The organism is Actinomadura madurae, from assembly GCF_047130825.1.
GTDB classification, from domain to species: Bacteria; Actinomycetota; Actinomycetes; order Streptosporangiales; family Streptosporangiaceae; genus Spirillospora; species Spirillospora madurae.
In genome coordinates this window covers 1,919,909-2,033,764 of the sequence record NZ_CP083237.1, presented here as the reverse complement: position 1 = coordinate 2,033,764, position 113,856 = coordinate 1,919,909, and the positions used below count along the sequence as shown (strand labels likewise).

101 protein-coding genes, 4 tRNA genes and 4 pseudogenes (2 of these 109 only partly in view) are annotated in these 113,856 nt (G+C 69.8%); 63 read left to right on the top strand and 46 right to left on the bottom strand.

The window, feature by feature from the left end; translation table 11 throughout:
• A protein-coding gene (locus K8Z49_RS09530; RefSeq protein WP_412518225.1) for a polysaccharide deacetylase family protein crosses the window boundary here: on the top strand, positions 1-198 show its final stretch. Its footprint begins 492 nt before the window's first position; 198 of the gene's 690 nt are visible here — the last part of the coding sequence; the start codon falls outside the window, past its left edge; its stop codon occupies positions 196-198.
• Positions 199-270: 72 nt separating this feature from the next.
• On the opposite strand, the gene K8Z49_RS09525 is transcribed toward K8Z49_RS09530, so the two are convergent.
• A complete protein-coding gene (locus K8Z49_RS09525) occupies positions 271-747 on the bottom strand; it encodes a DUF4279 domain-containing protein (RefSeq protein WP_075021967.1) in 477 nt (158 codons plus the stop codon).
• Between the two features lie 92 nt (positions 748-839).
• Here K8Z49_RS09525 and K8Z49_RS09520 point away from each other — a divergent pair, with 92 nt between their 5' ends.
• Complete coding sequence (locus K8Z49_RS09520; RefSeq protein WP_024934846.1) at positions 840-1,469, top strand: ClpP family protease; 630 nt, start codon at positions 840-842, stop codon at positions 1,467-1,469.
• Positions 1,466-2,068: a ClpP family protease gene (locus tag K8Z49_RS09515; protein WP_075021966.1), complete on the top strand. Its 603-nt coding sequence runs from the start codon at positions 1,466-1,468 to the stop codon at positions 2,066-2,068. Before K8Z49_RS09520 ends, K8Z49_RS09515 begins: the two co-directional genes overlap by 4 nt.
• Before the next feature lie 8 nt (positions 2,069-2,076).
• On the opposite strand, the gene K8Z49_RS09510 is transcribed toward K8Z49_RS09515, so the two are convergent.
• A complete protein-coding gene (locus tag K8Z49_RS09510) occupies positions 2,077-2,454 on the bottom strand; it encodes a helix-turn-helix domain-containing protein (protein ID WP_412518222.1) in 378 nt (125 codons plus the stop codon).
• A gap of 105 nt (positions 2,455-2,559) precedes the next feature.
• Here K8Z49_RS09510 and K8Z49_RS09505 point away from each other — a divergent pair, with 105 nt between their 5' ends.
• Positions 2,560-3,699 carry an NAD(P)/FAD-dependent oxidoreductase gene (locus K8Z49_RS09505; RefSeq protein ID WP_412518220.1) on the top strand — a complete coding sequence of 380 codons (1,140 nt, stop codon included), beginning with the start codon at positions 2,560-2,562 and terminating at the stop codon, positions 3,697-3,699.
• A gap of 24 nt (positions 3,700-3,723) precedes the next feature.
• Here the strand turns inward: K8Z49_RS09505 and K8Z49_RS09500 are convergent, their stop codons facing one another.
• On the bottom strand, positions 3,724-4,989 hold the full coding sequence (locus K8Z49_RS09500; RefSeq protein WP_412518218.1) for a hypothetical protein: 1,266 nt from the start codon (positions 4,987-4,989) through the stop codon (positions 3,724-3,726).
• A gap of 124 nt (positions 4,990-5,113) precedes the next feature.
• Between K8Z49_RS09500 and K8Z49_RS09495 the strand changes: the two genes are divergently transcribed.
• Both K8Z49_RS09495 and K8Z49_RS09490 read left to right on the top strand, forming a co-directional pair.
• Positions 5,114-6,199 carry a hypothetical protein gene (locus tag K8Z49_RS09495; protein ID WP_021592867.1) on the top strand — a complete coding sequence of 362 codons (1,086 nt, stop codon included), beginning with the start codon at positions 5,114-5,116 and terminating at the stop codon, positions 6,197-6,199.
• Positions 6,200-6,226: 27 nt separating this feature from the next.
• A complete protein-coding gene (locus K8Z49_RS09490) occupies positions 6,227-6,961 on the top strand; it encodes a glucose 1-dehydrogenase (RefSeq protein ID WP_412518216.1) in 735 nt (244 codons plus the stop codon).
• Positions 6,962-6,982: 21 nt separating this feature from the next.
• On the opposite strand, the gene K8Z49_RS09485 is transcribed toward K8Z49_RS09490, so the two are convergent.
• Entirely contained in the window at positions 6,983-7,867 is an 885-nt protein-coding gene (locus K8Z49_RS09485) for a lytic polysaccharide monooxygenase auxiliary activity family 9 protein (protein ID WP_244938603.1), read from the bottom strand.
• A 369-nt stretch (positions 7,868-8,236) separates the two neighbouring features.
• On the opposite strand from K8Z49_RS09485, the gene K8Z49_RS09480 reads away from it, so the two are divergent.
• The 9 genes from K8Z49_RS09480 (at position 8,237) to K8Z49_RS09440 (ending at position 18,774) form a co-directional block, all read left to right on the top strand.
• Entirely contained in the window at positions 8,237-9,457 is a 1,221-nt protein-coding gene (locus K8Z49_RS09480) for a cytochrome P450 family protein (RefSeq protein WP_412518214.1), read from the top strand.
• Positions 9,458-9,677: 220 nt separating this feature from the next.
• Positions 9,678-11,303, top strand: coding sequence for an ATP-binding protein (locus tag K8Z49_RS09475; protein WP_024934848.1), 1,626 nt, complete (start codon positions 9,678-9,680; stop codon positions 11,301-11,303).
• Positions 11,304-11,437: 134 nt separating this feature from the next.
• Positions 11,438-11,842: a roadblock/LC7 domain-containing protein gene (locus tag K8Z49_RS09470; protein WP_024934849.1), complete on the top strand. Its 405-nt coding sequence runs from the start codon at positions 11,438-11,440 to the stop codon at positions 11,840-11,842.
• On the top strand, positions 11,839-12,201 hold the full coding sequence (locus tag K8Z49_RS09465) for a DUF742 domain-containing protein (protein ID WP_021592860.1): 363 nt from the start codon (positions 11,839-11,841) through the stop codon (positions 12,199-12,201). The genes K8Z49_RS09470 and K8Z49_RS09465 overlap by 4 nt, the downstream gene beginning before the upstream one ends.
• Positions 12,182-12,823: a GTP-binding protein gene (locus K8Z49_RS09460; protein ID WP_024934850.1), complete on the top strand. Its 642-nt coding sequence runs from the start codon at positions 12,182-12,184 to the stop codon at positions 12,821-12,823. Before K8Z49_RS09465 ends, K8Z49_RS09460 begins: the two co-directional genes overlap by 20 nt.
• On the top strand, positions 12,820-14,055 hold the full coding sequence (locus K8Z49_RS09455; protein WP_021592858.1) for a cytochrome P450: 1,236 nt from the start codon (positions 12,820-12,822) through the stop codon (positions 14,053-14,055). The genes K8Z49_RS09460 and K8Z49_RS09455 overlap by 4 nt, the downstream gene beginning before the upstream one ends.
• A gap of 23 nt (positions 14,056-14,078) precedes the next feature.
• Positions 14,079-14,246 carry a hypothetical protein gene (locus K8Z49_RS09450; RefSeq protein WP_161791002.1) on the top strand — a complete coding sequence of 56 codons (168 nt, stop codon included), beginning with the start codon at positions 14,079-14,081 and terminating at the stop codon, positions 14,244-14,246.
• A gap of 91 nt (positions 14,247-14,337) precedes the next feature.
• Complete coding sequence (locus K8Z49_RS09445) at positions 14,338-16,698, top strand: ATP-binding protein (RefSeq protein WP_412518210.1); 2,361 nt, start codon at positions 14,338-14,340, stop codon at positions 16,696-16,698.
• A 9-nt stretch (positions 16,699-16,707) separates the two neighbouring features.
• Entirely contained in the window at positions 16,708-18,774 is a 2,067-nt protein-coding gene (locus K8Z49_RS09440) for an ATP-binding protein (RefSeq protein WP_143118539.1), read from the top strand.
• Here K8Z49_RS09440 and K8Z49_RS09435 read toward each other — a convergent pair.
• From K8Z49_RS09435 to mmsA, 6 genes are all read right to left on the bottom strand, one after another.
• Positions 18,764-19,681, bottom strand: coding sequence for a hypothetical protein (locus K8Z49_RS09435; RefSeq protein ID WP_412518208.1), 918 nt, complete (start codon positions 19,679-19,681; stop codon positions 18,764-18,766). The two genes, K8Z49_RS09440 and K8Z49_RS09435, sit on opposite strands and share 11 nt — an antisense overlap.
• A 402-nt stretch (positions 19,682-20,083) precedes the next feature.
• Positions 20,084-20,464 carry a VOC family protein gene (locus K8Z49_RS09430; protein ID WP_021592853.1) on the bottom strand — a complete coding sequence of 127 codons (381 nt, stop codon included), beginning with the start codon at positions 20,462-20,464 and terminating at the stop codon, positions 20,084-20,086.
• Between the two features lie 53 nt (positions 20,465-20,517).
• Positions 20,518-21,255: an AfsR/SARP family transcriptional regulator gene (locus K8Z49_RS09425; protein WP_075021961.1), complete on the bottom strand. Its 738-nt coding sequence runs from the start codon at positions 21,253-21,255 to the stop codon at positions 20,518-20,520.
• 163 nt (positions 21,256-21,418) lie between these two features.
• Positions 21,419-22,522: a sugar-binding protein gene (locus tag K8Z49_RS09420; protein ID WP_021592851.1), complete on the bottom strand. Its 1,104-nt coding sequence runs from the start codon at positions 22,520-22,522 to the stop codon at positions 21,419-21,421.
• Positions 22,523-22,605: 83 nt separating this feature from the next.
• Complete coding sequence (gene mmsB, locus K8Z49_RS09415; protein WP_412518205.1) at positions 22,606-23,928, bottom strand: multiple monosaccharide ABC transporter permease; 1,323 nt, start codon at positions 23,926-23,928, stop codon at positions 22,606-22,608.
• Positions 23,925-25,508: a multiple monosaccharide ABC transporter ATP-binding protein gene (gene mmsA, locus K8Z49_RS09410; RefSeq protein WP_021592849.1), complete on the bottom strand. Its 1,584-nt coding sequence runs from the start codon at positions 25,506-25,508 to the stop codon at positions 23,925-23,927. Before mmsA ends, mmsB begins: the two co-directional genes overlap by 4 nt.
• A gap of 271 nt (positions 25,509-25,779) precedes the next feature.
• Between mmsA and K8Z49_RS09405 the strand changes: the two genes are divergently transcribed.
• Both K8Z49_RS09405 and K8Z49_RS09400 read left to right on the top strand, forming a co-directional pair.
• Complete coding sequence (locus tag K8Z49_RS09405) at positions 25,780-27,021, top strand: ROK family transcriptional regulator (RefSeq protein WP_024934853.1); 1,242 nt, start codon at positions 25,780-25,782, stop codon at positions 27,019-27,021.
• Between the two features lie 36 nt (positions 27,022-27,057).
• Positions 27,058-27,972: an ROK family protein gene (locus K8Z49_RS09400; RefSeq protein WP_075021959.1), complete on the top strand. Its 915-nt coding sequence runs from the start codon at positions 27,058-27,060 to the stop codon at positions 27,970-27,972.
• Positions 27,973-28,055: 83 nt separating this feature from the next.
• Here the strand turns inward: K8Z49_RS09400 and K8Z49_RS09395 are convergent, their stop codons facing one another.
• Entirely contained in the window at positions 28,056-31,310 is a 3,255-nt protein-coding gene (locus K8Z49_RS09395; RefSeq protein WP_412518201.1) for a GH92 family glycosyl hydrolase, read from the bottom strand.
• 129 nt (positions 31,311-31,439) lie between these two features.
• Between K8Z49_RS09395 and K8Z49_RS09390 the strand changes: the two genes are divergently transcribed.
• On the top strand, positions 31,440-32,456 hold the full coding sequence (locus K8Z49_RS09390; RefSeq protein ID WP_033331045.1) for a LacI family DNA-binding transcriptional regulator: 1,017 nt from the start codon (positions 31,440-31,442) through the stop codon (positions 32,454-32,456).
• Positions 32,457-32,467: 11 nt separating this feature from the next.
• Here the strand turns inward: K8Z49_RS09390 and K8Z49_RS09385 are convergent, their stop codons facing one another.
• The 5 genes from K8Z49_RS09385 to K8Z49_RS09365 are packed head-to-tail and all read right to left on the bottom strand — an operon-like array spanning position 32,468 to position 38,043.
• Positions 32,468-33,460 (bottom strand): LacI family DNA-binding transcriptional regulator, encoded by a 993-nt coding sequence (locus tag K8Z49_RS09385; protein WP_021592844.1) that lies wholly within the window; start codon positions 33,458-33,460, stop codon positions 32,468-32,470.
• Complete coding sequence (locus K8Z49_RS09380; protein ID WP_075021957.1) at positions 33,457-34,857, bottom strand: GH1 family beta-glucosidase; 1,401 nt, start codon at positions 34,855-34,857, stop codon at positions 33,457-33,459. The genes K8Z49_RS09385 and K8Z49_RS09380 overlap by 4 nt, the downstream gene beginning before the upstream one ends.
• Positions 34,858-34,895: 38 nt before the next feature.
• Positions 34,896-35,777: a carbohydrate ABC transporter permease gene (locus K8Z49_RS09375; protein WP_021592842.1), complete on the bottom strand. Its 882-nt coding sequence runs from the start codon at positions 35,775-35,777 to the stop codon at positions 34,896-34,898.
• Positions 35,774-36,745, bottom strand: coding sequence for a carbohydrate ABC transporter permease (locus tag K8Z49_RS09370; RefSeq protein WP_021592841.1), 972 nt, complete (start codon positions 36,743-36,745; stop codon positions 35,774-35,776). The genes K8Z49_RS09375 and K8Z49_RS09370 overlap by 4 nt, the downstream gene beginning before the upstream one ends.
• Positions 36,742-38,043, bottom strand: coding sequence for an ABC transporter substrate-binding protein (locus K8Z49_RS09365; protein ID WP_075021956.1), 1,302 nt, complete (start codon positions 38,041-38,043; stop codon positions 36,742-36,744). Before K8Z49_RS09365 ends, K8Z49_RS09370 begins: the two co-directional genes overlap by 4 nt.
• A gap of 286 nt (positions 38,044-38,329) precedes the next feature.
• Here K8Z49_RS09365 and K8Z49_RS09360 point away from each other — a divergent pair, with 286 nt between their 5' ends.
• Positions 38,330-39,721 (top strand): glycoside hydrolase family 16 protein, encoded by a 1,392-nt coding sequence (locus K8Z49_RS09360; RefSeq protein ID WP_412518197.1) that lies wholly within the window; start codon positions 38,330-38,332, stop codon positions 39,719-39,721.
• 70 nt (positions 39,722-39,791) lie between these two features.
• Here the strand turns inward: K8Z49_RS09360 and K8Z49_RS09355 are convergent, their stop codons facing one another.
• Positions 39,792-42,953, bottom strand: a complete 3,162-nt coding sequence (locus K8Z49_RS09355; protein ID WP_412518195.1) for a family 78 glycoside hydrolase catalytic domain — start codon at positions 42,951-42,953, stop codon at positions 39,792-39,794.
• Positions 42,954-43,536: 583 nt separating this feature from the next.
• Between K8Z49_RS09355 and K8Z49_RS09350 the strand changes: the two genes are divergently transcribed.
• On the top strand, positions 43,537-44,994 hold the full coding sequence (locus K8Z49_RS09350; RefSeq protein ID WP_412518193.1) for a DUF2637 domain-containing protein: 1,458 nt from the start codon (positions 43,537-43,539) through the stop codon (positions 44,992-44,994).
• Here the strand turns inward: K8Z49_RS09350 and K8Z49_RS09345 are convergent.
• Positions 44,906-45,322 (bottom strand): annotated as a pseudogene (locus tag K8Z49_RS09345) (DUF1254 domain-containing protein); the annotation flags it as partial. The gene K8Z49_RS09350 and the pseudogene K8Z49_RS09345 overlap by 89 nt on opposite strands.
• A 420-nt stretch (positions 45,323-45,742) precedes the next feature.
• On the opposite strand from K8Z49_RS09345, the gene K8Z49_RS09340 reads away from it, so the two are divergent.
• The 3 genes from K8Z49_RS09340 to K8Z49_RS09330 all read left to right on the top strand — a co-directional run bounded on the left by K8Z49_RS09340 (position 45,743) and on the right by K8Z49_RS09330 (position 49,427).
• The gene (locus K8Z49_RS09340; protein ID WP_412518192.1) at positions 45,743-47,200 is read left to right on the top strand and encodes an aldehyde dehydrogenase family protein; all 1,458 of its coding nucleotides are present in this window, start codon (positions 45,743-45,745) and stop codon (positions 47,198-47,200) included.
• Positions 47,201-47,313: 113 nt separating this feature from the next.
• A complete protein-coding gene (locus tag K8Z49_RS09335; protein ID WP_075021950.1) occupies positions 47,314-48,945 on the top strand; it encodes a GMC family oxidoreductase in 1,632 nt (543 codons plus the stop codon).
• Complete coding sequence (locus K8Z49_RS09330; RefSeq protein ID WP_412518190.1) at positions 48,942-49,427, top strand: hypothetical protein; 486 nt, start codon at positions 48,942-48,944, stop codon at positions 49,425-49,427. The genes K8Z49_RS09335 and K8Z49_RS09330 overlap by 4 nt, the downstream gene beginning before the upstream one ends.
• A gap of 112 nt (positions 49,428-49,539) precedes the next feature.
• Here the strand turns inward: K8Z49_RS09330 and K8Z49_RS09325 are convergent, their stop codons facing one another.
• Complete coding sequence (locus K8Z49_RS09325) at positions 49,540-49,800, bottom strand: hypothetical protein (protein ID WP_412518188.1); 261 nt, start codon at positions 49,798-49,800, stop codon at positions 49,540-49,542.
• Positions 49,801-49,859: 59 nt separating this feature from the next.
• Between K8Z49_RS09325 and K8Z49_RS09320 the strand changes: the two are divergent.
• The 12 genes and pseudogenes from K8Z49_RS09320 to K8Z49_RS09265 all read left to right on the top strand — a co-directional run.
• Positions 49,860-50,228, top strand: a pseudogene (locus tag K8Z49_RS09320) (pyridoxal-phosphate dependent enzyme); the annotation flags it as partial.
• Positions 50,229-50,349: 121 nt separating this feature from the next.
• Positions 50,350-50,727, top strand: coding sequence for a Rid family detoxifying hydrolase (locus K8Z49_RS09315; protein WP_412518186.1), 378 nt, complete (start codon positions 50,350-50,352; stop codon positions 50,725-50,727).
• Positions 50,728-50,789: 62 nt separating this feature from the next.
• Positions 50,790-51,674 (top strand): dihydrodipicolinate synthase family protein, encoded by an 885-nt coding sequence (locus tag K8Z49_RS09310; RefSeq protein ID WP_412518184.1) that lies wholly within the window; start codon positions 50,790-50,792, stop codon positions 51,672-51,674.
• A gap of 246 nt (positions 51,675-51,920) precedes the next feature.
• Positions 51,921-55,406, top strand: a complete 3,486-nt coding sequence (locus tag K8Z49_RS09305; protein ID WP_412518182.1) for an indolepyruvate ferredoxin oxidoreductase family protein — start codon at positions 51,921-51,923, stop codon at positions 55,404-55,406.
• A gap of 5 nt (positions 55,407-55,411) precedes the next feature.
• Positions 55,412-56,605 carry an NAD(P)/FAD-dependent oxidoreductase gene (locus tag K8Z49_RS09300; RefSeq protein WP_075021944.1) on the top strand — a complete coding sequence of 398 codons (1,194 nt, stop codon included), beginning with the start codon at positions 55,412-55,414 and terminating at the stop codon, positions 56,603-56,605.
• A gap of 6 nt (positions 56,606-56,611) precedes the next feature.
• Positions 56,612-57,715 (top strand): proline racemase family protein, encoded by a 1,104-nt coding sequence (locus tag K8Z49_RS09295; protein WP_075021943.1) that lies wholly within the window; start codon positions 56,612-56,614, stop codon positions 57,713-57,715.
• 5 nt (positions 57,716-57,720) lie between these two features.
• Entirely contained in the window at positions 57,721-58,755 is a 1,035-nt protein-coding gene (locus K8Z49_RS09290) for a proline racemase family protein (protein WP_412518179.1), read from the top strand.
• Between the two features lie 134 nt (positions 58,756-58,889).
• Positions 58,890-60,377 carry an aldehyde dehydrogenase family protein gene (locus K8Z49_RS09285; RefSeq protein WP_075021941.1) on the top strand — a complete coding sequence of 496 codons (1,488 nt, stop codon included), beginning with the start codon at positions 58,890-58,892 and terminating at the stop codon, positions 60,375-60,377.
• Between the two features lie 23 nt (positions 60,378-60,400).
• Positions 60,401-61,162, top strand: coding sequence for an SDR family oxidoreductase (locus tag K8Z49_RS09280; RefSeq protein WP_412518177.1), 762 nt, complete (start codon positions 60,401-60,403; stop codon positions 61,160-61,162).
• The gene (locus K8Z49_RS09275) at positions 61,159-62,064 is read left to right on the top strand and encodes an SDR family oxidoreductase (RefSeq protein WP_412518175.1); all 906 of its coding nucleotides are present in this window, start codon (positions 61,159-61,161) and stop codon (positions 62,062-62,064) included. Before K8Z49_RS09280 ends, K8Z49_RS09275 begins: the two co-directional genes overlap by 4 nt.
• Positions 62,061-63,086 (top strand): phosphotransferase family protein, encoded by a 1,026-nt coding sequence (locus K8Z49_RS09270; RefSeq protein ID WP_412518173.1) that lies wholly within the window; start codon positions 62,061-62,063, stop codon positions 63,084-63,086. The genes K8Z49_RS09275 and K8Z49_RS09270 overlap by 4 nt, the downstream gene beginning before the upstream one ends.
• Entirely contained in the window at positions 63,086-64,312 is a 1,227-nt protein-coding gene (locus K8Z49_RS09265; RefSeq protein ID WP_412518171.1) for an acyl-CoA dehydrogenase family protein, read from the top strand. The genes K8Z49_RS09270 and K8Z49_RS09265 overlap by 1 nt, the downstream gene beginning before the upstream one ends.
• 75 nt (positions 64,313-64,387) lie before the next feature.
• Here K8Z49_RS09265 and K8Z49_RS09260 read toward each other — a convergent pair whose 3' ends face one another.
• From K8Z49_RS09260 to K8Z49_RS09245, 4 genes are all read right to left on the bottom strand, one after another.
• Positions 64,388-65,374: an NAD-dependent epimerase/dehydratase family protein gene (locus tag K8Z49_RS09260; RefSeq protein ID WP_412518169.1), complete on the bottom strand. Its 987-nt coding sequence runs from the start codon at positions 65,372-65,374 to the stop codon at positions 64,388-64,390.
• A gap of 11 nt (positions 65,375-65,385) precedes the next feature.
• Positions 65,386-66,264: an SDR family NAD(P)-dependent oxidoreductase gene (locus K8Z49_RS09255; RefSeq protein WP_412518167.1), complete on the bottom strand. Its 879-nt coding sequence runs from the start codon at positions 66,262-66,264 to the stop codon at positions 65,386-65,388.
• A gap of 41 nt (positions 66,265-66,305) precedes the next feature.
• Positions 66,306-67,238 (bottom strand): phosphotriesterase, encoded by a 933-nt coding sequence (locus tag K8Z49_RS09250; protein WP_412518165.1) that lies wholly within the window; start codon positions 67,236-67,238, stop codon positions 66,306-66,308.
• Positions 67,239-67,325: 87 nt separating this feature from the next.
• On the bottom strand, positions 67,326-68,522 hold the full coding sequence (locus K8Z49_RS09245) for a mandelate racemase/muconate lactonizing enzyme family protein (protein ID WP_412518163.1): 1,197 nt from the start codon (positions 68,520-68,522) through the stop codon (positions 67,326-67,328).
• A 74-nt stretch (positions 68,523-68,596) separates the two neighbouring features.
• Between K8Z49_RS09245 and K8Z49_RS09240 the strand changes: the two genes are divergently transcribed.
• From K8Z49_RS09240 to K8Z49_RS09220, 5 genes are all read left to right on the top strand, one after another.
• A complete protein-coding gene (locus K8Z49_RS09240; protein ID WP_412518161.1) occupies positions 68,597-70,261 on the top strand; it encodes an ABC transporter substrate-binding protein in 1,665 nt (554 codons plus the stop codon).
• 48 nt (positions 70,262-70,309) lie between these two features.
• Entirely contained in the window at positions 70,310-71,362 is a 1,053-nt protein-coding gene (locus tag K8Z49_RS09235; protein WP_412518159.1) for an ABC transporter permease, read from the top strand.
• Positions 71,359-72,243, top strand: coding sequence for an ABC transporter permease (locus K8Z49_RS09230; RefSeq protein ID WP_412518157.1), 885 nt, complete (start codon positions 71,359-71,361; stop codon positions 72,241-72,243). Before K8Z49_RS09235 ends, K8Z49_RS09230 begins: the two co-directional genes overlap by 4 nt.
• The gene (locus K8Z49_RS09225) at positions 72,240-74,024 is read left to right on the top strand and encodes an ABC transporter ATP-binding protein (protein WP_412518155.1); all 1,785 of its coding nucleotides are present in this window, start codon (positions 72,240-72,242) and stop codon (positions 74,022-74,024) included. Before K8Z49_RS09230 ends, K8Z49_RS09225 begins: the two co-directional genes overlap by 4 nt.
• Positions 74,025-74,097: 73 nt before the next feature.
• On the top strand, positions 74,098-74,814 hold the full coding sequence (locus K8Z49_RS09220) for a GntR family transcriptional regulator (protein WP_412518153.1): 717 nt from the start codon (positions 74,098-74,100) through the stop codon (positions 74,812-74,814).
• Positions 74,815-75,104: 290 nt separating this feature from the next.
• Here K8Z49_RS09220 and K8Z49_RS09215 read toward each other — a convergent pair.
• Positions 75,105-75,308 (bottom strand): annotated as a pseudogene (locus K8Z49_RS09215) (NUDIX domain-containing protein); the annotation flags it as partial.
• A 221-nt stretch (positions 75,309-75,529) separates the two neighbouring features.
• On the opposite strand from K8Z49_RS09215, the gene K8Z49_RS09210 reads away from it, so the two are divergent.
• A complete protein-coding gene (locus K8Z49_RS09210) occupies positions 75,530-75,796 on the top strand; it encodes a histone-like nucleoid-structuring protein Lsr2 (RefSeq protein WP_412518151.1) in 267 nt (88 codons plus the stop codon).
• Positions 75,797-76,029: 233 nt separating this feature from the next.
• Here K8Z49_RS09210 and K8Z49_RS09205 read toward each other — a convergent pair whose 3' ends face one another.
• Positions 76,030-76,392 (bottom strand): hypothetical protein, encoded by a 363-nt coding sequence (locus tag K8Z49_RS09205; RefSeq protein ID WP_412518149.1) that lies wholly within the window; start codon positions 76,390-76,392, stop codon positions 76,030-76,032.
• 111 nt (positions 76,393-76,503) lie between these two features.
• Between K8Z49_RS09205 and K8Z49_RS09200 the strand changes: the two genes are divergently transcribed.
• The 3 genes from K8Z49_RS09200 (at position 76,504) to K8Z49_RS09190 (ending at position 77,721) form a co-directional block, all read left to right on the top strand.
• Positions 76,504-76,713: a hypothetical protein gene (locus tag K8Z49_RS09200; RefSeq protein ID WP_143118536.1), complete on the top strand. Its 210-nt coding sequence runs from the start codon at positions 76,504-76,506 to the stop codon at positions 76,711-76,713.
• Between the two features lie 72 nt (positions 76,714-76,785).
• Complete coding sequence (locus K8Z49_RS09195) at positions 76,786-77,301, top strand: hypothetical protein (RefSeq protein ID WP_412518147.1); 516 nt, start codon at positions 76,786-76,788, stop codon at positions 77,299-77,301.
• A gap of 192 nt (positions 77,302-77,493) precedes the next feature.
• The gene (locus K8Z49_RS09190; protein ID WP_412518145.1) at positions 77,494-77,721 is read left to right on the top strand and encodes a hypothetical protein; all 228 of its coding nucleotides are present in this window, start codon (positions 77,494-77,496) and stop codon (positions 77,719-77,721) included.
• A gap of 50 nt (positions 77,722-77,771) precedes the next feature.
• On the opposite strand, the gene K8Z49_RS09185 is transcribed toward K8Z49_RS09190, so the two are convergent.
• The 3 genes from K8Z49_RS09185 to K8Z49_RS09175 all read right to left on the bottom strand — a co-directional run bounded on the left by K8Z49_RS09185 (position 77,772) and on the right by K8Z49_RS09175 (position 78,060).
• A tRNA-Val gene (locus K8Z49_RS09185) sits at positions 77,772-77,846 on the bottom strand.
• Between the two features lie 31 nt (positions 77,847-77,877).
• Positions 77,878-77,948, bottom strand: a tRNA-Cys gene (locus tag K8Z49_RS09180).
• Positions 77,949-77,988: 40 nt separating this feature from the next.
• Positions 77,989-78,060, bottom strand: a tRNA-Gly gene (locus K8Z49_RS09175).
• 126 nt (positions 78,061-78,186) lie between these two features.
• On the opposite strand from K8Z49_RS09175, the gene K8Z49_RS09170 reads away from it, so the two are divergent.
• The 9 genes from K8Z49_RS09170 to K8Z49_RS09130 all read left to right on the top strand — a co-directional run bounded on the left by K8Z49_RS09170 (position 78,187) and on the right by K8Z49_RS09130 (position 88,972).
• Positions 78,187-78,891 (top strand): ArsR/SmtB family transcription factor, encoded by a 705-nt coding sequence (locus K8Z49_RS09170; RefSeq protein WP_075021926.1) that lies wholly within the window; start codon positions 78,187-78,189, stop codon positions 78,889-78,891.
• A complete protein-coding gene (locus tag K8Z49_RS09165) occupies positions 78,888-79,904 on the top strand; it encodes a chorismate-binding protein (protein ID WP_412518143.1) in 1,017 nt (338 codons plus the stop codon). Before K8Z49_RS09170 ends, K8Z49_RS09165 begins: the two co-directional genes overlap by 4 nt.
• The gene (locus K8Z49_RS09160) at positions 79,855-80,691 is read left to right on the top strand and encodes an aminotransferase class IV (protein ID WP_412518141.1); all 837 of its coding nucleotides are present in this window, start codon (positions 79,855-79,857) and stop codon (positions 80,689-80,691) included. The genes K8Z49_RS09165 and K8Z49_RS09160 overlap by 50 nt, the downstream gene beginning before the upstream one ends.
• Before the next feature lie 82 nt (positions 80,692-80,773).
• Positions 80,774-82,201: an extracellular solute-binding protein gene (locus tag K8Z49_RS09155; protein ID WP_244938606.1), complete on the top strand. Its 1,428-nt coding sequence runs from the start codon at positions 80,774-80,776 to the stop codon at positions 82,199-82,201.
• Positions 82,173-83,117 carry a carbohydrate ABC transporter permease gene (locus K8Z49_RS09150; RefSeq protein WP_021592833.1) on the top strand — a complete coding sequence of 315 codons (945 nt, stop codon included), beginning with the start codon at positions 82,173-82,175 and terminating at the stop codon, positions 83,115-83,117. Before K8Z49_RS09155 ends, K8Z49_RS09150 begins: the two co-directional genes overlap by 29 nt.
• Positions 83,114-83,941 (top strand): carbohydrate ABC transporter permease, encoded by an 828-nt coding sequence (locus K8Z49_RS09145; RefSeq protein WP_021592832.1) that lies wholly within the window; start codon positions 83,114-83,116, stop codon positions 83,939-83,941. Before K8Z49_RS09150 ends, K8Z49_RS09145 begins: the two co-directional genes overlap by 4 nt.
• Positions 83,941-85,065, top strand: coding sequence for an ABC transporter ATP-binding protein (locus K8Z49_RS09140; protein ID WP_412518138.1), 1,125 nt, complete (start codon positions 83,941-83,943; stop codon positions 85,063-85,065). Before K8Z49_RS09145 ends, K8Z49_RS09140 begins: the two co-directional genes overlap by 1 nt.
• Positions 85,062-86,258 (top strand): CehA/McbA family metallohydrolase, encoded by a 1,197-nt coding sequence (locus tag K8Z49_RS09135; protein ID WP_412518136.1) that lies wholly within the window; start codon positions 85,062-85,064, stop codon positions 86,256-86,258. The genes K8Z49_RS09140 and K8Z49_RS09135 overlap by 4 nt, the downstream gene beginning before the upstream one ends.
• Positions 86,249-88,972 (top strand): alpha-mannosidase, encoded by a 2,724-nt coding sequence (locus tag K8Z49_RS09130; protein ID WP_412518134.1) that lies wholly within the window; start codon positions 86,249-86,251, stop codon positions 88,970-88,972. The genes K8Z49_RS09135 and K8Z49_RS09130 overlap by 10 nt, the downstream gene beginning before the upstream one ends.
• On the opposite strand, the gene ppgK is transcribed toward K8Z49_RS09130, so the two are convergent.
• Positions 88,969-89,799 (bottom strand): polyphosphate--glucose phosphotransferase, encoded by an 831-nt coding sequence (gene ppgK, locus K8Z49_RS09125; RefSeq protein WP_083597793.1) that lies wholly within the window; start codon positions 89,797-89,799, stop codon positions 88,969-88,971. The two genes, K8Z49_RS09130 and ppgK, sit on opposite strands and share 4 nt — an antisense overlap.
• Before the next feature lie 28 nt (positions 89,800-89,827).
• Positions 89,828-90,148 carry a DMT family transporter gene (locus K8Z49_RS09120; protein WP_021598702.1) on the bottom strand — a complete coding sequence of 107 codons (321 nt, stop codon included), beginning with the start codon at positions 90,146-90,148 and terminating at the stop codon, positions 89,828-89,830.
• Between the two features lie 109 nt (positions 90,149-90,257).
• On the opposite strand from K8Z49_RS09120, the gene K8Z49_RS09115 reads away from it, so the two are divergent.
• Positions 90,258-90,863 (top strand): TetR/AcrR family transcriptional regulator, encoded by a 606-nt coding sequence (locus tag K8Z49_RS09115; protein WP_412518131.1) that lies wholly within the window; start codon positions 90,258-90,260, stop codon positions 90,861-90,863.
• Between the two features lie 53 nt (positions 90,864-90,916).
• Positions 90,917-92,320 carry a Si-specific NAD(P)(+) transhydrogenase gene (gene sthA, locus K8Z49_RS09110; protein ID WP_412518129.1) on the top strand — a complete coding sequence of 468 codons (1,404 nt, stop codon included), beginning with the start codon at positions 90,917-90,919 and terminating at the stop codon, positions 92,318-92,320.
• Here sthA and K8Z49_RS09105 read toward each other — a convergent pair.
• Positions 92,317-92,730: an SsgA family sporulation/cell division regulator gene (locus tag K8Z49_RS09105; protein ID WP_024934859.1), complete on the bottom strand. Its 414-nt coding sequence runs from the start codon at positions 92,728-92,730 to the stop codon at positions 92,317-92,319. The two genes, sthA and K8Z49_RS09105, sit on opposite strands and share 4 nt — an antisense overlap.
• A gap of 276 nt (positions 92,731-93,006) precedes the next feature.
• Between K8Z49_RS09105 and K8Z49_RS09100 the strand changes: the two genes are divergently transcribed.
• The 3 genes from K8Z49_RS09100 (at position 93,007) to K8Z49_RS09090 (ending at position 94,409) form a co-directional block, all read left to right on the top strand.
• Positions 93,007-93,432, top strand: coding sequence for a TIGR02611 family protein (locus tag K8Z49_RS09100; protein ID WP_412518127.1), 426 nt, complete (start codon positions 93,007-93,009; stop codon positions 93,430-93,432).
• A 75-nt stretch (positions 93,433-93,507) separates the two neighbouring features.
• Positions 93,508-93,579 (top strand) — tRNA-Val (locus K8Z49_RS09095).
• 254 nt (positions 93,580-93,833) lie between these two features.
• A complete protein-coding gene (locus tag K8Z49_RS09090; RefSeq protein ID WP_412518125.1) occupies positions 93,834-94,409 on the top strand; it encodes a TIGR02391 family protein in 576 nt (191 codons plus the stop codon).
• Here K8Z49_RS09090 and K8Z49_RS09085 read toward each other — a convergent pair.
• The 9 genes from K8Z49_RS09085 to K8Z49_RS09045 all read right to left on the bottom strand — a co-directional run bounded on the left by K8Z49_RS09085 (position 94,393) and on the right by K8Z49_RS09045 (position 100,667).
• Positions 94,393-95,592: a tyrosine-type recombinase/integrase gene (locus tag K8Z49_RS09085; protein ID WP_412518123.1), complete on the bottom strand. Its 1,200-nt coding sequence runs from the start codon at positions 95,590-95,592 to the stop codon at positions 94,393-94,395. The genes K8Z49_RS09090 and K8Z49_RS09085 overlap by 17 nt on opposite strands.
• Positions 95,589-95,816 carry an excisionase gene (locus K8Z49_RS09080; RefSeq protein ID WP_412518121.1) on the bottom strand — a complete coding sequence of 76 codons (228 nt, stop codon included), beginning with the start codon at positions 95,814-95,816 and terminating at the stop codon, positions 95,589-95,591. The genes K8Z49_RS09085 and K8Z49_RS09080 overlap by 4 nt, the downstream gene beginning before the upstream one ends.
• The gene (locus K8Z49_RS09075; protein WP_412518119.1) at positions 95,758-96,750 is read right to left on the bottom strand and encodes a bifunctional DNA primase/polymerase; all 993 of its coding nucleotides are present in this window, start codon (positions 96,748-96,750) and stop codon (positions 95,758-95,760) included. The genes K8Z49_RS09080 and K8Z49_RS09075 overlap by 59 nt, the downstream gene beginning before the upstream one ends.
• On the bottom strand, positions 96,747-96,956 hold the full coding sequence (locus tag K8Z49_RS09070; protein ID WP_412518117.1) for a helix-turn-helix domain-containing protein: 210 nt from the start codon (positions 96,954-96,956) through the stop codon (positions 96,747-96,749). The genes K8Z49_RS09075 and K8Z49_RS09070 overlap by 4 nt, the downstream gene beginning before the upstream one ends.
• Before the next feature lie 343 nt (positions 96,957-97,299).
• Positions 97,300-97,641 (bottom strand): hypothetical protein, encoded by a 342-nt coding sequence (locus K8Z49_RS09065; protein ID WP_412518115.1) that lies wholly within the window; start codon positions 97,639-97,641, stop codon positions 97,300-97,302.
• A gap of 271 nt (positions 97,642-97,912) precedes the next feature.
• On the bottom strand, positions 97,913-99,031 hold the full coding sequence (locus K8Z49_RS09060) for an AAA family ATPase (protein ID WP_412518113.1): 1,119 nt from the start codon (positions 99,029-99,031) through the stop codon (positions 97,913-97,915).
• 63 nt (positions 99,032-99,094) lie between these two features.
• The gene (locus K8Z49_RS09055) at positions 99,095-99,313 is read right to left on the bottom strand and encodes a hypothetical protein (RefSeq protein WP_412518111.1); all 219 of its coding nucleotides are present in this window, start codon (positions 99,311-99,313) and stop codon (positions 99,095-99,097) included.
• Positions 99,310-100,440, bottom strand: a complete 1,131-nt coding sequence (locus K8Z49_RS09050; RefSeq protein WP_412518109.1) for a sigma-70 family RNA polymerase sigma factor — start codon at positions 100,438-100,440, stop codon at positions 99,310-99,312. The genes K8Z49_RS09055 and K8Z49_RS09050 overlap by 4 nt, the downstream gene beginning before the upstream one ends.
• Before the next feature lie 80 nt (positions 100,441-100,520).
• Positions 100,521-100,667, bottom strand: a complete 147-nt coding sequence (locus tag K8Z49_RS09045) for a hypothetical protein (RefSeq protein ID WP_412518107.1) — start codon at positions 100,665-100,667, stop codon at positions 100,521-100,523.
• A gap of 415 nt (positions 100,668-101,082) precedes the next feature.
• Between K8Z49_RS09045 and K8Z49_RS09040 the strand changes: the two genes are divergently transcribed.
• A complete protein-coding gene (locus tag K8Z49_RS09040) occupies positions 101,083-102,096 on the top strand; it encodes an XRE family transcriptional regulator (protein ID WP_412518105.1) in 1,014 nt (337 codons plus the stop codon).
• Here the strand turns inward: K8Z49_RS09040 and K8Z49_RS09035 are convergent.
• The 6 genes and pseudogenes from K8Z49_RS09035 to K8Z49_RS09010 all read right to left on the bottom strand — a co-directional run bounded on the left by K8Z49_RS09035 (position 102,093) and on the right by K8Z49_RS09010 (position 109,049).
• Positions 102,093-102,872, bottom strand: a complete 780-nt coding sequence (locus K8Z49_RS09035; RefSeq protein ID WP_412518103.1) for a GntR family transcriptional regulator — start codon at positions 102,870-102,872, stop codon at positions 102,093-102,095. The genes K8Z49_RS09040 and K8Z49_RS09035 overlap by 4 nt on opposite strands.
• 1,308 nt (positions 102,873-104,180) lie before the next feature.
• On the bottom strand, positions 104,181-104,390 hold the full coding sequence (locus K8Z49_RS09030) for a hypothetical protein (RefSeq protein ID WP_412521025.1): 210 nt from the start codon (positions 104,388-104,390) through the stop codon (positions 104,181-104,183).
• Complete coding sequence (locus K8Z49_RS09025; protein ID WP_412521023.1) at positions 104,390-104,662, bottom strand: AMP-binding enzyme; 273 nt, start codon at positions 104,660-104,662, stop codon at positions 104,390-104,392. The genes K8Z49_RS09030 and K8Z49_RS09025 overlap by 1 nt, the downstream gene beginning before the upstream one ends.
• Positions 104,663-105,064 carry an AMP-binding protein gene (locus K8Z49_RS09020; RefSeq protein ID WP_412518101.1) on the bottom strand — a complete coding sequence of 134 codons (402 nt, stop codon included), beginning with the start codon at positions 105,062-105,064 and terminating at the stop codon, positions 104,663-104,665.
• A 40-nt stretch (positions 105,065-105,104) separates the two neighbouring features.
• A pseudogene (locus K8Z49_RS09015) lies at positions 105,105-105,416 on the bottom strand (AMP-binding protein); the annotation flags it as partial.
• 168 nt (positions 105,417-105,584) lie between these two features.
• Positions 105,585-109,049, bottom strand: coding sequence for an indolepyruvate ferredoxin oxidoreductase family protein (locus K8Z49_RS09010; RefSeq protein WP_412518099.1), 3,465 nt, complete (start codon positions 109,047-109,049; stop codon positions 105,585-105,587).
• Positions 109,050-109,171: 122 nt separating this feature from the next.
• Between K8Z49_RS09010 and K8Z49_RS09005 the strand changes: the two genes are divergently transcribed.
• From K8Z49_RS09005 to K8Z49_RS08990, 4 genes are all read left to right on the top strand, one after another.
• A complete protein-coding gene (locus K8Z49_RS09005; protein WP_412518097.1) occupies positions 109,172-110,341 on the top strand; it encodes a helix-turn-helix domain-containing protein in 1,170 nt (389 codons plus the stop codon).
• A 230-nt stretch (positions 110,342-110,571) separates the two neighbouring features.
• A complete protein-coding gene (locus tag K8Z49_RS09000; protein ID WP_083597791.1) occupies positions 110,572-111,228 on the top strand; it encodes a TetR/AcrR family transcriptional regulator in 657 nt (218 codons plus the stop codon).
• 62 nt (positions 111,229-111,290) lie between these two features.
• Entirely contained in the window at positions 111,291-111,692 is a 402-nt protein-coding gene (locus tag K8Z49_RS08995; RefSeq protein ID WP_412518095.1) for a hypothetical protein, read from the top strand.
• Between the two features lie 1,462 nt (positions 111,693-113,154).
• Positions 113,155-113,856 carry the beginning of an ABC transporter substrate-binding protein gene (locus K8Z49_RS08990; RefSeq protein ID WP_412518093.1) on the top strand. It continues 804 nt past the right edge of the window, so the window shows 702 of its 1,506 coding nt (coding positions 1-702); it begins with the start codon at positions 113,155-113,157; its stop codon lies beyond the right edge, outside the window.

Sequence of the window (113,856 nt, the reverse complement as noted above, 5' to 3'; positions counted from 1 at the left end):
CAGGACTGGAACGGGGCGAGCACCGACGCGATCGTGCAGGCCGCCGGCCGCCTCACCGCCGGTCAGATCATCCTCATGCACGAATGGCCCGCCAACACGCGCGCGGCCATTCCGCGGATCGCCCAGGTCCTGGCCGCTCGCGGCCTCTGCGCGGGAATGATCTCACCGCGGACCGGCCGTGCCGTCGCCCCCGCCTGATCGAAGAACCGCGAGAGCCGGGCGCGGCGGCCCACAAGGCCGCCGCGCCCATCGCCGTCCGGAGCGGCCTGCTCAGCCGTAGGCGTACTCGTCGATGTCCAGCTCGGCGCGTGTGAGGCGGAGGAACTCCAGCACCCGCCCGTCCAGGTGCCAGCCCAGCAGCTGGTGCTGACCGGGGAGTTTCTCCAGGCCGCCGGCCGGGGCGGGCCGGGCCTCCTCCTCGCCGTCCGGATGCTCGAACACCCGCACCACCTGGAGGGTGGCCGCGCGCCACCCCTCACCGGCGCCGTCGAGTTCGAGGGCCAGGGCGCCGATGCGTTCCGCGTGCTCGAACAGCCTGTCCACGACCCGGGCGATCTGCTCGTCCACGGTGAGCCCGGGCCGGCGGCAGACGATCCGCCACGTGTGCGCGACGGGACGCGGCGGCCGCGCCAGACGGCTTCCGCGCACCTTGCTCTCGTCCGCCTCGATCCCGAGCCGCGCGCTGATCTCGGTGGCCGGCACCCGCGTCGATTTCAGAGCGAAGTAGACGTACTGGGACACGCGCATCCGGTGACCCTATCGACGCCGCTGCTGAGAGCGGATCCGCCGTGGGCGGATCGGACTATGACCACCGCATGGCCCCGCGCAGAGTGAAAGGCATGAGCGAGGAACCAGGAATCCCCATGTTCAACGAGCGCGTGCGGCGCGAGCTCTACCAGCAGCGTGTTCTCGTGCTCGACGGCCCACTCGACGACGACAACGGCACCCTGCTGGCGACGCAGCTGATCACCCTGGCGAAGGAGGACGCGTCGTCCGACATCGCGCTGTGGATCCATTCGCCCGGCGGGTCGGTGCCGTCGATGCTCGCCATCCGCGATGTCATGCGGCTCGTCCCGTGCGACGTGTCCACGGTGGTGCTCGGCATCGCCTACAGCGCCGGGCAGTTCCTGCTGTCGTCCGGCACCCGCGGCAAGCGCCGCGCCCTGCCGCACGCACGCGTGCTGATGCACCAGGGCTCCGCCGGGATCGCCGGCGCCGCCGTCGACATCGAACTGCAGGCCAACGACCTGCGGCACACCCGCGACACCGTCCTCGGCCTCATCGCCGAGGACACCGGCCAGCCCCTCGACCGGGTCTTCGAGGATTCGCTGCACGATCGCTGGTACACCGCGCAGGAGGCCCTCGAATACGGATTCATCGACTCCGTCGTCGGCACGCTGGACGACGTCGTCCCCGTGGTCCACCGCACCGTCGGGCTCGGCGTCCCGGCCGAAGGAGGCGTCCGATGAGCACCTACACGATCCCGAACGTCATCGCCCAGCACCCGCGCGGCGAGCGGATCATGGACGTCTACTCGCACCTGCTGACCGAGCGGATCATCTATCTCGGCACCGCCATCGACGCGGGCGTCGCGAACGCCCTCGTCGCGCAGCTGCTGTACCTGGAGGCCGACAACCCCGACGGCGACATCCAGCTCTACATCAACTGCGAGGGCGGTGACCCGAGCGCGATGCTCGCCGTCTACGACACGCTGCGCTACATCCGTCCCCAGGTGGCGACGACCTGCGTGGGGCAGGCGGTCGCCGTCGGCGCCGTGCTCCTCGCCGCGGGCACTCCCGGGAAGCGCGCCGCGCTGCCGCACACCCGCGTCGTCCTGCACCAGCCGGTGGGGCAGGGGCGCGGGGCGATCCCGGACCTCATCCTCCAGGCGGACGAGGTCGTCCGCGTCCGCGCGGACATCGAGGACATCCTCTCCCGGCACACCGGGCAGGACACCGCGACGCTGCGCACCGACACGGACCGGGACCGGGTGTTCACCGCGACGACGGCGCGGGACTACGGCCTCATCGACCACGTGATCGAGGAACGCCGGCCGCTCCCCATGTGAGGGACCGCCTAGGCGGCCAGCGCGTAGGCGACCTGGCAGGTGGGGCCCGCCGGAGCGGTTCCGGCGGGCATCGCCAGAAGGCTCGTCGCGATCGCGAGCGTCAGGTCGCCGAGCGTGACGTCCAGGGCGCCGGCCACCGCGGCGATCATCTCGCTGGAGGGCTCCTTGACCCCGCGCTCCATCTCGGAGAGGTACTGCGGGGAGACGCCGGCGCGGCGGGCGGTCTCGACCAGGATCTCGCCGCGTTCCAGGCGCAGCCGCCGCAGGCACTGGCCGAGCGCGTCCCGCCACAGCGGTTCCGTCGGCTGGGGTGGCGCGGCCGGCTCGTGCGGCGGCTCGTGCGGCGGCTCGTCGGCGGGCATCAGCGGGCGGGCGGTCTCGGCCATGCCGTCATGGTAGATCGGCGGTACCGTCCACCCCCAGGCATTCCGCCCACCGCAGAACCGGGCCGCTCTCCCGCCGGAACGCCGGGGTCGGACATCCTTGAGGGCATGCGGATACTGGTCGTGGGCGCGGGGATCGTCGGGGCGGCGCTGGCGGACCGGCTCACCCGCCCGGGAGCCGGCGGCCGAGCGCGCCCGCGGGACGAGGTCACGGTGGTCGAGGCGCGGGAGCCCGGCGCCGGGACGTCCGGCACCGGCTACGCCTGGCTCAACGCCAACGACCCCGGCGACCCGGCCTACCACCGGTTCCGGACGGCGGCGCTGGCCGCGTGGCGGGACCTGGCCGCCGGGTTCGGCGCCCCGGCCTGGTACCGCCCGGCGGGCTGCACGACGTGGGCGGCGGACGGGGACGCCCGCAGCCGGCTGGGGGACCGGGTCGCCCGCCTGGCCGGCCTCGGATACGCCGCCGAGCTCATCGACGCCGGCCGGTTGCGCGCGCTCGAACCGCACGTCCGAGCCCCACGGGACGCGATCATCGCGCACTACCGCGACGAGGGCTACGTGCACGGCGGCCCGGCCGCGCGGGCGCTGGCCCGGCGCGCGCGTGCGTCGGGCGCCGGGTTCGTCACCGGTCACCGCGCGGTCGCGCTCACCACCGAGGGCGAGCGCGTCACCGGCGTGCGGCTGGACGACGGCCGCGGCCTGGACGCCGACCTCACGGTCTGCGCCGCGGGCCGGCACGCGCCCGCGCTGCTGGCAACGGCCGGCGTCGCGCTCGCGCTGGTCGACCCGTCCGAGCCCGGCTCGGCCGCCCCCTGCCTCGTCGCCACCACCTCCGCGGCGCCGGGCGCCCTCAACGGGCTCGTGCACGCTCCCGGCCTGTCCGCCCGGCCGTCGGAGGACGGAGGTCTCGTGCTGGAGGCCGGCGATCTCGACGCCGGGGTCGACGAGTCGGCCACCCCGGAGCTGGTCCGGGAGGTGGGCGCCGAACTCCTCGCCCGTGCGCGCGCCGTCGTCCCCGGCCTGACCGCGGAGGTCGCCGCGGTGCGGCGGTGCGTCCGTCCCCTGCCCGCCGACGGGTATCCGCTCATCGGTTTCCAGCGGCGCGGTCTGTACACCGCCGTCACCCACAGCGGGATGACGCTCGCTCCCCACCTCGCTTCGCTGATCGACCAGGAGATCCACGGCCGCCCGTCGCCGGCGCTCGACGCCTACCGGCCGGATCGGGCGGGCCTGGACCGCTCGTGACCGGCGAGGCACCCCGCGCAGGCGTCAGACGGGAGTGATCGGCAGGGAGCGCCGCGGCTCGAAGGCGAACCCGGTGCCGGTGCTGAACCGGACGACGGCGACCTCGTCGGCCTCGGGGGTCGGCAGGTCGCGGCGGACGACGTCCAGCCGCCATGCCCCGCCGGACCCGAGCGCGGCGGCCTCGACGTCGAGGCAGGGGTCGACGGCGCGGACGGCGGCTCGGAGCGGAGCCGTCCACTCGGGGCCGCACAGGGAGATCCAGGCACCGTCCTCGTGGGCGGGCGACGGGCGGACCTCGACGCGCCCGTCCCCGATGACGGCATCGACGTAGGCGGAGGGGTTGAGGAGCGGGTGCACCGCCAGCAGGCGGGCCGCTCCCCGCGCGTCCCCCGGCAGGTCCAGGGCGCGGGCGAGACGCTCCGCGGCGACGCCGGCGATCCCCACCAGCTGCTTGCGGCGGATCCGGAGCAGCTCGCCGTCGTCGGCGGCCCGCTCGGCCACGGCGAGGCCGAAGGCCCGGTCGAGCAGGTGCATCTGCAGGCAGACCTCGTCGGCGATCCGGGCCAGCGCGGATCGCGAGAAGGCGGCGAAGTCGAGGTCGGACAGCAGCGGTCCCGAGTAGTCGGCGAGGCCGTCGTCGGACGGGTCGATCGGCGCCAGGCCGAGGTTCGCGGCCCGGGAGCGCTCGTTGACGGCCAGCAGCGGGATGCCCCGCGCGTCCGGGTACGACTCATCGATGATCACGGTCCACGCGCAGTGGGGGTGCCGGTCGGCCGGCGTCCGCGGGGGCCGGTGGATCGGCCGCACCTGAGCCTTCGGGTTGGTCGCGACCGCGGTCGCGTCGAAGGTCGGGTCCTCGATGTCGTGGCACATGGAGCGGACGTAGGCCTCGCCCATCGGCTCCACGTCCATCAGGGCGCCGCAGTGGTCGAGGTGGAACTCGCCGTGCCACCGGTCGTGGACGGTGTAGCGGAAGTCCATGAACTGCGGCGGAGCGCCGATGTCGAGCTGGAGGCCCTTGAAGATGGTCGGGACGTCGCCCTTCCCGGGGACCTCGGGGGCGTAGCCGAGCGCCCGCTGCATCCGCCTGGTGTAGATCGGGCTCGACGCCGCCCACTCCTCGATCGCGATCCGCGCCATCTCCTCCCTTCCGAACGCCGAGATGCACCACGCCATCCCGGACCGGTCGATGAGCTGGCCGATCAGGAGCAGCTCGGGCACGACGACCGCGAGCTCCGCCCGGGACAGGTCGGCGTACCGGCTCGGGGGTGTCGCCGGCGGGTGGGCCATCTGCGGGACTCCTCGTACGCGTCGGATCGGTCGGGTTCACACTAGAACGCGTTCTACTATTTCTGGAATACTTTCCTGGACACCTGTCCGGCCGACGGGCGGCGCCCGCCCATCGAGGAGAGCCATGGCCATCCGCGTCCTGCACGTGGCGACCGGCAACGTCGGCCGCATCGCCCTGTCACAGCTGATCGAGGATCCCCGCTTCGAGCTGGCCGGCCTGGTGGTGTCGAGCCCGGAGAAGGTCGGGCGGGACGCCGGCGAGCTCGCCGGCCTCGGCGTCGTGACGGGCGTGGCGGCCACCGCCGACCTGGACGCGGCCCTGGCCGCGCGGCCGGAGTGCACGTCCTACTGCGCGATCGGCGAGGTCCGCCTGTTCGACGCGCTCGGCGACATCCAGAAGATCCTCGCCTCGGGCAGCAACGTCGTCGCCTCCTCGCCGGTGCCGCTCATCTACCCGTGGGGAGTGCTGCCGGACCGCATGATCGAGCCCGTCGAGGACGCCTGCCGGGCCGGCAGGACGAGCCTGTTCGCCACCGGAGTGGACCCCGGATGGGTCAACGACCTGCTGCCCTTCGCGATCGCCAGCACGTGCCAGCGGGTGGAGCAGGTGCGCTGCTCGGAGATCGCCGACTACGCGACCTACGACGGCGGACCGGTCATGTTCGACTTCATGGGCTTCGGCCGTCCTCCCGGGGACCTGCCGAAGATGTTCAAGCCGGGGATGCTGGCGGCGTCCTGGGGCGTCAGCCTCCGCATGTTGGCCCGGGGATTCGGCTTCGAGCTGGACGACATCACCGAGTGGTACGAGCTGGAGCCGGCGCCGGAGGCGTTCGACGTGGCCGCCGGGCACGTCCCCGCGGGCGGGATCGCCGGCATGCGGTTCCAGATCCGCGGCGTCGCCGGCGGCCGGGAGGTCCTCGTCATCGACCACACGACCCGGCTCCGCGGCGACCTGCGCCCCGACTGGCCGCAGCCGGCGCAGGACGGCGGTTCCTACCGGGTCGAGATCGTCGGCGAGCCGTCCTACCGCGTCGACGTCTGCCCGACCAGCGCCAGGGGGGACCACAACTACGCCGCGATCGCCGCGGGCGCCGGCCGCATCGTCAACGCGATCCCCGACGTCGTCGCGGCGCCGCCGGGCCTGCGGACCCCGCTCGACCTGCCCTTCAACACCGCCCGCGGCGTGTTCGCCGCGGCGCTGTCCGACTGAGACCGGCACGGCAGAAAGGACCCGGCGATGGGACGAGTGGACGGGAAGACCGCCCTGATCAGCGGGGGTGCGCGCGGTATCGGGGAGGCCTCCGCGCGGGCCCTGGTGGCCGAGGGCGCCGCGGTCGTGATCGGCGACATCCTCGACGACGAGGGCAAGGCCGTCGCGGACGACCTGGGCGACGCGGCCCGCTACGTGCACCTCGACGTGACGAGCCCGGAGGACTGGGCGTCGGCCGTCGAGACCACCGTCGGCGAGTTCGGCGGCCTCACCGTGCTCTTCAACAACGCCGGGATCGCCAACGGCGCGGCGATCAACCGGTTCAAGCTGGAGAAGTGGCGGCAGATCATCGACGTCAACCTCACCGGCCCGTTCCTCGGCATCCGCGCGGCCACCGACGCGATGATCGCGTCCGGCGGCGGCTCGATCATCAACACCTCGTCCATCGAGGGCCTGCGCGGGACATCCTGGGCGCACGGCTACGTCGCCTCCAAGTGGGGGCTGCGGGGCCTGACCAAGTCGGTCGCCGTGGAGCTCGCCCCGCACGGCATCCGCGTCAACTCCCTCCACCCCGGCCTGATCCGGACCCCGATCACCGAGGGCATCCCCGACGACATGATCCCGGTGCCGCTCGGACGCCCCGGCCGCCCCGAGGAGGTCGCCTCCTTCGTGGTCTTCCTCGCCAGCGACGAGTCGTCCTACGCCACCGGCGCCGAGTTCGTCATGGACGGGGGCACCGTCAACCAGATCCCCCACAAGTGACCCGTCCGCCCGGCACGGGGCTCAGAGCTCCCGGCGGATCCGCATCCGGCGGACCGCCATGACGGCACCGCCGATCGTGAAGATCAGCACCGCCCCGGCGATGCCGCCCGCCGCGAGGAGCAGCTCCCAGCTCCGGTCGGAGGCCGGGGACGTGCCGGCCACCGGGCTGGGCGTGACGTCCACCGGTCCGGGGGAGCCGCCCGGTGCCTGCCCGCCCGGCGCAGGGGAGGCCTCGGAGCGCTCGGGGGAGGGGGCCTGCTTCGCGGGCCGCTTCCGCGCGGCGCCGAACGTGACGTCGGAGCAGGAGTAGTAGGTGTCGGGCGTGTCCGAGGTCTGCCAGACCGTGTAGATGAGGTGCCGTCCCGTCTTGCCGCGGGGGAGCCGTCCCGTGAAGACGTACGCCCCGTTCCGCCGCGGCGGGTCCTTCACCTTCAGGAACGGCTCGGCCTCCAGCGCCGACCAGGTCAGCGGGCGGGTGGGCCGGTAGCCGTCGCGGGTGATGTACAGCCGGAGACCGCCCCGGTGGGGGATCGACACCCGGTAGCGGAACGTGTGGCGGGCGGCGGCGGTCAGCCGGGTCGCGGGCCAGTCCGCCCGCGGCAGGTCCAGCCCGCGGAACCGCTCGATGCCCGCGCTGCACAGCTCGCCGTCCGGGATCATCCGCCGGTCGCGGCCGTTGACGTTCGGCACGCGCAGCTCGTCCCACTCGGCGAGCGCCGCGCCGCTCACCTTCGCCGCGGCCCGGCAGGCGGCGCTCGACCGTTCGGCGCCGCGCCCCGGCTCGCAGCCGGTCGCGCGGCTCGCCGGGTTCTCCAGCGCCCCGTGCGCCCCGGCCGGAGCGGCCGGGAGCGCCGTGCCGAGCAGGATCCCGAGCACGGTCGCGAAGGCCGGCACGCGAACGCCCACGTCAAAGCCCCCCTCAGATCGGAAACTCCCAGCAGTACGCATCCGGCCCGGGAGGGGGTTCACCCGCCGGAAAACCGGCTCTCCCTCGCCCTGTACGGACCGGAACTGCGCGACCGCAGCGATTGTCGGCAGATGAATTAAGAGAAAAGGAGCCTTTCCCACGGGAGTGGAAGCCGATTGTGAACAGCATCGAGCTCGGGGCGCCATTTAGACGGTTCACCTATGTCCTCGACCGTCGATACGGCGGGAAGTTGGATGCGGCGAAAACGCCACATCATCGATCGTTCGGGATAGGTTGTCCGGGGTCGATCAAGACGATATTCATGAATCATCTCGCGATCACCCCTACTTGCCTCTCCCTGGGATCGAATGACCACGCGCCTGCCCTCCTTCCCCGCCGCGGACGAGAGTCCGCTGGCCACCTGCGTACGGCTGCGGGAGATCGCTCCCGTGGTCGAAGTCGAGTTCCCCGGGGGCGTCCCCGCCTATCTGGCACTGACCCACACCGCCGCACGGGAGATCCTCGCCGGAGACAACAAGACCTTCCTGCGGGACCCGGAGCACTGGCCCGCGCTGCACGACGGGTCGATCCCCGACGACTGGCCCCTGCGCGCCATCGTCCAGGGCGGCCACCTGTCCACGAAGGACGGCGACGACCACCGGCGGCTGCGCGGCCTGGTCGGCAAGGCGTTCACGCCCGCGCGGGTGAAGGCGCTGGAGCCGCGTATCCAGCAGATCGTGGACGGTCTGCTGGACGACGTCGTGGCCGCCGGCGACGGCGTCGACATGGTTCCCGCTTTCACCGAGGCGCTCCCGATGTGGGTGATCTGCGAACTGTTCGGAGTGCCGGCCGAGGAGCGGCCGCGGATGCGCGACTGGACCGCCAGGCTGCTCGCGCACACCACCCCGCCGGAGGAGGCGTTCGCGACCCAGAACGCCCTCCAGGCATATCTGCATGAATTGGTGGAGCGCAGGCAGCGGATACCGGGCGACGACCTCACTTCCAGCCTCGTCCAGGCCCGCGACGAGAATGACAGGCTGACCACCGACGAACTGGTCGGCGTGCTGTGGCTGATGCTCGTCGCCGGTCACGAGACCACCGTCCACCTGCTCGGCAATGCCATCGTGGCGCTGGACCAGAATCCGGACCAGCTGGAAAGGGTCAAGGCCGAGCACCGGTGGGACGACGTGGTCGAGGAGACCCTGCGCTACCGCCACTCGGTGATGATGACCAGCTTCCGTTTCACCGCGGAGGACGTGACGATCGCCGGGGTGCGGATCCCCAAGGGGCAGGCGGTGGGCGTCGTCTACCAGGCGAGCGGCCTCGACCCGGCGGAGTACGGCGACACCGCGGACACCTTCGACTTCACCCGGGAGCAGAACCAGCGTCTCGTGTTCGGTCACGGCCCCAGGTACTGCATCGGCGCGGCGCTGGCGCGGCTGGAGGGCCGGCTGGCGCTCTCCGCGCTCTACCGGCGGCTGCCTGAACTCGCCCTCACCATCGAGCCCGCCGACATCCCCTACTCGCCGTCGTTCTTCACGGTCGGCCCGCTCTCCCTGCCGGTCGCCCTCGGCACCGTCAGGCCCTGAGCGGGCGCTCCCCGCCGCCGGATCGGCCGCCGACCGGCCCGGGGATCGCGGTCCGGAACGCACGGGCCGCCGCATCGAAGATCGCCCGGGTTTTCCGGGAAAGCATGTGCGCGTGCGCTCCATGGTGCATTCTGATCACGCCTTTAAGTCCGTAATGGCCGCCGAGCGACGGGTCGACGAAGCCCCGCGCCCGCCGCCACCGCTCACAGGGACACGATGGATGGCAACACCAGCAGGTCGAGCACGCCTCGAACGCGCCGCGCTGGAACGCGCGTTCTGGATCTGGACGTTCGCGGCGATCGTCGTCGTCGGCGCCTGGCTGGGCGCGCTGCTCGCGGTGGACGGCCGGTCGCGCGCGCTGGTCGCGGTGGGGGGCGGCGTGGCGGCGCTGGCCATCAGCCTGGCGATCGGCGCGGCGGCCTACTTCGCCGAGTGCGCGCGGGGCTTCCGTGACCGGCTGGCCCGGATGGAAGGCGAGGGCGACCGGCTGGAGCGCAGGCTCCAGGAACTGCTCGACGGGCCGCTGCCCGCGCTGATCGGACGTCTCCACGACGGGGCGGCTCCGGACGAGACGCTCGCCGGGCCGCAACGGGACCACGTGCTGGGCCGCCTGGTGCACATGGTGGCCGACGGCGTCGCGACCAGCGAGCGCGGCGCCGCCCAGGCCAGGGCCGAGCTGGCCTCCCTGGAGGAGCAGGTCGCGCGGCTGGCCGACTCGACGCTGCCCCTCCTGATCGAGCGGATCCGCGGCGACCGCGCCTCGGCCGCGTCCGTGCTGGCCGAGATCCCGGCGCCCTCCCACGCGGCGCTGGACCGGCTCCTGCGCGAGCTCGCCGACGGCCTCGGCACGGGCGAGCGCACCAGGGCGGCCGCCATGGCGGCCTGCGCGAGCGCGGCGGCGCGGATCCAGGCGCAGACCACGCGCATGCTCGCCCAGCTGCGCGAGCTGGAGGACCAGTACAGCGAGGACGAGGTCTTCGGCGATCTGCTCGACCTCGACCACCACGTCTCCCAGATGGGACGCCTCGCCGACAGCATCGCGCTGCTCAGCGGCGGGCGCTCGGGGCGGCGCTGGACCAAGCCCATCGTGATGGAGAGCGTCATCCGCGGCGCCATGGGCCGGATCGCCTCCTACCAGCGCGTCCAGTACCACTCGACCACGACCGTCGCCGTCGCCGGGTTCGCCGCCGAGGGCGTCATGCACGCGCTGGGCGAGCTGATGGACAACGCCGCCAACTTCTCCCCGCACGGCACCGCCGTCCACGTGTACGCCGAGGAGGAGGACGCGGGCGTCGTCGTCACCATCGAGGACAGCGGGCTCGGGATGCGTCAGCGCGAGCGGGAGCGCGCCGAGCGGCTGGTCTCCGAGGCCGCCGACCTCTCGTCGCTGCCGGGGACCCGGCTCGGGCTGGCGGTGGTCGGGCGGCTCGCGGGCAAGCACGGCCTGAAGGTCAGCTTCCGGCCCTCGTCGCGCGGCGGCGTCGGCGTGGTCGTGCTGATCCCGCGCCAGCTCATCACCCAGCCCCTGGACACCGCCCCGGCGGGAACCCTCGCCGAGTCCCTCCGGAGCGCGCCGAGGGAGGACTCCTCCCACGCCCGCGAACCCGCCATGGCCACGGCGGGGGCGCCGAGCCAGGGCGGCTCCGACGGCAAGCTGCACCTGCCCAAACGCCGCCGCGGCGCCACACTCTCCGGGACGGTCCAGGAGCAGGCGGCCCCCGCCCCCCGGCCCCGAGACCCGGGTGCGCGGTTCGCCGCGTTCCGCGAGTCCGCCTCGGGACGCCACCGGACGACCGGCGGTTCCGGGGAGCACGACACCACGTCCACCCAAGAACACGATCAGTAGGGCTCATGGCCCCGGCCCGTTCGGCGGACGGATCGCGGGGCCGACCCGGTCCCGGCATCCTCGCCCGGACCGGCAGGAACGACAGATAGGAGGCAGGGGCGCGCGTCTGCGGCCGGTGCCGCCCCGTGATCTCGATGAGCAGCGACGAGCGCCAACTCGATTGGCTCCTGGCGTCCCTCGTGGACCGAGCCCCCGGTATCGTGCACGTCCTGGTGCTGTCCAGGGACGGCCTGAAGATCTGCCACACCGACGGACTGGACAACGACAAGGCCGATCAGCTCGCGGCCATCGCCTCGGGCATCCAGAGCCTGTCCCTGACCGCCTCCCACGAGTTCGGCGCCGGTGTCGGCGCCGGCCAGTCGATGGTGGAGTTCGCCGGCGGGCTGCTGCTGATCATCCCCGCCGGCGAGGGGGCGCACCTGGCCGTCGTGGCCCGCGACGACGCCGACGTCGGCCTCGTCGGGCACAGCATGAACGAGCTCGTGGAACAGATCGGCGGCTATCTGACCGCGGCGCCGCGCACCGCCGCATCGAGATGAACCAGCGGCCCCTGGACCTCGACGATCCCGACCGGCTCTACACCGTGACCGGCGGGCGGAGCCGGGTGGACGGCGACGTCCTCGACCTCGTCACGCTGGTCATCGCCGAGAACGACCCGGCGCGCGGCATGCAGTCCGAGCATGTCGCGATCCTGCGGCTGTGCCGCCACCAGCCGATGGCCGTGGTCGAGCTGTCCTCCCATCTGAGACTGCCGGTGAGCGTGGTGAAGATCCTGCTGCTCGACCTGCGCGACACCGGCCACATCACCGTCCGCCATCCGACCTCGGCCACCGCGACGACCCACCTGGCCGACCCGGAAACGTTGAAGCAGGTGCTCGTTGGACTCCAAGAACTCTGACCACCCGGCGGGGGCCGGTCCGGCCGGCGGGGTGCCGCTGCGCAGCACCGCGCGGGACGCCCTGAAGATCGTGATCGTGGGCGGCTTCGGCGTCGGGAAGACCACCATGGTCGGCTCGATCTCCGAGATCCGCCCGCTGAGCACCGAGGAGGTCATGACCAAGGCCGGGGTCGGCATCGACGACCCGAGCCGCGTCGCCGACAAGCGGACCACCACGGTCGCCTTCGACTTCGGCCGGATCTCCCTGGACGACCACCGCGTGCTCTACCTGTTCGGCGCCCCCGGCCAGAAGCGGTTCTGGTTCATCTGGGACCAGCTGTTCTCCGGCAGCCTCGGCGCGGTGGTGCTGGTGGACACGCGCCGCCTGGAGGACTCCTTCTACCCGCTCGACCGGCTGGAGCACCACCGGATGCCGTTCGTCGTCGCGGTCAACCGCTTCGACGACTCCGGTCCGCAACCGTCGCTCGACCAGGTGCGCGACGCGCTGTCGCTGGCCGAGGACGTCCCGCTGATCGACTGCGACGCCCGGGTCCGGGACTCCTGCAAGGGCGTGCTGATCGCGCTCGTCCGGCATCTCACCACGCTCCACGATCCCGCCGCACTCCAGGAGGCAGCGCAGTGACCGACGAGACCGGCCGGCCGCCCGCCGAGGAGAACGCCGTCCGCCTGTACGGGGAGGAGTTCGACCAGCGGCCGAAGGACTTCTTCGAGCGGATGCGCCGCGAGCACGGCCCGGTCGTGCCCGTCCTGCTCGAAGGCGACATCCCCGCCTGGTACGTGATCGGGTACCGGGAGGTCAACCACGTCACGTCCAACCCCGGCCTGTTCGCCCGCGACACCCGCCGCTGGAACGCCTGGGACATGGTGCCCGAGAACTGGTCCCTGCTGCCGTTCGTGGGCTGGAACCCGTCGGTGATGCTGGCCGAGGGCGCGGACCACAAGCGCCGCAGCGCGGCGATCAGCGACGCGCTCGACGCCGTCGACCGCACCGAGCTGAGCAACAGCTGCGAGCGCATCGCCGACCAGTTGATCGACGAGTTCGCCGGGGACGGCGAGGCCGACCTCGGCAGCCAGTTCGCCGACCGGCTCCCGCCGCTGGTGATGGTCGGGCTCTTCGGCGTCCCCGACTCCGATGCGCCGGACATGATGCGGGACATCCAGAACGTGGCGGGCTCCGACGAGAACGCCGTCTCGGCGTACCAGCGGCTCCAGAAGACCATGGGCAGGCTGGCCGAGTCCCGCAGGGCGCATCCCGGGCCGGACGTCACGTCCCGCCTGCTCCAGCACTCCGCGAACTACACCGTCGACGAGCTGGTCAGCGACCTGATCCCCATGATCAGCGCCGGGCACCTGCCCACCGGCCACTGGATCGGCAACACGCTGCGGCTGATGCTGGTCGACGACCAGTTCGCCGTGACTCTCCAGGGCGGCCGCGGCAGCGTCACGCAGGCGCTCAACCAGGTGCTGTGGGAGGACACGCCGTCCCAGAACAACATCGGCCGCTTCGCCGTGCACGCCTGCGAGCTGGGCGGGCGCAGGATCCGCCCGGGGGACATGCTGATCCTGGGGTGGGCCGCGGCGAACGCCGACCCCCAGGTCCAGCCGCCCGCGCAGGGCATGGGCGCGGGCAACCGCGCCCACCTGTCGTTCGGGCACGGCGACCACGGATGCCCCTTCCCGGCCCCGGAGCTCGCCGAGGTCATCGCCAGGACGGCGATCGAGGTGCTGCTCGACCGGCTGCCCGACATCGAGCTCGCGGTCGAACCCGACGAGCTGCTGTGGCTCCCGTCCTTCTGGGTCCGCCGCCTGGCCTCCCTGCCGGTCAGGTTCAGCCCGGCCATGACCGCTCACTGAGGCGCCACCGGAGCCGTTCGCCGGTGGACGCGCTCGAACGCCGCCTCGAAGTCCGGCTCGTCCTGCGCGGGTCCCGGCGGCTGGTGCTCGCGGCGGCCCATCCCGGGCTGCACGTCCGGATGCAGACCTCCGCGCCTCGGGCGTGGACCCGCCGTGATCGTCTGTCGTTGCATTCGATGGAACCGTTTTGACCGGTGCATGGCCGTGTATGGGCGAGCCGGGTCACTAGGGTGGTGGCTGATCGGGTGTGACGAGGTGCGAGTCGGGCCGTGCGAGGCGGTGATGGCTCCAGCGGCATCGAGCGCGGCGAACGGGCATCGGCCGGCGCGGCTGCCCGCGGACACGACGAGCTTCGTGGGGCGGCGCCGGGAGCTGGCCGAGGTCAGACGGATGCTGTCGGAATCGCGGATGGTGACCCTGTCGGGGGTCGGCGGGGTCGGCAAGACGCGGCTCGCCACGCAGACGGCGGCGGCCGTGCGGCGGGCCTTCCCGGACGGCGTGCGGATGGTCGAGCTTGCCCAGGTGGAGAAGCCGGAGCTGCTGGTCACGACGGTCATGGAGGCACTGGAGATCAGGGACCACTCCCACCGCCCGCCGATGGACGTGCTGGTGGAGCGCCTGCGGGACAAGCACGCGCTGGTGGTCCTGGACAACTGCGAGCACCTCCACGACGAGTGCGCGGTGCTGGCCGAGACGTTGCTGCGCTCGGCCTCGCAGCTGCGCATCCTGGCCACGAGCCGGCACGTTCTGGGGATCTCCGGCGAGCAGACGCTCTCGGTGCCGCCCCTGTCGCTGAGCGGTCTCGACCCGCCCCCCAGGGCGGGCTGGGCGCCGCCGATGCCGGAGGCGGTGCAGCTGTTCGCCGACCGCGCCCGTTCGGTGGTCCCCGACTTCGCCGTCACCGACGCCAACCGGGCGGCGGTGGAGGGGGTCTGCCGGCGTCTGGACGGCCTCCCGCTGGCCATCGAGCTGGCGGCGGTGCGGCTCCGGGTGCTGTCGGTGGAGCAGCTGCTGGAGCGGCTCGACGATCGTTTCCGGCTGCTCACCGGGGGATCGCGGGCGGTACTGCCCCGGCACCAGACGCTGCGCGCGCTGATCGACTGGAGCCACCTGCTCTGCACCGAGCAGGAGCGTGTGCTGTGGGCGAGGATGTCGGTCTTCACCGGCGGCTGCGACCTGGAGGCGGCCGAGGAGGTGTGCGCAGGCGGCCGGATCTCCCGGGCGGAGGTCGTCGACCTGGTCTCCGCCCTGGTGGAGAAGTCCATCCTGAGCCGTGAGGACCATGGGGGCGTCGTCCGGTACCGGCTGCTGGAGAGCATCCGGCAGTACGGCCGGGAGCGGCTCGCCGAATCCGGGGAGTCGGCGCGGTTCCGGCGCGGCCACCGCGACTTCTACCGGTGGATGGCGGCCGAGGGGCGCCGCAGGCTGTTCGGCCCCGACCAGACGGCCTGGCTCGAAAGGCTCCGGGTCGAGCACGCCAATCTGCGCGCCGCGCTGGAGTACTGCCTCGCCGACCCGGCCGAGGTCGAGGTCGCCCTGGGGATGGGCGCCGACCTGCTCTACCACTGGATCACCAGTTTCTACCTGACCGAGGGACGCGACTGGATGGACCGGGCGCTGGCCATGGACCTCGCGGCGACCGAGGTCCGGGCCAGGGCGCTGTGGTCCACCAGCTGGCTGGCGATCATTCAGGGCGACCTGGACGGCGCCGCCGCGATGCTGCGGGAGAGCCGGGCGATCGGGGAGCGGCTGGGCCGGGAGGAGATCCTGGGCTACGTGGCGCTGTACTGCGGGATGATCGCCATGTTCCGGCAGGACGCCGGCACCGCGATCGACCTCTACAAGGAGGCGGTGGAACGTCACACCGCCACGGGGGACCCGGTCGGCCATGCGCTGGCGCTCATCAGGCTCTCGCTCGCGCACTCCTTTCTGGGCGACTCGGCGCTCGCCGTCTCGATCGGCGAGCAGGGCATCGCGGTGTGCGAGGCGCACGGCGAGGGCTGGCACAGGGCGTACGCCATGATGGCCCTGGGGGTGGAGCTGTGGCGGCAGGGCGACGCCGCCCGCGCCACCTCGATGGAGCGGGAGAGCCTGCGCTTCAACCGCGCGCTCGGCGATCCTCTGGGCCTCGGGGTCAATCTGGAGGTGCTGGCCTGGGTCGCCGCCGGCGAGCGGCGGTTCACCCGGGCGGCCCGGCTGCTCGGGATCGCCCAGGCGGTGTGGGAGGCGGTCGGCGCGGTCCTGTCCGGATACGGGCACCTGATGCGGTACCACGACGCCTGCGTGGACGACACCCGCCGGGTGCTCGGCCCGTCGGCGTTCCGCACGGAGTTCGACCGCGGCGCGGCGCTGCCCGGCGAGGACGGGCTCGCCTACGCGCTGCAGGAGACCGCGGCCCCGGACGCGCCGGACCGCGACGCCGGCCGCTCCTCCCCGCTGACACCCCGGGAAACGCAGATCGCCCGGCTCGTCGCGGAGGGGGAGAGCAACAAGAGGATCGCCGCCGCACTGGTGATCTCCCAGCGCACCGTGGAGGGGCACATCGAGCACATCATGAACAAGCTCGGGTTCAACTCGCGGGTGCAGATCGCCGGCTGGATCAACGATCACGACAGGGCCGCCGGGGCGGGGCCTGACGGGTGACGGGGCGCCATGTCTGAACACGGCACCATGCCGGACCGGGCGGCGGACGGTTCCGCCTTCGTCGGACGCGTCCGGGAGCTCGCGAAGGCGCGGTACCTGCTGCCCGGCACGCGGCTGCTGACGTTGACCGGCGTCGGCGGCGTCGGCAAGACCCGCCTGGCGCTTCAGGTGGCCTCGACGCTGCGGACGCGGTTCCCGGCCGGGGTCCAGATCGTGGATCTGGCCATGGTGCGTGACGGTCGCCTGCTGGAGACGACGGTGGCGGCCGCGCTGGGACTGCGCGACACGGGCCGGCGGTCTCTGCCGGCCCTGGTGGATCACCTTGCCGACAAACGCCTCCTCCTCGTCCTGGACAACTGCGAGCACCTGCTGCAGGAGTGCGCCGAGCTGGCCGCCAGGCTGCTGAGCGGTGCGCCGCGGCTGCGGATCCTCACCACCAGCAGGCAGGCACTCGGAGTGGCGGGCGAGCAGGTGCTGGTGGTGCCGCCGCTCACCGTCCCGCCGGCCGGCACGGCCGTCCAGGAGATCCTGCGCAGCGATGCGGTCGCCCTGTTCGCCGAACGGGCGGCCCGGGCGCGGCCGGGCTTCACGGTGGACGCGGCGACGGCGCCGGAGGTCGCCGGGCTGTGCCGGCGCCTGGACGGGCTCCCGCTGGCCATCGAACTCGCCGCCGCGCGGCTGCGGACGATGCCGCTGAGGGAGCTGGCGGGCGAGCTCGATCGGCGCTTCGACCTGCTCGCCAGCCCCGACACCGCGCTGCTGCCGCGGCACCGCACCCTGTACGCGACCATCGACTGGAGCTTCGGGCTGTGCACGCCCGGTGAGCAACGGCTGTGGGCGCGGCTGGCGGTGTTCCCCGGCGGGGCGGATCTGGAGGACACCGAAGCGGTCTGCTCGGGCAACGGGCTCGAACCCGAGGACATCCTCGACCTGATCTCCGGGCTGGTCGACAAGTCCGTCCTGATCAGCGTCCGCGGCGACGGCCGCAGCCGCTACCGCATGCTGGAGAGCATCCGTGCCTACGGCCGCGAGCGGCTGGCGCCGGGGGACGCGCCGGCCCTGCACCGGCGGTACCGCGACCACTACCGGCGGCTGGCCGAGCAGAACCGGATCGATCTGCTGGTCCCCGACGAGTTCGATCGGTACCGGGCGACACTGGCGGAGATTCCGAACCTGCGCCTGGCGCTGGATCTGTGCCTTCGGCACGACGCCCCGTCCGCATTGCGGATCGCGATCTGCCTGTGGGCGGCGTGGCTGCTCTCGGGTGCCATCAACGAGGGCCGCGATTGGCTGGAACGCTCGATCGAACTGGCGCGCCCGGCCGCCGGCGACCGCGCCATGGGCCTGTGGGTCAACGTCCTGCTCGCCGCCTACCAGAACGATCTCGACGCGGCGAGGCGGCGTGCGGACGAGTGCGGCGCCGCCGCCGAAGGCTGCGGCGACGAGGCGGCGTTCGCGTTCTGCCTCCAGGCCCGCGGGGTGGTGGCGCTGGCCGAAGGGGACACCGGCCGGGGCTTCGCGCTTCTGGAGGACGCGCGTACCCGTCACCGCGCCCGTGACGACCTGGACGCCGTCGCCGTGAACCTGCACTATGCCGCCTCGTTCGGCGTGGCCGCCCACAGCCCGGGGCAGGCCGCGGCCCTGGGGGAGGAGCTCCTCGCCCTGGCCGAGGCCCACCGGGCGCACATCTTCGAGGCGTACGCGCTGATCACCCTGGGTTACGCGGCCTGGTGGCAGGGGGACCTGGCCCTGACCGGGGCCAGGATGCGCCAGGCGGCCACCCTGCTCACCGAGATCAGCGACCGGTGGGGGCTGATCCAGTGTCTGGAGGCCCTCGCGTGGACCGCCTGCGCGCAGGGGCACCACGACAGGGCCGCCCGGCTGCTGGGCGCGGCGGGCCGGCTCTGGCGGGCGTTCGACATCCCGCCTCTCGGGCTGCAGGTCTTCACGCGCTCGCACCGGGACTGCGATGCCCGGGCCCGCCGGGAACTCGGGGGGCCGGTGTTCGACGCGGCCTACGACTCGGGTGCGAGGCTGAGCCTGGACGCCGCCGTCTCCTACGCGATCAGCAACTGAGGGCCGGCCGGCGCTTCGATGCCACCGGCGGCCGGGACGGGCAGGCGGGCCAGTTCCCGACGGTGGTCACCTCGCCGTCGGCGTCCACCATCCGCGCCCGCAGGTCGCGGGAACCCAGCCACGTGGCGGCGGCGTTCCCGGCCGCGAGTGCGGCGATGCTGGCGGCCTTCGCGGCGACGCAGCACAGGCCGATGACCGAGACCGCGTGCCACGGCCGCCGCTCGTGGGCCGCGGGCCATGCGCGGCCGGTGCGCGGAGCGCTGCGCGGCAGCCTTGTCGGGGTGGCCCGCAGGCGGCGTGCCGGCCGGCCCGGCGCGGGCAGGAACGAGGTGGCCAGGCCGGGAGCCCGCAACACGATCTTCTGCCCGCGGCAGGGCTCGTCGCGATGCGGCCGGCCGTGTCCGCCGGCCATTTGGACCGGCCAGCCCGCCTCCGGGAGCCGGCCCGCGGTGGCGACGCTGCCGGGGAAGCAGACGCAGACGCCGCAGCCGGCCTCCCCGGCGGCGGCCTCGGCGGCCCGGTCGGCGGCGAACGCCACCGCCAGGCCCCACAGGTCGAGGGTCGTCCCCGCCGGGATCGTCACCGTTCCCGGCGGGTCGTCGATCACGACCGTCCCGCTCGCGGCACCGTCGGCGCGGACGAGGGGATCGACCAGCCCGCCGGTCAGCTCGCAGGCGTGCAGGGCCGTCCACAGCACCGCGAGGAAGGTGGCGCCGATCCGTACCGGACGGCCGGCGGCGGCGTTGACCCGGGCCAGGTCCGCGTCGCGGCGGGCGCCGCACGCGGCGTCGATGTCGCGGATCACCCGATCGACGGCCCGCCGGGCGGCGCCGAGACGGCCGGGCTCCTCCACCATGACGGAGGCCACATCGCCCCAGAGAGGGAAGTTCTCCGTGCTGTGGGTCATCAAGCCGCTCCAAGGACGGGTCGGGAACACGGCGCCGGGCACCGCCGCCGCGGCGGGCACACCAGGCCGGCGCGCGGTAGGCGGTGTCCCCTCCGGGACGGCGGCTCCGGCAGCCGCCGGAGATCACGACCCCGGTGCCGGCCGGGCCCGCACCCGCCCAGGGTCTCGGACGGCGAGCGCGCTTGCGTGATCGGGTGCGTGCGCACACGGCGGGACGGCTGACACCGGCACCCGGTTCGCTCTCCCCGGCGCTGGAGTCGCGGTCGGTTCCTGCGTTGCCACCAGCATGCTCGGGACCGGCGGGCACGGGGAGGGTAGAAATACCCATACGGCTACCCGAACCCGGATGGCGAGGTTTCCGCTCGCCCGGCACCCGGGACGATGGCCTCGGCGGGAGCGGCCTTACGGCCAGGTGCGAGCCGAGCCGGCGAACGTCTCGGGATCGCTGTGCACGGGTACCACGCAGAGCAGGTGGCCGCCTGGCGCGCGCAGTGTGTGGGCGTCCTGCCAGCGGGACTCCGGTTCCGCGCCCAGCGCCGTCAGGCGGGCGACCTCCGCCGCCAGGTCGTCGGTCTCGATGTCGATGTGGTAGCGCGGCACGTCGTCGACCGACTGGACGACGGTGAACAGACCGGGGACGGCACGGTCGAGGACGGTGAACTGCTCTTCGCCCGGCGCGGGCCGGGCGGGAACGCCCAGCGCCGCGGACCAGAAGTCCACCGCCGCGCCGACCTCGGTGGCGGGGGTGTCGATGAGGATCCCGACCACGCGGCTGCGATGCATGGCGGAGAGGCTATCCGCGGCCGCACACCTTGCCAAGCTCCCGAGGCCGCCGGCTACCGCGCCAGCAACTCGATGTACGTCCGCTGCAGGTCCGGATCCGGGTCCACGCCCAGTTCGCCGGAGAGCCGCGTGCGGATCGTCTCGTACCGCGTCAGCGCGTCGGCGCGGCGTCCGGACCGGCCGAGGGCGATGAGCAGGCGCGACCACAGGGGTTCCCGCAGCGGATATCGCGCGGCCAGTTCGCTCAGCTCCAAGATCAGCTCCCTGTGCCGGCCGGCGGCGAGATCCAGGTCGATCCGCCGTTCCAGAGCGGTGAGGTAGCGTTCGAGCAGCCAGGGCGCCTCCGATTCCCGGAGCCGGGCGGACGGCACCCCCTCCAGGGGCTCTCCGCGCCACAGGTCGAGCGCCTCGGCGAGCAACGCGCGCTCGGCCTCGGCGGTGGCCGCCGTACCGGCTCTGCTCAGGATGTTGAGGAACCGGAGGGAGTCGACGTTCCCGGGCTCGGTACACAGGACATAGCCGCCGGCGGTCGAACCGATCGCCGCGGCGCCGAACCGGCTTCTCAGCCGGGCGATGTACGTCTGCACGCTGCGCCGCACGTTGTGCGGGCGGTCTTCCTCTCCCCACGCCGCCGCCGCGAGGCGGTCGACCGTCACCGCCTGGCCCGGCGACAGGGCCATGACGGCCAGCAGGACGCGCAGCCTTCCGGCCGTCGGCGCCGTCGGGCGGCCGTTCACCGCCACGAAGAACGGGCCCAGCAGACCGACGGAGATGACCTGTGCGGCGCGCATACCTTCGCTGGATCTCGCGAACTCGACCATAGCGGCATCGAACGCGCGTTCCACCCTCCCGACAACCGGCCGGACGAATTCGGACGAGATCGGACGGCCGGTGCCCGGATTCGCCGGGCGGACGGTCCGGCGGGGCCGATGCCCCGCCGGACCGTCCGGCCGCCTACTTGGTGAGCGGGGCGAGCTTGGGGTCGTCGGCGTACGCCTGGCCGGCGTTCTCCTTGGTCACGATGACCGGCGGGAGCAGGAACGCGGGGACCACCTTGACGCCGTTGTTGTAGGACTTGGTGTCGTTGATCTGGGGCTTTCCGCCGCCCTGCAGGGACTTGACCATGTTCACGGTCTCCGCGACGAGCTTGCGGGTGTCCTTGTTGATGGTGGAGTACTGCTCACCGGCCATGATCGACTTGACGGACTCGACCTCGGAGTCCTGCCCGGTGACGACGGGGAGCGGCTTGCCGGCGCCCTTGACCGAGGTGAGGATGGCGCGGGCCAGGGTGTCGTTCGGCGACAGCACGCCGTCGACGTTCTTCTTGCTGTAGGTGGAGGTCAACAGCGAGTCCATCCGCTGCTGCGCGTTCTCGGCCTTCCAGCCCTGGATGGCGGTCTGCTTGATGTCCGTCTGGCCGGAGCCGACCTTGACCTCGCCCTTGTCGATGAGCGGCTTGAGGACGCTCATCGCGCCGTCGAAGAAGACCGCGGAGTTGTTGTCGTCGGGCGAGCCGGAGAACAGCTCGATGGTCCAGGGGCCCTTCGCCTTCTTGGCCTTCATGCCGTCCAGCAGGGCCTGCCCCTGCAACTGGCCGACCTTGAAGTTGTCGAACGCGATGTAGTAGTCGACGTCCTTGGTGTTGGTGATGAGCCGGTCGTAGGCGATGACGATCGCGCCGGACTGCTTGGCCTGCGCCACCTGGGTGGACAGCTGCGCGGCGTCGGTCGCGCCGATGACGATGACCTTCGCGCCCTTGGTGACCATCGAGGAGATCTGCGCCTGCTGGTCGGCCACCGTGGTCGAGGCGCCCGCGTACTGGACGTCCGCCTTGAACCCGGCCTGCTTGAGGCCGCTGTTGAACAGGTCGCCGGCCAGGACCCAGTTCTCGGACGTCTTGGCGGGCAGCGCGACACCGATGAGGGAGTCCTTGGCGAAGCCCTTGTCGCCGTCCCCGCCGCTGCCGGAGCCTTCCCGTTCGTTGGAGCAGGACGCGGCGGTGAGCGCGAGCGTGGCCGCCGCGCCGACCGCCAGGGCCTTGGTGATGAGTGAGCGCATTGTCGGATGACCTTTCTCGGTGTCGTGCCGGGGGGTGGATCCGCGGCGGCGGCGGTGGAGCCCGCCGGTCGGCCGCGGGAGGGTCAGCCGGCGGCCGCGGCCTTGTCCGCCCTGTCGGCCGTGCCGGCCTCGTGAGACGGCGGCGGCGTCGCGTCCGGTGGCGACGACGGTCCGCCGTCCCGCCGGAACGGACGCATGATCGATCCGATGACCGAGAAGCGGCCCTGCCGGTTGTTGTAGACGTCCAGCGCGGCGGCGAGCAGGAGCACCAGGCCCTTGATGATCTGCACCCGGTCCGAGCCGACGCCCTCCAGCTGCAGGCCGTTGTTGAGCAGGGCCATGACCAGGCCGCCGACGATCGAGCCGCTGATGGTGCCGAGGCCGCCGCTGACGGCGGCGCCGCCGATGAACACCGCCGCGATCGCGTCCAGCTCCCAGTTCAGGCCGTCCTGCGGTCCGGAGGCGGCGGACCGGGCCACGAAGATCATGCCGGCCAGCGCGGCGAGGATCCCCATGTTCGTCATCACGAAGAAGTTGACCCGGCGGAGCTTCACCCCCGACAGCTCGGCGGCGCGGGCGTTGCCGCCGACCGCGTAGATGTGCCGGCCGCCGGCGGCGTTGCGCGTGTAGAACGAGTAGGCGATCACCAGGGCGGCCAGGATGATGCCGGAGATCGGCAGGCTGGTGCCGACCCGGCCGCCGGCGAAGCGCAGCGTGGTGAAGACGATGACGCCGAGCATCACCGCGAGCCGGATCCCCGAGACCCACAGCGGGGTGAGGTCCGCGTCCATCTGCTGCCGCACCTGCCGGGCGCGCCACTCCCGCCAGACGACCGCGGCGCAGGCGGCCAGGCCGAGCAGCAGGGTCGGGTTGTTGTAGCCGGTGTCGGGCCCGATCTCGGGCAGGTAGCCCGCGCCGATCTTGCGGAAGCCCTCCGGGACCGGCACCGTGTCGGCGTTGCCGACGTACTGGTTCGCGCCGCGGAACAGCAGCATCCCCGCCAGCGTGACGATGAACGCCGGCACCCCGGCGTAGGCGACCCAGAAGCCCTGCCAGGCGCCGATGAGGGCGCCGACGAGCAGGCCGAACACGATCGCCGCGGGCCATGGCAGGCCGTACTCCTGCATCGCCTTGGCGACCACGATGCCGGTGAACGCGGCGACCGAGCCGACCGACAGGTCGATGTGCCCGGCGACGATCACCATCAGCATGCCGACGGCGAGGATCAGGATGTAGGAGTACTGGCTGACGACCGCGATGAGGTTGCCCGAGGTCAGGGTGAGGCCGTCGGTGAGGACCTGGAACAGCAGCACGATCGCCACCAGCGTGAAGATCATGCCGAACTGGCGGGCGTTGGAGGTGGTACCCCCGAAGAGGTTCTTCTTCAGCTCTTGGTATCGGCTCATGGCGTCGCCGTCTTCTTGGTCGAGGTCATCTGCTTCATGAGGAGTTCGGGGTCGGCCTCGTCGCGCGGCACCACGCCGGTGATGGTCCCCTCGAACACCGTGTAGATCCGGTCGCACAGGCCGATCAGCTCGGGCAGCTCGGAGGAGATGACGATGACCCCCTTGCCCTGCTCGGCGAGCCGCTGGATGATCCCGTAGATCTCGTACTTGGCGCCCACGTCGATGCCGCGCGTCGGCTCGTCCAGGATCAGCAGGTCGGGGTCGGTGAACATCCACTTCGCCAGGACGACCTTCTGCTGATTGCCGCCGGAGAGCTTGGTGACGCCCTCGTCGACCGTCGGCGTCTTGATCCGCAGGCTCCGGCGGTACTCGTCGGCGACCTTGTGCTCCCGGACCCGGTCGATCACGCCGCGCCGGGCGATCTTCGACAGCTTGGCGGCGACGACCGAGGTCTTGATGTCGTCGAGGAGGTTGAGCCCGATCGCCTTGCGGTCCTCGCTCACGTAGGCCAGGCCGTTCTTGATGGCGTCGGCGACCGTCTTGAGCTGGATCTCCCTGCCGTCCTTGTAGACGTGCCCGCCTTCCCAGACCCCGTAGGACCGGCCGAACAGGCTCATCGCGAGCTCGGTGCGCCCGGCGCCCATGAGCCCGGCGAAGCCGACGATCTCGCCGCGGCGGACGGTGAAGCCGGAGTCGCGGCACACCAGCCGCTCGGCGGAGACGGGGTGGCGCACGGTCCAGTCGCGGACCTCGAAGAACACCTCGCCGATGGCGGGGGTGTGCTCGGGGAACCGGCCGCTCAGCTCGCGGCCCACCATGCCGCGCACGATGCGGTCCTCATCGACCCCGTCGGCCTGGACGTCGAGCGTCTCGATGGTCCGCCCGTCGCGCAGGATGGTGATCGAGTCGGCGACGGCCGCGATCTCGTTGAGCTTGTGCGAGATCATGATCGAGGTGATGCCCCGCCGCTTGAACTCGCGCAGCAGGTCCAGCAGGTGCCGCGAGTCGGTCTCGTTCAGGGCCGCGGTCGGCTCGTCCAGGATCAGCAGCTTCACGTCCTTGGCGAACGCCTTGGCGATCTCGACCAGCTGCTGCTTGCCGACGCCGATGTCGCTGACGAACGCGTCGGGGTCCTCCTTGAGGCCCACCTGCTCCATCAGCTCGAGGACGCGGTGGCGCGCGCCCTTCCAGTCGATCACGCCGCCCCGCCGCGGCTCGTTGCCGAGGAAGACGTTCTCGGTGATCGACATCCCCGGCACCAGCGCGAGCTCCTGGTGGATGATCACGATGCCGGCGTGCTCGCTCGCCCGGATGTCGCCGAACCTGACCTCCTCGCCGCGGTAGACGATCTCCCCGCTGTAGGTGCCGTGCGGGTGCACGCCGCTCAGCACCTTCATGAGGGTGGACTTCCCGGCGCCGTTCTCGCCGCAGATGGCGTGGATCTCGCCGGTGCGGACCGCCAGGTTGACGTCCGCCAGGGCGGTCACGCCCGGGAACGTCTTGGTGATCGAACGCATCTCCAGCAGGAACGGGGCGGGACCGGCGTCCTCGCCGGGGCGCGTGTCCTTCGCGGGGTTCATGTCCGATGCCCCCCGCTCCGCAGCCCGCCACGGCTGCGCGTGTCCGGTCCCGGGGGGACGCGGCGTGCCTCTGACATCAGCTTCTCCGATGGTCTCGCGTCGCCGGCGGCCGTGGGTCGGGAGGGTCCGGCGTGACCCGGCGGCCGCCGGCGTGTGACGCGCGTTACGTCCAGAGCACCTTAAATCCAATTGTTTTACAAAGTCAAAGCCACGGGCCAGAATGGAGTCGGCGCCGGTCAGGGGGACCGGCGCCGGGCAGAAAGGACCTTCGTTGCGGCGAGCAGGCACGAACCTTCCCAAGGTGGGGCGCTACAACCGGGCGGTGGTGCTCGACCAGATCCAGCTCGCCGACGGCATCAGCCGGGCCGAGATCGCCGAGCGCACCGGGCTCACGCCGCAGACCGTCTCCGGGATCACGCGCAAGCTGCTCGACGAGGGGATCGTGCGCGAGGACGGGTCCAGCCGCGTCGAGGGGCTCGGGAAGCCCCGCACGACCCTGCGGATCAACAGCGACGCCGGCAGCGCCGTGGGGCTCCACTTCGACCCGGTGGAGCTCGCCTGCGTGGTCGTCGACCTGGTCGGGCACCCGCTGGTGCTGAAGCGCCGCCCGACGCCCGCCGGCGCCCGGCCGGACGAGGTCGTCGCGGCCATGGCGGACCTGGCCGGCGACGTCCTCGCCGAGGCCGACGTGCCGCGCGAGCGCGTGCTCGGCCTCGGCCTCGCCAGCCCCGGCCCGATCGACCAGGACAGCGGCATGGTCGTCGCGCCGCCCAAGCTCGCCCACTGGACGCGGGTGCCGATGAAGCAGCTGCTGAGCGAGGCCACCGGCCTGCCGGTCACGCTGGACAACGACGCCACCGCCGCCGCGATCGGCGAACGCTGGTCGGGCGCCGGCCGGGGGGTCGCCGACTTCGCCTACTTCTTCTTCGGCACCGGCATCGGCGGCGGGCTGATCCTGGGCCACCAGGTCCACCGGGGCGGCTCGCTCAACGCCGCGGAGTTCGGGCACACCTCCGTCCGGCTGGACGGCCCGCGCTGCTACTGCGGAAACCGGGGGTGCCTGGAGAGCCTGGTCAGCCCCGCCGCCATCGCCGCCGAGACGCGGCGCAGGCTGGGCGAGGAGCCCGCCGGAAGCGTGCTCGCGGAGCCGTTCCGGCGCGACCCGGCCGCCGTCGACCACGAGGCGGTCCTCACCGCCGCCGCACAGGGCGACCCGCTCGCGGCCGCGGTCATCGGCGATGCCGCCGACCTCGTCGCCGCCGTCGCCGTCAACGTCGTCAACATCGCCGACGTGGACCTGATCGTGCTGGGCGGGCACGGCATCAGGCGCGTCGAGAAGCTCTACCTCGACGCCGTCACCGAGGCCCTCGCGTCCAGGCCGCTGTCCCGCCACGTCCGGGTCGCCGAAGCGGCGGTCTCGCCCCTCGGCCCCGACGCCGCCGTGGTCGGCGCGGCGTCGCTCGTCCTGCACGCCACCTACTCGCCACAGCTCTCGGCGCTCCTCGAGGTCTGACCAGAGCGATCCCGGGCTCCCACCAAGGAAGTGTTCATGGACCATGACGTCGTGCTCGCGGTGGACATCGGCGGCACCAAGATCAGCGCCGGTCTGGTCGGCGCGGACGGGCGGGTGCACCGGCAGGCCGAAGTCGCCACCCCCGCCACCGAAGCGCTCCTGGACGAGGCCATGCGCGGATTGCTCTCCTCGGTGTCCGAGGGCGCGGCTCCGCGCGCGGTCGGGCTCGCCTCCGCGGGGCCGGTCGACCCGCGGCGCGGCCGGGTGAGCCCGGTGAACATCCCGGCGTGGCGCGACTTCCCGCTGCTCGACCTGGTCGGCGCCATCGTGCCCGGCGTGCCCTCCGTCCTGGTCGGGGACGGGATCGCGGCGGCGCTGGGCGAGCACTGGCTCGGCGCGGGCCGCGGCGTGGAGTCGATGCTCGGGATCGTCGTCTCCACGGGCGTCGGCGGCGGTCTCGTCCTCGCCGGCGCGTCCTACCCGGGCCCGAGCGGCAACGCCGGGCACATCGGCCACGTCGTCGCCGACCCCGCGGGCCCGCCCTGCACCTGCGGGGCGACCGGATGCGTCGAGGCCTACGCCAGCGGCCCGTCCATGGTCCGGTGGGCCCGCGGCCGGGGATGGAAGGGCGCCGACGCCCGCGCCCTGTCCGCCGACGCCTCCCAGGGCGACGGCGTCGCGCTCGCCGCGTTCGACCAGGGCACCCGGGCGCTGGCCCGCGGCATCGCCGCCACGAGCGCGCTGTGCGACCTGGACCGCGTCGTGATCGGGGGCGGTGTCGCGGCGGCCGGCGAGGTGCTGTTCGCGCCGCTGCGCGCGCACCTGGCCGGTTTCCTCACGCTGGACTACGTCCGGCGGCTGACCGTCGTCCCGTCCGAGCTCGGCCGTACCGCCGGCCTGCTCGGCGCCGCCCGCAGCGCGCTCCCGGCCTCCCACCCCGCGGCCGCCTAGGTTCTGCCGCTCAGACTCGCGCCGACGGCGACGGGCCGCGCCACCCCCGGTGGCACGGCCCGTCGCTCTCAGGGGTCACCAGGTCATGCGAACGCCCACGCGAACACGTGGAGGGACCCTCCACTCTCGGGAGCGTTCAGCGTCATGCTCTTCACCTGCTTGGCCGGGTCGAGGTCGATCGGGGTCGCACCGAAGACGTAGACGTTGATCTCGTCCCTCGTCCCGTCGTCGTTGTTGCGGTAGGGGGTCGTGGCCACGATCTCGTTGCCGAAGCGCGGGGGATACGCGTCGGCGCCGAGCGCCCAGTCGCTGAACGCCAGCTCGCTGCGCTGGGTCGACCCGTCGGCGTACGTGATCGTCACCGTGGACGGGGCGTCTCCGTTGCCCGCGGAGCCGAGGAACGCGAGCTTGTCCGCCTTGGGCCCGTCCGGCAGCTCGACGGTCTGCCCCTGCGCGTGCACGTTGTCCATCTGGCCGGGCCTGCGCGCCGGCCAGTCGAACGTGAATCCGTTCCAGGACACCTGCTCACCCGGGGACAGCCCGGCCGCGGCGAGCGCCTGGGCCGAGTACGACCAGCCGCCGCCGTCGAAGTTGGCCATGCCGGAGGCGCCGTCCTCGGAGATGCCGGCGTTGTTCTGGTACCACTCGATCGTCCCCTTGCGGGCCACGTTGAGGGTGAGGCCCGCGTCGCCGGCGCCGGGTATCGAGATCGGCACGGTGTGGAAGTCGATCTTCGCGTCGGCGGCCACCGAGACCGTGATCTCCTGGTCGGCGTGGCCGGACGCCGGGACCCGGAGCGTGCCGGACGACGGCGTCAGCGTGACGCCCGGAGGCGGCGCGGCCTTCCACTCGACCTCGCCTCCCGACGCCAGGGCCTGGACGCGCAGCGTCGTGGTGGTGCTGCCGCCGGGCTCCACCGGGACGAGGCCCGGGTCGACCGCCGTGAGGTAGCTCTTACCGCCCTCGGTGAACGACGGCGGCGCGTCCGACTCGGCCGACCCGAACCCGGTGTTCGGCGACGTGCCGAGGGTGAAGTCGAGCGTCCCGCCCGACCGCGCGAACGACTCGGGCAGCCAGGCCTTCGTGGTGGCCTTCCCGTTCACCTTGAGCGCCTGGATGTAGCGGGACGTCTCCGCGCCCGGCGCCTTGATCGTCACCTTCTGGCCGGAGGAGCGCCGCACCTCGATCTTGGAGAAGGCGGGCCCGTTCACCATCAGCTCGGCACGGCCCGGGATCGCCGGGTACACGCCCATCGACGCCCACACGTACCAGGCGGACATCGTCCCGAGGTCGTCGTTGCCGACCAGGCCGTCGGGGGTCGGCTTGAACAGCTCGGCGCGGGCCCGGTGCACGACGTCCTGCGTGCGGTACGGGCGGCCCGCCCACGCGTACAGCCACGGCGACTGGAGCGAGGGCTCGTTGCCGAGGTAGGCGAGCGGCTTGTGCGGGCCCGCGTTGAGCTCGGCGAAGAACGCGTCGAGCCGCTTGGCGGCGGCGTCGCGCCCGCCCATCGCGTTGAACAGGCTCTTCACGTCCGCGTAGGTCATCCAGTGGTACTGGGCGCCGTTGCCCTCCACGTACCAGTTGGAGTCCGCGGGGTCGAACGGGCTGAGGAACGAGCCGTCGGCGAACCGCGGCTGGATCCAGCCGTTGAGCGGGTTGTAGAGGTTCTGCCAGCCGTGCGAGCGCGCCATGAACTTCTCCGCCGTGGCCTTGTCGCCGAGCCGCTCGGCCACCTGGGCGATGCCGAAGTCGGCCAGGTTGTACTCCATGGTCGTGGCGGGGTCGCCCGGCACGTAGCCGATCTTGAGATAGGAGGCGTTCCCGGGCCGCTCGGTGTACCCGGACTTGGCCCCGATGCGCTCCGCCCCGGCCACCATCGAGGCGAGGGCGCCCTTGGCGTCGAAGTCGCGCGCCCCGAACGCGTAGGCGCTCGCGATCATCGAGTGGTACGGGTCGCCGTTCATCACGCCGGTGATGGTGTTCTGGTGGGACCAGCGGTCCCAGACGTCGCCGATGGCGCGGGCGTTCTCATGCAGCGACCGCGCGATGTCGCTCGCCACGTCCGGCGCCAGGAAGGCGAGGAGCTGGATCTCGCTGCGGTAGATGTCCCAGCCGGAGAACGTCGCGTAGTGGTGGCGGCCCCTGGGGGCCTTGTGGGTGCGGTAGTCGAACCCTGTGTAGGTGCCGTCCACGTCGTCGAACACGTACGGCTGGAGGAACGAGTGGTAGAGCGCGGTGTAGAACGTCCGGAGGGTGTCGGGCGTGCCGCCCTCGACCCTGATCTGCCCGAGGCGGCGCTGCCAGGCGTCACGCGTGGCGGTGCGCACCGCGTCGAACGGCTTGCGGCCGATCTCGGCCCGGAGGTTCTTCTTCGCGCCGTCGATGCTCACGTACGACAGGCCCGTGCGCATCTGGACGGGCGTGCCGCCGTCGAACTGGAGGTACACGCCGGAGCCGGGGCCCTTGACGGTCACGTCGCCAGCGAAGGTGCGCTGGGACGGGGCGACGGGACGCCCGTCCCGGCCGTTGTTGACCCGGCCGCTCGTCTTGCGCGGCGACTGCGGGACGTCGGCGGGCGACTTGCCCCGGACGCGCTCGTTGCCGGGCTTGACCGAGTCGTCCTTCCAGGTCCCGGACGCGGTGATCGGGCGGTCGAAGGTGGCGTGGAAGTAGACGTAGTACTTGGTGGACGTCCCGCAGAACCCGCCCGTCCTGGCCCAGCCCGAGACCGTGTTGCCGCTGATCGTCGCCTCGGCGTCGTCGACGCCGTTGATGGAGCCGGTGACGTTCAGCAGCAGGGTGCCCGGCTTGCCGGCCGGGAAGGTGAAGCGGCCGACGCCCGCGCGCGTCGAGGCCGTCAGTTCGGTCTTGACGCCAGAGTCGGCGGTGACGGCGTAGTAGCCGGGGTTCGCCTGCTCGTTCTCGTGCTTGAAGGTCTGGACGTAGTCCGAGCCGTGGGTGGCGGGGGAGGCGCCGATCGTCCCGGAGATCGGGATGACGGGGAAGTCCTGCGCGCCGGTGCAGCCGGGGCCCGAGATGTGGCTCATCGAGAACCCGCGCAGCCGGTCGTCCTCGTACTTGTAGCCGCCTCCGGACGTGCGGACGGTGTCGGGACTCCATTGCATCATCCCGAACGGGGCCGCGGCGCCGGGGAAGTTCATCCCGGCCCCGCCGCCGTGGCCGAAGTCGGGACCGCCGTCCTTCGTGCCGACGAACGGGTTGACGTACGAGGTGAGGTCCGGGGCCGCATGCGCCGCCGTGGCGGCGGGGACCGCGGCGGAGGCCAAGGGGAGCAGGAGGACGGCGAGGCCGCCCGCAAGCCGGCGTCTGAGCATGAGTGTCTCCTCAGTGGGACGCACGGACGTATGACAACGTTGTCAGGATGGTGATCTCCCGACACCGGCGCGTCAACGACCGAATCCGGCCATGGCGAAACTTCCCCCGGTCATGGTGACATCGTTGTCATGATGAACAGGGGGGCGCCGCGGCCGACCATGCGCGATGTGGCCGCGGCGGCGGGGGTCAGCCTCAAGACGGTGTCGCGCGTGGTGAACAACGAGTCCGGCGTCCGGCCCGAGACCGAGGCGGCGGTCCGCGACGCCATCGCGCTCCTCGGCTTCCACCGCAACGACCTGGCGCGCACCCTGCGCGGCGGCCCGACCGGCACCATCGGCCTGGTCATCCAGGACGTGGCCAACCCCTTCTACTCGCTGGTGGCGCGCGGGGTGGAGGACGTCGCCCGCGAGGCCGGACGGCTGATGATCCTCGGCAGCTCCGGCGACGGGCACCTGCGCGAGCACGTGTACCGGCGGGAGCGCGAGCTCACCGCGTCCCTCTGCGAGCGCCGGGTCGACGGCCTGCTGATCGTCTCGTCGGGCGCCGCCGACCGCCGGCTCGCCGAGTACGGCACGCCGGTGGTCTACATCGACCAGCCCGGTCCGCTCGACGTCGACACCGTCCTCACCGACAACGCCGGCGGGGCGCGCGCCGCCGTCCGGCACCTGCTGGCGCGCGGCCACCGCCGGATCGCTTGCCTGCTCGACCGGACGGAGGTCTTCACCGCCCGCGAGCGCCACCGCGGCTACCTCGCCGCCCTGGCCGAGCGGGGGATCGCGGAGGACCCGGCCATCGCCCGCATGATGATCCAGGACGCGGTGGGCGCCGAGCGGACGATGGCCGAGCTGCTCGGCCTGCCCGATCCGCCGACCGCCGTCCTCACCGGCAACAACCTGCTGACGGCCGGCGCGCTGCGGGCGATCCGGGCCGCGGCCGGGCCGGTCGCGCTGGTGGGGTTCGACGACTTCGAGCTGGCCGACCTGCTCTCGGTCACGGTCGTCGCGCACGACCCCGCCGCGATGGGGCGCCGCGCCGCCGAGCTGCTGGAGCGCCGCATCGGCGGGCACGCGGGCCCTCCCGAGCACGTCCTGAACCCCACCCGCCTGGTGGAGCGGGGCTCGGGAGAGATCCCCCCGCCGGGCTAGAGCCGTGCCGGTCAGGTGGAGTCGCGGACGATGAGCTCGACGGGGAAGATCACCGGGTCGGCCTTGGGGTCCACCCCGTCCAGCAGCATCTGGACGATGGTCCGGGCGACCTCGGCGATCGGCTGGCGGACGGTGGTCAGCGGCGGATCGGTGAAGCGGGCGGCGTCGATGTCGTCGAAGCCGACGACGGCGACGTCGTCGGGGACGCGGCGGCCCGCCCTCCGCAGCGCGTGCAGGGCGCCGGTCGCCATCAGGTCGCTCGCGGCGAACACCGCGTCGAGATCGGGATCGTCCTCCAGGAGCTGGGTCATCGCGGCCGCCCCCGACTCGCGGGTGAAGTCGCCGATGGCGGCCAGCGACCGGCGGCCGGTGCCGGACAGGAGTTCGCGGTAGCCGGCCATCCGGTCCAGCCCCGCGGACATGTCGGGCGGGCCGCTGATGGTGGCGATGCGCCGCCGCCCCCGGGACAGCAGGTGCTGCACGGCGGCCCGCGCGCCCCCGACGTTGTCGGCGTCGCAGTAGGGGGGCCTCGCCGTGGACACCGGGCGGCCGTGCGACACCACCGGCACGCCGGTCCGCAGGAGCGCCGCGGGCAGGGGGTCCGCGCCGTGCAGGGACAGCAGGATGACGCCGTCCACGTGGCCGCCCGCGACGTACCGCTCGACCCTGGCCTGCCCGCCCGGCGAGGACGGCATCATGAGCACGACCTGCCGGTCCGCGGCCTCCAGCTCCTGGCTCACCGTCCGGATGACCTGGGAGAAGAAGGGGTCGTCGGAGAAGACGCGGGCGGGCGGCTCGGAGACCACCAGCCCGATCGACCCCGTGCGCTGGGTGACCAGGCTGCGGGCCGCCGAGTTCGGGACGTAGCCGAGTTCCTCCACCGCCCGCAGTACGGCCGTGCGGATGTCGGGGTTCACGGTGTCCGCCCCGTTGACCACGCGCGACACCGTGGCGCGGGAGACCCCGGCCCTGGCCGCCACGGCCTCCAGCGTGGGACGTTTCATGCAGGCTTTCCCCCGAGTCCGTTGCGGGCGATGACGTCGCGGAACCACCGCGCGCTGTCCTTGGCCAGGCGGCGCTGGTCGGCGTAGTCGACGTAGACGATCCCGAATCGCTTCCCGTAGCCTTCGGCCCATTCGAAATTGTCCAGAAGCGACCATACGAGATACCCCCGCAGGTCCGCACCGGCGGTGAGCGCGGCGTGCGCGGCGCGCAGATGCCCGTCGAGGTAGCGGATGCGGGCGTCGTCGCGCACCCGCCCCTCCTCGTCGGGGACGTCCTCGAACGCGGCGCCGTTCTCGGTGACGACGAGGGGCACGCCCGGGTAGTCCCGGCTGAGGCGGATCAGCAGGTCGCCCAGGCCGTCCGGCACGATGGGCCAGCCCATCGCCGTGTGCGGCGGCCCGGCCTGCGGGAACGCGATGCCCTCGGACCCGGGGTAGACGGGGTTCGGCGGGGTGCCGGGGGAGGCCGCCACATAGGTCGGGTTGTAGTAGTTGATGCCGAGCGAGTCGATCGGCTCGGCGATCACGGCCAGGTCGTCGCCGCGGACGTGGTCGAGCCCGCCGTCGCGGGAGGCCACCGCCAGCACCGGCTCGGAGTACGCGCCGCGCAGCACCGGGTCGAGGAACTGCCGGTTGAGCAGCGCGTCGACCAGGTCGGCGGCGGCCGCGTCCGGTTCGGAGCCGCCGGCGGCGACGATCGGGGCGAGGTTCAGGGTCAGCGAGATCCGCTCGGCCCCGCCGGCGCGCAGCCGCCGGGCGGCCAGTCCGTGCGCCACGAGCAGGTGGTGCGCGGCGCGGAAGGCGTCGGCGGCGCTGGTCCGGCCGGGGGCGTGCACGCCCGCGGCGTAGCCGAGGTACGCGGCCACCCACGGCTCGTTGATCGTCGTCCAGGTGTCGACGCGGTCGGCGAGGCGGTCGTGGACGAGGCCGGCGTAGTCCGCGAACCGCAGGGCGGTGTCGCGGGCCGTCCACCCGCCGCGGTCCTCCAGCGTCTGCGGCAGGTCCCAGTGGTAGAGGGTGGCGTACGGCGTGATCCCGGCCTGGAGCAGCTCGTCGACCAGCCGGTCGTAGAAGCCGATGCCGCGGGGGTTGACCGGGCCGGAGCCGTCGGGCTGCACCCGCGGCCAGGCCACCGAGAAGCGGTAGACGCTCAGCCCGAGGCCGGCCATCAGGCCGACGTCGTCGCGGAACCGGTGGTAGTGGTCGCACGCGACGTCGCCGGTGTGCCCGCCCGCGACCTTGCCGGGGACTTGGCTGAAGGTGTCCCAGATCGAGGGGCCGCGGCCGTCGTCCCGCGCCGCGCCCTCGATCTGGTACGCCGCGGTGGCGGCCCCCCAGACGAAGCCGGGCGGGAAGGTGAGGGGCCGGTGGTCGGTCTGGAGCGTGGTGGCCGTCATCGTCCTGGCTGTTCTCTCCGCTGGTGAGGGGTGGATCGTCATGCCTTGAGGGCGCCGTCCATGATCCCGCTGATGATCTGCCGCCCGAACAGCACGAAGACGGCGAGCAGCGGCAGCGTCGCCACCGCGGTGCCGGTGAACATCAGCGAGTAGTCGGTGTAGTAGGCGCCGTTCAGCAGGTTGAGCGAGTACTGGACGGTGGGGTTGTCGGGGTTGAGCACCGCCAGCGGCCAGATGAACTCGTTCCACGTCTGCATGAAGGTGAACAGGCCGAGGACGGCCATGGCGGGGCGCAGGACCGGCAGCACGACGCTCCAGTAGATGCGGAAGGTCGAGCAGCCGTCGATGCGGGCGCTCTCGATGAGCTCGTCCGGGACGGCCTGCATCGTGTACTGCCGCATCATGAACACGCCGAACCCGGTGACCAGGAACGGCACGATGACGGCCTGGAGCTTCCCCGTCCAGCCGATCTCGGCCATCAGCATGTACAGCGGGATGATGCCCATCTGCACCGGCACCATCATGGTCGCCAGCATGACCAGCAGCAGCGCGCCGCGGCCGCGGAAGCGCAGCTTGGCGAAGGCGAAGCCGGCGAGCGAGGCGAACAGGAGCGTGGAGACGGTCACCGCCGTGGCCGCGATGGCGGAGTTGACCAGCCCGAGGGTGAAGTGCGCCTGCTCGTTGCCGAACAGCCGGGACAGGTTGCGGCCCAGCTCGCCGCCCGGGAGGAGCGGCGGCGGCGTCGACCCGACGACGTCGTTGGTGCGGGTCGCGACGACGAGCATCCAGTAGATGGGGAACACCGACAGCACGATCGTCGCCAGCAGCGTGATCCGGGTGAGCGGGCCGGCGTCCCAGAGCGCCGCGACGGCGCCGCCGCGCCTCGCCCGGGGCCTGCCGGGCGTCCTCTGGATCATCATTTCGTTCCTCCGACACGGCGCAGCCACACGAAGTTGAGGAGGGATCCCAGGAGGATGAGCATGAAGAGCATCCAGGAGACGGCGGACGCGTAGCCGTAGTCGAACCGCCGGAACGCGTTCTCGAACATGTACATGGTGACCGTCTGGAACTGCCGCAGCGATCCCCCGGCCATGTCGCCGTTGCCGAACAGCAGCGGCTCGGTGAACAGCTGGAACCCGCCGATCGTGGAGACGATCGCGGTGAAGATGATGGTCGGCCGCAGCATCGGCAGCGTGATCGACCAGAACTGGCGGGCGCGGGACGCCCCGTCGATCGCCGCGGCCTCGTACAGGTCGCGCGGGATCGACTGCATCGCGGCCAGGTAGATCAGCGCGTTGTAGCCCGTCCACCGCCAGTCGACCATCACCGAGACCGCGATCCAGGCCGTCGAGCGCCGCGCGGCCCAGTCGAGATGGTCGGCCCCGAACCAGCCGAGCACCCAGTTGACCATGCCGAAGTCCCGGCTGAACAGCTGGCCGAAGACGATGGCCACCGCGGCGATCGAGGTGACCATCGGGACGAGCACGCCCATCCGCACCAGCGTCCGCGCCCGCATCCGCTGGTTGAGCGCGTTCGCCAGCACCAGCGCGAGCAGCAGCTGCGGGACGGTGGCGATGACGAACATGCCGAGGGTGTTGCGGACCGCGTTCCAGAACTGCGGGTCGGTCAGGACGAGCCGGAAGTTCTCCAGGCCCACGAACTCGTGGGTGCCGAGCAGTTCCCAGTCGTGCAGGGCCACCCAGACCGTGTAGCCCATCGGGAAGAGCCCGAAGAGGAAGAAGAGCAGGAAGTACGGGGAGATGAACAGGTAGGGCGAGAACTTCACGTCCCACCTGGCGAGCACGGTGCGCACCCCGCGGCGCCGGGGCGGGGCCCCGGGCGGCGGCGCCGCCCGGGACTCCGCGCGGGAACCGATGGAGACCGTCATCGAGCCTCGCGTTCGGCGTCGTCGAGGGCCTTCTTCCACGCCGCGTCGGGGGAGAGCCGGCCCTGCTCCAGCGCGAGCAGCGCGTCCTCGAAGCGCTGCTGCACCGGGTTGGAGTCGGCGCCCAGGTAGAGCGGCTTGATCGACTTCGCGCCGCGGGCGTAGATCCGCCCGACCGGGGCGTCGTTGAAGTACTCGTTCTTGAAGGACGTCACCGCGGGGTCGTCCAGCGCCTGCGGGGACGAGGGCAGGTTGTTGCGCGCCTTGAACGCGGCGATCTGGCTCTTCACGCTGGTGAGGTACTTGGCCAGCTCGGCCGCCTCCTTGACGTGCTTGCTCTGCTTGGGCACGGCGAGGAAGGAGCCGCCGCGGCTGCCCGAGCCGCCCGGGATCGCCGCGACGTCCCACTTGCCGGACGCCTCCGCGCCGGCGTTCTCCTTGATGACGCCGAGCATCCAGGACGGGCACGCGATGGTCGCGAACTTGGCCTGCTTGAAGCCGGAGCCCCAGCTCGGCTCGAACGACTTCAGCCCGGCCGACAGCCCGGCCTGCTGGATCTTCAGGGTCGTGTCCCACGCGCTCCGGACCGCGGGGTTGCTCCCGGCCACGAGCTTGCCGGAGGGGTCGAAGAACGTGTGGCCGACGCTCTGGCTCGCGGTCTGGGCGAGGATCGTGTTGTAGAGGTTCACCGAGCCGTCGACGAACTTGGAGTCCTTCGCCTTGGCGGCGTACTTCTGGCCGGTGGCGATGTAGGCGTCCCAGGTCGGCCAGAGCTTGCCGACCTCCTCGCGGCCGGTCGGCAGGCCCGCCTTCTTGAACAGGTCGGTGCGGTAGCACATGGCCAGGCCGCCGATGTCGGTGCCGAGGCCGACCAGGTACTTGCCGTCGGAGCTGAGCGCCTGCTTCCACTTCCAGTCGAGGAAGCCGCCCTTGAGCGAGCCCGCCCCGTGGTCGAGCAGGTTCACGAACTTGTCGGGGTTCGCCATGAACTTGGTGAGGATCCCCTCCTCGATGGCGACGACGTCGCCGGCGCCGCTGCCCGCGGCGATCCACTGCTCCAGGCGGGGCAGGTACTCGTCGAGCTGCACCACGTTGCGGTGCTTGATCGTGACGCCGGGGTGGGCGGCCTCGTACTGCTTGAACAGCTCCTCGTAGCCGAAGGTGCTGAAGGTGTCGACGGTCAGCGTGACCGAGCCGTCCGAGCCGGTTCCGGAGTCCGCGTCTCCGCAGGCGGAGAGGCCGAGCGCCAGGACGGCGACGGAGACGAGGCCGGACGCGAGGCGGCGGTGGGATCTGCGCATGGCTGTCCTCGGGGGTGGTTTGGGGGTCAACCGGGGTCGGGTCGAGAGAGCGCTCTCGCAGAGAATGGCTTCACCAGGTACGACTGTCAAGAGAGCGGCCATCTCGCATGGACCAGGGGAAATTCGCAATGGACATAGCACCTGCTCAGACATGGTGCTCGCCTCAGAATCTTGAAGAGAGCGCTCTCTCGCTCTTGACGGGTTCGCGCGGACGGACGACATTGGCCCCACCAGAGGGCAGGCACCCCCGCGCTTGCTCCACCCCATCTCTGGAGGTCCCCCCGCTATGACCCCACTGAGACGTCCCCGCCTCTGGCGCAGATGCGCACTCGCCGTGGCCGCCGTCGCGCTTCCCGCGGCGGTCGCGACGGCCGCGCTGTCACCGTCGGCCGGCGCGTCCGTCCCACCTCCGCCGGACGGCTGGAGCCTGGTCTGGAGCGACGACTTCGACGGTCCGGCCGGCGCGCCCCCCTCGTCCGCGAACTGGATCATCGATACCGGCCACGGCTACCCGGGCGGCCCCGGCAACTGGGGCACCGGCGAGATCCAGCGGTACACCGCCGACCCCGCCAACCTCGGCCTGGACGGCGGCGGCAACCTGCGGATCACCCCGGTCAAGTCCTCCTCGGGGGAGTGGACGTCGGCCCGGATCGAGACCCAGCGCACCAACTTCAAGCCCGCCGACGGCCGCGTCCTGCGCATCGAGGGACGCATCCAGATGCCCAACGTCACCGGCAACCAGGCCCTCGGCTACTGGCCGGCGTTCTGGGCCCTGGGATCCCCGTACCGGGGGAACTACCAGAACTGGCCGGCGATCGGCGAGTTCGACATCATGGAGAACGTCAACGGGCTCAACTCGGTCTGGGGCGTCCTGCACTGCGGCACCAACCCGGGCGGGGCGTGCAACGAGACCAACGGGATCGGCGCCAACCGCGCCTGCCCGGGGTCGTCCTGCCAGTCGGCGATGCACACCTACCGCTTCGAATGGGACCGCAGCGTCAGCCCCAACCAGCTGCGCTGGTACGTGGACGGCCAGCAGTTCCACAGCATCAGCCAGAGCCAGCTCGACGCCACGACGTGGGCGAACATGACCGGGCACGCCGGCTACTTCCTGCTGCTCAACGTGGCCATGGGCGGCGGGTTCCCGGACGGCGTCGCCGGGCACGCCACCCCGACGGGCGACACCGTCTCGGGACGCCCCATGCTCGTCGACTACGTCGCGGTCTGGCAGAGCGGCGGCGGCAGCACGCCCCCGCCGGGCGACCACGTCGACGCCCGGTCGACCATCCAGGCGGAGAGCCGCCAGGCCGAGTCGGGCACGCAGAATGAGACCACTACCGACTCCGGAGGCGGCCAGAACGTCGGCTTCCTCAGCAACGGCGACTGGCTCCGCTACGACAACGTCGACTTCGGCGGCACGCCGGCGACGCAGTTCAAGGCGCGGGTCGCCTCGGGCGCGCCGGCCGGGGTCAGCGGCCTGGTGCAGGTCCGGCTCGGCAGCCCGACGGGCCAGGTGCTCGGCAGCTTCGCCGTGGCCAACACCGGGGGCTGGCAGAGCTGGCGGACGGTTCCCGTCAACATCTCGGGCGTGACCGGCAGGCACACCGTCTACATCACCTTCAGCAGCGGCCAGCCGGCCGACTTCGTCAACCTCAACTGGTTCACGTTCTCCAGCTGAGGGTCACCACCGGCCGCCGCCGACCCCACCGGGGGCCGGCGGCGGCCACGTGGTTTCAACCGTGCTCGGGTCACTTGGCGGAGTGGAACGAGTAGTCGCCGGAGCCGACCTGGAAGACGGCGTACCCGTCGCGCATGCCGCGGAACGCCGCGTCGGGAGCCGCCTTGACCGCGTCGCGGTCGCGCGCGGGGACGAGGATCTCGGCCGTCGCGCCCACGGGCACGCCGACGCGAAGCGTGAAGCGACCGCGATCGAGGGTCCAGGCCGAACTCACCCGGCCGAGCGGGGACTGGACGTGGCCCGAGGCGTTCTTCAGACCGCCGACCGGATAGGGCTGGATCTTGATCTTCGTGTAGCCGGGCGCCGCCGGCTCGATCCCCGCGACGCGCTGGTAGAGCCAGTCGTCGACCGTGCCCATGAAGGCGTGGTCGTGCGAGCGCGAGGTGTTCTGCCACTCCTCCCACATCGTCGTGGCGCCGAGGGCCTGGAACCAGTAGCCCCAGCCGGGGTACGTGGGGTTGGTGGCGACCTTGTAGGCGAGGTCTCCGTTGCCGGAGTCGGTCAGCACCGGAAGGATGATCTTCGTACCCAGCGCGCCGGTGTTGAGGTGGTCTCCGCGGGTCCTGATGTCGTTGACGAGGTTGGCGAGCACGGCCGGCCGGTCGGCCTTGGAGACCAAGCCGAAGCTCAGCGGCAGGAGGTTCGAGGTCTGGCGATAGCCGGCTGATCTGTCGTCGTGGTAGGCCTTGGCCGACGTGTCGAAGAACGTCGCGTTGAAGGCGCTCGCCGTCTTGGCCGCCAGGGCGTCGAAGTGCGCGGCGTCGCCGCCGTGGCCGAGGGCGCGCGCGATCTGGGCCATGGTCGTCGCCGTCTTGTAGATGTAGGCGGTTCCGACGAGCCGGGTGCCCTCCGGCGGGAACGCGGCGCCGGGCGCGAGCCAGTCGCCGTAGCTGAAGCCCGTGTAGATGTGGCCCGTCTTCGCGATCGTCTGCTCGTAGTGGTCGAGCCACTTCTTCATCGCGCCGTAGTTGTCGGCGAGAGGACGGATGTCACCGTAGTACCAGTACAGATCCCAGTTGATCAGCACGAAGCTCGCCGACCAGACCGGATCCGTCACACCCTTGGCCCCCACGGTGGCGGGCACGGTGTGGCCGATCGTCCCGTCCGGATTCTGGTCGTCGCGGTGGGTGCGCATCCAGTTCTCGTAGAAGTTCACCATGTCGAAGCTGGCGATCGCGGAGTCGGCGGTGAGGTGCGCGTCCGCGGCGTAGGGCCGCTTCTCGTACATCGGGGTGTCGGTCGGGATCGAGTGCAGATTGTTCAGAGTCGTGTTCGCCTGGGCGTCGTGATAGCGGTTGAGCAACCGACTGGAGCTGGTGAAGCCGCCGGTGGCGGTCACCGCCGTGTGTACGCGCTCGCCCTGGACCGACGCCACGGTGACCCCGGCCGGCGCATCGACCTGGACGTAGCGGAAGCCGTTGTAGCTGTAGCTGGGCCGGTAGCTTTCCAGGCCGCCGCCCTTGAGCGTGTACGAGTACGACTGCAACCCGGCGTTGTCGACCGTGCCGTCCGAGCGCAGTTTCTCCCCGTAGGTGATCGACACCACGGCGCCGGCCGGCCCCCGCATCGCGACGCGCGCCCACCCGGCCGTGGGGGTGCCGAAGTCGTGGACCCGTACGCCGTCGCGGGGTGCGGTGACGCGCTTCACCGGCAGCCTGCCGGTCACCTTGATCGGCGGGAACGCCGCCGCGCGGAGGGTCCCCTTGGGCGCGGTGACGGCGAGCGCGGGCTTCCAGGCGGCGTCGTCGAACCCGGGCCGGTTCCAGCCGGGCTGCTCCAGCCGCGCGTCGTACGTCTCGCCGTACAGGACGGACTCGGTGCGCGTCGGGCCGTCGGCCGCCTTCCAGCCGCCGTCGCTGGTCACCTGCTGGGTGCTGCCGTCTTCGTAGGTGATGTCGAGTTCGAGCTTCAGCTTCGGGTCGCTGTGCCAGGGCGAGTCATTCCACTCGCCGGGTTTGGTCATGGCGTAGTACCCGCGTCCCAGGCTCACCCCGAGCGCGTTGCCGCCGGCTCGCAGCGCTTTGGTCACGTCGTACGTCGAGTACAGGACGGTCTTGTCGTAGACCGTGAACGCCGGGTCGAGTTCGTGATCACCGACCCGCTTCCCGTTGAGGTAGAGCTTGTAGTAGCCGAGCCCCGCGATGTACGCGCGGGCGGACGCGATCCGCTTGCGGGCGGTGAACTCCCTGCGCAGCAGCGGCTCAGGCGGGCTCGGCGCGCTGACCGAGCTGTACCAGGGGGCGTCGCCGTAGTGTGCGGCCTCCATGGCCGCGGGCCAGGCCGAGTCGTCGAAGTCCGGTTGCTGCCAGCCGGTCGCCGCCGTGTCGGCCGATTTCCAGGCGTCGTCGGTGACGAGGTCGAGCGGGTCACCGGTCGAGCCCTGAACGTGCAGCCTGCCGATCAGCCCGGCCGGGCCGGCGGCGGCGTTGGCCGCCTCGATCGCGATCACGTTGCGGCCGGAGCGCAGGTCGTCCGAGATGTCGACGACGGTCGCCGTGTTCCAGGAGTCGGCCACGTCCGGCGAGCGGGCTGTCTCCTTGCCGTTCACGTACAGGGTGAACCTGTCGTCGGCGCTCAGCTTGAACTGGGCCGAAGTGACCCGGTCGCCGGCGGGAAGGTCGAACGCACGCCGGAAGTAGCGGGTCGCGACCGGCGCCGAGTCGGCCGGCTCGCCCTCGGGATACCAGATCCAGTCGGCACCCGTGAGCGGTATGTCGGCCGGTTTCGACGGCGAACCGATCCATGTCCCCCGGAACTCGCCCGGAGTGAGGAACGCCGTCTCGAACCGCGCCGGCCGGCTCCACCGCGAAGCCCGGTGAGCGGCGTCCCAGACCCGCACCCGCCAGAAGTAGCGCGTGCGCGAACGCAGGGCGGGTCCCGCGTACTCGATGTCAAAGGAGCGTGACGAGCGCACCTTGCCGCTGTCCCACACGTCCGCCGGTCCGTCGCGCGTGGTCGACACCTCCACCTCGTACGCCGACTGCCCTGCGCCGCGCGCGTGTGCGCTCAGAGTCCAGCCGAGCCGCGGCTTCGCGTCGTCGACCCCGAGCGGGTCGACCTGATGCTCGACCGTCAGACCGCCGACCTGAACGTCGCCGGCCGCCCGGGTGGCGCCGGCGGCCTGGGCGGGTGCCGCCCCCAGGGCCGACAAGGCCAGCACCACTGTCGTCACGCGATGGATCATTGCGCTCCCTCTGCATCGGCCCCGACGGCGTGATTCTTAAAACGTTTTAATCTCTGGCATAACATCGTTACACTGCTGCAACAGAGCTCACAAGAAGCTGTCCAGATGCGGCCATGCGTCCGCGAGCGGGGCTCCCAGTCGGCAAGTGCACCTGAAGAATGCGCATCCTCGCTGCTCACGGGCTATGTGAATCAACGGTCAGGCATGCCCTCGGCGGGATCACGCTTGCACAGCCAGGATGATCACCGGGCGACGTATCGCTCTACGGCCCGGTGACGCGGTCGGCGCCGATGAAGCCCACCGGCCAATAATTAAAACGTTGTAAGTCGATGCCTGTACCAGACTCCGTGCCGGACGAAGTGGGTACGCCCGAGGTCATCGAACACGAGCGGATGGGGCAGGAACGCGAGAGCCCAGGTCGGCGCCTGTGGGCTGACCTGGGCTTGGGTGGTGGGCGATACTGGGATTGAACCAGTGGCCTCTACCGTGTCAAGGTAGTCCGCGCTCATGCGTGACCTGCAGCGCTGCGCGAATGCGCAGGTCAGGGGCCTCGATAGGGCGCAGTTGAGCGATGTCCGGCGACGTTGAGGAAAGGTGCCGTCGCCCAGATATCGCCCAGCCCGGTCGGGAGCGGATCATGGTTTCTGTGGATCTCGGGGCTTCTGCCATCGGGGGACGGGGTGGTGATCGGCTGATCCGGTGCTGCACCACCGTCAGTGTGGTGGTGCTGGCGGGTATCGCGGCGGTGCTGTCGTACACGCATATGTTCGAGTTGGTCGTGCGGTACGGGGAGGCGTCGTGGACGGCGGCGCTGTTGCCGGTGTCGGTGGACGGGATGATCGTGGCGTCTTCCATGACGTTGCTGGCCGATTCGCGCGCTGGCTGGCGAGGCGGTCTGCTGCCGTGGACGTTGCTGTTGGTGGGGAGTGCGGCGAGTCTGGCGGCCAATGTGGCGGTGGCCGAGCCGTCGATGGTGGGCCGGTTGATCGCGGCGTGGCCGAGCTGCGCGCTGATCCGGTCATCTGAGCTGCTGATGCGCCAGGTCAGAAACGGTGCGCGACGGAATACTCCGGCCGCGCCTCACGAGTCAGCACCCCGAACGGCAGTCAAGACGGATGGCTCAGACGAGGTGCTTACGGCTCCTCATAAGGGCCTGGCCAGGGATGACCCTGGGTCATATGCAGCCCCTATGACCGGGGACGCCTTGTCAGACGGCTCATACGGCGCCCAGATGCACGGCACTGAGGTCTTCATAGGAGACGCAGGGGACGAGGCCGCCGCCGTGCGAGGAGCGGGGCAGGCTGATCCGGGACGCGGCAGATCGGTGGGCATACTGCAACGTCAGGCCTGGCAGTGGGCGGTGAGCAACCGTACGTTGGCGGGGGATCTTCCTTCGGGCAAGGTGATCGCCGAGCGCTTCGAGCGGTTCGAGCGCTGCGAACGTTGGGGGCGACTGGTCAAACAGGCCGGCCCGGACGGCAGATTCGACCAAAAGCTCCTGCGCAGGTGTGAACCCCGGGCGGGGCACACACAGCATCTACGGCACTGCGGCCAGGACAATCACGCGGGGGGCTGGTCGTGGAGGTGCAGCCGCCACCGACCCGAACGTGACCGCCATAACCCCGAGCCCCTGGGCACGTCGTCGGCCATCACTCCGCCCCGCGTGACATCGGCCGGGCCGCCGCCCGCTCAGCCGGACCCGCCGCCACCCCTGCCGCCGACCTCTCCGCTGGATCCGCCGCGTGTGGAACAGCCGATCGAGTCAGCCGCCACGCTATCCCCCAGCCGCCTGGGACGGAGGCTGCGCTCTCGGCGAGTGCGTATCGTCGCCCTGGCCGTGATGACCCGCCTCCCGCAAGCGAGAAGTTGCTTCTGGACGGCTTCGCCGAGGTGGGCATCAGCGAAGGCCGGCGCCCCGTCCGCCGAGGTGACCGACCCCGTCATCCGGTCGGCCATGGCTGCCGCCCCCGCAACTCGGAGACGACCTCCTGGCGGTCCAACGGGACCGCTGCCGCGGCTGGCGCTATAGCCTTGACCTGGGTGATTACGGCACGAACCGTTTCGAGCGCCCGGCACAACTCGTCGAAGAAGCCGATCCCGGCGGCACCTATCGTGTGCGGTGACTCGACCGGCCCCTCGATGACGGCCGACCGTGCGCGTTCGTCGGCGGACGGTGTCGATCGGTACCGCGAGACCGGTTCGGAGACCGCGGCGAGATCGTCCGGGCCGTCGACGAGGGTGCGCCCGATCAGCCACACGGTATCGGTCGGGGAATCGAGTGTGGACTCATCGCCGTCCAGGCGTCTGGACGGGCCGGTGATCGTGAACCGGCCGGGTTCGTGCCCGGTGGTCCGGCTGCTGACGTAGGCCCAAGCGCCAGCGGATAGCCCTACAGGTAAGCCTTTATCGCTGCTGAAACCGTGGAACCTGCCCTGGTCACGATGTCGTCGATCGAGCTCCCGGAGATGCCGCCGAGGTCCGTGGTGATGGTCATGAGGTACTCCGTCCTCTGCCCAGCGGGTTGTCGTCGCGGAGGTTGCCCGATGCGCCGGTCAGGTGTGGGCGACGGTGTCGGCCGCAGGACGAACTCTAGTGCATTGTAAACAATCGACGATTGGTTACCGTGGGGACCTGTCTCGAAGCACGCAGCGTGGGTGGCTTAGACAGGCAGGTGGAGTGGCGATTCGGCCGGCCAACCCTGATCGCTCGGCACCCGGTCTTGTCATTGAAGAAAGCGTGTCGTAAGGTGCTGATTGTTAACAATCTGGAGGTTGTGGATGAATGGGCAGCCCGCACCGAGCACCGGCGGAGAGATCCGCAACTACGTCGGCGGCTCCACGGTCGAGGCGTCGGGGCAGGGCACGGTCGAGGTGCTCAACCCCGCCGACGGGGCGACGCTCGCCTGGTTCCGCGAGTCGACGGCTGTCGACGTCGACAAGGCCGTTCGCGCGGCATCCGCGGCCTTCCCCTCCTGGGCGGCCCGCACCCCGCGTGATCGTGCGAACCTGCTCCGCCGGATCGCGGACGCGATGGAGGCGCACCTCGACGAGCTGGCCAAGCTGGAGGTCGTCGACGCCGGTAAACCTTGGTCGGCCAGCCGTGGAATCGAGCTGCCGGGTCTGCTGGACGCGCTGCGGCTTTTCGCCGGCCTACCGGGAATCGGCAGTGCGCAGCCGGCCGGCGAGTACCACGAGGGACACACGTCATTCCTCCGGCGCGAGCCCATCGGCGTCGCGGCGGCGATCACCCCGTGGAACTATCCACTCTGGCAGGCGATCTGGAAGATCGCTCCGGCGCTCGCGGTCGGAAACACGGTGGTCGTCAAACCGGCCGAGGACACTCCGCTGTCCACACTCCGCTTCGTCGAGCTCGCGGGCGAGATCCTGCCGCCCGGCGTGCTCAATCTCGTCCACGGGCGTGGCGACACCACGGGACAGGCGCTGGTGGCCCACCCCGAGGTGGGCGTCGTGTCGTTCACCGGATCGACCCGGGCCGGTCGCGTGATCGCCGCGGTGGCGGCAGCGGGCCCCAAGCGTTTGGTGCTGGAGCTCGGCGGCAATGCCCCGGTGATCGTCTTCGACGATGTCGATCTGGAGAGGACGGCGTATCACGTCGCCGGCACGGCGCTCTTCAACGCCGGCCAGGAATGCATGGCCGCCACGCGCGTGATCGTCCAGGAGGGCCTCCACGACCGGTTCGTCGAGGCTGTGGCCGGAGCCATGGAGAGCCTCACGGTGATGGGCGACCCGCTCGATGCGGCCACGAATCTGGGGCCGCTCATCTCGGCGGCGCAGCGCGACCGTGTCCAGGCTCTCGTCGACGGGGTTCCCGGACGGGCGAAGGTCGTCTTGGGAGGGCGGCCGGCCGACGGAGCGGGATACTTCTACCCGCCCACCTTGGTCACCGGTCTCGAGCAGTCGGACGAGATCGTGCAGACCGAGATCTTCGGGCCGGTCGCGACCGTGCAGAGCTTTGCCGACGAGGCGCAGGCGATCGCGTTGGCCAACGACGTCGAGCAGGGCCTTGCCGGATCTGTCTGGACACGCGATGTCGGCCGGGCCATGCGCGTCGCCAATGCGATCGAGTTCGGGAGCGTCTGGATCAACACGCACATGGCGCACGGGCCCGAGATGCCCGTCGGCGGCTTTCGGGGCTCGGGCTATGGAAAGGAAGGCGGCCTGGCGGGCCTCGACGAGTTCAGCCGCACGAAGCAGATCACCGTCAACTTGCATTGATCGGAAGCAAGGGCCAGGTCGGGACCGATGGCACGGCGGCACACCTGCTTGTGGTCGGTCCACACGAAATCTAGACTGCAAATTGTTTACAAAAGCCAGGAAGGGCTGATTGGATGACGCCACCCCTCCCTTTGGACCAGGCCGACGTCGTGGTCGTCGGAGCGGGCCCGTCCGGTGCCGTCATCAGCGGAACGCTCGCTCCGCTGGGCTTGAAGGTCGTGTGCCTCGAACAGGGCGACTGGATGAATCCCACCGATTTCGCCGGCAACCATCCGGAATGGGAGCTGCTGGTGCAGCAGCAGTGGGCGCATGACCCGAACCACCGCCGGCTGCCCGCCGACTACCCAGTGGACGTATCGGACTCCGACCTCGCGCCGGTCATGTTCAACGCCGTGGGCGGATCGTCGATCTACTACGGCGCGCACTGGCACCGGCTGCTGCCGTGCGATTTCCACGTGCGCACACTCGACGGCGTCGCGGACGACTGGCCGATCACCTACTCGGACCTGGCGCCCTACTACGCGAAGGCGGAGGCGTTGACCGGGGTCTCCGGTGTGAGCGGCGACCCTGCCTACCCTGATCACGAGGATGATTACCCACTGCCTCCGCTGCCCTTCGGGAAGGTCGGGCTCCGCGCCGCCCAAGGCGCGAACAAGCTGGGCTGGCATTGGTGGCCGGGCATCAACGCGATCCCGAGCGCCGACTTCAGGAACCTCAGCAAGTGCGCGCGCTACGGAGTCTGCGAGTGGGGCTGCCCGCAGTCGGCCAAGGCCTCCGCGGACGTGGCATGGTGGCCGCACGCGCTACGGTCCGGCGCGGCGCTCATCACGGGTGCGCGCGCCCGCCGGATCGAGACCGGACCGGGTGGGCGCGCCACCGGAGTCACCTGGATCGACCGTGCCGGGAGGGAGCACTTCCAACCGGGCAAAGCCGTGGTGATGTGCGGCAACGGCATCGGGACGCCCCGGCTGCTGCTGCTGTCCGACTCGCCGGCCCATCCGGACGGCCTGGCCAACTCCTCGGGCCTGGTGGGCAAGAACCTGCAGCTGCACCCGAACTCCGCGGTGTACGGCAGCTACGAGGAGGATCTTGAGAGCTGGCTCGGTCCGACCGGCCAGGCCATCCACTCGCTCGAGTTCTACGACACCCGGCCGGAGCACGACTTCGTCCGCGGCGCCAAACTGCACGCGATCGCCGCACCCGGCCCGCTCACGGCCATCGAGGTCCGCCGGTGGGGGCGGTCGTTCGACGACCTCTGGGGCGAGCCGATCCACGAGGCGGCGGCGACCCACGGACGGGGCATCTTCTGGGCTGCGAACACCGAGGACCTTCCCGACGAGCGCAACCAGGTGACGCTCTCCGATCACCTGGTCGACGGCGACGGCATTCCGGCGCCGAAGGTGAGCTACCGCGTCAGCGAGAACACGCGGCGGATCCTCGCGTTCACGGTGGACCGCATGCGCGAGCTGCACGAAGCCTCCGGTGCCACCGAGGTCATCTCCTTCCCTCTGCTCCCCGACCAGCCCGGCCACCTGCTCGGTACCGCTCGGATGGGCCATGACCCGGCGACGTCCGTGGTCAACTCCTTCGGCCAGGCGCACGACGTCGACAACCTGTTCATCGCAGACGGGAGCATCTTCGTGACCACGGGATCGGTGAATCCGACGGGAACCATCCACGCACTGGCCCTGCGCGTCGCCGAGGGCGTCGCGGCGTACGCCAAGAAAAAGGAGGTGCCCGCATGACGTCCCCGGGTGGCAACGTTCTCCGCCTGTCCGCGCCGGCGAGAATCACGCCTCGCGCGCTCACCGATGCCGAACTCGCCGCGGCCCGTGCGATCGCGGACGTGCTCGTGCCACGCGCCGGGGTCCATCCGGCCGCGACAGAGGATCCCGAGTACGACGGCCACCTGGCCCGGGCGCTCGCGGCGCGCCGAGACGCGTTCGAGACCGTCACGGCGGCCCTGGCGGAGATCGACACCTCCGATCCCGGGGTCCTGTGGGATCAGCTGCGCGCCATGGACGAGGAACGTCGAGATGACTTCCAGGCCCTGTCGGCGGTGATCGTCGGCGCCTGGCTGATCAATCCGGCGACCCGCGAGCGCATCGGCTATCCCGGGCAGCGTGCGGTGGGCTTTCCGTTCGACGCGGGGACCGAGGAACTGGCCGGCGGTCTCCTGGACCCGGTGCTCGAGCGCGGCCCGGTCGGGCGTCCCGCACCCGCCTGAGGAATCCCGGTTGCATACCAGGCAAATCTGCCATGCATTGTTAACAATCATCAATCGAACAATGTCCAACAGGTCCCGCAAGATCGAATGTTGGGAAGACCGCGTGCACGTGTCATCGCCAAGCCGCCGACCGGATCTCCAGGACGTCCTCGTCGCGCGTCGTGAGCAGGACGGCCGGGAGCGTCGTACGCCGCTGATCGACGACCCCCGCCTGGACGAGGCGATGGGCCGGCCCGCCGCGGCACTCGGCGCGACCGTCGTGCGGGCGGGCACCACCCCGGAGCAGGTCTTCGGGACTTGCGATGAGCCGGCCGACAAGCACGGACTGGCCAAGCCGCACCCGTTCGACCACGCGGATGTCATAGCCGGCCACGGTTCACTCCCGATCGAGATCCTCGAGGACGCGCCGGAGGCGGGGACGTCGTCGTTCCGACCGGAGGCGGGGGGCTGCGGGCCTCGATGGCGCTCGTGGTCAAGACGCTGGCTCCCCGCGTCCGCGTCGTCGGGGTCGAGCCCGCCGGCAGCGCGGCGATGCGACGATCCGTCGACGCCGGCCGGCCGGTCGGCCTGGAGCGGGCCGGGCACTCGATCGCCGACGGGCTGGTCAGCCCATGGCCCGGTGAGCTGCCGTACCCGATCGTCCGCGACCACGTCGACGACATCGTGCTGGTCGACGACGACGCAATCCTGGAGGCGATGGCGTTGGCGTATCGCGCCTTGCGGGTGGCCGTCGAGCCCTCGGCGGCTGCCTCATTGGCCGCGCTTCTCGCGCATCGGTGGCCCGGAGGCACCGAGGTCGCGGTGGCCACCGGTGGCAACTTCGATCCACGGCTCCTGGCTCATGTGATGAGCGGCGGAGTGGCAGAGCCGGGCTGCCGACAAGCCCGCACAACCCGATCACGACACGAAAGCCAGGTAGATCATGGCCCGTACCCCCCTCGTCACCGAGCGACTTCCCGCGCCCGTCCTTCCGTACTCGACCGCGGTCTCCGGGGCGGCGCGGCTGTGGCTCAGCGGCATCGTGGGCAACCGCCCGGGCACGCCGGACCTGGCGGGGGAGACGGCTGCCGACCAGCTCGTCCAGGTCCTGGCCAATCTCGATGCGGTTCTGGCCGGGGCCGGCAAGAGCGAGGCAGACGTCCTGAAGGTGACGTTGTACCTGACCGACATGTCCGAGTTCGCCGCGGTCAACGACGTGTACGCCCAGTACTTCACCAACCCTTACCCCGCGCGCACGGCGATCGCGGTCGCCGCGCTCCCGATCGGCGCGCGCATCGAGGCGGACGTGGTCGTCGGGTGACGTCCTGAACCAGGGGCGCGTTCGGGCAGCGATTGTAAACAATAAATCATTCAAGGAGAGTCATGGAGCTTCACGGACTCATGTCCGCCCTGGCGACGCCGTTCACGGCCGGGGGCGCAAGCCTCGACGAGGCCGCCCTACGCAGCCACGTGGACAGCCAGATCCAGGGCGGTGTCCACGCGCTGATCCCGTGCGGATCGACCGGCGAGTTCACGACCCTGACGGTGGACGAGCGCCGCCTGGTGACCGAGATCGTCATCGACCAGGCCGCCGGCCGTGTCCCGGTCGTGCCCCACGTCGGGGCGCTCACCGCTAGGGACGCGATTGCGCTGGGCAGGCACGCCGAGGAGAAGGGCGCCGACGCCCTGATGGTGGTCGCGCCGTTCTACGAGGCGCTGCCGATGGAGGACGTGCTCGGCTTCTACCGCAAGGTCGCCGGGGCGGTGTCGGTTCCGATCATGGTCTACAACGCCCCGCTGGCGACCGGCGTCAATATCGATCCGGACACCATGGCCTCGCTCGCTCGCGAGGTCGAGCAGATCAAGTACGTGAAGGACACCAGTTGCGACATGCACCAGGCCGGGATCCTGATCCACGAGTACGGGGACGCCTTCAAGACCTTCGTCGGACTGGACACCCTCTACTTCACCTCGCTCGCGGTCGGTGGTGCGGGCGCCATCAACGGGGCGGCCAACTTGATCGCTCCCGAGTTGGTCGCGGTCTGGGACGCGATTCAGGCCAATAGCCTCGCGGACGCCCGCAAGGCCTGGAACCTCGCGTACCCGGTCATGAGATTTCTCACCACCGTCCCGTACAACGCGGGTGTCAAGGCCGGGCTCGACATCCTCGGGAAGTCGTTCGGCGACCCGCGCGAGCCCCTCGGCGCGCTGCCCGCGGAGGCCCGGAGCCCGCTTGAGGCGGCCCTCAAGCGGATCGCCTCCGCCTGATCCTCCGCACGTATCGACGAGCCGCACCAGATGCTCTCCGTTCCAGGTGACACCTCCCCGGACCGGGGACCCGCGCCGTGGCGTGCAGGGACAGACCTTCCAGCTCGCCACGGCCGCACGCCACGACGGGCCTGCGTGGCCGACATGAGGCGCCGGGGACGTCTTCCCCGGCGAGTTCCGAACTGCAACTGCCCGGACAGGCTCGGCCGAGCCTCCACCGGCTCTCCACGTGAACAGGTGCCATTGATGAGTGACAAGACCGCCGTCGCGCAGCGGCTCGAGGACAAGTACGCGGTCGAGGACGGTCAGATCTACCTCTCCGGGCTCCAAGCCCTCGTTCGTCTGCCGATGGACCAGCGCCGGCGCGACGAGAGGAACGGCCGCAATACTTCGGCGTTCATCTCCGGCTACGAGGGGTCGCCGCTCGCCGGATACGACCTCGAGTTGCAGCGTCGGGGAAGCCGGCTCGACGAGCTGGGAATCGTCTTCACCCCCGGCCTCAACGAGGAACTGGCAGCGACCGCGGTCGTCGGCAGCCAGATGGTGGGCAACGTCGCGGGTCGAACCGTGGACGGCGTCGCAGGCTACTGGTTCGGGAAGGCGCCCGGACTCGACCGGGCCGCTGACGCATTGAGGCACGCCAACCTCGCGGGTACCAGCCCCGAAGGGGGAGCGTTGGCGCTCGTCGGCGACGACTCGGTGGCCAAGTCCTCCACCGTGCCCAGTGCTTCCGAGATGGCTCTCGCCGAGCTCGGCATGCCGGTCCTGGTGCCGTCGGACGCGCAGGACGTGCTCGACTTCGGCATCCACGGAATGGCGATGTCGCGATTCAGCGGGCTGTGGGTAAGCCTCAAGATCGCCACGAACGTGGCGGACGGTCACTCCACCGCCGCCGTCGGTCTGGACACGCCGCGGGTCGTCGTTCCCGGCAACATCGTCGACGGGAAACCCTACGTTCACGAGCCGAGCTTGATGCTCGGCCAACCCTACCTCGCGGCGTTGGAGCGGAGCATGGTGCACCAGCGCCTCGAGTTGGCGGGGCGCTACGCCCGTGCCAACCGCCTCAACCGGGTGTACGACGCATCCGCCGCCAGGGTCGGGATCGTGGCCGCGGGAAGCACCTACCTCGACCTGCGCCAAGCCCTCGACTCGCTGGGTCTCGCACCGGCGGAGGCGGAGGCCGCCGGACTCCGCATCCTGCGTCTCGGCATGGTCTGGCCGCTGGACCCCGAGGAGATCGCCGCGTTCAGCGAGGGCCTCGACGAGATCATTGTCGTCGAGGAGAAGCGTCCCTTCATTGAGGCCGGCATCCGGAACATCCTCTACGGGCGCAACGGAGCCCCGGTCGTCGTCGGCAAGACCGACATCAACGGATCCGAGCTCTTCCGCGCGGACAACGACCTCGGCGCCGACCGGATCGCCACCGGACTGCGTCGGCGGCTCGCATCGCATTACGATCTTCCGGAGCCGGTGGCGACGCCGGGCAGGAGCCTGCTCGGCCGGCCGCTCGCACTGCTCCCGCGCACGCCGTACTTCTGCTCTGGTTGCCCGCACAACAGGTCCACTCAGGTGCCGGACGGCTCACTCGTATCGGCAGGCATCGGTTGTCACGGCATGGTCGGCCTGGTGGCCTCCGGCCAGGTCGGTGACGTCATGGGGCTGACCCAGATGGGCGGCGAGGGAGCGAGCTGGATCGGTCTCTCGCCGTTCGTGGAGACGCCACATATGTTCCAGAACATTGGCGATGGCACATTCCACCATTCCGGGAGCCTGGCGGTGCGGGCCGCGGTCGCATCCGGCGTCAACATCACCTACAAGCTGCTCTACAACTCCGCCGTCGCGATGACCGGCGGACAGGACGCCGTGGGCGGGATGAGCGTGGCCAAGGTGAGCCAGGCTCTCTTGGCCGAAGGGGTCGCCAAGGTGGTGATCACCACGGACGACGTGAGGCGGTACCGCAGGGCCAGGCTGCCGCGCGGGGTGGCGGTCCACGACCGAGGCGATCTGGTGGAGGTGCAGCGGGAACTGGCGGACACCCCGGGTGTCACGGTGCTCATCCACGATCAGGAATGCGCTGCCGAGCTGAGGCGCAAGCGCAAGCGCGGCAAGGCCGTGGAGCCTGCGCAGCGCGCGTTCATCAACGGACGCGTTTGCGAGGGCTGCGGCGACTGCGGCCAGAAGTCGAACTGCCTTTCGGTCCAGCCCGTAGAGACCGAGTTCGGCCGGAAGACACAGATCCATCAGCCGTCCTGCAACAAGGACTTCTCCTGCCTCGACGGGGACTGTCCGTCCTTCCTCACCGTGGTCCCGGGGGAGAAGGTCGCGCGAGGCCGCCGAGACGCCCCACCGATCGATGCGGCGGCGTTGCCGGAGCCGGCGCAGGTGGTTGATCCCAACCGGTTCAGCGTGCGCATCACCGGGGTGGGCGGCACGGGCGTGGTGACGATGGCGCAGGTGGTGGCCACCGCCGCGGCTCGCTCCGGGTTTGAGGTCCGTGCTCTGGACCAGACCGGGCTGTCCCAGAAGGGCGGCGCGGTCGTCTCCGATCTCAAGGTCACCCGCGAGCCCATCGAGCTGGCGGCGAAGGTCGGCGCCGGTGAATGCGACCTGTACCTGGGCTGCGACGTTCTGGTCGCCGCCTCGGAGGACAACCTCGGCACCGCCTCACCGGAGCGGACAGTCGCGGTCGTGTCCACCGCCGAGGTGCCCACGGGGGCGATGGTCGCCGACACCACCGTGCACTTCCCCGCGGCGCGGGACACGCTCGGCCGTATCGGCGACCGGACGCGCAAGGACGCCGGCCGCTTCGTCGATGCGCGTGAGGCGACCCTCGACCTGTTCGGTGACGATCAGTACGCGAACATGTTCCTCGTCGGCGTCGCGCTTCAGCTCGGCGCTCTACCCGTGCCCGCCGACCAGATCGAGGCGACGATCGCGCTCAACGGTGTCGCCGTCGAGCGCAACACGCAGGCGTTTCGGCGTGGCCGGCAGCTGATCGCGGACCCCGACTCGTTCCGCGCCGCCCTGCGGAACGGCGGAACCGTCGACGCGAACGATACCGCCGAGGCTCCCGAGGCCGGTCTCGAGGATATCGTCCGCCTTCGGATCGCTGAGCTCACCGCGTACCACAACGCGGCGTACGCGGACCGGTATGCCTCGGTCGTCGAACGAGTCCGGGCCGCGGAGGAGCGCGTGGCGGGCGCTCAGGCCACCACCCTGACGGTCGAAGTCGCCCGGCACCTGTTCAAGCTGATGGCGTACAAGGACGAGTACGAGGTCGCCCGGCTCAGCGTCCGTCCCGGGCTCGTCACCGAGCTCGAGGAGCAGTTCGGCCCCGGGGCGAGCTACCGCTACCGGCTGCATCCGCCGGTCCTGCGGGCCCTGGGCATGAAGAAGAAGATCAGCCTGGGGCCGTGGTTCCGCATTGTTTTCCGGGCGCTCTACCGAATGAGACGGGTCCGCGGTACCCGCTTCGACGTGTTCGGCTACGCGAAGGTCCGTCGCACCGAGCGGGCGCTCGTCGGCGAGTACACGGCCCTGGTCGAGCAGCTGCTGGAACGACTCGACGAAAACAACGTCGACGCCGTTGCGGAGGTTGCGGCGCTGCCCGACATGGTGCGCGGCTACGAGGAAGTCAAGATGCGGAATGTCGAGCTCTACCGCGCCGAGGTCGCGCGCAAGCTCGCCGGGCTGGACTCGTCCGGCCGGATCGCGTCGCCGGCGGGAGGGTGAGCGCGATGAGCGGTTATGACGTCCTCGTCATCGGCGGCGGCATGGCCGGAGCGTCCATCGGCTACGAGATCGCGGCGGACCACAGCGTCGGTCTGCTCGACATGGAGTCCACGCTGGCCTACCACACCACCGGCCGGTCGGCGGCGGTGTTCGTCGAGGTGCTGGGATCGGCCCTCGTCAGGGGTCTCACCCTCGCGAGCCGGGAGCACCTCTCCGACGGAGAAGACTGGTTCGACTCGCCGGCGATGAAACCGCTGCCGTCCCTGATCGTGGCGACGCCGGGAGACGAAGAGAAACTCCGTGCCTGGCACGCAGAGGTGAGTGCGCAGGTTCCGGACCTCGCGATCGTGGACGCCACCGAGGTGCTCGAACTCAACCCGGTGCTGCGCTCGGGGTACTACCGCATCGGTGCCTACGAGCCTCGGGCGATGGAGATGGACGTCCACACGATTCACTCCGCCTACCTCCGCGGCCTGCGCCGCCGCGCCGGAAAGGTGCATCCCGCGGCACCGGTCGTGGCCGCCACGCGCGCCGGGAACGTCTGGAGGGTGGTCTTGCGCGACGGCAGCGTGGTGGAAGCCGAGACGGTGGTCAACGCCGCGGGCGCGTGGGCCGACGAGGTCGCGCGGATCTTCCGGGTGGCCCCGGTGGGGATCACTCCGCTGCGCCGCAGCATGTTCGGGGTCCGTGCGCCGGAGGGCTGCGAAGTCTCACGGATCCCCCTGACCAACGAAGTCGAGAGCAGGTTCTACTTCAAGCCCGAGGGCGACGGATTCATCTGCTCGCCGGTCGACGAGACTCCGCACGAGCCGGCCGACGCCAAGGCCGACCCGCTGGAGATCGCGAGGGCACTGGACGCGCTCGGTGAGGCGACGGTCATCGGCGCGCGGAGTGTGCGATCGGAGTGGGGTGGACTTCGCAGCTTCGTCGCCGACCGGCACCCGGTCGTCGGGTTCGACTCATCCGTCGACGGCTTCTTTTGGTACGCCGGGCAGGGGGGATACGGCATCCAGACGGCGCCCGCGCTGTCCCGCGTCGGTGCGGCACTGCTCGCCGGCCGCGGACTGCCGGACGATGTTGCCGGGTACGGCGTCACCGCCGAGAAGCTGTCGCCGCATCGGCCCGAACTGGCCTCGGCGCGCGCCGGCCGCGGGAATGTCCCGGGCGCGGAGTCGGAACCCCACGAGGACGAGGAGTAGGCGTACATGCGGTGGGACAAGGTTTACAACGTCGTCGGATGCCATGCGGCGGGCATGGTCGGTGACGTGGTGGTCGGCGGCGTGCCTTCGGTGCCGGGGGAGACCGTCTTCGAGAAGATGCAGTACTTCCAGCGGAACCTCGATCACATCCGCCGCACGCTGATGTACGAGCCGCGCACCGTGTCGGGTCTCAATTTCGTCGTGCCGGCCGGCGACCCGGAGGCGGCGTACGGCTACATCATCGCCGAGCCGATCGAGTACGTCGCGATGTCGGGGAGCAACACGCTGTGCGTTGCCACCGTGCTGCTCGAGACGGGGATGGTTCCGATGGTCGAGCCGGTCACCGAGCTGACCTTGGAAGCACCCGCCGGCCTCATCCGCCTGCGCTGCGAATGCAGGGACGGCAAGGTCACGAACGTCTCCTTCCTGAACCAGCCCTCGTTCGTCTACCACCACCAGGCACCGGTCGAGGTTGCCGGGTCCGGGACGATCCCGGTCGATGTCGCCTGGGGAGGAATGACTTACGCCATCGTCGACGCCGAAGCTCTCGGCTTCCGGCTCACCGAGGATGAGGCGCGCGATCTGGTCGCGCTCGGGCAGCGGATCAAGGCTGCCGCCGCCGAGCAACTCCCGGTGGTCCACCCGCTGGAACCGCGGCACCACGGCATCACGCAGACCGAGTTCGCCGGCCCGCTGCGGATGGTCGACAGTGTACTGACTTCGCGCAACGCGGTCGTGATATCGCCAGGCGTGGTCGACCGGAGTCCGTGCGGGACCGGCACCTCGGCACGGCTGGCCCTCCTGCACGCACAAGGCGAACTCGAGATCGGGCAGCCGTTCGTGCACGAGTCGATCCTGGGCACCAGATTCACCGCCGAGGTCGAGAGCACCACGACGGTCGGTGCGTACCCGGCCGTGTCGCCCCGGGTGGGCGGTCAGGCATGGATCAACTCGACGATGCAGGTGGGTGTCGATCCCACGGACCCCTTCCCTGAGGGCTACATGCTCGGCGACAAGTTCGTCGACGACATCGACAGCCTGAGCCTCATCCCCCCGAGCCCGCCACCGGTGCCCACGACCATGGGAAAGGAGGACGGCCCGTGCGAATGAGACAGATGATCCACCTGGTCAGCGCCCACAATGAGGGCATGCGAGCCGACGTCGTCGTCGGTGGGCTGCCGCCGGTGCCGGGCGAGACCGTCCGCGACAAGATGCTCTACTTCCAGAATAATCTTGACAGCATCCGCAAGATGCTCGTCCTGGAGCCACTGACCTGGGGCGTGTCCGTGAACTTCGTGGTGCCCTCGAACCACCCTGATGCGGACTTCGGCTACATCATCGCGTTGCCGACCGAGTACGTCGCGATGTCCGGCAGCAACACGATGTGCGTCGCCACGGTCCTGCTCGAGACCGGCATGGTTCCGATGGTCGAGCCGGTCACCGAGTTGACCCTGGAGGCGCCGGTCGGGCCGATCCGGATTCGCGCCGAATGCCGGGACGGCAAGGTGCTCAGCACGTCGTTCCTCAACCAGCCGGCCTTCGTCTACCACCAACGGGCGCCCCTTGACGTCCCCGGCATCGGCACCGTTCCCGTCGACGTCGCGTGGGGTGGCATGACCTACGCGATCGTCGACGCCGAGACTCTGGGCTTCAAGATCACCCGCGATGAGGCCGCACGGCTCGTGGAGGTCGGGCAGCGGGTCAAGAAGGCCGCCCACGAGCAACTGGAGGCCGTGCACCCGCTCGAACCGCGCTTCAACGGAATCACCCAGACCTTGATCGCGGGACCGCTTCGTGAGGAAGGCGGCGTCCTGCGATCACGCAACACCGTCGTGGTGAGCCCGGGCGGGCTGGATCGGTGCCCGTGCGGCACCGGCACCTCCGCGCGCCTCGCGCTTCTCCACGCCCGCGATGACATCGAGGTCGGTCAGACCTTCATCCACGAGAGCGTCCTGGACACCACCTTCACCGCGTCGATCGACGAGATCACCACCGTCGGTGATCTGCCCGCCGTGCGCCCTCGGGTGGCAGGCCAGTCGTGGATCACGGCGGTCAAGCAGATCGGGCTCGACCCGACCGATCCATTCCCGGAGGGCTTCGCGCTTGCGGACTACTGGAAGGAAGTCCCGAAGCTCAAGCGTGTCGAATGAACTCCCCGGCATCATGCCGGGCCGCCGTGTCGAGTGAAACCAAGCCCTTGTCGACAGACGTGACCGAAGATAATCGTGACGATTGTCGACAATCAACAATTGCTGTCAGTGATGACTTCGACGAAGGACCAAGGATGGATGCGCTCGAATTTGTGAAGTCCGTACCGACCCAGGCTTTCATCGACGGAGCGTTCGTCGACCCGGCCTCGCGCGGAACCCTGGACTCGTTCGCACCGGCGACGGGCGAGATCTTCGCCCAGATCGCCGACTGCGGCGAGGCCGATGTGGACGCTGCCGTCGCAGCCGCACGGAAGGCATTCGACGACGGTCGGTGGTCGCGCCTGGCGCCCGAGAAGCGCAAGGCCGCGATGCTCGGTTTCGCCGACCTCATCGAGTCGAGGTCTCAGCAGTTCATCGACATCGAGTCGATCGATGCGGGCAAGCCGGTCCACGATCTCGAGACCATCGACGTCCCCCACGTCGTCAGCACTATCCGTCACTACGCCGAGATGATCGACAAGGTCTACGGCAAGGTGGCACCCACCAGTGAGAAGAACCTCGCACTGGTCGTGAAGGAGCCGGTCGGTGTCGTCGGCGCGGTGCTTCCGTGGAATTTTCCGATCGCCATCGCGAGCCAGAAGCTCGGCCCCGCCCTGGCCGCGGGGAACTCCGTGGTCGTCAAGCCGCCGGAGCAGGCGTCGCTGAGCACCATCTACCTCGCTCAGCTTGCCGCCGAGGCCGGCATTCCCGACGGTGTCATCAATGTGCTGCCCGGACGTGGCGAGATCGCGGGCCGGGCGCTCGGCCTGCACATGGACGTCGACGCGATCACCTTCACCGGTTCCACCGCGGTGGGGCAGGCGTTCCTGCGCTACTCTTCGGAAAGCAACATGAAGAGGGTCGTGCTCGAGTGCGGCGGCAAGAGCGCGGGGATCGTGCTGAGTGACGCCGGCCGCAACCTGGAGGCGGTCGCGCTCCAAACATCGATCGCCGGCTTCTGGAATGCCGGCCAGAACTGCACCTGCGGATCACGGATCCTGGTGCACAAGTCACTCCACAAGGACTTCGTCGAGACACTTTCGGCTATCGCTTCACAGTGGAAAGTGGGTTCGCCGCGCGATTCGGAGTCCCAGATCGGACCGATCATCGAAGCGTCGGCCCTGGACAGGATTCTCGGCCACATCGACGAGGCGGCGGCCTCCGGTGCGCAGGTCGCGTTCGGTGGAAAGCGCCTCTACGAGGAGACTGGCGGCTGGTTCGTCCAACCGACCGTCATCGACAACGTCCGACCCGGCCAGAGAATCTGGCGCGAGGAAGTGTTCGGGCCGGTCGTCGGGGTGACTCCATTCGAGACGGATGACGAAGCGGTCGCCTTGGCCAACGATTCGTCGTATGGCTTGCACGCGACCTTGTACACCCATGACCTCGACCGTGCCGTCAAGGTGTCGCGGCGGGTCCGTGCGGGCGTCATCGCGGTCAACGAGTACAGCGAGGGCAGCCTCGCCACCCCGTTCGGCGGCTACAAGATGTCGGGCTTCGGCGGTCACGACAACGGCACCGAGGCGCTTGAGCAGTACACCGAGACCAAGACGATCTGGATGGCGCTCGGCGACGACGCCTGACGGCCCGAAGGAGAAGAAGTCCGATGAACGACAGGTTCGCCGGTCGTACCGCGATCGTGACCGGTGCCAGCAGAGGCATCGGCCTGGCCATTGCCGAGCGGCTCGTGGCCGACGGTGCGAAGGTGGTCATCACCGCTCGGAACAAGGACGCTCTGGACGAGGCGGTGGACGTGCTCGGCGGACCGGAGCACGCGCTCGCCGTCGCGGGCAGCGCCGACGACCCCGGGCATCAGGCCGACGCAGTGGGGCATGCGGTCGAAAGGTTCGGCAGCCTCGACATGCTGGTCAACAATGCGGCGATCAGCATGGGCTACGGCTGCCCGATGGTCGAACTCGCACCGGATGCCGTGCGCAAGATCGTCGAGGTGAACTGCCTCGCCGCACTGGCCTGGGTACAGCAGGCACATCGCGCCTGGATGAAGGAGCACGGTGGTGCCATCGTCAACGTCTCGTCCGTGGCGTCGCTTCGCGCCGCCCCGAACATCGGCCTCTACGGCGCGACCAAGGCGATGCTGACCCACATGACCGAGCAGCTCGCCGTCGAGCTCGCCCCGGACATTCGTGTCAACTCGATTGCGCCGGCCATGGTGAAGACGAAGTTCGCGGCGCCTCTTTACGAGGGCCGTGAGGCTGAACTCGCGGAGAGGTATCCGCTCAAGCGTCTCGGCATGCCGGAGGACATCGGCGGCGTCGTTGCGTTTCTGCTGTCCGAGGACGCCGCCTGGATGACCGGTCAGCAACTGGTCGTCGACGGAGGCGTGATGTCGGTTGGAATGGCCGGATGAGCATTCAGGGAAAGGGTGTCGTCGTGACCGGTGCCGGGCACGGCATCGGCAGGGCGATCGCAGCCCGGCTGGCGACCGAGGGGGCGCGGGTCGTCGTCAACGACCTGGACGCGGCTGCGACCGCGGCGGTCGCAGAGGACATCGGCGGCTACGCCGTCGCCGGCGACGCGGGCAGTGAAGCCGGTGTGGCGGATCTTGTCGAACGAGCACAAGGGCACCTCGGGAACATCGACGTCTGGTTCGCGAACGCCGGGACCGAGGGCGGCGTCGGGCTGGACGCTCCCGAGGCGGAGTGGGCGGGGGCGCTCGACGTGAACCTGCTCGGGCACGTACGCGCCGCGCGCAGGCTCGTTCCGGGCTGGGTCGACCGCGGACAAGGTCGCTTCGTGGTCACCGCGTCGGCCGCCGGACTCCTCACCATGCTGGGCAGCCCGGTGTACTCCGTCACCAAGCACGGTGCGGTGGCCTTCGCCGAGTGGCTCTCGGCGACCTACCGTCACCGGGGAGTCGTCGTGCAAACGATCTGTCCGCTGGGTGTGCGGACCCGGATGTACGAGGCGTCGGGCGCGTTCCAGGAGCTGCTGAACCTCAGCGACGTCGTGTCGCCGGACGAACTCGCCGAGACGGTGTGGCGGGCGATGCAGGACGACAGGTTCTACATCCTCCCGCACCCGGAGGTTGCCGACTACTACGTCGGACGGGCCGGCGACCCGGAACGGTGGCTGCGCGGCAGAACAAGCTGCGGCAGGGTCTGGAGCAGAAAGGCGTCAGCACGTGATGGGGCAGCTGCCCCCGGCTCAAGCTGTCCGACCCATCGTGATCTCAGGCCGAGCCCGACATCGTCGGCGCCCAGGCCGTCGGCATGGCCGGCTGTCGACATGGGCACGGTGATCTGCCTGTGACGTCCGAAGCACCGCCAGGACTCGACCTCGAACGCCTCGCGCGCTGGCTGTCCGACACCTTTCCGACCGCCGACGGTGGACTGACTGCAACGCTGATCGCGGGAGGCAAGTCCAACCTGACGTACGTCGTGGCGGACGGCGACCGTGAGTGGATCGTGCGCCGGCCCCCGATGGGACATGTGCTGCCGACGGCACACGACATGGCGCGGGAATACCGGGTGATGTCGGCGCTGAAGGACACGCCCGTGCCGGTACCGCGCACATATGCGCTCTGCCAGGACGACTCCGTCATCGGTGCGCCGTTCTATGTAATGGAGCGATGTGCCGGGACGCCGTACCGTCGGGCGGTCGAGCTCGCCGAGCACGGGCGAGAACGCACGCGGACCATCGCCACGCAGCTCGTCGACATTCTGGCGGCCTTGCATCAGGTGGAGCCGGGTGAGCTCGGGCTCGATGACTTCGGGAAGCCCGCCGGCTTCCTGACCCGGCAGGTCCACCGCTGGAAGAAGCAGCTCGACGCGTCTCACCATCGCGATCTGCCCGCTGTCGACGAGCTGTATGCGCGTCTGGCCGCGGACGTACCACCGGACTCCGGAACCGCTGTCGTGCACGGCGACTACCGCCTGGACAACGTGCTCGTCTCCTCGGACGACCGGGCGACCGCGGTGCTGGACTGGGAGATGGCCACGCTCGGTGACCCGCTGACCGACCTGGCGTTGATGCTGGTGGACCACCGGCTAGGCGAGGTCCTCTCCGGCGACGGCTTCAGCGACGCCGCTTCGGCTCCCGGTTTCCTCACAGAGGACGAGATCATCATGCGGTATGCCGACGGCAGCGACCGCGACCTGTCCCGCTTCGGCTTCTACCTCGGACTCGCGACGTTCAAGCTCGCCGCAATCCTCGAGGGCATCCACTTCCGCCACCTCCACGGCCAGACGGTCGGAGAGGGCTTCGACACGATCGGCGACGCGATCCACCCGCTGCTCGAGGGTGGTCTCACCGCGATGAAGGAGTACCACTGATGGATTTCGAGTACGACACGAGGACCGCCGAGCTCCGGGCATCGCTGCTCGAGTTCATGGACAGCCATGTGTACCCGGCGGAACAGACGTATCAGGACCAGCTCGCGCAGCTCGATGACCCGTGGGCCTGGGACTCGGCACCGATCCTCGCTGAGCTGCGGGCCGAGGCGCGCGAGCGCGGGCTCTGGAACCTCTTCCTGCCCGGACAGGACGGCGCCGGTCTGACAAACGTGCAGTACGCGCCGCTGGCCGAGATCACCGGGCGCAGCCTTCACGTGGCGCCGCCCGCGCTGAACTGCGCGGCCCCCGACACGGGCAACATGGAGGTGCTCTCGCTGTTCGGCTCTCCCGAGCAGCGGGAACGCTGGCTCGATCCGCTGCTGGAAGGCGGAATCCGGTCGGCGTTCGCGATGACCGAGCCCGCGGTCGCGTCCTCCGACGCCACCAACATCTCGACCCGGATCGAGCGCGACGGTGACGAGTACGTCCTCAACGGCCGCAAGTGGTGGATCAGCGGTGCGATGAACCCGAACGCGAAGGTCTTCATCGTGATGGGCAAGACCGATCCGTCCGCAGACCGGCATCGCCAGCAGTCGATGATCCTCGTGGAACGCGACACTCCCGGCGTCGAGATCCACCGCGGCATGCACGTCCTGGGGTACCCCGACCACGAGCATGGGGGACATGCGGAGCTCTCGTTCACGGATGTGCGCGTCCCGGCGAGCAACCTGATCGGCGCCGAGGGCGGCGGATTCGCCATCGCGCAGGCAAGGCTCGGGCCCGGCCGGATCCATCACTGCATGCGCAGCATCGGCCTCGCCGAGCGTGCCGTCGAGCTCATGTGCGATCGTGTCGCGAACCGCGTCGCCTTCGGCAAGCCGCTCTCGGAGCAGGGCGTTGTCCGGGATTGGATCGCCGAGTCGCGAGTGCGCTTGGAGCAACTGCGTCTGCTCGTGCTCAAGGCGGCTTGGCTGATGGACACGGTCGGCAACAAGGGTGCCCACACCGAGATCCAGGCGATCAAGATCGCAACGCCGACGACCGTCCAGTGGATCGTCGACAAGGCGATCCAGGCGCACGGAGCCGGCGGACTGTCGCAGGACTTTCCGCTGGCCAACATGTTCGCGTTCATCCGGACGCTGAGGTTCGCCGACGGACCGGACGAAGTGCACAAGAACGCGCTTGCGAAGAGCGAGCTGAGTCGACGGGCCAGGGCGGAACGATGACTACGCTCGACGAACTGCGGCAGAAGGTCGACGACTTCCGATGCCACTGGGCCGCGGACGCAAGAACGCTGTGGATCATTTTCCGTCTGGCAGATGGGTGTCGTACCACGCTGCGGCGTCGGTGATCGCCTGGTCGAGGTCGCCGGGGTGGTAGTCGAGTTTGCGGCTCGCTTTGCTCCAGTCCGACGCCTGGGGTGAGCAGAGGTACTTGGCCATTCCGGGATCCATATCCGGTTCCTTGCCAGTGAAGCGAGCCAGGAACGCGGCGAACGCACCGTACGTGCGGAACATTCCGGCCGACAGCGTCACTGGACGCCGCCGCGCCCCGACGAGTTCGCCAGCGCGAGCGAAGACGTCGGCGTAGGACAGGTTGTGGCCCGTGAGGTTGTAGCCCTCTCCGGTGCCACCCCTCACCGCAGCTGCCAGCGCGCCCTCTGATACAGCCCGGACGTCACAGAACGACCCCGTTCCAGGCGGTGCGTAGACCTTGCCGGCGCGCAGATCGCGGATGATGCGTCCGAACTGGAAGGTGTGGTCGTAGGGGCCGACCATGAACCCGGGATAGACGACCACGACATCGAGACCCTCGTCGAGGCGTCGGCGCACAGCTGCCTCCCCGGCCATTTTGGTGTCGGCATAGTCGTAGCCGATGCCAGTGAATGGATGCTCGCCGTGGCGTTCCGGCAAGGGTGAGCCGTCGGCGTTGTAGCCGTGGACATCGAGCGTGCTGGTATGGATGAATCGCTTGACACCGGCGCGGAGCGCGGCGTCGGCGAGCAGGCCGGCACCCTCGACGTTGACCCGCCGTCGGCGCGCGGCGAGACCGCTCCAGGTAGAGGTGTCGCCGGCGACGTTGAAGACCCAGTCCTGGCCGTCGACGAGCTCGGGTAGCCGGTGGGGATCGCCGAGGTCGGCGAGCCGGACCCGGAGTGAGAGATCGTCGAGGAATCGTGTCGACGAACCAGGTGCCCCTGTCGCGACAACCTCGTGCCCTGCGGCGATGAGTGTCCGTACGAGGTTCCCGCCGAAGAAGCCGGTGGCACCGGTGACGAGGCAACGCATCGGGTTCCTCCTCAGAGATCGTTGCTGCGTGGTTCGTGATCGACGGCGCCGGGGGTGGTGACGCCTCGTTGGCGGAGGTAGCGATCACGGCCCTTGCGCCCCAGGTGGTTCAGCACAGGAAGCAGGGGCGGGATCAGCCATGGGAAGGCCTCGACGGTTCTGCTCAGGATGCTGTCCTGGTAAGGCACGTAGATCTCGAGGTGCCTGGTGCGGAGGGCCCGTTCGAAGTCATCGGCCACTTGCCCGGCGGTCGCGAACTTGCCGACGAAGTTCAACGGGCCGGCTCCGTGGAGAGCTTCGTACATCAGCATCGGGGTGTCGGTCGAGCCTGGATAGACGCCCGACACCGCCACTCCGGAGCCGCGGAGTTCGTTGCTGAGAGCGCAGAGGTTGGCGCGCAAGCCGGCCTTGGCGGCGGAGTACGCCGCCGAGCCGGGCAAAGCGGCGATGCCACCGAGCGAGACCGTGGCGAGGAGATGTCCGCGGCCGCGCTCTGCGAAGACGCGCGCGGCGGTCGCGAGCAGATGGATCGGACCGGTCAGCATAACCATGAGCTGCTGGTCCACTAGGTCGAGTGGAACGTCGATCGCAGCGCCCGGAAGATTGATGCCCGCGTTGCACACCAGCAGTTCGAGGTCGTCCGCCCACTCGTCCTCGATGCGACAGGTCAGGGCGGCGACGGCGGCGGCGTCGCCCAGGTCGCAGCCGACGGCTTCGACAGCGGGAAGCCCAGCCAGGGCCTCGATGACCGCCTCAGCTCGTCGATCGACTCCGATGATGCGGTAACCCTGTGCGGACAGCCTGCGGGCGAGTTCGGTGCCGATTCCTCCCGCCGCTCCGGTAAGGAGCGCGGCGCGTCGCGGACCGGTCTGCGGAAACTTCTCGGCCATGACGGGACTCCGTGGTGCCGACGATGTCGTCACGAGCGGCCTCAGTTCCGCGACAGGTAGCGACGCGGGTTGTCGACCAGCATTGTGGTGATCTGTTCCTCGCTCAGGCCTGCCTGCCGGAGCTTCGGCAGTACCTCGTTGGAGATGAAAGTGAAGTGCCAGTCGGGTACGACCTGCTCCGGGAATCCCGGCTGGAACCAGTCGTTGTGGCACGCAGCGTCATGTGCCAGCAGCATCCGGTCGGCGTAGCCCTCCGAGACGAGTTGCACGACCGTGGCAACACGCTGCTCGGTGGGCAGCAGGTTGTCGAGCCCGAAACGGTCCATGCCCAGATAGGAGCCACCGTCGATGATCCGGTGCAGGTAGTCCAGGTCGGCGCTGTCGCCGCAGTGGCCGATCACCAGTTTGCCGGGGTCCACGCCGGCCTTCGTGAAGTACTCCTGCGCGAGCAGTCCGGTGCCGTGCGGAGCGCTGGTGTGGACGGTGATCGGGGCACCGGTCTCGCGGCTGGCCTCTGCCACCGCAGCGAAGACCCTCTCGACCCCGTCGGTGAGCGTCGAGTCGATGGCGCACTTGAGGAATCCGGCCTTTACCGACGTACCGCCGATTCCCTCGGTCAGGTCTTTGAGGAACATGCCGACCATGGGTTCGTCGCCGCCGAGCGGAGTGCCGGGACCGTGAAAGGAGAAGAAGAACGGGACGCTGTCGAAGGTGTAGATACCGGTCGCCGGAATGATGTTCAGGTCGACTCGTTCGTTCACGTCGATGACGCGTTGGATATCGCGGCCGAGGCCGAGGACGGTCGGGTCGAGGATCGTGTCGACGCCGGCCGTTTTGAGGGCGCCGAGCCGGGCTACCGCGTCCGCGATCCGTGCGTCCTCGTCCCACAGCTCGGGGTAGTTGTGCTCGATCTCGTGATCGAGGATGAAGACGTGTTCGTGCACCAGCGTGGCGCCGAGGCTGCCGACGTCCATCGGTCCGCGAACACTTTCGACGGTAGTCATGGGAATGCCTCCGGACGTCGGTGTGGTCGGGCACGGTGATCGCGCCCCCATTTCCATCTACTGCAGCGAATAGACAGCCGTAGGAGCGCCGAACACGGATTCGTCGACCTCGACGCCGAGGCCGGGCGCGTCGTTCCAGTGAATGTCCCCGTCGATCACGGTCGGCCCCGTTGCGTTGCCGCCGGCGGGCCGGTACGACGCGGGCATGCCCTCGTGGCTGAAGAACGAAGCGGACAGGAAGTTCCCCGCCGGGATCGTCGCCGCCAGTTGCACCGTCGCGCCGCTGGCGAGGTCGGCCCCCATCGGCTCGTCGACCAGGATCATGACGCCTGCGGCGACGCAGATGTCGCGGATCTTGGCAGCCTTCGTCAGTCCGCCGACACGGGTCGGCTTGAGGTTGAGAGCGTCGGCGAGGCCGAGCCCGACCACGGACAACATGTCCGCGGGCTCCTTCACGCTCTCGTCGACCAGCATCGGCCGGTCTGTGTGCCGGCGCACGCGCTCGAGCTCGGCGACCGTCCGGCACGGCTGTTCGAGGTAGGTCTCGACGCCTTCCACGGCGCCAAGGAACCGCAGGGTCTGGGCGACCGTCCAGCCGGCGTTCGCGTCGCAGGTCAGAAAGGAGGAGTTCTCCGGGAGGACGTCCACGACGGCGTGCACCCGATCGGCGTCCTGGAGAGGGTCGTTGCCCAGTTTGAGCTGCCAGTGACGGAAGCCGTGCTCGGCGTAGCGGCCGACCTTCTCGGCCATCTCCGCCGGGTGCCCGAGCCCGACCGCGGTGAAGGTTCCGAACGTCGACTGCTGGACGCCCCCGAGAAGCCGGGCCACCGGCTGACCGAGCAGCTTGCCGCGCAGGTCCCACATCGCATTGTCGATCACGGCCTTGCCCGGAAGGTGGCCGATCAGAGCCGCGTCCATCCGTGTCACCAGGGTGTCGGCCTCGAAGACGTTCGCCTCGAGCACGACAGGCGCAAGCTCGGCGACGGTGGCATGCAGGCTTCCGGGAAAGCCGTCCATGTAGTTGCCGCCGAGGGTGCATGCCTCTGCGTAGCCGACGGTGCCGTCCTCGGCCGTCACGCGCACGACGGTGCTCGCCAGGGAACGGACCACCCGGTTGTGCGACATGACGTACTCGCCGTCGAACACGGGCAGATCCGCCCGGTAGCACGCGATCTCTTTGATCTTGATGGCTTGGCTCCTCGCTGCCTCGAGCCGAACGAACTTCCACCGATGCCTTGCCGGAAGCGCGTTCAACGATATAGCTTTCTGCTCATTGTAAACAATCATCCATCTATGGATGGTTGCTCTTGCGCTGAGAGGTGAGAATCATGGGCGCTCTCGACTGGCCCGGGGGAGACTCGACCGCCGACCTCCCGGGTCTGTCTCGCCGGAGCGTGCTCGCCGGCGGGCTGGGCATCGGTGCGGGGCTGCTCTTGGCGGGATGCAGCAGTTCGAGCTCGTCGTCGAGGAGCCCGGCCGCATTGCCGAGCGCGCTCCCCGGGGGGACTCCGGTACCCGGCGGAACGCTGCGAGTGGGTGTGGCCAGTGGCGGGCCGAGTGAGAACCTCTTCCCGGGAACGGCTGCGGTCGGTCCCGATTTCATTCGTGTCGCCCAGCTCTTCACCCCGCTGTTCTACGCGGGGTCAGGTGACAAGCTGTTCCCGCTGGAGCCGGGCCTGGCACTCAGTGCGGAGCCTAACGCCGATGCGACCTCGTGGACCTTCCGCCTTCGTGACGGCGTGACCTGGCACGATGGGAAGTCCTTCGGCGCCCACGACGTCGTCTACGACCTGCGGACCTGGATGTCCGATCCGGCGACGAACTACGGGGCCGGCTTCCTCCTGGGGCTGGTCGACTTCGCGAACGTCAAGGCGGTCGACAAGCTGACGGTGCGGGTTCCCCTGAAGCGTCCCTACGCCCAGTTCCCGACGCTCTTCACCCACTACAACCTCTGGATCACGCCCGAGGGCAAGACCCCGGCCGAGATCGCCCGGAACCCGATCGGAACCGGGGCGTTCAAGTTCCAGTCCTTCACGGCCGGCAAGCAGAGCGTTCTCGTCCGCAATCCGAATTTCTGGGACGCGCCGAAGCCGTACTTCGAATCCGTCGTGGTCGAGTCGTCGTTCAGCGACAGCACGGCGATGGTGAACGCGCTGCTCGCCGGCTCCATCGACATCGCGTCCTCGCCCGACTATGCGGTGGCGGCACAGCAGAGGTCCAACCCGAAGGTGGTCCTTCTGGAGTCGAAGAGCGCGTACGCGCAACCCGTCTTCGCGATGCGGGTCGACCAGGGGCCCTTCGCCGACGTCCGGGTTCGGCAGGCGTTCAAGTACCTCGTGAACCGCCAGCAGCTCATCGACAGCGCGGCGGCGGGCTTCGGGCACGTCGCCTACGACCTCGTCGGGCCCGGCAACCAGTACTACGCAACGGATCTCAAGCGGGAGTTCGACCCCGACAAGGCCCGAGGCCTGTTCAAGGCGGCCGGTGTCCTAGGCGAGACGTTCGTGCTGCCGAGTCCGCCGATCATCGGTCTGGACAAAGCGGCAACCGTCCTGGCCCAGCAGGCGAAGGCCGCGGGCGTGAACGTCCAGGTCAAGACGACGTCTCCGGCGACGTACTGGACCCCGGCCGAGCAAGTGTACGTTCGGCCCTTCGCCGTGGACTACATCTTCGCGTTCGCGTCGCTGGCCGGCGTCTACTCAGCTCATGTACTGCAGGACGCTCCGTTCCGTGACACGTGGTGGGGTAAGCAGTCGCCGGGTGGGCGGCAGGCGAACGATCTCATCCTGCAAGCGATGGCCACTTTGGACGAGACCAAGGCCGCAAGCCTCTGGCGCGAAGTCCAGCAACAGCAGTTCGACGAGGGCGGCTATCTCTGCTGGAGCAACCAGCCCTGGCTTGACATCGTCAGTCCCAGGCTTCGCGGGTTGAAGCAGACGGGGGGCATCAACCTGAACGTCTCGCGGTTCAGCGACGGCTGGTTCGCCAAGTAGGGCGTGGATCGGTGATGTGGGACCGGAACGATCAGTGAGGACCATGGCATGACGACCGATGTTGCTGCACCTCATGCCGCACCGGGGTCATCCGGCCCGCGGGCGCGGCGGCTTCGATGGCCGGGGCCGCCCGTGGTCGGGTTCCTGGGCCGACGCTTGGCGGCTGGACTGCTGACGGTGTTCGTCGTCTCGGTACTGGCATTCGTCTGCACGAAAATCCTGCCGGGCGACACGGCCGAACTGGTTCTGGGGCGCAACGCCTCACCACGAGCCCTGGAAGCGATGCGTGAACGGCTCGGGAGCAACGATCCACTTGTGTTGCAGTACTTCCATTGGCTGCGCGGCCTGTTGACGGGTGACTTCGGGGAGTCTGCCGTCGCTCTGGCCCAGTACCAGGGCAACGCATCGATCTCGGCCACGCTGGGCGACCCGCTCGTCAACAGCCTGGTGCTGGGCGGGCTCACCGCGGCACTGCTGGTGCCCCTGACGATGGTCCTCGGCGCCATCTCCGGTGTGCGCGCCGGCAAGCTCACCGACCACCTCATCTCCGGTCCGTCGCTGGTGCTCGGCGGTCTTCCCGAATTCGTCACGGGAAGCCTGCTGATCGCCGTCTTCTTCACCTGGCTGCAGTGGTTGCCGCCGGTCTCTCTGGTCTCCCCGGGCGCGTCGCCCTTCGGGCAACCCGACGCTCTCGTGCTTCCGATCCTCACCTTGCTGATCGTCACGGTCGGATCCGGCACCCGCCAGGTCCGGGCCGGGGTCATCCAGGCCCTGACGACGGACTACGTGCTCTACGCCCGGCTCAACGGAGTGCCCGAGAGCCGGGTGCTTCGCCGGTACGCCCTGCGCAACGCGCTGGCGACGAGCGTGCAGACCATCGCTCAGAACCTCCAGTATCTGGCCGGCGGGATCATCATCGTCGAGGCGCTCTTCACCTACCCGGGCATCGGCAACTACCTGCTCAATGCGGTGAACACCCGGGACACCAACGGGGTTCTCGCGGCCTCGATGATTCTCGCCGCTCTGTACACGGTCATCAACATCGTCGCCGATGTCGTTGTGGTGTTCCTGGTGCCCAAGCTCAGGACGGAGATGCTGTGACCGCGCCGAAAGCAGTCCTGATCCGGGCCCAGACGATCAGGCGTCCACGATCACCGCGCGCATTGCGAAGCGTGCTTCGCTCGTGGGGTGGCCGCATCGGCCTCGTGCTGCTGGGTGTGGTCGTCCTCATGGCCTTCTTCGGCCCGCTCGTCGCTCCGCACGACCCCACCGAGACCCTGGGCGTCCCGGGTGCGCCGCCGAGCCCGGACTACGCGCTGGGTCTCGATTCGATCGGTCGTGACGTGTTGAGCCGGCTGCTCAACGGCGGACGCTCGACGCTCCTCATGGCAGTCGGCGCAACGATTCTCACGTACGCAGGGGGTGTGGTCGTCGGGCTGGTGGCGGGAATCTCCCGGTCGTTCCTCGACGCGTTCTTGATGCGCGGGATGGATGTCCTTTTGTCCATGCCGGCGTTGCTGGTGGTCCTGCTGCTGCGTACCGGGCTTGGGAACAACTCGGCGGTCCTGATGAGCGCTACGGCGCTCGTCCTCATCCCAGGGGTTGCGCGCATCACCCGTTCCGCGGCACTCGGGGTGTCGACGACGGGTTATGTCGAGGCCGCGATGGCACGGGGCGAGCCGAAGGCCTCGCTTCTCATCCGCGAGGTGCTGCCGAACATCCGGGGCACCCTCATCGCCGATGTCGGCCTGCGGTTCAGCTGGGCGATCATCGTGATCGCGAGTGTGAACTTCCTGGGGATCGGCCTGGAGCCACCGTCCGCCGACTGGGGCCTGATGGTCTCCGAGAACCGCGTCATCATTGGATCGAACCCGTGGTCCGTCGCCGGTCCGGCCGCGGTCCTCGGCCTCTTGGTCATCGGACTCAACCTCATCGGTGACTCCTACGTCCGCAACTCCGACCGTTCAGAGGAGTCTTCATGAGTTTGCTGGCGCTGGAAGGGCTACGCGTGTCGGTGGGCGACGACTTCATCGTCGACGACGTCGATCTCTCGCTCGAGGAAGGCGAGATCGTGTGTCTCGTCGGAGAGTCGGGATCGGGTAAGACCACCGCGGCGCTTGCGGCGTTCGGCTGGTGCGCACCCGGTCTTCGCATCGAGGGCCGGGTCTCGATCGCGGACTCGGACGTCACCGCCCGCTCCCGGGCTCGGTCCGTGCGCGGAGACCTGATCTCGTACGTACCCCAGAGCCCTGGCACTGCGCTGAACCCGGCGCACCGGGTGCTGGACACTTTGAACGACATGGTTCGCAGTGCGCCTCGAGCACCGGGCGGCGAGGACGTGCTGCTGGGCAGCTTGGCCGCGGTCGGCCTGACCCCAGAGCGTCAGTTCGGACGCCGGTTCCCGCACCAGCTGTCCGGCGGTCAGCAGCAGCGGGTCTGCATCGCCGCCGCCCTGGCGTCGCAGTCGAAGGTGATCGTGCTCGACGAGCCCACGACGGGACTCGATGTCGTCACGCAGGCCAAGATCCTCGAAGGCCTGGTACAGCTGCGCGACGAGGAGTCCGTCGCGATGCTCTACATCACGCATGATCTCGCCGTAGCGGCCAAGATCGCGGATCGGATCGTCGTCATGTACGGCGGATATGTGGTCGAACAGGGGAGCGCCTTCGAGGTCCTGAGGCGCCCCAGGCACCCGTACACCCGTGCGCTGATGGCCGCGACTCCGGATCATCGGATCTCGCGAGAGCTCGAAGCCCTCCCGGGCGGCCCGGTCGACCTCCGGAACCGGACCGCCGGTTGCGCGTTCGCGCCGCGCTGCGGGCAGAAGGTCGAGTCGTGCGAGCTCCACCTGCCGGCGCTGTCGCAGATCGGGGACGCCCATCTCGTTCGCTGCACGGAGTCGCTCCGCACGCCGGCTCTCGACTTGACCCTGGCCACGCCAGCGGCCTCCCGTGTGAAGGCCGACGCGGCGCCAGTGCTCGAGGTCACGCACCTGGAAGCACGTCATGCGACGAGGTCGGAATCCATAGTTGCGGCGCGCGGCATCTCGTTCTCCGTTCAGCCGGGTCAGTGCGTGGCACTGGTCGGCGAGTCCGGCAGTGGCAAGACCACCATCGCGCGCTCGGTCGTCGGCCTGCACCGGCACTGGTCCGGCGCGATCCGCCTTGATGGCGAGGAGGTCGCGCACGCCACGAAGGATCGGACGCGCAAGCAACTTCAACGTGTCCAGATGGTCTTCCAGAATCCGGCGGACACCCTGAATCCCCGCCATTCGGTGGGTGCCGCGATTTCACGTTCGGCGATGGTACTCAGGGGACTGAGCCGGACTGAGGCGGGTGCGGAGGTCGAGCGGCTGCTGGAAGCAGTCCGCCTTCCTGCCCGATACGCCGAGCGGTACCCAGGGGAGCTCTCCGGTGGGCAGCGGCAACGGGTCTCGATCGCCCGCGCGCTGGCGGCCGATCCCGGACTGATCGTCTGCGACGAGATCACCTCCGCCCTGGACGTCTCGGTTCAGGCGGTGGTGCTTGATGTCCTCGACGACTTGCGTCGGTCGGTTGACCTGTCCCTGCTCTTCATCACCCATGACTTGGCCGTGGTCTCCACGATCGCCGACCAGGTCCTGGTCCTGGAGCAAGGGCTGATCTGCGAGTCGGGGCCGGTCAGAGGGGTTCTCGACCAGCCCAAGAGCGACTACACCAGGCGTCTTCTCGCGGCAGCGCCCAGCCTGTCCGAGCAGACCGCCGACCACGCGTTCAAGCCCTAAGGCCCGAAGCGAAGAATGTGCGTGCGAGGCGAGGGACGCCCGTCGAAGGGATCACCCACCTGCCTATGGTTAAATGTCGACAGTCGATGAGGGAACAAAAACAATGGTGAGTCTTCCGCAGATTCCGCAGACAACACAGGCGGACGAGGCTGTCGTGATTCTTAGAGAGGCGATCCTCTCGGGTGTTCTGAAGCAGGGCACGCCCTTGCGTGAGATTCAGTTGGCAGATGGCCTGGCCATCGGACGTGGGCCTCTTCGCGAGGCGTTGCTCCGTCTGGAGGAGGAGGGCCTTGTCCAGCGCGAGGCGTATCGCGGATCGTTCGTGGCGGAAGTCGGCGTCGATACGATCACGGAGATCGAAGAGTTGCGCACCGTCCTGGAGCCGTTCGCCGCGTTCGCGGGGCTGCGCCGCTTGCGCGAGGGGCCTGTTCACGACAACCTGGTCGCGGCGGTCGAGTCGCTCGAGCGTGCCGCTGCGGAGCATGACTACAAAGGTGGCGTGGAAGCGCACCTGGCGGTGCACCGCGCCATCTACGAGGCATCGGACAACCAGGTTCTGATCGGGATCTGGTCGTCGTGGCAGAACCAGATGAGGCTGTTCATGACGCTGGAGCACCGCAGACTCGGAGATCTGAGAGAGATCGCCATGGGGCACCGGCTCCTGCTCACCACCCTGGAGTCCGGAGACCGACGCGCGATACGCCGCGGGTTCGCCGAGCACATTCGACCGGAGTGGGTGGCGGCCGACTTCGACCAACTGCGGTCGAACGACGGCGACAACAACCGCTGATCGTTTGCAGCGTGGATCGTTGCTTCGCAACGAACTGCCAACGGCGACGGCGCGCCGCCGTTGGCAGTTCGCTCTGTGAGGAATCCGAGTGATCCGTAGTTTGTTCAACGATGGCCGGCAGGTCAGGTCGAAGGTCAATTTTTCGCTGAGCTTCCCGTGAAGTGGCAGCGCCGTCGCCTACTTCCCGGGAGCCGTCTTCGAATATCGCAAGATTTTCTCCGCGCACGAGGATCGCCGTGGCAAACGAGTTTTCCTGGAGTTCGACGGCGTTTACCGGGACGCTGTGATACTTCGCGGGTCTCTCGGACGGCGGCCTGGGTGACGGACTCGCCGAGGTCGATCGCGCCTCCTGGGAGCGCCCAGTTGCCGTTGTCGGTGCGGCGGATCAACAGGAGCTCGCTCGCGTGGTTGGTCACCGCGACGTTCACCGAGGGGACGAGACTGTTCGCCTGCGGTGCGGCCGGATCATCGAAGTAGTGGTAACGGCGACTCATGATCGTTCCACCTGTATTGGTTGGCGCCAGCATCCTCCAGACAAACCGCGTGCAAGAGGTCCTGGCCCATAATGACTTCACCGTATATGCGGAGTCCTCATTCCGGTTTAGGTGTCCGGCAACGGGCAATCCCGCAGAGCATGGCGTCCAGTGGTAGGACCGCCACTGGCGTCGACGGTCCGTCGAGTGAAATTCTGCTTTTCTGTGTAGGGTGCGGAATCTTGTCGTTCGCCGTGGACGGCAGAGAGTACGAAATCGACTTGAACGAGAAGAACGTGAGCAAACTGCGGAGCAGCTTGCACGCTTACATGGAGAGTGGTCGCCGGCTCAAGGGAACTCGGCGCGGAAAGGCTTCATCCCACAAGGGCGCTAGCGGCCGTGAACGCTTCGCTGAGATCCGCGAGTGGGCGAAGAACCACGGCATCAAGGTCAGCGATCGTGGCCGCATTCCGCTTAACGTGATTGAGCAGTACGAGGCTGCGCACTAGCTTCAGCTCCGGCTAATTCCGAGATGGGCTGCCTTCGGGACTCATCTGCTCGCGCTCGCTGCACCGCGCCTGCTCTCTGCGGTAAATTTCGCGATTGCGGCTCGATCTCATCGACAAGTAACGGCTGCGGGGACGGGCGTAGGCGGCACTCATCGAGAAACGTTGCTGATAGATGTCGCCGAAACCACCCGATCGTCTTGCCTTGTTCCCGCTGCAAGGCCGGCGGGCCTGGTCTACCAGGTGAACACCATGCGGCTGTCGTGTTTGATGATGTGCAGTCCGGCGGGAAGGTGCTCGTCGGGTGTGTCGGCGGGATGGATGGTTATGTGCGGCTGGGCGTCTGGGGCAGCGTTCCAGGCGCGGATGTGCTGGGTGGTGCGTTCGGCGAGTTCGGTGCCGCGGGGGCCGTGGCCGATGGCTCCGACTTCCCAGCGGGATGGTGGTCCGGCGGTGACGCGCCGGGAGGTCAGATAGGCGAGCGAGTTGTTTTCGGCGAGCGCGGGGTTGACGGGGGTCGCGGAGGTGGCGCGTCTGCTGCGTACTGCGGTGTCGTCGGCCTTGATCCGACCCCATGCCCAGCATGTTGCCTTGACCACGGTGGACCAGGCGAGCGTTGATCGCCCCCCGGGCGGCGCTGGCGAGAGGGGTTCCCTTCGGGCGCCGTCCTGGGGCCTGGCCGTGGCGTGCTCAGCCGCGGGAAGTCAGTCATGACCGGCCGCCTTGGCTGCTCTGGCCCGCGCTCTTCCCGCCCTGCCCAGAGCGGCGAGGGCAGTTCTGATCGTGGCGAACCGCTGGAGGTGCATGTGGAGATCCTCAGCGTCGGTGGCCAGGAAGGCGCTGCCCTCCGAAGGGCGCAGGTCCTGATCATCCGCGATCTCCTGCAGTGGGCGGCCGACGAAAACACCGACACCACCTGAATACCCCAGTAGCCCTGCGGTCAGGCGGCAGCATGCGCGGGGCGCCGTCGTACCGCACTCAGGAGTCGTGTAATGAGTGCACACATCGACGGGACGCCCTACCCGGGCGGAGCGCGCTTTTCCGAAGAACCCATCACGATCACTTCTCGTCCAGGACGGGGTACCACACAGGCGGCCAGCCTGGTCGATCCATTCGATGGGCTGCGGGTGGCCTGGTGCGGGCGTACCTCCACCGACGACATGCGGGATCCCACCCTGTCGCTGCCCCGGCAGTTGGATAACAGCCGCCAGGCACTGCCAGCCGGGGCACTCATGGTCGCCCACTTCTACGGCATCGAATCGGGCCGCAAGAACCTCGAAGACCGCGGGCGCGGCACCGCCCACACCCGCTTCCACATCCCCATACCCCGCGACGGCGGCATCCAGGACCTGCTCGCCGAAGCCACCCGACCCGACCGGCGCTTCGACGCGGTGGTGTGCGAATCGATCGACCGGATCTCTCGCCGCACCTTTACGGCACCAAGATCGAACACGAGCTGGAACAAGCCCGCATTCCGCTGTTCGCTGCTGACGAGCCCATTACCCTGACCGGCAAACGCGCCACCGCGATCCTCACCCGCCGCGTCAAGCGGCCGGCCTGGGATGGCGATCCCGAACACCCTGACCCGGGCACGCGCCGTCCACCGATCCTGCGGGGCTTCACCTTCCACGAGGGGCGGCACACCCAGCGAACCTGGCTCGCTGAAGATGGCATTCCCGATGTGGCCCATGCTGCCCGGGATGACCGACGTCTACGAACATGTGACGCCGCCGATGAGGGAACAGGTCCTGCGGGCGCTGCAGCGGCGGTGGGAGACCTCACTGCTGGCCCTGCGATCCGACGAGCGGGACCGGCTCATCGCGGCCCTGCCACAGACGGACAGACTCATCGGTAAACTGCAGACGAGGCACCAGGCCGAGGCGACGGGCGAGAAGATCATCGCCCAGATATCGCCCAACCAGGCCTGAGGCCTCGCTCGTCAACAACACAAGCAGGGCCTCTGACCTGCGCTGACGCGTGGTGGGCGATACTGGGATTGAACCAGTGGCCTCTACCGTGTCAAGGTAGCGCTCTCCCACTGAGCTAATCGCCCGTTCCGCGGCCTCCGGGGGAGGTACGGGTTGAGGTGGAGACGGGATTTGAACCCGTGTACACGGCTTTGCAGGCCGTTGCCTCGCCTCTCGGCCACTCCACCAGAAGGAGACCTCTGAGTCATAGCCGGAAAGGCCCCTCAGAGCGGAAGACGGGATTTGAACCCGCGACCCTCACCTTGGCAAGGTGATGCTCTACCCCTGAGCCACTTCCGCGTGCGCCCTGCGGCGACGGAGGAAACATTAGCGCGTCCGGGGCCGTTCCCCAAACCGGTTTCCCGGCGGGCCGCGTCGCGGATGCTTCGGCGCGGGTCGAAGGACGGGTCGCTTAGGGTCGGTGGCATGGGCTCCGAACAGGTCGTGAGTGTCGATTTCGCGCCGGTGGCGGCGCTGCTCGCGGATCGGGCGCGGGCCGCGATGCTGACCGCGCTGCTCGACGGGCGGCCGCTCGCGGCGGGGGAGCTGGCGCGGACGGCGGGGGTGAGCGCGCAGACGGCGAGCGCGCATCTGGCCCGGCTGCTGGACGGCGGGTTCGTCACGGTCGTCAAGCAGGGGCGGCACCGGTACTACCGGTTGCGGGGCAGCGAGGTGGCGCAGGTGATCGAGGCGCTGTCGCGGATCAGCCCGCCGGTGCGGGTGCGGAGCCTGCGGCAGTCGCGGGACGCGCGGCGGCTGCACGAGGCGCGGACGTGCTACGACCACCTGGCGGGCGTCGCGGGGGTGACGCTGTTCGCGGCGCTGGTCGACGGCGGCCTGATCGAGCCGGCCGGCGGCGACGCCTACGAGGTGACCGAGAAGGGCGAGGACCGGCTGGCGGTGCTGGGCCTGGACCTGGCGGCGCTGCGGCGGGGGCGGCGCAGGTTCGCCTGGCACTGCCTGGACTGGACGGAGCGGCGGCCGCATCTGAACGGGGCGTTGGGGGCGGCGCTGACCGAGCGGATGATCGAGCTGGGCTGGTTCGAGCGGGGGCCGACGCGGCGGGCGCTGGCCGTGACGGAGGCGGGCCTGGCGGGCCTCGCGGATTCGTTCGGGTGCGTGCTGGGGTGAGCTTCGCGTACGCCGGAGGCCTGCTGGCCACCGGTCTCGCCGACGTCACCACCGATCCGGCGGCGCTGGACTCGGCGGGCTGGTGGGCGGTGGTGCTGACCTATGAGGGGAAGGCCACGTGCGCCCGGTTCGAGACGGTGCGGCCCGCGCCGCACCCTGGGGGTGTGTGGGCGGGGACGGGGGAGTGGAGCACTTCCCTGGACCAGGCCGCCTACGTCGCAGGGGTCGAACGCATCCGCGAGGCCATTGCGGACGGGGTGGTCTACCAGGCGAACCTGTGCCGGGTGATGTCGGCGGAGCTGCCGCGAAGGGCCGACATCACCGGGTTGGGAGCCCGGCTCGCGGCCGGGCATCCGGCGCCCTACGCCATGACGCTGAAACTGCCCGGCCTCGAGGTCGCCTCCGCCTCGCCCGAGCTGTATCTGAGCCGGGACGGGGACGTGGTCGAGTCCCGTCCGATCAAGGGGACCGGACGGACGGCGGACGACCTGCTGCCCAAGGACCGCGCCGAGAACGTGATGATCGTCGACCTCGTCCGGAACGATCTGGGCAGGGTCGCCGAGACCGGCTCGGTGACCGTGCCGGGGCTGTGCGAGCTGGAGGAGCACCCGGGGCTCGTCCACCTGGTGTCGACGGTCCGGGCGCGGCTCGCCGGAGGCGGCTGGCCCGAGCTGCTCGCCGCGACGTTTCCTCCCGGTTCGGTGACGGGTGCCCCGAAGTCGAGCGCGCTGACCCTGCTCGAAGAGCTCGAACCCGTCCCGCGGGGGCCGTACTGTGGGGCCATCGGCTGGGTGGACGCGGACTCCCGGCGCGGTGCCCTCGCGGTGGGCATCCGGACTTTCTGGGCGGACGGCGGCCTGCTGCGGTTCGGCACGGGCGCGGGCATCACGTGGGGGTCCGACCCGCTCCGCGAATGGCGCGAGACCGAGCTGAAGGCGGCTCGGCTATTGGAGGTGGCTTCCGGTGACGGCGCAGGCCAGGATCTGGCTGAACGGGGAACTGGTCGACCCTGAACGGGCGACGGTGTCGGTCTTCGACCACGGGATGCTCGTCGGGGACGGGGTCTTCGAGACGGTGAAGGCGACGAACGGGGTGCCGTTCGCGCTGACCCGGCATCTGGCGCGGCTGGCCCGCTCGGCGGCCGGGCTGGGCCTGCCCGAACCCGACCAGGACGCCCTCGCCCAGGGCACCCTGGAGGTCCTCGCCGCCGCGCCGAAGTGGCCGCTGGCCCGCATCCGCATCACCTACACCAGCGGGCCCGGCCCGCTCGGCTCGAACCGGGGCGACGAGGGGCCGACCGTGTCGATCATCGCCGGGCCGCAGGCGCCGTTCCCGGCGACGGCGGACGTGACCGTCGTGCCGTGGCCGCGCAACGAGCGCGGCGCGCTGTGCGGCCTGAAGACCACGTCCTACGCGGAGAACGCCCTGGCCCTCGCCTACGCCGGCGAGCGCGGCGGGGGCGAGGCGATCTTCGGCAACCTCGCCGGGAACCTGTGCGAGGGGACGGGCAGCAACATCTTCGTCGTCCTCGGCGGCCGGCTGCTCACGCCGCCGCTGTCGTCCGGCTGCCTGGCCGGGGTGACGCGGGCGCTGACGCTGGAGTGGTGCGGCGGCGAGGAGGAGGACCTCGCGCTGGACGACCTGTACCGGGCGGAGGAGGCGTTCCTGACGTCCACGACCCGGGACGTCCAGCCGATCCGGGCCGTGGACGGGACGGTCCTCCCGGCGGCCCCCGGCCCGATCACCGCCAAGGCCGTGGAGGCGTTCGCCGCCCGCTCCGCGGAGCTGATGGACCCCTGAGCCGGAGAAAATGATCTCCAGGGCCTTTACGTGATCGATTTCTTCGTTCACGTTCGAGGGTGACGCTTGTAGGAGGTCACCCATGGTCTTCTCCAGTAGGGGCTTCTCCAGGAGGCGGATCGGCGCGGCGGCCGCGCTCGTCATGGCGGGCGCGGTGCTCGCCGGGTGCGGCGGCGGCGGATCCCCGACGGATCCCGACCGGGGCAAGGACGCCAAGAGCTTCTCCCTGACCATCACCCGCAACGCGATCGAGGGCGGCAAGAACACCGAAGAGGCCGAGTGGATCACCAGGACGGTGATCCCGGGGTTCGTCGCGGCGCAGAAGGCCAAGGGCGTCACCGCGAAGGTGACCTTCCGCGGCCAGGGCGTGGACGACGAGGCCTACAAGACGAAGCTCGCCCTCGACCTGAAGTCCCGGTCGGGCGCCGACATCATGGACATCGACGGCATCTGGGTCGGCGAGTTCGCCCAGGCCGGCTACATCGCGCCGCTGCCGGAGGTCGTGGGCTCCCCGGCGGACGCCTGGGAGGGCTGGACGCAGATCCCTGGATCGGTCCAGAAGCTGGCGATGTTCGATGGCAAGCGCTACGGAGTGCCGCCGCAGACCGACGGACGCCTGATCTTCTTCAACAAGAAGCTGTTCGCGCAGGCCGGGCTGCCGGCCGGCTGGCAGCCGAAGACCTGGCAGGACGTCCTCGCGGCGGGCCGCGCGCTGAAGAAGGTCCCCGGCGTGACCCCCGTCCAGCTGAACGCGGGCACCGCCATGGGCGAGGCGACCAGCATGCAGGGCGCGCTGCCCCTGCTCGCCGGCGCCGGCGCCGAGATCTACGCGGACGGCAAGTGGACGAGCGGCGGCCAGGCCGTCAAGCAGGTCCTCGGCCTGTACGCGCAGATCTACGGCGCCGAGGGACTCGGCGATCCCAAGCTCCAGCAGGAGGCCAAGGGACGCGACAAGTCGTTCGAGGAGTTCGCCGCGGGCAAGATCGGAATCCTGTTCGAGGGCGACTACTTCTGGCGGGACGTCCTCAACCCGAAGACCGGCGTCGCGAAGATGAGGACCCGCGACCAGGACGTCGGCTACGCGCTGATCCCCGCCGTCTCGCCGGGCAAGGGCGTGCGCGGGCAGTCGTTCGTGAGCATGTCGGGCGGATCGGTCACCGTCCTGAACCCGAACACCGAGTACCCGCAGCAGGCGTTCGAGCTGCTGGCGTTCATGAACTCGCCGGAGATGGTGAAGGCGCGGACGGCCGGCACGCCCGAGATCACGTCCCGGACGGACGTCAACACGGAGATTCTCGCGGGCGACCCGTTCCTGAGGTTCGTGTCGGAGAAGGTGCTCCCGGTCACGTCCTACCGCCCGGGTCTCGCCGTGTATCCGCAGGTGTCGACGGCTCTGCAGGAGGCCACCGCCGCCGTGGTGTCGGGCAAGAGCCCGGACCAGGCCGCCGCCGAGTACGCCAGGAAGCTCGAAGGGATCGTCGGTGGCGCCGCCCACGTCGCCCCGCGCTGACGTCACGGTCCCGGCCGCGCCGTCCGCCGGGGACGACGCGGCCGGGCTGGGCAGGGGACGCGCCGCCGCGTTCGTCGCGCCCGCGCTGGTGCTCATCGCGGTGTTCCTCGTCTTCCCGGCGCTCTGGACGCTCTACCTGGGCGCGACCGACTACCGGCTCACCGGCATCGCGGCCAGCGAGCCGCAGGTGACCGGGACCGCCAACTACCGGGAGGCACTCGGCGACGGGGACTTCCACCGGTCGCTCTGGCTGACGCTCCAGTTCGTGCTCGGCTCGGCGGTGATCGGCCAGACCGTCCTCGGGTTCGCGATCGCGTGGGTCATGCGCGACCGGTCAGGCCTGGTCAGGCGGCTGGTCGAGGGCCTGGTCCTGCTCGCGTGGATCCTGCCGTCCTCGGTCATCGCGTTCCTCTGGATCGCGCTGCTCGACCGCGACGGCGGCACCCTCAACGCCCTGCTCGGGACGCCGGGCACGGCGTGGCTGCTCGACCATCCGATGGCGTGCGTCATCGTGTTCAACGTCTGGCGCGGCACCGCGTTCTCGATGATGCTCTACGGCGCGGCGATCGGGACCGTCCCGCCGTCCCATCTGGAGACGGCGCGGCTCGCGGGCGCCTCCACCTGGCAGACGCTGCGGGACGCGGTCCTCCCGCGCATCCGCGGGCACGTCCTGACGAGCCTGCTGCTGATCAGCCTGTGGACGTTCAACGACTTCACCCCGTTCCTGATCACCGCCGGCGGCCCGGACGGGCGCTCGGAGATCATGTCGGTGTACGTGTACCGGACGGCGCTCGGCGACGGCCGGCTCGGCTTCGGCGCCGCCGTCTCGCTGCTGATGATCCTGATCAACCTGGTGATCGCGCTGGTCTACCTGCGGGCCCTGCGCGCCCGCGGGACGAAGGAGGCCGCCGCGTGAACGAGACCGTCCGGGAGGTGCTCCGCAGGCTCGGGCTGGCCACGTTCGTCTCGGCCGTCCTCGGGTTCTTCGCGCTCCCGCTGCTCTGGCTGGCGTTCGCGCCGTTCGACGCGAACCCGGGCATCGCGGCGTCGGTGCCCGAGTTCACCCTGCACAACTTCCAGGTCCTGATGGACAACCCGTACGCGCTGGCCTCGCTGCGCAACTCGGTGCTGCTGGCGGCCGGGACGGCCGCGCTCGTCGTCACGTCCGCGGCGCTCGCCGCGTACGCGCTGAGCCGGGTCCGGGTGCCCGGGCGGGACGTGCTCCTCTACGTCCTGCTCCTGCTGTCGTCCATCATCACCGGCACCGCGGCGATGGTGCCGGTCTTCCTGCTGGCCTTCAACCTGCACCTGATCGACTCGCGGCTGGGCGTGGTCCTGGTGCTGACCGGCGGGCTGCTCCCGGCGGCGATCTTCCTGCTGAAGGACTTCACCGACGCGACGCCCACGTCCTACGAGGAGGCCGCGCGGGTGTTCGGGGCGTCGCCGCTGCAGATCCTGCGGCACGTGGTCGTCCCGGTCATCCGGCCGGGCCTCGCCACCGTCACGGTGTGGACGGTCGCGCAGGTCTGGGGCGACTTCCTGATGCCGTTCCTGCTGCTGCGCGATCCGGACAAGGCGCCCGCCTCGGTGATCATGTACACGTTCTACACCGAGGGCGGCCAGCCGGACCTGGCCTTGATCTCCACCTTCTCGCTGCTGTACTCCCTGCCGGTGGTGCTCATGTACCTGTTCGTGAGCCGCCGGTACGGGTTCCGCTTCCACGGAGGGATCAAGCGCTGATGCCGGGCATCACCATCCAGAAGCTGACGAAGGTCTACCCGGGGGGCGTCCTGGCGCTGGACGCCCTCGACCTCGACGTGGCGGACGGCGAGTTCTTCGCGCTGCTCGGACCGTCCGGCTGCGGCAAGACGACGCTGCTCCGCACCATCGCGGGCCTGGAGGCGGCGACGCGCGGCACGATCGGCATCGGCGACCGGGACGTGACGCGGCTCCAGCCGGGACGGCGCGGCGTCGGCATGGTGTTCCAGGACTACGCGCTGTTCCCGCACATGACCGTCAGGGACAACGTCGCCTACCCGCTGCGCATCGCGAAGATGGGCCGCGCCGAACGGTACCGGCGCGCCGCCGACGCGATCGGGCAGCTCGGCCTGAAGGAGCTGACCCACCGGCGGCCCGGGGAGCTGTCCGGGGGCCAGCAGCAGCGGGTCGCGCTGGCCCGGGCCCTGGTGGCGAACCCGGACGTCCTCCTGCTGGACGAGCCCCTGTCGAACCTGGACGCCCGGCTCCGGCTGGAGGCCCGCACGTTCCTCAAGCGGTTCCAGTACCGGTTCGCCGTCACCACCGTCTTCGTCACGCACGACCAGGCGGAGGCCCTGGCGCTCGCCGACCGGATCGCGGTGATGGAGAAGGGCGTGATCCGGCAGATCGGGACCCCGGCCGAGGTGTTCCGGCGTCCGGCCAACCTCTTCGTGGCCTCGTTCATCGGCTCGACGCCCATGAACCTGCTGCCGGGGACGGTCCGGAACGGGCTCGTCGCCGTCGGCGGCACGGAGCTGCCCCTCCCGGACGAGGCGCGCGGGCTGGTGCGGGACGGGGAGGAGGTCGTGTACGGGGTACGTCCCGAATATATGGATTTCAGCACCGAGCCGGAGGACGCCGCACTCGGCGGGAGGGTCTCCGTCGTGGAGAACCTCGGCGGCTCTTCGCTCGTGACCCTGGACGTGGACGGCGAGTCCGTGCGGGTCGTCGTGGGGGAGGGGTTCGAAACGCGGCCCTACGCCGAGGGGTGGGCGCGTCCCCGTCCCGGGCGCGTCCTGCTCTACCGCGACGGCGAGCTGGTGACGGGCGGCGCCGGGACCGGGCGGGCGGATGCGCCCTTGGCGAAGGACGGGGGAGCCGGATGACCGTGCACCGCGGACGCTGGAGCCTGGAGGACCGTCTCGAACAGGGGTTGCGCGCACTCCCTTTCGACGTCCCCTCGGGCACGGCGTCGGTCACGGTCGAACTCTCCCACGACGGCGGTGTCATCGACCTCGGCTGCCATGGCCCCGAGGGGTTCCGCGGCTGGTCCGGCGGGGCGCGCCGCCGGTACACGGTGGGTGCGGAGTGGGCGACGCCCGGCTACATCCCTGGGGAGCTCGAACCGGGCACATGGCACGTCTGGCTCGGCCTGCACCGGATACCACCTGACGGCGTTCCCTACGAGGTCACCATCACGACCTCTGGGGCGTCACCGCGGCGGTCGGACGATCCACCACCGCCGCGGCCCGAGCGTCCGCCGCGCCGCGGTCTGCCCGCCCCGGACGGGTTCCGGTGGCTCGCGGGCGACCTGCACTCGCACACCGTCCACAGCGACGGCACGCTCACCGTCCACGAGCTGGCGTGCCTCGCCGCGTCCCGCGGGCTGGACTTCCTGGCGGTGACCGACCACAACACCGTCAGCCACCATCCGGAGCTGGCCGCGGCCGGGGCGCACGCGGGCGTCCTGCTGCTGCCGGGCCAGGAGGTCACCACCGACCTCGGGCACGCCAACGTGTTCGGCCCCACCGGCTGGGTCGACTTCCGGCGGCCGAGCGCCGACTGGGCCGCGTTCGCCCGCGCCCGCGGCGGGCTCATGTCGATCAACCACCCGCTCAGCGGCGACTGCGCCTGGCGCCGCCCGCTGCCCGCGGCCGACCGGCCGCGGTTCGCCGAGATCTGGCACTCGTCCTGGTGGGACCGGCGCTGGGGCGCCCCGCTGGCCTGGGCCGACGTGTGGCGGCCCGAGGGCGTGGTCCCGCTCGGCGGCAGCGACTTCCACGACCCGGCGCAGCACAAGACCCTCGGCGAGCCCGTCACCTGGGTCCTGGCCGAGGGCGAGGACGTGCTGGGCGGGCTCGCGGCCGGCCGGACGTCGGTGTCCGCCGCGCCGGACGCGCCCGTCCTGCTGCGCGACGGCGGGGAGCTGGTCGCGATCGGCGCGGACGGGACCGTGCTCGTCCGCCCGGACGGGCGGCGCGCCGCCGTCCGCGGCGACCGCGTCCGGGTCCCCGCGGACCATCCGGGCATGCACCGCCTGGAGACCCACGAGAACGAGGTGATCGCACTGTGCGGGTAGGCAGGCCGGAAGAGCGTCCCGAGATCGTCGTCGTCCCCCACACCCACTGGGACCGCGAGTGGTACCTGCCGTTCCAGCGGTTCCGGCTCCGGCTGGTGTCGCTGCTCGACGGCGTCATCGACGGGATGGAGGCCGATCCCCGCTGGCACTTCACGCTGGACGGGCAGATGGCGGCGGTGGACGACTACCTGGACATCCGCCCCGAACGGCGGGAGCGGCTGGCCGCGCTCGTCCGGGAGGGCCGGCTCGCCGTCGGGCCCTGGCAGATCCTGCACGACGAGTTCCTGTGCTCGGGGGAGAACATCGTCCGGAACCTGGAGCTCGGCATGCGGCGCGCGGAGGAGCTGGGCGCAGCCATGATGGTCGGCTACCTGCCCGACCAGTTCGGGCACTGCGCGCAGACGCCGCAGATCCTGCGGCTCGCGGGGATCGAGCACGCGTGCCTGTGGCGCGGAGTCCCCGACCGGGTCCGGACCCGCGCGTTCGCCTGGGAGGCCCCGGACGGGACGGCGATCCGCACCCAGTACCTCCCCGAGGGCGGCTACGGGAACGCCGCGTCCATGTTCGAGGAGTTCGGGAACGGCGCGTCGCTGCTTCCGGGGCGCGCCGCAGGCTTCGCCGAGTCGATGGGCCGCTGGTACCCCGACGGAGGCCCGCTGCTGGCCATGTACGGGGCCGATCACACCGCGCCCGCCCCCGACCTCGCCGACCGGGTCGCCTCCGCCGGGCTCGGCATGCGGCTGGACACCCTCGCCGGCTACTTCGCGGGGGAGGAGCCGTCCGTCGACGGCCTCCCGCGCATCCGGGGCGAGCTGCGGTCGCACGCCCGCGCGAACATCCTGCCCGGCGTGCTCTCCGCACGCGTCCGGCTCAAGCAGATGATGGGACGCGCCGAGCGCCTCGTGGAGCGGTACGCCGAGCCGCTCGCCGCGCTCTGGTACTCCGGGGACGCGCAGCGCTTCCTCGACCTGGCCTGGCGGCGCCTCATCGAGGCGAGCTGCCACGACTCGGTCACCGGCTGCGGCAGCGACGAGACCGCCGAGCAGGTCGCCGCGCACATGGCCGAGGCCGAGCAGCTCGGGCGGGCCGTCTGCGACCTCGTCACCGCCGAGCGGGCCGCCGCGGTGCCGCTCGGCTCCCACCTGGTGTTCAACCCCACCCCGGCCGCCCGGACGGGCCTGGTCGTCCTGGACGTCCCGTGCGACGGGGAACCCGGGCTGGTGACGGGCGACGGGCGGCCGGTGCCCGTCCAGACGCTCGACGTCGCGCCGACCGTCCTGGACGACGCCGTCCACCCAGCCTCCGCGCTGCCGATCCTGCTGGAGCGGGTGTACGGGCGGGTGCTGTTCGGGCAGGAGATCCGCGACTGGTCGGTGTCCCGGGAGGACCGCACGCTCACCTTCCACGTGACGGCGCGCGCCGGCGTCCCGTTCGACATCGGCGACGTCCGGGAGGCGCTGCGCGGCGCGGACGGGGAGTGGCGCGTCCGGATCCTGGCGGACCCGCGCCGCACCGTCGCCGCACTCGTCGACGTGCCCGCGCTGGGGCTGACCACCGTCCGGCCGGTTCCCCCGGCGGGGCCCGCGGAAGGGCCGGTGCGGGCCGAGGGGAACATCCTCGACAACGGCCTTCTGCGCGCCGAAGTGCGCGACGACGGCAACCTCGTGCTGCGCACGCCGTCCGGCCACGTCGTCGAGGGCGTCGGGCGGATCGTGGACGGCGGCGACCTCGGCGACTCCTACAACCACGCTCCGCCCGCCGCCGACACGATCATCGGCGACCCGGGGACGGTGGCCGTCCGCCCGGTCTCCGAGGGACCGCTCGTCGCCGCGCTCGACATCGTCCGGACGTACAGCTGGCCCGCCTCCGGCGACGTGCCGGGCGACGCCCGCTCCGAGGCCACGGAGGACGTCACCGTCACCACCCGGGCCGAGCTGCGCGCGGGCGAGCCGTTCCTGCGGCTCCGCGTCACGTTCGACAACCGCTGCGACGACCATCGCGTCCGGCTGCACCTGCCCCTGCCGCGCCAGGCGGACACGTCCTTCGCCGAAGGGCAGTTCGCGATCACCGAGCGGGGGCTGACGGCCGAGGGCGGGTTCGGGGAGCGGCCCGTGCCGACGTTCCCCGCGTCCGGGTTCGTCGCCGCGGGCGGCCTCGCCGTCCTGCTGGAGCACGCCACCGAGTACGAGGTCACCGGCGGCGGGCGCGAGATGGCCCTCACCCTGCTGCGCTCCATCGGCTACCTGTCCCGGGACCGCAACGCCTACCGCGACCAGCCGGCCGGGCCGCAGCTCCCGACCCCCGGGGCGCAGTGCCGGGGCGAGCGGACGGTCGGCCTGGCGGTCATGCCCTACACCGGCGAACGGCCCGGCGCCGATGTGCTCCGGGCGGCCGAGACCCACCGCCACGACCTGCTCACCGCCCCCGGTTACGGCCACGCCACCGCGCCCGCCCCGGCCTCCCGGGAAGGGATCGCGATCACGGGCGACGGTGTCGTCATGACCTCGCTCCGCACCCGCGACGGCTGGATCGAGACGCGCATGGTCGCCCAGTGCGCGGAGCCCACCACCGCCGTCCTGCACGGGGACTTCACCGAGGGCACCCGCGTCGACCTGCGCGGACGGCCCGGCGTCCCGCTCGACGTGCACGACGGTACGGCCGCCCTGGCGCTGCGGCCCTGGGAGATCGCGACCGTCCGGCTCCGGGCGTCCTAGCGCGCGGCCTTCGCCGTCCCGCGCCGCCGCTGCGCACCGGTGCCGCCGACCGCCCGCACCCGGGCCGGGGCGGTCTCCGCCGGGTGCGCGGCGGCGGCCGCCATGGCCGCGCCGACGATGCCGGCGTTGTTCACCAGCCGCGCCGGGACGATCTCCGCCCGGACGCCCTCGATCAGCGGCACGAAGTGCTCCGACCGCCGGCTCACCCCACCGCCCACGATGATCAGGGAGGGGGAGATCAGCGCCTCCAGGTGACGCATGTACGTGCCGAGCCGCCTCGCCCACTGCTCCCAGCTGAGACCGCGGTCGGTGCGCGCCTTCGCCGACGCGCGGACCTCGGCGTCCTTCCCCTTGATCTGGATGTGCCCGAACTCGGTGTTCGGGACGAGGACGCCGTCGGTGAACAGCGCGCTGCCGATGCCCGTCCCCAGCGTGAGCAGGACGACGGTGCCGCTCCTGCCGCGCCCGGCGCCGAGCCGCATCTCCGCGATGCCCGCCGCGTCCGCGTCGTTGAGCAGCGTGATCTCCCGCCCGGTCGCCTTCGCGATCAGCGACGCCGCGTCCAGCCCGATCCAGCGCTTGGACACGTTCGCCGCCGACAGCGCCACGCCGTCGATCACCACGCCGGGATAGGTGACGCCGACGGGACCGTCCCACCCGAAATGGTCCACGATCTCGGCGAGGACCTTCGCGACAGGCTTCGGCCTGGACGGCTGCGGCGTCGCCATCCGGAACCGCTCCCGGGTGAACTCGCCGGTCGACAGGTCCACCGGCGCGCCCTTGATCCCCGACCCGCCGATGTCGATCCCCAGCATCTCCCTTGCCATGCCTCCACTGTGCCCGATCCCCGCCGGGCTAAGAGCCCTCCGTGAGCTGGAGGCCGGCCACGCCGACCAGGATGAGGGCGAGGAACAGCAGCCGGGCGGGCGCCGTGCTCTCCCCGAACGCGACCATGCCGACGGCCGCCACGCCGGCCGCTCCCAGCCCGACGAAGACCGCGTAGGCGGTGCCGACCGGCAGGGTCCGCAGGGACACCGACAGCACGACGACGCTGAGCAGCGCCACCGAGAGCCCGATCACGGTCGGCCACAGCCTCGTCATGCCGTCCGATTCCTTCAGGGCCGCCGCCCACACCAGCTCCATCATCCCGGCGACCAGCAAGAACACCCACGCCATCCCGTCCTCCGGGCGCTAATAGGAGAAGTTTCCGCTTAGTGAGGTTAACTGGAGAAATCTCCGGATACAACTCCGTTACGCTGCCGTACTGTGCCGAGAGGGGGACGCGATGAGACAGCTGCCCGTCGTCGGCAGCCCGCCCGCCGAGCGCGCGGACGCCGCGCTCAACCGGCGCCGCATCCTGCGCGCCGCCGCCCGCCTCATCGAGGCCCGCGGGCCCGAGGCGGTCTCCATGGACGAGGTGGCGCGCGAGGCCGGCGTCGGCGTCGGCACCGTGTACCGGCGCTTCGGCGACCGGGCCCGCCTCGTCTACGCCGTGATCGACGACCGCGAGCGCGACTTCCAGACCGCCTTCCTGCACGGCCCGCCGCCGCTCGGCCCCGGCGCGGCCCCCGCCGACCGCCTCCGCGCCTTCCTGCACGCGCTGGCCGACCGCACCGACGCCCAGGCCGACCTGCTGGCCATGGCCGAGTCCGACCCGCCCGACGCCCGGTTCCGGGACGGCTCCTACGCCCTCTACCACATGCACCTGGCGATGCTCATCGGGCGGATCCGCCCGGCCGCCGACGCCGCCTACCTCGCCGACGCGCTCCTCGCCCCGCTGGCCGCGAACCTCTTCCTGTACCAGCGCCGCACGCGCGGCATGCCCCTCGACCGCGTCAAGGTCGGCCTGGACGCGCTCGCCACGGGCCTCCTCACGCCGGATGATTCCTGATCTGTCCGGCGAAACCCTTTATCGGAACGGCGGCGGGCCGTCAGACTGAGGGAGTGACTGACTTCGATCTTCTCGTGCTCGGGTCGGGACCCGGCGGGCAGCGCGCGGCCATCGCCGCCGCCAAGCTCGGCCGCAAGGTCGGCATCGTGGACCGCCGCGACATGATCGGCGGCGTCTGCATCAACACCGGGACGATCCCGTCCAAGACCATGCGCGAGGCCGTGCTGTACCTCACCGGCCTCAACCAGCGCGAGCTCTACGGGCAGAGCTACCGGGTCAAGGACGAGATCACGGTCGCCGACCTCGGCATGCGCACCCAGCACGTCATCGGCCGGGAGACCGACGTCGTCCGCAGCCAGCTCGCCCGCAACCACGTCTCGGTCATGCCCGGCACGGGACGCTTCCTGGAGCCCCACACCATCGGCATCACGGGCGCCGGCGACCGCGAGCAGAAGGTCACCGCCGACCGCATCGTGATCGCCACCGGCACCCGCCCGGCCCGCCCCTACACCGTCGACTTCGACGACCGGACGATCATCGACTCCGACGGCATCATCAACATGGACCGCATCCCGGAGACCATGGTCGTCGTCGGCGCAGGCGTGATCGGCATCGAGTACGCCTCGATGTTCGCCGCCCTCGGCACCAAGGTCACCGTGGTCGAGCGGCGCGAGCGGATGCTGGACTTCTGCGACCTGGAGATCGTCGAGGCGCTCAAGTACCACCTGCGCGACCTCGCCGTCACCTTCCGGTTCCGGGAGAGCGTCGCGTCCGTCGAGCGGATGGCGCACGGCGCGATCACCGTCCTGGAGAGCGGCAAGCGCATCCCCGCCGACACCGTCATGTACTCGGCCGGGCGGCACGGCATGACCGGCGACCTGAGCCTGGACGCGGCCGGCCTCGCCGCGGACCGCCGCGGCCGGATCAAGGTCGACGACGACTACCGCACCGAGGTCCCGCACATCTACGCGGTCGGGGACGTGATCGGCTTCCCGTCCCTGGCGGCCACCTCGATGGAGCAGGGCCGCCTCGCCGCCCACCACGCGTGCGGCGAGCCCGTCTCGGAGATCCACGAGACGCAGCCGATCGGCATCTACACCATCCCTGAGATCAGCTTCGTCGGCCGCACCGAGGACGAGCTGACCGAGGCCAAGGTCCCCTTCGAGGTGGGCGTCTCCCGCTACCGCGAGCTCGCCCGCGGCCAGATCATCGGGGACTCCTACGGAATGCTGAAACTCCTCGTCTCACCCGACGACCGCCGCCTCCTCGGCGTCCACGTCTTCGGCACCGGCGCCACCGAGCTCGTCCACATCGGCCAGACGGTCATGGGCTGCGGAGGCACCATCGACTACTTGGTCAACGCCGTCTTCAACTACCCCACCCTCGCCGAGTCCTACAAGGTCGCAGCCCTGGACGCGATGAACAAGATGCGCCACATCGCCCGCCTGTCCGGCTAGGACGGCCAGAGCAGGTTCTCCAGCTCGGCGTCGATGTCGATGAACTCGGTCTCTTCCCCCGCCGGCACCGCCTGGTACGTCCGGTGGAGGAAATCCGCCAGCGGCGACAACGGCACCTCGAACAACGCGTCGCCGAACGGCGACGACAGCGCGATGTTGAGTGAACCCTCGTCATCGGCCGGCCAGACCTCGACGTCCCCGTCCCCGACCTTGCGCACGATGCCGACCGTGAGGAGCTCCCGGGCGAAGATCCACTCCACCGGCTCGTCGTCGCCCACGTAGAAGGCCATGCGGATCGCGTACGGGTCGTCGGCCGCGTACTCCAGCCCCGCGAGCAGAGGAACGGTCGTGCGGTCGGGGACGACGAGACGAAGGCCCAGCTCTGCTGAGACGGTCGTACTGCTGTTCATGGCCATTCCCTCTTACGTCGGTCCCGCGGACTCGCGGGTACGCCGATGAGTGGTTCTCCCTCTCACGGACATCCCCGCGATCTATGACGCCTAACTGCCTGATCTCAGCCGAACATTCCGGCGTCCCCGGCGTTTGTGATCCATCTCACCGTAGCAAAACCCGCGTCTGACCTGGGCAAAAGCGGATCTTTCGCACACGCCCCCCGCCCCCCGACGCCCGTCCCGCACGCGCTTTGGGGCTCCCCACGCCCCCTTCGGCTCCCGTAAGGTAAAGCCGTGGCAATAGATCATGAAATGGAGGCCCCGCCGGAGGAGCCGGGCCTGTTCCACCGCTTCCGGGAGCGCGTCCGGCGCAACCCGCTCCTGAACACCGCCTGGCGCGCCGGCGTCTTCGCCGTCGGCGCCGCCGTCCTCGCCGGCGGCCTGGTGATGATGGTCACCCCCGGCCCCGGCCTCCTCGGCATCGTCATCGGCCTCGCCATCCTCGCCACCGAGTTCGCGTGGGCCCAGCGCGCCCTCCACCGCGCCAAGACCGCCGCGGACCGCGCCAAGGAAAAGGCCCTCGACCCCCGCACCCGCCGCCGCAACACCATCCTCGGCGCCCTGGGCGCCGTCCTGGCCGCCGGCGCCCTGGCCGCCTACCTGGTCGTCTACGGCCTGACCCTCCCCTGGAACATCGAAGACCCCACCTTCTGGACCTGACCCCCCACCAAACCGATGCGCATCCGCTCCCCAACATGCGCTAGAGTTTTCGACGTCGGCCCGCCGCGGCCGCCAGGGCGATTAGCTCAGTGGGAGAGCGCTTCGTTCACACCGAAGAGGTCACTGGTTCGAACCCAGTATCGCCCACCCAGGTCAGGAGCCACTTTCGGTACTCGGAAGTGGCTTGTCAGCGTTGATGACTGACTAACTGACGGACTAGGCAACCGGGGATCCGTCTGGCCGGGGACGGGTCGCCAGTCCTCCCCGATACCCCCAGGCAGGTGCTCTTTATGCCTCTTGCATCGCACGGACATGGTCGTCTCCTGGGTCACGAGACAGAGGGACTCACGCTGATCCGGCAGGAGGCTAGCGGCGAGCGCAGGTTTGAGGTCTCCGGGCTCGTGCAGCAGGGCAAAATCATCCTCGGGATCGATGAAGATGTCGAGGAAGGCGACTTGATCGAAAAGACTCTTCCTAATGGCAAGAAGCAGGCTTTTCGAGTCCTTGAAGCTATCTACCACAACCCTGCTGGCTTCCCTGACTACATGTACCACATAGAAGCCCGAGTGGAATCGGCGAAGGTGAAGCCGCCAGTTGCGCCCCGACAGGTCGCGATTTCGGGCTTGCATCCGAAGGTGTCGGCGGCTGCCGGGGCGCTTTTTGCTGATGGCCACTTCAGTAAGGCTGTGCAAGCTGCATTTCAGGCCGTGGAACACGAAGTGCAAGTGAGGACCGGCCTGTCGGACTCTGGTGCACCTTTGATGAACAAGGTGTTCAGCCCCAAAGCTCCACTAATTGACGTTGCCCGCCTCCCTGGCCGCAATGGCGAAGATGAGCGAGAAGGTTTCCATCGCTTGTTTGCTGGCGCCATGCTCGGGGTGCGCAACCCTCGTTCCCATGGCGGCCCGGTGCCTGATACAGCGGAAGAGGCGTTGGAGTACCTTGCGCTCGCAAGCGCTCTCATGCGTCGTCTTTGAGGACCGGTCGTGGAGGAAAGATGCCATCCATTGCGATAGCTCCTTCCTCTATTACGGGGCGGATCTGCTGGCGGTAAACTTTCTCTGTGACCGTCGTTCCGTTATGACCAACCAGACGAGAGATGTGTTCTAGGGGAACGCCGCTGTCGGATAGCAGCGAAACGAAACTGTGCCGCATCTCCCGCGGAGTCCACTCGGACGCCGTGAGGTCCGCGCGCGTGACTACCCGGCGGAACTCCCGGCGGACGTTTCCCGCGCTGAGTTGTCCGCCGGTACGCGTGGCAAACACGAGGCCGCTGCGTCGGTCCGGTTGCGTCATCTCCCAGAGATCCTGGAGGGCGGCCACGCAGCGCCGAGGAAGTTTGAGTGTTCGGCGGGACTTAGCTGTTTTGGTGTCGCCACCTCTGCGGACGGAGCGCCAGACGTGCATGGCGAACTCTTCGTGCTCCCAGCGGCCGGCGGCCACCGGGCGCCACTCTTGGAGGCCTTCGTCGTACGCCACGACGTGCGGCCAGGTGAGCCCGCGGAGTTCCTCCGTCCGGGCGCCGGTCAACAGCGACAGAACGACGTAGGCGCGAAGCCATGGCCGCGCGGTCTCAGCGGCGTCCAACACCGACTCGGCCTGTTCGAGGGTCAGTGACTTGGAAGGGCGGCCGGGGCGGCCATTAGGAAGCTCGCACAGCAGGACGACGTTTCGCTTCACCTTGTCTCGTGCTTGCGCGCGTGCCACCGAGCGTTTGAGGATGGAGCGTAGTTCTTGCAGGGTTCGGGTGCTGACCTCCTTGGCTTTCCGGTTCAGCCAAGTGTCAACGTCGTCAGCGGACAACTCGCGGAGTTTGCGAGCGCCCAACTCCGGAACGATGTGCTTATTAGCGAGAATGCGCTTCGTCGTGACGGTACTGGCATCCCGTCCGCTTAGCCCGTAGTCGAGCCAGTTCTCGACGGCTTGAGCGACCGTGTATTTGCCGTCTTCACTCGGTAGTCCGTCGGCGCGGTCGCGTAGCTTCTCGTGAAGCTTCTTGAGCGCCCGGCTTTTGCTTCTGTCGCTGGCCGAACGGACGATGCGCTTTCCCTGCGGCGTGTAGCCGATGGTGACTTCTGCGATCCACCGTTGGCGCTTTTCGCTCCAGCGGAGCCCGCCGTCACCGCGCGGTCGGCGCTTTGCGTCGTCGCCGTTGGTCATCGTTGGGTGTCCTCGCTTTCCGGGGTGTCTTCGGTCATGGAGTCGAGCCAGGCGTTGTATTGGGTGCGGTGGATGCGCTGAACGCCGTCGGGGCAGGTTTCGGCGGCGGGTGCGTGTCCGCGGCTGGCCCAGTTGGTCAGCTCGCGCGGGGTGATGCGCAAGGCTTCACAGATCTCTGGAACGGTGATCCACCATTGCGGCGGGTAGAGCGGGGTGGTCATCATGCTGCCTTCCGGGGAGTGGGCGGGGGTTGCGGATCCCGGCAGCCAGGCCGGATCGGATGGTGCCGAATGCCTCGCCGGGCGTCACGGCGTTGGGGCCGGTGCCGAAGTGGGCGGTGGCGGCGTCATGGAGAGTGGTGAAGGCGATCCCTTCCGGCAGCACGCCCGCACCGACGAGGCGTCCGAGGTTGTAGGCGGCTTTGTTGAGTGCGTGGTTGCGGCCACCGGGCGCGGCGGCCCGGACACGCTGTCCCTCCCCCTGGAGTGCAGCCCGGACGTAGGCAGAAGCGTCACTGACGCGCCCGGCGGGTTGGGGATGCACTCCAGGGGAGGAGACGGCGCGGCGGGCGCTCAGAAGCCCTGACAGCCACTCGGGAAGTGGGGCCGGGGGGACGTCGGTCACCACACGGTAGGGGCTGCCCTGCACGGTGCTGGGCGGGGCGAGGACGTACCCGCCGCCGCCGCGCGTGTCGATCAGCCATCCCAGGCCGGTGCGGTGACGGCCGGTGGTGTTGCGCAGCGTCGGCGCCAGTCCGGGCGGCGGGACGAAGTACAGGTGCAACCCGCCTGACGGAGTGGCCACGGTGTACGTGTCGGTGGGGAAGGGCTGTCTGGCTCGCTCGCACAGCGCGGCGAACACGTCGGCGCCGTCGCTGATGCCGGGCTCACTGTCCCAGGGCGCCGGCGGGCGCTCACCGGGTTTGGGGGTGTCCAGGTCGATGACGAGCAGACCGGACGGGCCGCATGCGATGCCGAGGTTGTACGGCCCGGCGGACCAGCAGCGGCGGATACGGGCCGGGTCGGTGGTGGCGCGGTTCTCCCAGTCGGCCACCGGGGGCTTCTTGGTGTCGGGGCGTTGCAGCGGGAAGACGTGCCAGCCGCGCGCGGCGTAGTCGAGCGCGGCCGACAGCAGCGCCAGGGGGTGCGGGACGCTCATGCCGCCGCCTCGCTCTCCAACAGGGCGATGTACTCGGCGATGGCGGTACCGGGGATGCGGCGGGCACGGCCGACGGTGACCGACCGCAGCCGCCCGGCGCGCAGTTCCTCAAAGATGACGCTTCGCGAGAGCGCCAGCAGGGTCATGGCCTCTTCGACCTTGAACAGTCGCAAGGTTGCCGGGATGGGCAGGGACTCAGCGGTCATGATGGGTGATGCCTCTCGGTAGAGGGGTGCGGCCCCGGCGGGGTTGCTTGGCGGTGAGTCCGCCGGGGCCGCTCGGACGGTCAGGGGGTCTACGCGCTACGTGCGAGGTCAGGTGCCGGTCTGGGGTCTACGAGGGGGGTCTACGGATAGCGGGTCGGGCGGCTACGGGTAGCCCCGGTTGCGCCGCTTCTAGTGGCGCCCGGCGGGGGGTCGGAACCGGCGTTTCGAGCGGTTTTCGCGGGGTGTGGCGGGACGGCTGCTAGCTGCTAGTGCGCTGGTCAACGCCGGATGAGCCGCTAGCGGGGCTGCTAGCGCTAGCGGTGGGGGCCGCTAGCGCTAGCGGTCATGCGACGGCCCGTCCGGTGCGCGTCAGGCACGGGCCGCACAGCCCGAACGTCAGCAGCAGCGGCCCGGACTGGGCGACGGTCGGGTGGATCGGGTCGGCGGTGCGGCGGCACCGGTCGCAGACGGCGTCTTCGGTCGGGTCGGGGGTGAGGGTGGACACGCAGCCGGAGCAGACCAGGCGGCCGGGCGCCCACACGGCGGAGTGGATCACGCGGGGCGCGGTGCCGATGTGCGGGCACATTTGGCCGCGCCCGGACAGCAGCGCGGTGCGCAGGTTCGCCAGCTGGCGGGAGACCCACGGGTCGGCCGGGCGGGCGGTGCGGCCACCGTGTGCGGTCAAGGCGGTCAGACAGCGGCGGGCGTCGTTGGCAGCGGCGTTGTACTGGTCCCGGTGCGCTGAGCGCGCGGCGCCAGTGGCGCGGTTCATCATCACGTCACTCCGATCAATGGGGCGGTTGAAGACGGGGAGGGGGACAGCGGGGACAGGGCCGGTTGCGGGGTGTCTCCGGAAAACCGGCCGGTGACCTGGGGCGGGGACACGGGGACAGCGGGGACAGCTTTGGACCCCCACGGGGCCCGACGCGTCGGGCGCGGCCTCACGCGACGGGCGTTCATGCGGCCTGCCCGTCGGTGGGGGCGAAGTAGCGGCCTCGCCCGTCGGTGTCGAGCTGGCCCTTGTCCGCCATCCGGGCGACGGTCTTCTTGACCAGGCTGTAGCTCAGGCCGGTACCGTCGCTGATCTGCTTGGGCCCTTCCCCCTCGTTGCTGCGCAGGTGCGCCAGGATCGTCGCGGCGGTATCGGAGATGCCCAGTTCGCCGGCGGGTTTGTCGAGCATCTGCCAGGTGCCCAGGTCGGGGCGGAACGCCATGGCGTACTGGGCTTCATCGACGTCCCGGCCGACCACGTGAAGCACGCCGTCCGCCTCGCCGCGGGTGCGGCGCAACACGAGGGTGGCGTCAGCGGCACCGGCCAGCCCGTTGGTTCCCGACACGTCGGTGAGGAAGTCGTCACTGGTCATCTTGCGGGTGTGGTGGATCAGCACGACCGCGACGCCGTAGTGGTCGGCTACCGCCTTAATCCGGCTCATGGACAGGTAGTCGGCGTCATAGGCCGACATGCCGGGCGCCACGGTGCCGCGCACCTTGGCGAACACGTCCACGATCACCAGTCGCGCAGACGGGTGGTCCTCCAGCCATGCGGCCAACTGGGCATCACCGCCACTGGTGAGCGCGGGCCACTCGATAGCGAACGACAGCGCGTCCGGCCAGACGTCGCGGTCGGCCAGCACCTTGGACAGGCGCGATTGCAGGCGGCGGCCGGTGTCCTCTAGTGCCAGGTACAGCACCGGTCCGGCGTCCACCTCGATGGCACCGAGTGCCTTGCCGCCGGTGGCGACCGCGACGGCCAGCGCCAGGGCGAGCCAGGACTTGCCGACCTTGGGCGGACCGGCCAGTAGGTTCACACCTTCGGCCAGCACACCGGGGACGGCCCAGCGGGGCGGCGGGAACTCGGCCGACAGCAGTTCGGCGGCCGTCCATGCGATACGCCGGGACGGTCCGCTCGGACGAGCGGCCGACAGATCGGCGGACGGTCCGAGGTTCGGTCCGGGGACTGGTCCGGGGTCGGGTGGTGGACCGTCCGCCGGTCCGTCCGGCATCGCCGCGCCGGACAGCAGCGCGGACGGTCCGGGCGGGCGGCGGTGCCCGTTGGTGCGGGTGGAGTCAGCCAAGACAGACAGTCCTTCCTTGGCACGGGGCGGAACCGGCCGGGCCGGTCCGCGACATGGAGACGGTCAGGGAACGGGGGACACGAGGGACGGGGGCGGCCCGGCCAGCAGGCCGGGGCGTTGCACCATGACCAGCCACCACGCCCCGCGCAGTTCGCGGACCGTGCGCCGTCCGGCGGCCAGCGCCACCACGAGGGCGCCCGTCCCGCTGGCCATGGCCACCGGCCAGCCGAACAGCACCAGCAGCGCCAGCGCGGCCAGGATCACCAGACGGGCGCCGGTCATCGCGCACCGCCCATCGCCCCGGCCAGCGCCGCGCCACCGTCGGTGGACCGGCACCCGATCGCGGCGGAGCGCGGACCGCCCGCCCGCCGGCCGGGCACCGGCCGATGACCCTCGGCGGGCGCGGCCTGGTCACCGTTGCGGGCGGCGGACAGCAGCCCGGCACGGGATCCGAAGTAGTGCGCGGGAAGCGCGTTGCTCACCCCGGCCACCTCGGCGACCGCGCGCAGGCTGAACCCGTCCTCGCCGCGTTCGGCCAGCACCTGCCGGGCGGCGGTCAGAATCCGGGCGACCTTGTCGCCCCGGTCGTAGGTGACCCGCTTGGGGGCGCGCAGCGCCTCTAGCGCGGCCGGGTCGCCCTGGGCGGCGGCCAGCAGTGCCGCGCGGGATCCGAAGTAGTGCTGTGCGAGCGCGGGACTGACCTCGGCGACCTCGGCGACCGCGCGGACGGTGAACCCGTCCTCGCCGTACTCGGCCAGCACCCGCCGGGCGGCGGCAACGATGCGGGTGACCTTGTCCGTGCGGTCGTGCTTGACCTGCTTGGGCGCGCGGAGTTCGGCCAGTGCGGCGGCGGCCAGGTTGTTGACCGAACTGGGCGTGCGGTCCATCACCTCGGCCGTCTGGTCGATCGACAGGCCCTCGACGTAGTGCAGTTCGAGCACCTGCCGGTAGTGCGAGCGCAGCGTGCCCAACTTGCCGCGCAGCGCCTCACCGAGCCCGGCCGCGACCGCCGCGGGCGGCGCCGCCTGGTCGGGGTTGTCGCGCATTTCCTGGCGGAACGCGTCCTCGCTGCGGAAGTACGCCTGACGGCGCACCCAGTACTCCCGGCCGTCCTTGTAGAGCGCGAAGTGGGCCACGCGGCCGAACAGCCAGCGGCGGAACGAGTTCGCCCGGCCGTCGTCGCGCCAGTCGTCCAACTCGGCCAGCGCGTCAGTGAAGATCTCCTGCACCAGGTCTTCGCACTCGGCGGCCGACACACGAGTGCGGCGCTTGCGCACGTACCCGGAGACCTGGTCGAAGTACCGCAGGTACAGCGCGGCGAACGCCTCGCGGTCGCCGTCCTGGAACGCCTTGACGATCGTCTCGTCCGGTAGCCCGTCACCGGGGGGCGAGGTACGGTTGAGCTGCATCGTTGAGTCTCCAAACACTCGATGCTCCGGCCCTGGTGGGTGGCAGCCCGCCGGGGCCTCTTTCGTGGGTGGGGAGCCGGTCAGCCCAGGGCGCCGGCGAACGTCGCGATAGCCGAGATGACCTGATTGACCAGGTCGGCGGCCTTCTCGGGGTGGTTCACGGCGTAGATCGCAACCGCGATTCCCGCGATCACCTGGGGGATCTTGCTGGTCTTCTGCGGAAACATCCGCGCTCCAAACACTCGATGCTTCGGCTCCGGCAGGGGGCCTCGCTATGTCCGCTGAGGTCCGTGCAAGTCCTCAACTGGTGCGCACCAGTCTGGTAACTGGTTCGCACCAGTGTCAACCCCCTGTCCTTGATCGGTTCGGCTGTGTGGACCTCCTGACACTTCGAGGGAACTGCACGGACTACCCGGCTCGGAAGCCAACAGGGGTTAACACGATGGTGTTAACCCCTGTTGCCTGCGGAATCTGTGCGGCATCCTCTTGTTGGAACGCTGGTTTCAACCCCAGGAGTTGAGGACGACGAAGCTTCGGGATGCTCGCGCGGCGCACGGCTGGTCGCAGAGCCGTCTAGTGCGCGAAATAGAATTGTATGCACAAAGGCATTTGCTCAATGTGGCGTCAACTGCAAGCCTTCGCGTGTACGTTTCTGAGTGGGAGAACGGCAAGCGTTCGGTGTCAGAGGAGTATGCGGCGATACTGCGTGCTCTTCTTGGCTGGACCGACGATGAACTATTTGCCGAAAGTGATGGTTCGCTGCAAGTCGATGGATATGACGCGCTCGTGCAACGAATTGATTCAGCTCATGCTCTAGGCGCGTCCATGGTTGACACGTTCCTAGCTCAGACAGAGATCCTTAGGACGCAGGACAGGCAACTCGGTGCCGGCGGCCTCGTGGATCAGATGAACGCCCATCTCTCAACGCTACAAGATGCGCTTACGTTCGCTGTTCTTCCGGCGGCGCGGCAACCTCTGGGGCGGGCTCTGGCCGGTGCCGCAACTCTTGCGGCCTGGCAAGCGCTGGATGTTGGCGCGGCTGACCGTGCATGGCGGCATTATGAACTGGGTAAGCGGGCCGCTCTCGAAGCTGGTGACACGCTCTACCTGGCGCATGCGACGGGTGAGCAAGCCTACGTTCTCTCGGATGCCGGGAAACCTGAGTTGGCCGTTGCGCTTATTCGTCAAGCTCAGCAGGTAGGGGGCAATAAAGTCTCTCCGAGACTAAAGGCGTGGCTGGTGTCCGCCGAGGCTGAACTATGCGCACTTGCCGGAGATGTGGAGTCGGCTAAGAGGGCTCTCGATAAGGCTTCTACCGCCATGCCAGAGACGAGAGACGTTAGAGATCCGGACATGGCAAGCATCTTCCTCAATAGTGCTCACCTAGAGCGGTGGCAGAGCCACACGGCCGCCCTGCTGGGCGAGGAACATGCTGTCAGCAGCATCTACGAGGTACTAGAAGGTATGGATCCGACGTTTGCCCGTGCCCGTGCCGGGCTGCATTGCGACCTGGCGCACGCGCATCTGTCGCGCGGCGAATACGGCGACGCAAAAGAGCAGATTCGAGCCGCACGTTTGATTGCAAACAGGACGGGATCGGTTCGCTTCCGGCGCAGGATTGGCCAGTTGTCTAGGTCCGTCACTGAGAGTGGCTAGCTTGCGGCCTTTCGGGTGGCGAGGATATGAAGCAAGGCCACGAGCGTCCCCGAACCGAGCAATTCGCCCCGGCGCATCATTTCGGGTACGTCAGCCAATGGTATCCAGGCTACTTCGCCAGCTTCTTCAATATCCACCGGCTCGTTTACCTTCGTTGCTCCGTTTCCGACAAAGATTTCATGCGGTGAGTCGACCATGCCAATCATGGGCTCAAAGGTCACAATGTGCTCAAGTCTGTGAGGGCGCCATCCCGTCTCTTCCTCGCATTCTCGCAAGGCCGTTTCCTTGGAATCCTCGCCAGACTCGACAATCCCTCCGGGAAGCTCCCAACCCCATTGGTCCGGGACAAAGCGGTATCGCCAGAGCATCAGGACTCGGTTATCGCGGTCAATGACCGCAGCAATAGCCACGCGGTGAAGACGCACAACGTGATGCTCGAAACGATCGACTCCAGGCGGCTCAACGTCAACGAGGGTCAGTTTCACCCAACGATTGTCATAAAGCGTCCGCTCGCCGTGAATGCGCCACGGCTCTAGTTCCTTGCCCTCGTTGGGGGAGCGGCGTAGGGCTTCGCTTACGAAGTAGCCACGTCCATGGCCAACCCTAAGAAGCCCTTCCGAGACAAGGCGGGTGAGGACAAGACGAATCGTTGTCCGTCCGGCGTCCAGTTCCTCAGTCAGCGTCCGCTCAGACGGGAGCTTGTCGCCGGGCTTAAACTTGCCCGAGCTGAGCCATTCTCGGACGGTCTGTTCTACGCGTGTCGTCACGTCCCCCATGGCCACTACCGTCCTTCCGGCTTGTCGAGAGGTGCGCACCAGTGCTGGAGCCCACGTTACAGCGACGTTCATGGGTACCGGTGGTCGCTTCCGGGCCTCAATGTTCCGCCCCGAGCGCCAGCTCTCACGCACGCCGGCGGGCGCCGGTAGCGGGGGACCGGCCGGGGGGCAATGCACCCCTTGGGTTTGGCCTAGTCAGGTTGATGCCTGTTCCGCCGCTACCCGCTACCACGCAGGTCAGAGCAGACGAGCGGGTAGCGTCGGGTTGTGCCATTGGAGATCGGTGCAGGTCAGCGCGGGTAGCGGCGGCGCTACCTCTCGTCGGTGTTCCGCTACCCGGTTTGGGCCGGGGAAGTGGGGTGAGCTAGAGCTGGGCCCACCCCTGCCGCGGACCCCAAACGAGAGAGTCAGGTCGGAAGTCGGAACGTGCCTCTAGAGGCTAGGCAGCAGGTCAGGGGCGAATCTGCCTCTAGAGCTGCCTCTAGGTCTAGAGGTGCCTGCCTCTAGACCTAGAGGAGGTCCATCCCTGTCCCCGCTGTCCCCGTGTCTCCGTCGCAGGCCAGAGACGGGTTTTCCGGAGACAGCTCGAAACCGGCCTTGTCTCCGCTGTCTCCGTCACGGGCCCAGGGGATGTGTCTGCCTGACGGACTGCATGACGATCAACACGTAATCAGGCGGACCGCCATGGACGTCAGCGGACGGTCATCGGGGGAGTGGTGGGCGTTCTGACCTGGATAAACAAACATGAAGATGCTTCACACCGAAGAGGCCACTGGTTCGAACCCAGTATCGCCCACCCTTACTACACAGGCCCTCCCGCATCTCAGCAGCAGGGCCTGAGTGATCAACTGGCAGGACTGTGGGAGATCAGCTCCCTCCCACACAAACGGGACCACAAGAACGCCCCACTCTTGCTCACTCTTCGTAGTCATGCAGCGGGGGGGGACGCCGCCTCATCCCACCCCCCTGACATGACGGGCCGCCAGGCGCTCAAGATCGAGACCGGGACTGAACCCGCCTCTGAGCGCCCTCCAGGAGTCCATTGGGTATGGGAACCGGCGAGTTCCCACTGAGTCGGAGCCGTTCCTGCAGGGAGTTCTCCCAGCGCTTCTGGAGTTTGGCCTTGAGTTCGTCTCGCATGGTGTCCGAGACGTGGGAGTACACGCCGCGGATGCCGGGCACGGTGTGCCCCAGCCGTTCGGCCTGGAGCACCTCCGGAATGGCATCCTCCAGCATCCAGGTCTTGTGACTATGCCGCAGCCCGTGCGGAGTGAGCCCCTCGATGAGCGGCAACCACACCGTCTTCAGTCACCACCCGGATCCCCCCAGGCAGCTGGAACGGCTGCCCGGGGACGGCATCGGGCGATGGTGGAAACGGCATCCCCTGCCATACCGTCGTGTCCGCTTGTCGGCGGCCTGTTCGAGGCGGCGCATCCTCTCGGTGCCGGCGATCGGCCCGGGGGCGATGGAGTTGCAGCGGATGCCGTAGCGGCTCCACTCGAGGGCGAGGTTTCGCATCAGGTGGTCGACACCGGCCTTCGCGGCGCCGACATGCGCCTGGTACGCGAAGGGCACGGACGCCTGCGCTTCGAGTATTTGCCGACATTGGTCTTGGGGATTTCTTCGACGAAGACGATGCGGTCCGGGATCTTCCATCTGGGCAGCGACGCGCCGAGGAAATTGCTCAGCTCGGCGGCGTCCGCGGTGGCCCCGGGCTTGAGCACGACACACGCCAGCGGCCGCTCCGACCATTTGGCCGACGCCACGCCGATCACTGCGGCCTCCGAGATCTACGGATGCGTGAGGAGCTCGTTCTCGATCTCCGCCGAGCCGATCCACTCGCCGCCGGACTTGATCATGTCCTTGGCGCGGTCGACGAGCCAGACCCGCCCGTCCGGGTCGATCTTGGCCACGTCGCCCGTGCGAAGCCAGCCGTCGGGGGTGAACCCGTCGCGGCCCCGGGGGTCGTTGTAGTACCCGGCCGTCACCCAGGGGCCCCGGCACTGCAGCTCGCCGGTGCTCTCCCCGTCCCAGGGGAGCACTTTCCCGGCGTCGTCGGCGATGCGGGCGTCGACGCCGAACATCGTGCGCCCCGCCGACGTGCGCAGCCGCGCATGCTCCTCCTCGGAGCGAGTCCGCTCTTCGCGGCGCAGTGTGCTCACTGGCCCGCTCGCGGAGGTCTCGGTCCTCACCGATCCCGATCGAGTCCCTCGCCATCAGGGACATCTGCTGGAGGAAGATCGACCGGTGGCTGTACACCACGGCCTTCGGGTTTCCGGTGGTTCCGCTGGTGTAGCAGACCGCCGCCGCGTGCCTTTCGTCCACTATGGACAATTCTCCGGCGGACGCCGCGTCCAGCAACGAGTCGTACGCGTGGACGTCGATCCAGCCCAGGTCACCGATACCCGGGTCGCCCGGCTGGGGCCCGTCCCCGTCGAAGAGCACGAGGTGCTTGACGCTGGAAGCCGTCGCCAGCGCCGGGAGCAGGCGAGACAGCAGGGCACGGTCGGCGAAGACGGGACCGGACTCGCCGCCCCGCAGCACCTTGTCGCCAGGGTCGTACCAATCCGGGGCCCACTCCCGGGCCTCATGCAGCGCTCCCGCTCGGGCAGCGGACGTACCTCGGTCGAACCGCCGCAGACCGGCGGCACGTGCGCCTCCCAGGGCCGTTCGTCATGCTCGTCCGTCGACGTCAGGGACCCGGGGCGCCCGTCAGAGCGTGGCCCGCCAGTCGGCGCTCAGGGTAGCCAGCTCCCGCTCGTACGCCTCCGCGCTGCGGAGCTTGACGTCCTCGTAGCCGCGCAGTTGGTCGGGCAGAGCCGCGATCCGCGTGGCGAGGCTGTAGTTCGTGCTCGACAGTCCGTCGGTGAGCCGGCCGACCAGCTCGACGTAGTCGGCGAGGACACGGCGCTCGAGACGTCGTACGGCGGTATGGGCGAACGGGTCATACCAATGACCGCGTAGGAACTTCAGACTCGCGAGGGCGCGCAGGACCGGCCGCGAGGACGGCCCGAGCTGCAGCTTCCTGCCCATCCCGAGCGCACGGAGCGTGGGCGGGTGGAGATTGAACGCTGCTCGCCCGGACCCGCCCTCCGCGCGGACCGACGCGAGGAACTCCGGCGCAGTGAGCAGCCGGGCTACCTCGTACTCGTCTTTGTAAGCGGTCAGCTTGTAGAGGTGGCGTGCCACCTGCTCGCTGAGGGCACTGCCGTCGCCGAGCTTTCGCTCCTTGGCCCAGACGGTCGAGACGCGGCCGACGTACTCGACGGCGAGCTTCGGGCCCTGGTAGGCCTCCAGGCGCGCGGCCCGGTCCACGACGATCCGGCGGGCTTCGCCTGTGAACCCGGACGCGTCGATGTGCTGCGCCACCCGAGCGCTCGGTGTCCGGGGCACGCCGGGCGACGGGACAGGGGCGTTGGTGGGGTCGGCCGCGATGGCGCGTCCCCAGCGGAAGGCGCTGATGTTCGCCGCGACCGCGACGCCGTTGAGCGTGATCGCATCCTCGATGGCCTGCGCCGGGATCGGGAGCCGGCCGGTCTGGTAGGCGGCACCGACCAGCAGCAGATTCGCGGACTGGATGGACCCGAAGAGGGTCTCGCAGATCTTGAGGGCGTCCACACGGACCAGGTCGGTGTCGGGTCCTGCGAGCCTGTCGAGGAGAGTGTCGGTGCCGGGGTAGGCGACCGATGCGTCCGCCACCATGTCGCCCGTCGGGGTGATGCTGGTGGAGGCGACGATCGTTGTGCGGCCCGGCGCCACCCGACTTGCGTTCTTCTCCTCGGCCGCGACCAGGAGGTCGAAGGCGAGGAACAGGTCAGCGGCGCCCTCGCCGACCCGGTTCGACGCCGCGTCGCCTCGTTGCACGAGACGCAGGTGGGAGACGACGGGTCCCGCCTTCTGGCTGAGTCCGGTCTGGTCGAGCCCCACGACCTCGTAGCCGGCGGTCAGTGCGGCGGTCGCGATGATCTGGTTGACCGTGACGATGCCGGTCCCGCCGATCCCGGCCATGAAGACGTCGGTGCCGGCCCGCTCGATGCTCACATCGGGGGCCGCGGGTGGCTTCGGCAGCTTCCGCTTGGTGCGCGGACTCTTCCGCCGACCCGAGTCCGTGACGGTGACGAAGCTCGGGCAGTCTCCCGCGAGGCAGCTGTAATCGGTGTTGCAGCTGGTCTGGTCGATGCGGGTCTTGCGCCCGAGGTCCGTGTCGATCGGCTGTACCGAGAGGCAGTTGCTCTTGACCCCGCAGTCGCCGCAGCCTTCGCAGACCTCCTGGTTGATGACGACCCTGCTCGGACGGGGCGAAAGCTTCCCACGCTTGCGGAGCCGCCGGGCGTTCGCCGCGCACTGCTGGTCGTAGACGAGGACGGTGACGCCGTCGACCTCCCGCAGAATGCGCTGCGCCTCGTCGAGCCGCTCGCGCGGCCAGACCACCGCGTTCCTCGGCATCTTGATCCGTCGATACCGCTCGGGCTCGTCGGCGCAGACGATGATCCGGACCACCCCCTCGGCCAGGAGCTTGCGGGCGAGGGCGGGGACCGGCAGGCCGGCCTGGGGGTCCTGTGCCCCGGTCATGGCGACCGCAGAGTTGTAGAGCACCTTGTAGGTGATGTTGACGCCGGCCGCGACCGCGGCCTGGACGGCGAGCTGGCCGGAGTGGAAGAAGGTGCCGTCGCCGACGTTCTGGAAGATGTGGCGGTGTGAGCTCCAGGCCGCCTGCCCGATCCACTGGGCTCCTTCGCCGCCCATCTGGGTCCATCCGGTGATCGCCGAGTCCTGGCGGGCCGAGACCGAGGCCAGCGTATGGCAGCCGATGCCACCGCCCGCGATCGATCCGTCGGGCACCACCGTCGACGAGTTGTGCGGGCAGCCAGAGCAGAAGTACGGCGTGCGCTGGACCGGCAGCAGCCCGAGCCGGCGGCGCTGGTAGGGAGGCCGCCGGAGCGCGATGCCGCCGCCGAAGGCCCGTCTGATCGGGTCGTGCAGCCGCTCGGGCAGCAGCTCGCCGTCGCCCGGCACGAGGGCGGCGCCCTGGGCGTCCCGCTTCCCTAGCACGGTCGGGCGGTGCTCCAGCGAGTACAGGATGTCCTTGACCTGGCGCTCGATGACCGGAGCCTTCTCCTCGACCACCAAAATGGTGTCGAGTCCCTCGGCGAAGGCCCGGATCCGACCACGGTCGAGGGGGTACGGTGCGGCGACCCCGGCAATGCTGATCCCCGCGGTGGCGACGGCGCCGGGGTCGAGGCCGAGGTCCTGGAAAGCCTGGACGGCGGCGTCCACGGCGACTCCGCTCCCGATGACGCCGAACCGAGGACGTGGGGTCGCCGACCGCACCCGGTCGAGATCGTTGGCGGCCAGGAAGGCCTCCACGGCCGCCCACCGGGGTCCGGTGAGCTCGGCCTCGACACGCAGGCTCTCGCCCGGAGTGTGCACGGGCTGCTGCGCATACACCCAGGGGCGCCCTCTCCACATGACCTCGGGGTGATCGAACTCGACGGCCTGGAAGTCGTGGGCGACGGTCCACACTCCGTCCGCGACGTCGCTCAGGACCTTCACACCGACCCAACATCCGGTGAATCGGGAGAGCTCGACGGCAGCCAGCGTGTGGAGGACGACCTCCGTGCCGTTGCGTGGCGTGAAGAACGGCATGTTGAGCGCGGCTAGGGTCGCGTCACTGGCGTACGGCAGGGTCGACGACTTCGATGACGGATCGTCGCCCACGAACGCGACGACCCCTCCGCGCGGGTCGGGGCCGTACATGGTGGCATGTCGGATGGCGTCCGATGCCCGGTCGAGGCCGGGGCCCTTCCCGTACCAGACGCCGACCACCCCGTCCACGGTGCGCTCGTCGTCCGGGAGTTGCATCTGAGTGCCCCAGACGGCGGTGGCGGCGAGTTCCTCGTTGACCCCCGGGCTCAGGTGCACCTGGTGGTCCTCGCGCAGGCCCGGGATCGATGCGAGCAGGCTGTCGAGCCCGCCGAGGGGAGACCCTTGATAGCCCGACACGAAGACCGAGGTGTTCCGGCCACGTGCGACGTCGCGTGCGTGCTGCTCGATCAGAGCCCGCGCGATCGCCTGGACCCCCGTGAGGAGGACGCGCTCGTCGCCGACCTCGTACTTCGCCTCCAGCCGGTAGTCGCCGGTCGTCTCGGCGGTCTCGCTCAGCGCGCCTGTGGTCATGGGGCCGTCCTCCGGTCGCGTCAGGAGGATCCGGTGGGACGGATCCTGTCGATTTCACCAATTGTCAGGAGTGGAGTGGTGGAGATCTACGGGTGAGCGACGAAATCGCTTACCATCCGAGGATGCTCGATCGTGAAATCCACGAAGGCGGAGAGGTCGAGATCCACGATCTGTGCCGACGCGTGCTCGGGACCATGGACCAGCTCGTGAACCGGGCCGTCGACCGGATCCGCGAGGAGCTCCCCGACTACGAGTCCGTCCCCGAGTCGGAGCACTGGGCCGATGTGCACGAACAGCTCACGCGGCGTGTGCGGGCGCTGGACGAGGACCTCGTTCCAGGGGAACGCGATCTCGCGTCGGCGGCGGATCTGGCCCGCAGCCGGGCGCGTCAGCGGGTACCGATCTCGACGCTCATCGACGCCTTCCACATCGGGGACAGCGAGGTCTGGCGGGCGCTGGTCGCCGCCTCGACCGCGCGCGACGCTCCGTACTTGCCGCACCTGGCGAGCCGGATGATGGACTCGATCCACGCGCTCTCTGCCGCGCTGGCCTCCGCCCACTCGGAGGTCACGCAGACGATGCAGGGCCACCACATCACCTTGGCGCATCGCCTGGTGGAGTTGCTCGCCCTCGGCGGCCACGAACGCGAGCTTCACGCCGTGGCGCAGGCACTCGGTCTGTCCCCGACCAGCAGCTGGCAGGCGTTCCTCTGGGCGCCGCCGCGACCCGCGGACGACCTCAGCTTCGGGCTCCAGCAACGCATCGGCCGCCTCGGTGCCCACGTCATCTGCGCGGCGCGGGAGCAGCAGCTGGTGATCGTCGCAGACCGTGCCTCCGCGGAGGCCGTCCGCCGCTTCGTCGACGAGGAACTCCAGGGCGGACGGATCGGTATCGGCGTCCTGCGGCCGGGTCTGGCGGGTGCGTCCGAGAGCCTCGAAGATGCTCGGCTGGTTCTGAACGCGACCGCCCCCGGACGGACGACGCGGGAGTTCGCGGAGGGGTGGGTCGAGGCCTGCGTCCTGGCGCACAGCCGTCGACTCGGGCCGCTCCTGGATGGGGCGATCCAGGTGGCGCGCGAGCAACCGCATCTCGCCGACGCCGTTGAGGCGAGCTACCTGAGCTCGATGTCGCTGACCGACGCGGCCGCGCGGCTGCACCTGCACGCCAACAGCGTGACCTACCGACTCGCCCGGTGGCGCGAGCTCACCGGGCTCGATCCGCGCAGCGTTCCAACACTCGTCCAGTCCTGGTTGGCCGTTCATGAAGCGAGACGATTCGGCACGAACGGCTAAGCCAGCGCGCATCGACCGTGGTCGAACATCGCTCGAACTTGCTGACACATTCGGCCGAGCGCGTGATGGCGGTCATGGCCTGGCCGGCCCCAAACGACCACCGGCTGCGAGAGAGCAGTCAACTTGGTACTTCTATCGTCGGCGGTCAAAGCAGTGTCACCACTTGACAGGTGCTGGGAAAACTGAAACCGGCGGTGTTGCGGCTCACCGTGCAGTGGAGACGTTAGACGATGCAGAGGGTCGCTTCTGGTGGTGATCTGATGGTAGAGCGTGACACGTCGGCCGGGCGGGACCGGCATCGCACGGCCGGCAGGGATGAGACACAGGCCGTTGCCGCTCGACTGTTCGGTGAGTTGGGCTATGACGAAGTGTCCATCCACATGGTCGCCGACGCTGTCGGCGTCGCCCCGGAAACGCTTGTTGATCTATACGGAGGTAAGCAGGGCCTGTATTTCGGGGTCATGGAGGCGTCGGCGCTGGAGTGGCGAGAGCAGTTGGACCTGCTGCTGGTGAAAGATTACACGCCTGACGCCGATGGCCTGATCCGGGTCGGGGATCTGTATCTAGATTACTGTCTCGAGCATCCGGAAATATCCAGGATACTAATTCATCGCTGGATGTCCGATGCTAGCGACTTCACCGATGTGGAGCATGACATAGTCGTCCCCTTGATTGAGAAGTCGATCGATCTGGTTCGCGGTGCAGCCGAGCCAGGCGTCGACGCAGAGGCGGCGACATGGACGTTTCTCTGGATGATACACGGCTATCTACAATCAGGTTACCTGGACAGAAACGGCCGAAAGATTCCCCCGACCAATCCCAAGGCGCTGGGCCGGTTTCGTGATCATATGCATTGGCTTACGAGGAAGATTACTGGCGCCGAATAACGGTGGTGCCTTCGTGGAGCACGATGTCAAAATCGGTCGCTGATCGTTGAACGTGATGTTCTATGATCAACGGGACGACGTGCAGGTTGCGGTCGATCGCGTGCACCTGGTCCGACAGCACCGCTCTGTACGAGTCGAAAACCTCCGTCGACGGCGGCCGCGCGCTCGCCTACGTGCAGGTCGGCGGCAACCCCAGCCCGTGGAAACTGGACCTCAAGACCGGCCGACGCACACGGCTGACCCACAACGCCGACTGGCAGGAGGACCACGGCGACTCACCGGACGGCCGGTGGTCGGTGACGACCATCGACTCGCGCGGGTCGCATTACCTGGACTACCTGTCGCTGATGCCCTACCGCAGCTTCTTCGACGCCTGGGAGATCAGCCCGGTCGCCATCATCGCCGTGGGCGGAGCCCAGCGGCGCGTATGCGCGCAGTTCTCTCCGCCGGCGGGGGGACGTTGATGGGCCAGGATCTGCACCCCTACGACGGCGGCGACGTCCGCCCGTCCGGGAACTACCAGGGCTGGTCGATGTGGACGTCAGCACCCACCCACGAGCGATACCAGGCGCCCTCAGCGCCAAGCAGAACATCACCCTCAAGGGCCTGCACTTGGGCACGGTCACTCTGCACTACGACCAGAATTTCCTGACCAAGACCGCCCGAAGACGGTCGACAGCCCGCCGACCACTGCGCCGCCGCCACGACCGGCGCCAACGGCATCGCCGTCCTGCACGTCAGCCGGAATCGGGGTGACTCCTTGCGCTCGCTCGCCGCGTTCCTCCCCAGGGCCGGGCTCGGCTTGCGCTTGGCCTTGAACCTGGACGGCGAACCGGTCGCCTGCCAGAAGGTGAAGGCACGCGGATACACGCGGGACTTTTGCGGGCGCTACGAAACGGCCGTGCACCACGGTCAACTCCTGTTGCTGCGGCCACTGGTCGACTTCCGGCGCCCGCCCCCGCCAATGGCCTTGGTAGCCGTTCTGCGCTGACTATGGGCGACCAGTTTCTGTGTCATTTCGTGCACGAGCTAATGTATGGGGCATTAAAGTATATGGCGCCTATCGTCGGACGACGATTAAACGGGGATGCGGTGGCAGCGGTGGTGCGGCTTGATCCTTGCGCACTCGACGTTGTCTCCCTTGGGCGACGCGACGCGACGCGACGCGGGGCCTCTGGGGGTAGGTCGGGCATGGTGGGTGGCGTCGATGGCCAGGAATAGGTCGGCCTTGACGAGGTAGACGCAGTCGGCGCCGAGGCTGATGCGGCCTTGCGCGGCGGCCACGACATCGATTCGCGGCTGATCGGGGAATTGCCGCTGGGTGGACCCGCACGTAAGCGGCGCGGCCGTGGTGGGGCGCCCCGATGCGCACTCCGACGGGATGCCCGTCGCCTACGTGACCATTTCCGGGCAGCTATGAAGGTTGTGCTTGAGGAGGTCGGTCGACGCGGTTGGTGGATGAGGGGGCGATCGCTGGTCTCCTGGCGGCGCCGGGACGGTGGAGGTCGTTGATCGATCCGGAGCCGCCGCCAGTGCCGGGAGGGGCGCGCGGCGTCGGCTCCGTCTGATCGATCTGATCTTCCATGGCATGGGGAAAGTGATCATCATGATCATAATTCAGTGCATGAAGTCAGACTAAAAGATCGCGGCGATGTCGGTAGGTCGATGGCGGTGAACGCGGCCTTGTCGTGCAGGATCCGGGCGAGGTGGGGGGCGCCTCGATGGTCGGGGCGTGCGTCGCGGCGGCGTGAGACTCTGGGCGACAGTGTGCGCGCCGGCGCCGTGTCCTGCGGTTCGACCCCAAAATCATGCATAACAATCGCAGGAATCTCTTGACCTGGGTGGTGTGCTCGGTATTGCATGACCTCACGTCAGGGAGCGACCCCCCGTCCCACCCCTCAGCTGGAGGTTCGTATGCGGAGAAGCGTGACACTGGCGGTTGCGGCCGGCCTGGCGGGCCTGTCGCTGACCGCCTGCGGGGACGGCTCGTCCACCGAGGACCGGGGCACGGTCACTCTCGCCGTCGCCGCGGCGCCGAAGAAGTGGGATCCGTACACCTTCGACTGGGGGCCGATGTCGCAGGCCGAGCAGGCCGTGTACGACACCCTGATACACACCCGGCCGGATGGGAGCCCGGCGCCGGGTCTCGCCACGTCGTGGAAGTACACCGACCCGACGCATTTCGAGTTGACGCTCCGGCGGGGCGTGCGGTTCAGCGATGGCGAGCCCCTTGACGCGGCGGCCGTGAAGAAGAATCTGGATCGTGCCAAGAAGGTCGTCGGGCCGAAGACGGACCAGCTCGCCGCCGTCAAGAGCGTCCAGGCGCCCGACGCGGACACGGTGAAGATCACCCTCAACGAGCCCTATCCCTCGTTGCCCGCCGCCTTCCAGCAGGTCATGGGCATGGTCGCCAGCCCGAAGGCGCTGGACGCCCCGGAGTCCCTGAACCAGAACCCGGTCGGTGCCGGGCCCTACACGCTGGACGGGTCCAAGACCGTTCCCGGCGACCACTACACCTTCAAGAAGAACCCGCAGTACTGGGACGCCAAGTCGGTCGGCGTCGAGACGCTCGTGCTCAAGGTGATCCCGGACATGACCGCGGCGCTCAGTGCGCTGCGCTCCGGTCAG

Coding starts and splice junctions, on each gene's coding strand:
- K8Z49_RS09310 (WP_412518184.1), top strand. CDS start 50,790: ATGGAGCTTCACGGACTCATGTCCGCCCTGGCGACGCCGTTCACGGCC.
- K8Z49_RS09260 (WP_412518169.1), bottom strand. CDS start 65,374: ATGCGTTGCCTCGTCACCGGTGCCACCGGCTTCTTCGGCGGGAACCTC.
- K8Z49_RS09400 (WP_075021959.1), top strand. CDS start 27,058: ATGGACCATGACGTCGTGCTCGCGGTGGACATCGGCGGCACCAAGATC.
- K8Z49_RS09435 (WP_412518208.1), bottom strand. CDS start 19,681: ATGACCCACAGCACGGAGAACTTCCCTCTCTGGGGCGATGTGGCCTCC.
- K8Z49_RS09265 (WP_412518171.1), top strand. CDS start 63,086: ATGGATTTCGAGTACGACACGAGGACCGCCGAGCTCCGGGCATCGCTG.
- K8Z49_RS09390 (WP_033331045.1), top strand. CDS start 31,440: ATGATGAACAGGGGGGCGCCGCGGCCGACCATGCGCGATGTGGCCGCG.
- K8Z49_RS09005 (WP_412518097.1), top strand. CDS start 109,172: ATGCTCGATCGTGAAATCCACGAAGGCGGAGAGGTCGAGATCCACGAT.
- K8Z49_RS09235 (WP_412518159.1), top strand. CDS start 70,310: ATGACGACCGATGTTGCTGCACCTCATGCCGCACCGGGGTCATCCGGC.
- K8Z49_RS09105 (WP_024934859.1), bottom strand. CDS start 92,730: ATGAACAGCAGTACGACCGTCTCAGCAGAGCTGGGCCTTCGTCTCGTC.
- K8Z49_RS08995 (WP_412518095.1), top strand. CDS start 111,291: ATGATCAACGGGACGACGTGCAGGTTGCGGTCGATCGCGTGCACCTGG.
- K8Z49_RS09360 (WP_412518197.1), top strand. CDS start 38,330: ATGACCCCACTGAGACGTCCCCGCCTCTGGCGCAGATGCGCACTCGCC.
- K8Z49_RS09155 (WP_244938606.1), top strand. CDS start 80,774: ATGGTCTTCTCCAGTAGGGGCTTCTCCAGGAGGCGGATCGGCGCGGCG.
- K8Z49_RS09525 (WP_075021967.1), bottom strand. CDS start 747: ATGCGCGTGTCCCAGTACGTCTACTTCGCTCTGAAATCGACGCGGGTG.
- K8Z49_RS09465 (WP_021592860.1), top strand. CDS start 11,839: ATGAACCAGCGGCCCCTGGACCTCGACGATCCCGACCGGCTCTACACC.
- K8Z49_RS09330 (WP_412518190.1), top strand. CDS start 48,942: ATGACGTCCCCGGGTGGCAACGTTCTCCGCCTGTCCGCGCCGGCGAGA.
- K8Z49_RS09195 (WP_412518147.1), top strand. CDS start 76,786: ATGAGTGCACACATCGACGGGACGCCCTACCCGGGCGGAGCGCGCTTT.
- K8Z49_RS09045 (WP_412518107.1), bottom strand. CDS start 100,667: ATGTTTCCGCAGAAGACCAGCAAGATCCCCCAGGTGATCGCGGGAATC.
- K8Z49_RS09445 (WP_412518210.1), top strand. CDS start 14,338: ATGGCTCCAGCGGCATCGAGCGCGGCGAACGGGCATCGGCCGGCGCGG.
- K8Z49_RS09300 (WP_075021944.1), top strand. CDS start 55,412: ATGAGCGGTTATGACGTCCTCGTCATCGGCGGCGGCATGGCCGGAGCG.
- K8Z49_RS09340 (WP_412518192.1), top strand. CDS start 45,743: ATGAATGGGCAGCCCGCACCGAGCACCGGCGGAGAGATCCGCAACTAC.
- K8Z49_RS09085 (WP_412518123.1), bottom strand. CDS start 95,592: ATGACCAACGGCGACGACGCAAAGCGCCGACCGCGCGGTGACGGCGGG.
- ppgK (WP_083597793.1), bottom strand. CDS start 89,799: ATGGCAAGGGAGATGCTGGGGATCGACATCGGCGGGTCGGGGATCAAG.
- K8Z49_RS09140 (WP_412518138.1), top strand. CDS start 83,941: ATGCCGGGCATCACCATCCAGAAGCTGACGAAGGTCTACCCGGGGGGC.
- K8Z49_RS09190 (WP_412518145.1), top strand. CDS start 77,494: ATGACCGACGTCTACGAACATGTGACGCCGCCGATGAGGGAACAGGTC.
- K8Z49_RS09475 (WP_024934848.1), top strand. CDS start 9,678: ATGGCAACACCAGCAGGTCGAGCACGCCTCGAACGCGCCGCGCTGGAA.
- K8Z49_RS09505 (WP_412518220.1), top strand. CDS start 2,560: ATGCGGATACTGGTCGTGGGCGCGGGGATCGTCGGGGCGGCGCTGGCG.
- K8Z49_RS09380 (WP_075021957.1), bottom strand. CDS start 34,857: ATGACGGCCACCACGCTCCAGACCGACCACCGGCCCCTCACCTTCCCG.
- K8Z49_RS09425 (WP_075021961.1), bottom strand. CDS start 21,255: ATGCGCGCCGCACAGGTCATCTCCGTCGGTCTGCTGGGCCCGTTCTTC.
- K8Z49_RS09305 (WP_412518182.1), top strand. CDS start 51,921: ATGAGTGACAAGACCGCCGTCGCGCAGCGGCTCGAGGACAAGTACGCG.
- K8Z49_RS09295 (WP_075021943.1), top strand. CDS start 56,612: ATGCGGTGGGACAAGGTTTACAACGTCGTCGGATGCCATGCGGCGGGC.
- K8Z49_RS09470 (WP_024934849.1), top strand. CDS start 11,438: ATGAGCAGCGACGAGCGCCAACTCGATTGGCTCCTGGCGTCCCTCGTG.
- K8Z49_RS09510 (WP_412518222.1), bottom strand. CDS start 2,454: ATGGCCGAGACCGCCCGCCCGCTGATGCCCGCCGACGAGCCGCCGCAC.
- K8Z49_RS09030 (WP_412521025.1), bottom strand. CDS start 104,390: ATGCGAAACCTCGCCCTCGAGTGGAGCCGCTACGGCATCCGCTGCAAC.
- K8Z49_RS09010 (WP_412518099.1), bottom strand. CDS start 109,049: ATGACCACAGGCGCGCTGAGCGAGACCGCCGAGACGACCGGCGACTAC.
- K8Z49_RS09120 (WP_021598702.1), bottom strand. CDS start 90,148: ATGGCGTGGGTGTTCTTGCTGGTCGCCGGGATGATGGAGCTGGTGTGG.
- K8Z49_RS09080 (WP_412518121.1), bottom strand. CDS start 95,816: ATGATGACCACCCCGCTCTACCCGCCGCAATGGTGGATCACCGTTCCA.
- K8Z49_RS09335 (WP_075021950.1), top strand. CDS start 47,314: ATGACGCCACCCCTCCCTTTGGACCAGGCCGACGTCGTGGTCGTCGGA.
- K8Z49_RS09350 (WP_412518193.1), top strand. CDS start 43,537: ATGTCCGGCGACGTTGAGGAAAGGTGCCGTCGCCCAGATATCGCCCAG.
- mmsB (WP_412518205.1), bottom strand. CDS start 23,928: ATGAGCCGATACCAAGAGCTGAAGAAGAACCTCTTCGGGGGTACCACC.
- K8Z49_RS09515 (WP_075021966.1), top strand. CDS start 1,466: ATGAGCACCTACACGATCCCGAACGTCATCGCCCAGCACCCGCGCGGC.
- mmsA (WP_021592849.1), bottom strand. CDS start 25,508: ATGAACCCCGCGAAGGACACGCGCCCCGGCGAGGACGCCGGTCCCGCC.
- K8Z49_RS09275 (WP_412518175.1), top strand. CDS start 61,159: ATGAGCATTCAGGGAAAGGGTGTCGTCGTGACCGGTGCCGGGCACGGC.
- K8Z49_RS09290 (WP_412518179.1), top strand. CDS start 57,721: ATGATCCACCTGGTCAGCGCCCACAATGAGGGCATGCGAGCCGACGTC.
- K8Z49_RS09200 (WP_143118536.1), top strand. CDS start 76,504: ATGACCGGCCGCCTTGGCTGCTCTGGCCCGCGCTCTTCCCGCCCTGCC.
- K8Z49_RS09170 (WP_075021926.1), top strand. CDS start 78,187: ATGGGCTCCGAACAGGTCGTGAGTGTCGATTTCGCGCCGGTGGCGGCG.
- K8Z49_RS09225 (WP_412518155.1), top strand. CDS start 72,240: ATGAGTTTGCTGGCGCTGGAAGGGCTACGCGTGTCGGTGGGCGACGAC.
- K8Z49_RS09220 (WP_412518153.1), top strand. CDS start 74,098: ATGTCGACAGTCGATGAGGGAACAAAAACAATGGTGAGTCTTCCGCAG.
- K8Z49_RS09520 (WP_024934846.1), top strand. CDS start 840: ATGAGCGAGGAACCAGGAATCCCCATGTTCAACGAGCGCGTGCGGCGC.
- K8Z49_RS09115 (WP_412518131.1), top strand. CDS start 90,258: ATGAGACAGCTGCCCGTCGTCGGCAGCCCGCCCGCCGAGCGCGCGGAC.
- K8Z49_RS09365 (WP_075021956.1), bottom strand. CDS start 38,043: ATGCGCAGATCCCACCGCCGCCTCGCGTCCGGCCTCGTCTCCGTCGCC.
- K8Z49_RS09070 (WP_412518117.1), bottom strand. CDS start 96,956: ATGACCGCTGAGTCCCTGCCCATCCCGGCAACCTTGCGACTGTTCAAG.
- K8Z49_RS09490 (WP_412518216.1), top strand. CDS start 6,227: ATGGGACGAGTGGACGGGAAGACCGCCCTGATCAGCGGGGGTGCGCGC.
- K8Z49_RS09055 (WP_412518111.1), bottom strand. CDS start 99,313: ATGACCGGCGCCCGTCTGGTGATCCTGGCCGCGCTGGCGCTGCTGGTG.
- K8Z49_RS09495 (WP_021592867.1), top strand. CDS start 5,114: ATGGCCATCCGCGTCCTGCACGTGGCGACCGGCAACGTCGGCCGCATC.
- K8Z49_RS09480 (WP_412518214.1), top strand. CDS start 8,237: ATGACCACGCGCCTGCCCTCCTTCCCCGCCGCGGACGAGAGTCCGCTG.
- K8Z49_RS09000 (WP_083597791.1), top strand. CDS start 110,572: ATGCAGAGGGTCGCTTCTGGTGGTGATCTGATGGTAGAGCGTGACACG.
- K8Z49_RS09250 (WP_412518165.1), bottom strand. CDS start 67,238: ATGGACGTCGGCAGCCTCGGCGCCACGCTGGTGCACGAACACGTCTTC.
- K8Z49_RS09430 (WP_021592853.1), bottom strand. CDS start 20,464: ATGCATCGCAGCCGCGTGGTCGGGATCCTCATCGACACCCCCGCCACC.
- K8Z49_RS09285 (WP_075021941.1), top strand. CDS start 58,890: ATGGATGCGCTCGAATTTGTGAAGTCCGTACCGACCCAGGCTTTCATC.
- K8Z49_RS09385 (WP_021592844.1), bottom strand. CDS start 33,460: ATGAAACGTCCCACGCTGGAGGCCGTGGCGGCCAGGGCCGGGGTCTCC.
- K8Z49_RS09395 (WP_412518201.1), bottom strand. CDS start 31,310: ATGCTCAGACGCCGGCTTGCGGGCGGCCTCGCCGTCCTCCTGCTCCCC.
- K8Z49_RS09420 (WP_021592851.1), bottom strand. CDS start 22,522: ATGCGCTCACTCATCACCAAGGCCCTGGCGGTCGGCGCGGCGGCCACG.
- K8Z49_RS09280 (WP_412518177.1), top strand. CDS start 60,401: ATGAACGACAGGTTCGCCGGTCGTACCGCGATCGTGACCGGTGCCAGC.
- K8Z49_RS09135 (WP_412518136.1), top strand. CDS start 85,062: ATGACCGTGCACCGCGGACGCTGGAGCCTGGAGGACCGTCTCGAACAG.
- K8Z49_RS09240 (WP_412518161.1), top strand. CDS start 68,597: ATGGGCGCTCTCGACTGGCCCGGGGGAGACTCGACCGCCGACCTCCCG.
- K8Z49_RS09440 (WP_143118539.1), top strand. CDS start 16,708: ATGTCTGAACACGGCACCATGCCGGACCGGGCGGCGGACGGTTCCGCC.
- K8Z49_RS09035 (WP_412518103.1), bottom strand. CDS start 102,872: ATGGGGGACGTGACGACACGCGTAGAACAGACCGTCCGAGAATGGCTC.
- K8Z49_RS09075 (WP_412518119.1), bottom strand. CDS start 96,750: ATGAGCGTCCCGCACCCCCTGGCGCTGCTGTCGGCCGCGCTCGACTAC.
- K8Z49_RS09315 (WP_412518186.1), top strand. CDS start 50,350: ATGGCCCGTACCCCCCTCGTCACCGAGCGACTTCCCGCGCCCGTCCTT.
- K8Z49_RS09500 (WP_412518218.1), bottom strand. CDS start 4,989: ATGGCCCACCCGCCGGCGACACCCCCGAGCCGGTACGCCGACCTGTCC.
- K8Z49_RS09370 (WP_021592841.1), bottom strand. CDS start 36,745: ATGACGGTCTCCATCGGTTCCCGCGCGGAGTCCCGGGCGGCGCCGCCG.
- K8Z49_RS09050 (WP_412518109.1), bottom strand. CDS start 100,440: ATGCAGCTCAACCGTACCTCGCCCCCCGGTGACGGGCTACCGGACGAG.
- K8Z49_RS09255 (WP_412518167.1), bottom strand. CDS start 66,264: ATGGCCGAGAAGTTTCCGCAGACCGGTCCGCGACGCGCCGCGCTCCTT.
- K8Z49_RS09375 (WP_021592842.1), bottom strand. CDS start 35,777: ATGATGATCCAGAGGACGCCCGGCAGGCCCCGGGCGAGGCGCGGCGGC.